Here is a 115,343-nt window from a genome sequence, read left to right as displayed (position 1 = left end):
CTGCGCGAGCCCGGTGGCGGCATCCGGCTGGAGGGGACGCGGGTCTCCCGGGATCGGCGGGTCCATCTGGTCGGCTACGGTCCCTCCGCCAGTACGATCGGCGCCAACCGGGCCGGCCGGTCGGCCGTGCGGGACATCCGGGCCCTGCTGGCGGAGCTCGATCGGAAGGTTCCGGCGGTCAGCCCCGCCGCGCTGTGAGAGGCCCTGCGAAGCCGTTCGCCGCAGTGCCCCGGGCCCCGCCCCGGCGGTGGACCCCGCCGCCCGAGGTGGTCCGCGGGAGGGGGAGGGGGCCGGTACGCAGCGGACCGGGAGTCAGCCGCGCGGGAGGGTGGAGGCCCGTACGACCAGTTCCGGCTGGAGCACGATGCGCTGGTGTGTATGGCCGGCGGCGGCCTCGCCGGTCTCCTCGATGAGCAGGTCGGCGGCTGCCCTGCCCATGCGGTAGGCGGGTTGCCGCACGGAGGTGAGGGGGACGGCCGCCGCGGCGGCGAACTCGATGTCGTCGTACCCCACCAGCGCGATCTCCTCGGGCACGGAGACGCCGGCGGCGTACAGGGCCTGCAGCACGCCGAGTGCCATCAGGTCGTTGGCGCAGAAGACGGCAGTGGGGCGCGGCGACATGCCCAGCAGCCGGGCTCCGGCGTCCCGGCCGGTCGCCACGTCCATCCGGGAGCCCTCGATGTGCCGCAGCCGCGCGCCGGAGCCGCGCAGGGCCCGGGTGGCGCCGGTGCGGCGATCGCGGCACTGGCTCAGCTGCATCGGTCCGCTGACGTGGGCGAGGTCGCGGTGACCGCTCTCCAGCAGATGGCGCACGGCCAGTCCGGCGCCCCGGACATCGTCGACGGAGACCGAGCAGCCCTCGGCGCTGGGCGCCACGCGGTCGACGGAGACGTACGGGATGCCGTGCCGCTGGAAGGCGGTCAGGTTCTCTCCGGTAGTACCGGTCGGGGTGATCAGGACGCCGCGGACCCGCTGCTCGGCGAAGAGGGCCAGGTACTCGGCCTCCTCGGCGGGGCTCTGGGCGCTGTTGCAGAGCATGACGCCGAGCCCGGCGGCGCGGGCGGCGCGCTCCGCGCCCGCGGCGACGTCGACGAAGAACGGGTTGGCCATGTCGAGGACCAGCAGGGCGATGATGCGGCTGCGTCCCGCGCGCAGATGGCGGGCCGCCTCGCTGCGTACGTAGCCGAGGCGTTCGATGGCGGTCTGCACGCGCAGACGGGTCTCCTCGGCCACCATCGCGGGCCGGTTGATGACGTTGGAGACCGTGCCGACGGAGACCCCGGCCGCGCGGGCGACCTCCTTGATCCCGACTGTCCGGCTCACGCGGGCACCCTGGTGGTCCCCGGCCGCGCGCCCCGCTCCCGCCGCACCGGCCTCAGCCCCTCCCCGCCGGTCCGGCCGGCTGCTCGCAGGTCGGACGCTCCGCTGTCCCGCGTCCCCTCGGCCCGATCCTCTCAGAAGTCGAAGTCGTCGATGTTCCCGCTGTCGAAGACCGTCGGGGGCCCGAGGACGACCTCGCCGTCCTTGCCGATGGTGTACTCCCCCAGCTTCCCCGCGGTGAACTTCTCGCCCTCCTTCCCGGTGATCTGTCCGGAGGAGAGGGCAGCGGCGGCGTAGGCGCCCAGGTAGCCGAGTTTGGAGGCGTCCCACAGGGAGAACTGCTCGAGGGTGCCGTTCTTGATGTACTTGCGCATCTGGTTGGGCGTGCCCAGGCCCCCGAGGGTGACCTTGCCCTTGTACTTGGATCCGCTGACGTAGCGGGCCGCGGCCGCCAGGCCGACCGTGGTGGGGGAGATGATGCCCTTCAGGTCCGGGTAGGCCTTGAGGAGGCCCTGGGTCTCCTGGAAGGACTTCTGGTCGACGTCGTCGCCGTAGGCGGTCTTGACGAGCTTCATGTTCTTGTACTTGGGCTTGCTCAGCTCGTCTTTCATGATCTTGATCCAGGTGTTCTGGTTGGTGGCGTTCTGGGTCGCCGAGAGGATCGCGATGTCGCCCTTGTAGTTGAGCTGTTCGGCCATGTCCTTGACCAGGCCCCGGCCGATGTCCTCGGAGCCGGCCTGGTTGACGAACAGGTGACGGCAGTCCTCACCCGCGTCCGAGTCGTATGTGACGATCTTGACGTCCTGTTTCATGGCGGCCTTCAGCGGCCCGCACACCGCGTTGGGGTCGTTGGCGGCGAGCAGGATGGCGTCCTGGCGCTGCCGGGTGAGCGTGTTGATGTAGCTCACCTGCGAGGACGCCTTCGCGTCGGAGGGGCCCACCTCCTTGCCCTTGCCACCGAACTCCTCGGCCGCCTCGATACCGCCCTTGTCGACCACCGTCATGTAGGGGTTGTTGATCTGCTTGGGCAGGAAGGCGAGCTTGAGACCTTTCTTCAGCGGCGCGTCCGGACTCGCCTCGGCGTTCTGCGCCGTGTCCTTCGCGTCGTCCTCCGCGTCGCTCTTGGTCGTACCGGAGCAGCCCGCGACGGTGACGGTCAGGGCGCAGACCGTCGCGGTGAGGGCGAGGGCGCGGGAGCGGGGGTGCGAGCGCATGGGCGTGGCCTTTCGGGAGACTGCGGGAGCTGCGGTACGGCTGCGGGGGCTAGCGAAGCTCAGGTGGTGGCGCTGATGTGTCCGGCGCCGCGTCGGCCACCGTTTCGGGAGGTCCGGCGGCGGCCGTACGGCGTTGCCTGCGGGTGGTGAGCACCGAGACCGCGCGGGGGGTGAGCACGGAGATGATCAACAGCGCGCCAGTGACGATAACTTGGATCTCGTGCGAGACGTCGTTCAGGGTCAGCAGGTTGCGCAGGACGCCGATGAGCAGCACGCCCGCCACCGCTCCGCCGAGCGTGCCCTTGCCGCCGTCGAAGTCCACCCCTCCCAGCAGAACGGCTGCCACGACCGTCAGTTCCAGTCCCAGCCCGTTGTCGGCACGCGCGCTGCCGTAGCGGAGGGTGTAGACGATTCCGGCGAAGGACGCCACCAGGCCGCTGACCGCGAAGAGGATCAGCTTGAGGCGCTCGACCCGCACTCCGGCGTAGTGGGCGGCGTCCTCCTGGGCTCCGACGGCGAACAGCGCTCGGCCGAAGCCCGTGCAGTGCAGTACGACGGCCGCCAGGACGGCCAGCAGCGCGAAGAGTGCCAGCGGATACGGCACGAAGGTCCCGGGCACGGTCTCGCTGCTGCGCGCCCAGCGGGCATAGCTCTCGGGGAAGTCGGCGACGGCCTTGTCGCCCAGCACCACGGAGGCCAGGCCACGGTAGAGGGTGAGGGTACCGATGGTGACGGCCAGGGAGGGCAGCCCGACGCGGGTGACGAGCCAGCCGTTGAGCAGTCCGCCGGCCAGCCCGGCGAGCAGGCACAGCGGCACGAGCGTTTCGAAGGCCCAGCCTGCGTCCCACAGCGCACCCGCCAGCGCACTGGAGAGCCCGAGCATCGAGGCGACGGACAGGTCGACCTGCCCGGCGACCACCAGGAGGGTCATCGGCAGTGCCAGCAGGGCGATCTCGGCGGTGTCGTCGAGGGCCGCGGACAGGTTGGCCGCTTCGGAGAAGCCCGGGGTGGTGCCGGTGCCCACCAGGAACGCGGCGACCAGCAGCGCGCCGACGGCCGCGTCCCAGCGCAGCAGACCGCCCGGTCCGCGGCCGGCTCCGGTACGGCCTCCGGAGGGGGCGGGCCGCCGCTGCGCTGTCGGGGCCGGTGGTGCGTTCACTGCCGCCTCCTCTTCCTGAGCGCACGGGTGCTGCGGCTGCGCACCACCCGGTCGGTGCTGATGGCGGCGAGCAGCAGCGCGCCGGTGATGGCCTGCTCCCAGAAGGAATCGACTTTCAGCACGACCAGGGCGCTGCCGATGGTGGTCAGCAGCAGCGCGCCCAGCGCCGCGCCCCAGACGGTGCCCACTCCCCCGGTGATGGCGATGCCGCCGACGACGACGGCGCTGACGACGGTGAGTTCCCAGCCGTTGGCCGCGTCGGCGACGACGGTGCCGAAGCGCGCCAGCCACAGTGCGCCCGCGAATCCGGCGACGGCGCCGGAGAAGACGTAGGCGGCCAGCACCCGGCGGCGGACCGGGATGCCCGCCAGGCGCGCCGCCTCGGGATTGGATCCGATGGCGTACAGCTCCCGGCCGCTGCGGTAGGTCCGCAGGAAGTAGCCGGTCGCGGCCAGCACCAGCGCGGACAGCAGCGGCAGCCAGGGGATGCCGAGCACGCTGCCGCTGCCCAGGGTGAGTACGGAGTCGGGGACGGTGGCGGCGTTGATCTGCTCCCCGTGCGCCCAGGCGTGGTCGACACCCTGGATGACGTAGAGCATGCCCAGGGTGACGACCAGCGCGGGCACTCTGCCGAAGCTGACCAGGGCACCGCTCAGGAGCCCGCAGGCGGCACCGAGGGCGATGCCGAGCAGGACGAGGGAGAGGGGGCCGTGGTCGGTCCCGGAGACGAACGACCCGCAGGCGAAGGCGGTCAGGCCGACGACGGACCCGACGGACAGGTCGATGTTGCGGGTGAGGACGACGACGGACTGCCCGGTGGCCAGCAGCACCAGGATGGCGGAGTTGAGCAGCAGGTCCTTGACACCCTGCCGGTCGAGGAAGGCCGGGTTGACCAGCCAGGTGACGAGGATCAGCAGGAGGAGGACCCCGCCGATGCTGTACTCGCGGACGCGCAGGAGCGTTTCGGCGCTGGAGCCTCCGGCGGGCTCGGGTGCGGCACGTGAGGGGGCGGCGGGCGGCAGCGTGGTGCTCACGGGGTGCCTCCTTGCCGCCGTCGCGGCCCCGCGTCGGTGCGTGGGTCCTTGGGGGCCCGCGGTCCTCCCGGTCCCGGCGCCCTCGGCGCGCCGTCCGGCCCCCGCGCCGTACTGTCCGGCGCCGGCACCGCGCTCTCCGGCTCCGGCGCCGCACGGTCCGTCCTGACCCGTCCGGCGGCAGCGGCCAGCACCGTCTCCTCGTCCGCACGGTCCCGGGGGATGTCGGTGACGAGGCGGCCCTCCCGCATGACGAGAACGCGGTCGGCCATGCCGAGGACCTCGGGCAGGTCCGAGGAGACCATCAGGATGGCGAGTCCGTCGGCGGCCAGCGCGGCGAGCAGCCGGTGCACCTCGGCCTTGGTGCCGACGTCGATGCCGCGGGTGGGCTCGTCGACGACGAGGACCCTTGGGCGGGTGGCCAGCCATTTGGCGAGGACGACCTTCTGCTGGTTGCCGCCGGAGAGTACGTTCGCGGAGTCGGAGAGGCGGTCGTACTTCAGCCGCAGTCGCTCTCCCCAGTCCTCGGCGCGGGCGCGCTCGGCGGAGCGGCGGACGAGTCCGGCCGGGCCGAGGCTGCCGAGACCGGTGAGTCCGATGTTGCGTTCGATGGAGGCTTCCCTCACCAGTCCGCGCTGTCTGCGGTCCTCGGGTACCAGAGCCATTCCGGCCCGCATGGCGGCGGTGGGCGATCCGGCGCGCAGCGGCGTTCCGGCCACCCGGACCTCGCCCGCGTCGGGGCGGTCGACGCCGAAGACCGCTTGCGCGACCTCGCTGCGGCCCGCGCCGACGAGTCCCGCCAAGGCGACGATCTCGCCTTCGCGCACCTCGAAGGAGACGTTCCGGAAGACGCCCTCGCGGGTCAGCCCGCGCACCGCGAGCGCGACCTCACCGCTGCGGGCCCGGCGTTCGGGGTAGAGATGCTCCAGTTCCCGGCCGACCATGCGGCGGACGAGCGCGTCCTCGGTGAGGTCGGCCAGCGGTTCGGTGGCGACCGGTTCGCCGTCCCGGAGCGTGGTGACGTGCGAGCACAGTTCGAAGATCTCACCGAGCCGGTGGGAGATGAACAGCACCGCGGCTCCCGCGGCGCGCAGGGCCTCGACCACGGAGAAGAGCCGCGCCGTCTCCCGGCGGGTGAGCGCCGCTGTGGGTTCGTCCATGACCAGTACCCGGGCGTCGAAGGAGAGCGCCTTGGCGATCTCGACGAGTTGCTGGTCGGCGATGGACAGGCCGCGGGCGGCGCGGTCGGGGTGGAGGTCCACACCCAGCCGGTCCATCAGCACGGTGGTCGCCTCGCGGGTGGCGGCGCGGTCGATGCGCCCCAGGGAGCGGCGGGGCTGGCGGCCCATGAAGATGTTCTCGGCGATGGACAGGTCGCCGAAGAGCGTCGGTTCCTGATGGATGACGGCGATGCCCGCGTCCCGCGCTCCGGCCGGCCCGTGGAAGGCGGTGGGCGATCCGTCGAACAACACCTCGCCACTGTCGGGTGCGTGCACACCGGCGAGGATCTTGATCAGTGTGGACTTGCCCGCGCCGTTCTCCCCCGCGAGGGCGTGGCTACGCCCCGCGTGCAGGTCGAGGTGCACACCACGCAGTGCGCGCACGCTGCCGAAGGACTTGCTCACCCCTCTCAGCGCGAGGACCGGCACACGGTCGGCGCCGGGCGGCGCGGTCCTGCCCATGTCACCCCTCCGATACTCGGCCGCTCAGCAGCCACAGCAGGGAACTTGACGGTCCGGCGGAGATGAATTGATTCACAAGATGCCGGACGACGGACGGGAAGCTAGCCCTCGCCGACAGAGCGGTCAAGAGGGCGGCAACCCCGCGAATCTCGGTGATGGAAGGGGTATTGACCCCACTTGACGAAGGCCTCTACGTTCCCGGGAACAGAGGCTTGAATCGTTTTTAGCCAGCACCCGCTCCTGCCGTCGCCCGAGGACCCCGGACGCTCCGGGTCCCGGCAGCCGTCCAGCGCCGCGTCCATTCGAGGAGCCGTATGTCTGAGCCGAACCCCGCGCGCCTGACGTCCGCGCTGCGCGCACAGCGGATCGAGACACCGTCATGGGCGTACGGGAACTCCGGGACCCGCTTCAAGGTCTTCGCGCAGCCCGGCGTCCCCCGCACGGTCCACGAGAAGCTGGACGACGCGGCCCAGGTACACCGGCACACCGGTGTGGCCCCCCTGGTGGCCCTGCACATCCCCTGGGACCTCACCGGCGACTTCGGCGCCCTCGCAGGCCACGCCCGGGAGCGCGGACTGCGGCTGGGAACCGTCAACGCGAACGTCTTCCAGGAGGAGGAGTACAAGCTCGGTTCCGTCACCAATCCGGAGCCCGCGGTACGGCGCAAGGCACTGGAGCATCTGATGGAGTGCGTCGACATCATGGACGCGACCGGCTCCCGCGACCTGAAGCTGTGGTTCTCCGACGGTCTCAACTACCCGGGCCAGGATGACCTGCGGGCCCGCCAGGAACGGCTGGCGGAAGCCCTGTGGGCCGTCTACGAACGGCTGGGCCCGGACCAGCGGCTGGTGCTGGAGTACAAGCTGTTCGAGCCCGCCTTCTACGCCACGGACGTACCCGACTGGGGCACCTCCTACGCGCACTGCCTCAAACTCGGCCCCAAGGCCCGGGTGTGCGTGGACACCGGACACCACGCACCGGGCACCAACATCGAGTTCATCGTCGCCTTCCTGCTGGGCGAGGGGAAGCTCGGCGCGTTCGACCTCAACTCCCGCTTCTACGCGGACGACGACCTGATGGCCGGGGCCGCCGATCCCTTCCAGCTCTTCCGCATCATGTACGAGGTACGCGCCGGCGGCGGCCTGCCGGGCACGCCGGAGAGCGCGGAGGGCGACCCCGCGATCGCCTTCATGCTCGACCAGTGCCACAACATCGAACCCAAGATTCCCGCCGTCATCCGCTCGGTGATGAACGTGCAGGAGGCGACGGCCAAGGCGCTGCTGGTGGACCGGGAGGCGCTGCGGGAGGCGCAGGAGTCGGGAGACGTGCTGGGCGCCCACGCGGTGCTGATGGACGCCTACGACACCGATGTGCGGCCGCTGCTGGCCGACATGCGCGAGGAACTGGGTGCCGACCGCGACCCCGTGGCGGCCTACGCGGCGTCCGGATGGGCGGAGCGGATCGTCCACGACCGTGCGGGAGGCCGGCCGGCAGGGTGGGGCGCGTGAGGCCCCGGCGCCCGCGCCGGGGCTGCCGGACTCCGCGGACGTCCGGCGGAGCGCACCGCACGCAGGGGCACCCGCACCGCCCTTCCGGAGGGCCGGAGCAGCGCGGCACACCGTACGAGCCACGCGGCTCCCATGCCGCCCGCTGACCCGGGTCCGCGCCGGGCGACGACGGCCTGCGGGGACGTCTTCGCCGCCGTCGACCTGGGCGCCTCCAGCGGCCGCGTCATGCTCGGCCGGGTACGGGAGGGCCGACTCGACCTGGAGGAAGTGCACCGGTTCGCCAACCGGCCGGTGCGGGTGCTCGGCACCCTCCACTGGGACATGCTGAGGATCCACCGGGGCGTGCTGGAGGGGCTGCGCGCCGTGGCGGCGGCCACCGGTGCGGCCGGTCCGGCATCCGTGGGCATCGACTCCTGGGGCGTCGACTACGGCCTGCTGGACGCGGACGGGGCGCTGCTCGGCAATCCGGTGCACTACCGCGACACACGCACCCGGAACGCGCCGGACGAGGTCGAGGCGGTGCTGCCGGCCGCCGAGCTGTACGCGCACACCGGTGTCCAGCGGATGCCCATCAACACGCTGTACCAGTGGACCGCGTCCCGCGGCAGCCCTCAGGCGCGCGCGGCCCGCCGGATGCTGCTCGTCCCCGATCTCGTCTCCTACTGGCTCACCGGCACGTGCGGTACCGAGCTCACCGCCGCCTCCACCACCCAGTTCCTCGACCCCCGCACCGGGAACTGGTCCCCGGCAGTCGCCGAGGCGGTCGGGCTGGACCTCGGCCTCTTCGCCCCGCTGCGCTCCCCGGGGGACCCGGCCGGAGAACTGCTGGACGATGTGCTCGCCGAGACCGGGCTGCGCGGTCCGGTGCCCGTGACGGCTGTGGGCGCGCACGACACGGCGTCCGCCGTCGCCGCCGTGCCCGCCCTCGGTGAGCGCTTCGCCTATCTGGCCACCGGTACCTGGTCCCTGGCCGGGGTCGAGCTGACCGAGCCGGTGCTGACCGAGGAGAGCCGGGCGGCGAACTTCACCAACGAACTGGGGGTGGACGGCAGGGTGCGCTATCTGCGCAACGTCATGGGGCTCTGGCTGCTCCAGGAGTGCCTGCACAGCTGGGCGGCGGAGGGCACACCGCAGGAGCTGGATCCGCTGCTGCGGTCGGCCGCCCGGGTGCCCGGCCTGCGGTCGGTCGTGGACGTGGGCGGGTCCGAGTTCCTGCGGCCGGGGCGGATGCCCGGGCGGCTGGCCGCTGCGTGCGCACGCAGCGGCCAGCCGGTCCCGCGCGATCCGGCCGAGACGGCACGCTGCGTGCTGGACTCGCTCGCCCTCGCGCACCGCGACGCGGTCTTCGACGCGCGGCGGCTGGCCGGCGTCGAGGTGGAGGCGGTGCACCTGGTGGGCGGCGGAGCGCGCAACGCGCTGCTGTGCCAACTGACGGCGGACGCCTGCGGACTGCCCGTGGTCGCCGGTCCCGTGGAGGCGGCGGCGTACGGGAACCTGCTGGTCCAGGCCCGTACCGCCGGAGCGGTGACGGGGCCGCTGCCCGCACTGCGCGCCCTGGTGCGCGACAGCGTGCGGCTGCGACAGTATGACCCCGGAGGTGATCGCTCGTCGTGGGAGCGGGCTGCCGCGCGCCGCGCCGCTGGCGCGCATCCCACCGGCCGGCACCGCCAGGACGGAAGGGAGTCGCCGTGCGCGTAGCGCTCTTCGTCACCTGCGTCAACGACGCGCTCTACCCGCGCACGGGACGGGCCGTGGTGACGCTGCTGGAGCGGCTCGGCGTCCGGGTGGACTTCCCCGAGGCGCAGTCGTGCTGCGGCCAGCCGCAGTTCAACACCGGATACCGGCACGCGACCGAGCCCCTGGTGCACCGGTACGCCTCCGCCTTCGCCGGCTACGACCACATCGTGGTCCCCTCGGGGTCCTGCGCGGCCATGGTGCGGGAGAACTACCCGCGCATCGGAGCCGGAGCGGCGGCCGAAGGGCGGGGCGGCAGGCTTGCCGCGGCAGCAGACCGGGTCGTGCCGCGCACCTACGAGCTGACGGAGTTCCTCGTGGACGTCCTGGGGGTCACCGATGTCGGTGCGTACTACCCCCACACCGTCACCTACCATCCGACCTGCCACGGGTTGCGGGTGCTCGGCCTGGGCGGCCGGCCGCGCGCCCTGCTGGACCGGGTGAAGGGGCTGGAGCTGCGCGAGTTGGCGAGCGCCGAGGAGTGCTGCGGCTTCGGCGGCACGTTCGCGGTCAAGAACCCGGCCGTCTCCTCGGCGATGGGCGCTGACAAGGCGCACCACATCCGGGCGAGCGGCGCGGCGTCGGTGTGCACGGTGGACAACTCCTGTCTGATGCACATCGGCGGCCTGCTCTCCCGGGAACGCTCGCAGGTTCGGCCCGTCCATCTCGCGGAGATCCTGGCGAGTACCGAGGAGTCACCCTGGTGAGCGGCGGACGCGCGGCCGCACGGCCGGGCCCGGCCGCCGCAGCGGGCCGCACGGGCAGGACGAGGGACGGAGGGGTCCGGTGAGCGTCACCTATCTGGGCATGCCGCCGTTCCCGGAGGCTGCGGCAGTGGCCGCCGTGGACGAACGGCTGCGCGGCAACCTCCGGCATGCCACCCGAACGATCCGCGACAAGCGCGCGGGCGCCGTGGCGGAACTGGCCGACTGGTCCGCACTGCGGACAGCGGGGGCACAGATCAAGGACCGCACGCTCCGCCATCTGGACCACTATCTCGAACAGCTGGAGACCGCGGTCACCGCCGCGGGCGGCACGGTGCACTGGGCCGCCGACGCACAGGAGGCCAACGAGATCGTCACGCGCCTCGTACGGGAGACCGGGGAGCGCGAAGTCGTCAAGGTCAAGTCCATGGCCACGCAGGAGATCGGCCTCAACGAAGCGCTGGAGCAGGCGGGCATCTCGGCCTACGAGACGGATCTGGCGGAGCTGATCGTCCAGTTGGGCGACGACCGCCCCTCGCACATCCTGGTGCCCGCCATCCACCGGAACCGCTCCGAGATCCGCGAGATCTTCCGGGAGCGGATGGAGCGTTGGGGCCGGCCTGCGCCGGACGCGCTCAGCGACCGTCCCGGCGATCTGGCGGAGGCTGCCCGGCTGCACCTGCGGGAGAAGTTCCTGAGAGCCAAGGTGGGCGTTTCCGGAGCGAATTTCCTGGTCGCCGAGACCGGAACGCTGGTCGTCGTCGAGTCCGAGGGCAACGGCCGGATGTGTCTGACGTTGCCCGAGACACTGATCTCGGTGGCCGGCATCGAGAAGGTCATCCCCACCTGGCAGGACCTGGAGGTCTTCCTGCAACTCCTGCCGCGCTCCAGCACGGCGGAGCGGATGAACCCCTACACCTCCACCTGGACGGGTATCACACCCGGCGACGGCCCCGCCGCATTCCATCTGGTGCTGCTGGACAACGGGCGCACCGACACACTGGCGGACCGGGTGGGCCGGCAGGCGCTGCGCTGCATCCGCTGCTCGGCCTGCCTCAACGTGTGCCCGGTGTACGAGCGCGCGGGCGGACACGCGTACGGCTCCCCCTACCCGGGGCCCATCGGCGCGATCCTGACGCCGCAGCTCGACAGCATGGAGACCGGGCTGGACGCCTCCTTGCCGTACGCGTCGTCGCTGTGCGGTGCGTGCTACGAGGTGTGCCCGGTGGCCATCGACATCCCCGAGGTGCTGGTGCACCTGCGGGAGCGCGTCGTCCAGGGTGGCACCGCCACCGTGCGCGGGGAGCGCACGACGGTGCGGCCGGCCAGGGGACACGCGGCGGAGCGTGCCGCCATGCGGGCGGCTTCCTGGACGTTCGACCATCCGCGTGCGCTGCGTGCCGGTGAGCGGATGGCCGCGCGGGCGCGGCGTCTGGTGCCACGCCGGCTGCCGGGGCCCGGCCGCGCCTGGAGCGACACCCGGGAGGTGCCGACTGTGCCGGCGGAGCCGTTCCGCGACTGGTGGCGGCGCACCCGCGGCACGGCGGGCGGCGCATCCGGGAGCACCGCCGGGCACACCACGGACGGGGGCACCGGAGCAGCCGGCTCGGCGGGCCGCACCGGGCCCCGGGAGGGCCCGTGGTGAGCAGCCGGGAGACGGTACTCGGACGGGTGCGCCGGGCGCTGGCCGACGTACCGCGCGGAGAGCTGCCGCAGCAGGCGCCGGTCGCCCGCGACTATCTGCACGTCCACGGCCGGCGTTCCCCGGCCGAGGCCGCACGGCTGCTCGCCGTCCATCTGGCGGACTACCGGGCGCAGGTGCACCACAGCACTCCCGACGGGCTGCCGGAGGCCGTCGCAGGGCTCCTCCTGCGCCGGGGGTCGCGCCGCGCGGTGACTCCTCCGGGGGTCCCCGAGGAGTGGCTGCCGGACGGGATCGAGCATCTGCGGGACACGGCGGCACTCACCCCATTCGCGCTGGACGCGGTGGACAGTGTGGTGACCGGGTGCGCGGTCGCGGTGGCCGAGACCGGCACCCTGGTCCTGGACGGCTCCCGGGACCAGGGGCGGCGGCGCATCACACTGGTCCCCGACCATCACGTGTGTGTGGTGCGGGTGCCGGAGCAGGTCGTGGACTCCGTACCGCAGGCTCTGGAGCGGCTGGATCCGGCACGGCCGCAGACGTGGATCTCGGGACCGTCCGCCACCAGTGACATCGAACTCGACCGGGTGGAGGGCGTGCACGGACCGCGCACGCTGGACGTGGTGCTGGTGTCCGCGGACGGGCGGCAGGCGGCGGACGGCGGAGCCGCACGGAGCTGACCGGCCGCGCACCGGTCGCCCGCTGTTCTCACGGACGTAACTCCCCTGTATTACCGCGGAGTTCGACCGCACTGTTATCCGATTTCCTTACCGGAAGCGCTGGTTCGAGCAGGTGTTGCCGTGCAAGGGTCGAACCGTTCGTTCCATATCCCGTATTTCCGCAAGGAGTTCGCGCACGTGAGCCACCCCCAGACCGCCCCCCGCACCGGTACGCCGTCCGGCTTCCCGGACTCCGAGCACCCGGCCGGGCAACCGGTGCGGAAGCCGGGCCTCGTGGTCGCCCTGCTGGCCGCCACCGCACTGTCCGCCTTCTCCGGCGCCGTCGGTGCGCTGCTGGTGTACGTCGGCGGCAAGGACCTCGCGGACCGGAACGTCCGCAACGCCGTGGACAGCGACCCGACGGCGGTCGGCCTGCCCGCGGGCACGGATGCGGCCGATGTCGCGGAGATGTCCCGCACCGCATGGGACGACGTCGTCAACGAGTGGCAGAGCACCATGTCGGCGCGGGCCGCGATCGCCCTGGCCATGGCTCTCGCCCTGCTGCTGGCCGGGCTGTTCGTCGGCAGCAGATGCACCCTGTGGACCCGGGTCCTGCTCACCGTGCTGGCGGTGGGCGGAGCAGCCTTCCCGCACCTGCTGATCCTTCGGGACGCGGCGCCTGCGGGGCCGTACACGACCAGCCTGATCGCCGCAGCACTGGCGCTTCTCGCGGCGGTACTGTGCTGGCTGCCGCCGGTGGGGCGTTACCGGCAGGCGATCCGCGGCAGCTGACCGCACCGGCAGCGATCCCGTCCGACAACGTTGCCGGACGGGGTCGCCGGGCGGGGAGGGGCACCGGACGAGGTTCACCGGGCGGGGTTTCGCCGGACGCGCAACCGCTCAGCCCGGGGCGTAACGCCGCGCAGGCGGCGCCCCGGGCCGCCTACGGTGCCACCGTGGAATCCCGAACAGTGCGTCCCTCGCTGCACGTCGTCCCGTTCCCCGTCGGCCAGGCCTATCTATGGCAGGACGGTGCCGAGATCACGCTCATCGACACCGGTCCACCCGGCAGCGCCGACGCGCTCGCGGAGGCCGTACGCGGCTGCGGGGCCGGCTCCGGGCGGCTGCGCCGGATCGTCCTCACCCACTTCCACCCCGACCACACCGGTTCGGCCGCCGAGCTGGCGAGACGGTACGGGGCCGAGGTGGTGGCACACCGCGCGGACGCTCCCGTGATCCGCGGCCGGGTGCCCGCCCCGCCACCGGACATGGCGGGGGCGCCGGAGTGGGAGCGTGCTCTCTTCGACCAGGTGCACGCCCCCTTCGGCAGCACCTCCGACGCGCCCGCGGTACCACCCGCGCCGCCCTGCCGGGTCGACCGGGAGGTGGCGGAGGGCGACCTGCTGGACTTCGGCGGCGGCGCCCCGCGCCGCCCTGCCGGGTCGACCGGGAGGTGGCGGAGGGCGACCTGCTGGACTTCGGCGGCGGCGGCGCCACCGTGCTGTCGGTGCCCGGACACACCGAGGGCAGCATCGCGGTGCTGCTGCCCGAGCACCGCACACTGTTCACCGGCGACACGGTCGCCCGGCTCGCAGAAGGGCCCGTACCGGGCGTGTTCAACCTGGACCGGGCCCGTACGGCGGCCGCGTTCCTGCGGCTGTCCGCGCTGGCGGCTGACGAGGGGGTCGAGACCGTCTGCTTCGGGCACGGGGAACCGCTGACCAGCGGCGGCGGTGAGACACTCGCGCAATCCGCTGCACGGTACAGCTAGTCTGGTCGGCCGCACGGCACACAGGAGCGCGCCGCGCCGTGCGCACCCACCGCTCAGCAGGACCGGGAGGCCCCGTGAACCAGCCCGCACCCAGCCAGGTCGCCTCGGTCCAGGGGGTCGGTGTCCGCCGCTCGGCCTCGGACCAGCTCATCCTCGACGGCATCGACTGGTCGGTCCGGGCCGGGGAGCACTGGGCGCTGCTGGGAGCCAACGGCGCCGGGAAGACCACCTTGCTGAAGCTCCTCGGCGCCGTGCTGCACCCCACCACCGGCAGCGTGGAAGTGCTGGGCAACAGGCTGGGCAGGGTGGATGTGCGCGAACTGCGCGCACACATCGGCCATGTGTCCACCGCGCAGCGTGTGCCGCAGGACGCCACGGCGCACACGGTCGTACTGACGGGGGCGACGGGCACGGTGCAGCCGCTGTGGCGCAAGTACGACGACGCGACCCGGCGGCTGGCGAGCGACCTGCTCTCGGAGCTGGACTGCAAGGAACTGGTCGAGCGGCCCTTCGGGGTGTGCTCGGGGGGCCAGCGCGCCCGGGTGCTCATCGCCCGCGCCCTGATGCCCGCGCCCTCGCTGCTGCTGCTGGACGAGCCCTTCAACGCGCTCGACCTGCCCTCGCGCGAGGACCTGATCGACGCGCTGCGCCGACTGGCCGCCGACCGCCCGTCCCTGGCGACCGTGACGGTCACCCACCATCTGGAGGAGCTTCCCCCGAGCACCAGCCACGCGCTGCTGCTCCGGGAGGGCAGAACCGCTGCGTGCGGCCCCGCACCCGAGGTGCTGAGCGGTGAGGTCCTGACGCAGTGCTTCGGCCGCCCCGTCGAGGTCTCCCGCAGGGACGGCCGGTGGCTGGCCCGCTCGGGCCGTCGGTCCTGAGGCCTCCTGGCTGCCGAGCCCGTCGTGCCCGGGATGCCGGGGCTCCTGGGCCCGTCGTGCCCGGGGGGCCGGGGGCTCCTGGGCCCGTCGTGCCCGGGGGCATCGGGGCCGTCCCGCCGTCGGACCGCGACCCGCTTCTCCCGGGACCGCGAGCCTAGGCCCTTCGCCGCGGCCGGGTTCCACCCCGCGTCCGATACCGGCCGCCGGGCCCGCTCGTAACGTCCTTGGGCATGGAATCGACGAGAGAGAACACGAGCGGCGGCGACCCGACCGGCACCCTGGACGAGGCCTTCGCACGCCTGCACGCCAGCGGGCCCGAACGGGAGGGCTGGCTCAGCAACCACGCCCCCATGGCGGTGGAAGCGCTGGTGCGGCACGGTCGGGCTCCGTCGGTGCACCGCTGGATCGACGACTACCGGGACAAGCTGGAGGACCTGCCCGGACAGCGCACACGGGTCACCGCTGAGAACTGGACCGAGGCGCTGGGGGATTCGCGGCGGCTGGGGGACTGGATCGGCTACTTCGCCCGCCAAGTGGAGGAACGCCCCTGGCGTGACGTGCTCGCCCTGTGGTGGCCGCGGCTGCTGCCGGGCATCTCCGCGGGCGCCACCCACCCGGTGATCCGCACCGGACACGCCGTACGGGTGCTGCTCGCGGACGGCCCGCCGAGTGCCCCGCGGCTGGCGGAGCTGGCGCACGCGCTCGGCTACTGGGCGGCCCGGCACAGCACACTGCCGGAGATCGACCTGCTGCCGCGGCACCCCACCGCGGCGGCGGGGCTCGAAGCCGTCCCGCTGATCGCCGACCGGAGCGGCGGTATCCGCGAACGACTGGCGCGCATCACCGCGCTGCCCCATCGGCCGCAGGCGGGGCGCCCCGGACCGGACGCGGTCGCCGCGGACGGCGCCACCGATGCCGACACGGCCCGGGCCGACCTGCGGGAGATCGTCCGCGCCGCCACCCACCGGTACGCCACCCACGCGCACGGCTCGCCCGTCATGCTGGTGCACGCGGCCACCGCGCCCAACGCGGTGCTGCGCACCCTGCCCGCGCTCCCGCCCCACCTGTGGGCCCCCAGTGCCGACGCCGCCTGGGCCGCGAGCGCGGCCGTCACAGCCGTGTACGCGCCCGTGCAGGCGGCGCCGGTCCCGGACAGCACCCCGCCCGCCCCGCAGGAGGTCTTCGCCCGTGCGGCGGCCCACGGCGACGAACACGCGATCAAGTTCGCGGACACCGCGCTGGAGGTGGCGGCCGGCGTGGAAGGCGGCGATCCGCTGTCCATGGCGGCAGCGCTGCGCGCGACGGAACTGATCCCGCAGGGCAGCTGACCGGGGCTCAGAAGGCCGCGCGGAAGGCGTCGTACGAGGGCTGCCCGAACAGCACGAGGCGCACCTCGGCGAAGCCCTCGCCCTCGGCCCGCAGGGTGCGCAGCGCGATACGTGCCGCGTCGTCCAGCGGCCAGCGGTAGACACCCGTGGAGATGGCGGGGAACGCGATCGTCCGGGCACCGAGTTCACGAGCGGCCCGCAGCGACTCGCGGTGGCAGGAGGCCAGCAGCTCCGAGCGGTCCTCCTGCCCGCTCCAGACCGGGCCCACCGTGTGGATGACCCAGCGTGCCGTCAGCCGTCCCGCCGTGGTGGCGACCGCCGCGCCGGTGGGGAGGCCGCTGCCGTACCGTTCGGCGCGCAGCCTGCGGCACTCGGCGACGATCTCCGGGCCGCCCTTGCGGTGGATGGCTCCGTCCACGCCTCCGCCGCCCATCAGGGAGGAGTTGGCCGCGTTGACCACGGCGTCGACGTCCTGTTCGGTGATGTCCCCCTGCACGAGGGTGATGTGGGTGGGCATGGCCCCATCCTGGCGCGGCGCCAGGCGGGGCGCATGCCGGTGATCCGGTCCGGGCCCCGAACGGCGCCGCGGCACGGCTGTCCGCTGCGCGCCCTCTGGTCGGTGCTCCCGAGTTCGTATTAGCTTGCCCCACCGCCCGCTGCACTCCTGAACGCCGGAAGGACGGTCCCCGATGACCGCTGCACCCTCGCGCCGTTCGCTGCTGGCCGGTGGCGCCACCGCCACCCTCGGCACACCGCTGCTCGCCCCGTCCGCCGCCGCGGAATCCTCCCGTCCCGGCGGCGGCCACCGCACGCCGCATGTGATCCCGGGCGCCGACGCGGCGGCCGCCGAGGGCTGGCGCACGCTGCGGGGCCGGAAGCTCGGCGTCCTCAGCAATCCGACCGGGGTGCTGCGGGACGCCCGGCACGTGGTCGACTCGATGGCGGCGCACAAGGAGCTGCGCATCGCGGGTGTCTTCGGCCCGGAGCACGGATTCCGGGGCAGCGCGCAGGCGGGCGGGTCGGAGCCCGAGTTCGAGGACCCGCGCACGGGGCTGACGGTCTACGACGCCTACGGGGCCGACGGTGCGAAACTGGCCGCCCTGTTCCGCAAGGCTGAGGTGGACACGGTCGTTTTCGACATCCAGGACGTCGGGGTGCGCTTCTACACCTACATCTGGACGATGTACCACGCGATGGTCGCCGCGCGGGAGATCGGGGCGTCGTTCGTGGTGTTGGACCGGCCGAACCCGATCGGCCGCAGGGTGGACGGTCCGCTGCTGACGCCCGAGTTCGCCTCCGGCGTCGGGCTCAAGCCGATCATCCAGCAGCACGGTATGACGGTCGGTGAGCTGGCCCGCTACTTCAACGGCGAGCTGCTGCCCCGGGAGGGCGACGGCGGCCGGGTGGAGCTGGAGGTCGTCCGGGTACGGGGCTGGTCGCCGCGCACCCCGGCGCAGGAGACGGGGCTGGCCTGGGTGCCGCCGTCCCCCAACGTCCCGACTCCCGACACGGCGACCGCCTACGCGGGCACCGGGTACTTCGAGGGCACCAACCTGTCGGAGGGACGCGGGACCACGCTGCCCTTCCAGTTCATCGGTGCCCCGTTCCTGGACCACCACTACAGCGACCGGCTCAACGGGCTCGGACTGGAGGGGGTGCGCTTCCGGGAGGGCTATTTCGTCCCCACGTTCAGCAAGCACCAGGGCAGGACCTGCGCGGGTGTGCAGCTCCTGGTGACCGACCCCGCCCGCTACCAGGCCGTGCCGACGGCAGTGGCCATGCTGCGGGAGGCGATGCGGTACGACGAATTCGCCTGGCGTGAGGACGCCGATCCGAAGCGGCCCTTCTGGATCGACAAGCTGTCGGGCTCCTCCCGGCTGCGGGAGATGCTGGACGCGGGCCGGAGCCTGGAGACGATCACGGGGGCCTGGCGGGCGGAGGTGCGCGACTTCGAGCGGGCCAGGCGCCCCTATCTGCTCTACCGGTGAGGGGGTCCGCGGCGGGCGCCCCCGCCGGGCTCCCGCTCGCCGGTGTCCCGGCGGGGATCGTCCACCGCCGTCTCCGGGCCGGCCGCCCGCTGTTGCCCGCCGGTCAACTGCTCACTGCCGCGTCCGCGGTCCGGCTGTCGCGCCGGACCAGCGCGGCGTACCGGCCCTCCGCCGCGAGGAGCTCGGTATGGGTGCCGCGCTCGGCGATCCGCCCGCCGTCCAGGACGACGATCTGGTCGGCGTCGCGGATGGTGGAGAGGCGGTGCGCGATGGTGAGCGTGGTGCGCCCTTCCGAGAGTGCGTCGACGGCTTCCTGGACCGCGCGCTCGGTGCGGGTGTCGAGTGCGCTGGTGGCCTCGTCCAGGATGAGTACCGGCGGGTCGCGCAGGATGGTGCGCGCGAGGGCGAGCCGCTGCTTCTCGCCGCCGGAGAAGCGGTAGCCGCGCTCGCCCACGAGGGTGTCGTAGCCGTCCGGCAGCGCGGCGATCTGCTCGTGGATCTGCGCGGCGGTCGCCGCCTCGCGCAGATCCTCGTCGGTGGCGTCCGGCCGGGCGAAGCGGAGGTTGTCGGCGACCGTCGCGTGGAAGAGGTAGGTCTCCTGGGAGACCACGCCGACGGCTCCGGAGAGGGTCGCGAAGTCGAGGTCCCGTACGTCGACCCCGTCGAGGGCGACCCGGCCTCCGGTCACGTCGTAGAGCCGGGGCACCAGGTAGCTGAGGGTGGACTTGCCCGAACCGGTTGCCCCCACGACCGCGAGGCTGCTGCCGGCGGGGACGGTCAGGTCGATACCGCGCAGGGTGTGGCCGCCGTCGCGTGCGGGGCTGCCCGGCGGGCGGGTGTCGTAGGTGAAGTCCACGTTCTCGAAGCGGATTTCCCCGCGGACCTGCGGAAGCGGGACGGGGCGGCGCGGCTCGGTGATGGAGACGGGCAGGTCGAGGTATTCGAAGATGCGCTGGAAGAGCGCGAGCGAGGTCTGCATCTCCACGCCCGTGGTGAGCAGCGAGACGGTGGGGCGCAGCAGCCCCTGCTGGAGGGTGACGAAGGCGACGAGGGTGCCGATGGAGAAGGCGGGCCCGCCGAAGTGGGTGAGCATGCCCGCCGTCCAGTAGAGCAGTGCGGGGATCGCGGACATCACGATCCCGATGGTGGACATCCGCCAGCGCCCGGCCATGTGGGAACGGATCTCCAGGTCGGCCAGGGTCTCGGATTCACCGGCGAAGTTCCTGGTGAGCGAGTCGGCCCGGCCCATGGTGCGGCCGAGCAGGATGCCGCTGACCGACAGGGACTCGGTGACGAGCGCGGACATGACGGCCATCTGCTTCTGCCGCTGGGTGGTGATGCGCTTGCGCTCCCGCCCCACCCGGCGGCTCACCCAGACGAAGAAGGGCAGCAGTACCAGGGAGGCGAGCGTGAGCCGCCAGTCCAGCGCGAGCATGGCGACGATGGTGGCCACCACGCTGGTGAGGTTGGAGACCAGCGAGGTCGCCGTCGAGGTGACGGTCGCCTGCATCCCGCCGATGTCGTTGGCGATGCGGGACTGGACCTCGCCCGTCCGGGTCCGGGTGAAGAAGGCGAGCGGCATCTGCTGGAGCTTGGCGTACACCCCGGTGCGCAGGTCGTGCATGACGCGCTGGCCGACCGTGGTGCTGATGAGCGTCTGGAGCACACCGAAGACGCTGGTGACGACCGCGGTGACGATCAGGCCGAGAGCGAGCAGCGAGAGCAGCCCGGTGCGCTGCTGGGGGATGGCGACGTCCAGGATCTCGCGCAGCAGGAACGGCGAGGCGACGGAGACCAGGGAGGAGGCGGCCACCAGGAGGCCGACCAGGGTCAGGCGGGCACGGTAGGGGCGGAAGAGCCGCAGGATGCGGCGCACCTGCGCGGGCTGCTCCCGCGGCGTCGGGCTTTCCTGCGGTGACGGCGTCCAGCCGGGTACTTCACGGTGCAAGGGGCTCCTCGGTACTCGGGGGTGTTGCCCGGGGGCGGAGCCGTTCCGCCGGCTCGGGCGCGCTCGGCGGACTGCGCCGAGGCTCATGGAGCATAGTTCATCGTTACCTATGTTCACAATGACCTACATCCTGATAACCTGCCGGACATGGTCCACCACCCCTCCGCCGAACGCGCCTCAGACCTGGCTGACCAGCTCCTGCACCTGACGAAGCGGATCAACCACGCGCATCGGCAGAACTTCGCACCGCTGGGGGTCACCCCCGCGCAGGGCCGCATGCTGCGCACGGTCGCGCACTGTCCGCAGCCGCCCCGGATGGCGGACCTCGCCACCCGGCTGGGCGTGGTGCCCCGGCAGGTCACCAGCCTGGTCGACGCGCTGGAGGAGCGCGGCCTGGTGCGCCGCGCCCCCGACGCCACCAATCGCAGGGTGATCCGCATCGAACTGACGGAAGGCGGCTCGACGGCCCTCACCGCACTGCGCCGGGCCCGCAGGAGCGCCGCGGAAGAGCTGCTCGCGCCACTGACCGCCGCACAGCGCGACGAACTCAGCCGACTGCTGGCCCTGCTCGACGCGGACCAGGGCGGCCACTGACACCGGCCGCGGAAGCCCGGCCCGACCGCGGTGGCGCAGGCCCTCCGGCTCCGGCTGCGCACCCGCGGCGCTGCGCAGCGGACCGGCCGATGACCGTTACGCGGCGGGAACGACCCTCACGGCCCCGGCCGACCGGCGGAACTAGCATGTGCCACACACAAGTCCGCACTCCCGCCCGAACCCTGTGCGCCCAGGAGATGCCATGCCGCTGCTCGAACCCGAGGCCGGAGCGCTGCGCCCGCGGACCGGCACCGGCCACTCCCCCGCCGCCGACCGGGTCCCCGAGACGCTGGCACACGGCACGCCCCAGCCGCTGCGCGGCGACCTGGAGCGGCTGCTGGGGCCGGAGAAGGTGCTCAGCAAGGTGTCCGATCTGGTGCGCTACGCCTCCGACGCGAGCCCCTACCGGTTCGTGCCGCAGGTGGTCGTCCTGGCCGAGGACGTGGACGATGTCTCCGCCGTGCTCGCGTACGCGCGGGACAACGGCCGGGACGCCGTCTTCCGCGCCGCGGGGACCTCGCTGAACGGGCAGGCCCAGGGCGAGGACATCCTGATCGACGTCCGCCGACACTGGGCGGGTGTCGAGGTGCTGGCGGAGGGCGAGCAGGCCCGGATCCGGCCGGGTACCACCGTCTTCCGCACCAACGCCGCGCTGGCACGGCACGGGCGGCTGATCGGCCCCGACCCGGCCAGCGCCATCGCCTGCACCGTGGGCGGAGTGGTGGCCAACAACGCCTCCGGGATGACCGCCGGAACCACGCGCAACTCCTACCGCACGGTCGCCTCGCTCACCTGCGTCCTGCCCAGCGGCACGGTCGTGGACACGGCGGACCCGGCGGCGGAGGAGAAGCTGGCACAGGCGGAGCCGGAGCTGTGCGCGGGACTGCTGACGCTCAAGGCGGAGATCGAGGCGGACGCCGCGCTGGTGGCCCGGATCCGGGCGAAGTACGAGCTGAAGAACACCAACGGATACCGGCTCGACGCCTTCCTCGACGGCAGCACCCCGGTGGAGATCCTGCGGGGGCTGATGGTGGGTTCCCAGGGCACGCTCGGCTTCCTCGCCGAGTTCGTCTTCGACACCCTGCCCCTGCACAGGCGCACCTCGACCGGACTGTTCTTCTTCCCGTCGCTGTCCGCGGCGGCCGCGGCCGTGCCGCGCTTCAACGAGGCCGGTGCCCTGTCCGTGGAGCTGATGGACGGGAACACGCTGCGCGCCTCCGTCAGCGTCTCCGGCGTGCCGCAGGACTGGGCCCAGCTGCCCAAGGAGACCACGGCCCTGCTGGTGGAGTTCCGCTCCCCCGACGACGCCGTGCGCGAGCAGCGCGAGGAGGCGGCGCGTGCGGTGCTGGCCGGACTGGAACTGGTCGCACCGGTCGCCTCCGTGACCAACGAACTGACCCGCGACCCGGCCACGATCGCCTCCTACTGGAAGGCGCGCAAGGCGTTCGTCACCGCGGTCGGCGGCTCGCGTCCCGCGGGCACCACGCTGATCACCGAGGACTTCGCCGTACCGCCCTCCCGGCTGGCCGAAGCCTGCGAGGCGCTGCTGGAGCTGCAGGAGCAGCACGGATTCGACGCGGCCGTCGCCGGTCACGCGGCACACGGCAACCTGCACTTCCTGCTGGCCTTCGACGCGGCGGCGCCGGACGACGTGGAGCGCTACGCGGCCTTCATGGACGCGTTCTGCCGGATGACCGTGGAGCGCTTCGACGGCTCCCTGAAGGCCGAGCACGCCACCGGCCGCAACATCGCCCCCTTCCTGGAGCTGGAGTGGGGCAGTACGGCGACGGAGCTGATGTGGCGGGTGAAGCGGCTGCTGGACCCGACCGGGGTACTGGCGCCCGGTGTGCTGCTGGACCGCGACCCGCAGGCTCATCTGCGGGGCCTCAAGTCCATCCCCGGGGTGGAGGCGGCCGCCGACCCCTGCATCGAGTGCGGCTTCTGCGAACCGACCTGCCCGAGCGAGGATCTGACCACCACGCCGCGGCAGCGGATCGTACTGCGCCGCGAGATGACGCGGCAGGCCCCCGGCTCGCTCGTCGGCGAGAACCTGCTGGCCAGCTACGGCTACGACGCCGTTGACACCTGTGCGGGCGACTCCACGTGCAAGCTGGACTGCCCGGTCGGCATCGACACCGGGGCGCTGATGAAGACCCTCCGGCACGCCCGCCACTCGCCGCGCGAGGAGCGTGCCGCGGAGCGCACCGCGCGGCACTTCGCACAGGTGGAGCGCGCGGCCCGGCTCGCGGTGGCCGCCGGGGACCGGATCCGCCGCCGGGTGCGCGGGCGGGGAGGAGATCTGGGCGACCGGTTGCTCGGTGCCGCGACCGGTGCCGCCCGCCGGGCGGTCCGCCCCGACCTGGTGCCGCAGTGGCTGCCGGAGATCCCGGCGGCGGCCGCCAAGCGGCTCCCGGCGACGGGCAGGCAGGACGCCGCCGCGGTCTACTATCCGGCGTGTGTGAACCGCATCTTCGGCGACCCGGACGGCCACCGCGGGCTGTCGCTGCCGGAAGCCCTCGTCACCGTCTCGGCCCGCGCCGGTCGCCCGGTGTGGATACCGGAGGACGTCACCGGGACCTGCTGCGCGACGATCTGGCACTCCAAGGGCTACGAGGCGGGCAACGCCCTGATGGCCAATCGCATGGTGGAGGCCGCCTGGCGATGGACCGACGGGGGTGAACTCCCGCTCGTCGTCGACGCGTCCTCCTGCACTCTGGGACTGGCGGAAGAGGTCGTCCCGTACCTGACACCGGCCAACCGCAAGCTGCACGCGAGGCTGACAGTGCTCGACTCCCTCGTATGGGCCGCCCGCGAACTGCTGCCGCGGCTCACGGTGGAGCGGAAGGTCACCTCGGCTGTGCTCCATCCCACCTGCTCCATGCGGCACCTGGGTGACGAGGCGGAGCTGCGCGAGGTGGCCGAGGCGTGCGCCGAGAAGGTCGTGGTGCCGCTCGACGCGGGATGCTGTGCCTTCGCGGGTGATCGCGGCCTGCTGCACGAGGAGCTGACCGCCTCCGCGACGGCCCGGGAGGCCGCGGAGGTGAACCGCCGCTCCTACGACACGTATCTGTCGGCCAACCGCACCTGCGAGATCGGCCTCGACCACGCGACCGGCAACCGGGGGTACCACTCGGTCCTCCAGGAACTGGAGCTGGCGACCCGGCCGCGATGAGGCGGTCCGGGCGGGCCGTGATGAGGCCCGCCCGGATCGGCCCGTTCACCCCGTTCGTCCCGTTCCTCAGCCGGTTGCCTCCACGTGGAAGGCCACGGCCTGATGAGGCGGGACCGTCAGCCGCGCGGTGCCGTCGGCGGCGACCGTGACCTTCTGCGCGCAGCCGCCCTGCGCGGCGGCGACATCGCAGTACGTTCCGGCGGGCAGGGAGGTCTGGAACGTCCTGCTCAGCTCGGCGCCGCCGTTGTTGAGGGCGACGAATCCCCGGTCGCCGCGCCCGAAGGCGAGTGCCTGGCCCTCGGACCACCAGTTCGTCAACTCCGCGGTGCCGACCGCGTTGCGGAAGCCGACCATGCCGGTGATCTCGGGTTCGGCGTGGAGGTCCGTCCACCCGGTCTCCCCCGTGGGCGGTCCGGCGTCGCGGTCGGTGAACGTGTAGCCCGAGAAGATGTTCGGGGAACCGTAGGGGTGGGCCAGCTCGAAGATACTGGCGAGGGTGTGGGCGGCGCCGTCCCGGTAGGTGAGCGTCGAGCCGTTGCGTTCGGTGTCCCAGTTGTCGACGAACGTGCGTGCCGTCTCGCTCTCCAGCATGCCGTCACCGATGCTCCGCAGGGATCCGAGGTCGCCGCCCTGGAAGGCGCTCTTGAGGCGGCGGCCGTAGCGGAACTCGTCCACGTCGCCGACACCGGTGTACTCCTCGGGCTGCACCGCCTCACCGGCACCGTGGATGACCTCGCTGACCCAGTAGCCGGGCGGCTGGGTCAGCTTCGCCTTGACGGCCGCCAGATCGGAGGCGGCCATGTGCTTGGCGGCGTCGATGCGGAACCCGGCCACGCCGAGGGAGCGCAGATCCTCGAGGTAGCCGGCGAGGGCGGTCCGCACCTTCTCGCTGCCGGTGTCCAGGTCGGCCAGACCGACGAGTTCGCAGTTCTGCACCTCGTCGCGGTCGGTGTAGTCCGAGATGTCGTGGCGGCAGGTGTGGAAGTCGGTGTCCTGGTAGGTCCCGGTGTAGTCGTACTTGCTGTACGCGGTGCCGCCGGTGCCGGTACCCGACCCGGAGCTCATGTGGTTGACGACCGCGTCGGCGATGACCTGCACGCCGGCCGCCGCGCAGATCTCGACCATGTGCGCGAAGTCCTCCCGGTCGCCGAGCCGTCCGGCGATCCGGTAGCTGACCGGCTGGTACGACGTCCACCACTGGTCGCCCCTGATGTGCTCGGTGGCGGGTGAGACCTCGACATAGCCGTACCCCGCCGGGCCGAGGGTGTCGGTGCACTCCCGGGCGACGGAGGTGAATGGGCGCTCGAACAGCGTCGCGGTGACTGTTCGTTCGCCCGGCGCCGCGGATCCGTCCGCAGCGGGCCGTGCCGATACCGCGGATGCCGGTGCCGAGCGGGCTGCCCGGGCCTGCCAAGGCGTCGCCGCCAGCAGGGCACCGGCCACCAGTACTCCCGCCGTACCGGCGCTGAGCAGTTGTCTTCTCATCGTGCGGCTCCTTCGGTCTGCGGGCCAGGCAGGGCCCGGGAAGGCAGCAGCCAGATATCTCGGCCGCCGTGGGGGGGCGACGGGCAGTCGCGGACGGCCCGTTCGCGGGCGGTACGGCCGGGAGCCTGCCGGTGTCCGGTGGCGCCGTCAAGGGAACCTGCAAGAGTTTCCGCTCTATTGCGGCAAGATTTTGCGGGCACGGAAGTCCCTCCACGGGTGACGAGAGTCCACGTGCGTCGACTTCGACGTCTACGACGCCGCGACCTGGACGTCGCCCGTCCCGCTCAGCCACGCCTCCATCAAGGCCAAGGGCACGCCGCAGGAGATCCCCGACTTCACCCGCGGGCACTGGAAGAGGAAGCGACCCGGGGTCGACTCCGAGAAGCCGAAGACCTGAGCGGGGGGCCGGAGAACGCACCGGCGTCCGCGCGGGCCGAACCGGATGAGCCAGGACAGGGCCGGGCACCGGGCCCGGTCTCAGTTCACCTCCTGAGCGAGGCCCGGTCCCCCATCACCACCACGGGATGCTTGTCCGGGTCCAGCGTGCGCAGCAGGGTCCGCATGCCGGACTTGGACAGGCTCACACACCCCGACGTCCCGCTGCCGTGATCCATGTGCAGCCAGATGCTGCCCCCCTTGGCCTTGCCCTGCGGGCGGGTCGGGTCGAGGGGGGAGGTACCGGTCACGCGGTTGTAGTCGATCGCGATCACATGGTCGAAATCGTGCCGGGTCTTCTTCGGCCAGTACGAGGGCGGGGTGAACGCCGACGTGTGCGTGTAGGGCAGCTTGGCCTCGCCGTCCGGCAGCACGCCTCCTGCGTCCGAGAGCGTGAAGACGCCGACCGGGCTGCGTTTGTCCCCCTCGTGGTGGTCCGTCGTCCAGCCCTTCTTGCCGTTGTGCCCGGCCCAACTGTGCTCCTCGCGCCACTTCTTGCCCTGCCGCGTGTAGAGCCGCACCGTGGCCTGTGCCGCATCCTCGCCCTTGCCCTCGACCGCCACGACCTGGCTCGCGTCATCGGGGATCTTCGACTGGAGCCGGTCACCCACCCGGGGGATACGGGTGGGGTTCTCGGCCAGTTCGGCCTGCGCCGAGTGCTCGGGCACCTTCGTCCGTTTGGGCCCGCCGGAACCACGGTCGCCCCCGCTGTCCCCGCCGCATCCGGAGAGCAGCACCGCCAGCGCGGTGCCCGCCGCGGCGGCCGCCACGGCCCTACCGGCCGCTTCCCGCCCCCGGGCCCCGCCGACCGGCGCGCCCCGGGAGAGGTCCTGAGCGGCCTCCGGCCGGAGGGTTCCGCCACCTGTACGTCGTGCCCCACGCATGCCCATGCTCTCCATCCTCGCATTGGCCGGAAGTGCGCCGCCGCGGGGAAATCCCGTTGCGGATGCGGCGGCGACCCGGTGGGATCGGCGCACGCCCCGCGGGATCCGTACCGCCTGCCCGCAGCTGCCCTCACGCCGCCCCCGCATCCGTCCCGCCCGCGCGGTCTCGAACCCCTTGGAACGCGTCATGCAGATCCGCGACCTCCCCTACGACGACCCCGGCGAACCCGATGTCCGTTCGGGCCTCCGGCTGCTCCTGTGGCTGGGGCGGATGCAGTTGGGCGGCCAGTGCAGAGCGCTGGGCTGGGGAGTTGTGCACCTCGCCTCGATCGCCGCCTTCCCCGCCGTCGCCGGGCTGGCGGTGACCGCGGTCGTGGACCGCTCGGGCGGCGACCTGACGCTGGCCGCGCTGGCGATGGCCGTCGTCACACTCACGGTGACGACCGGCGACACCCTGCTGCACAGGGCCGCCGTCACCAACTGGATCACCGCTGCCGCACGCATCCAGCAGCTCCTGGCGCGCCGCACCGCGGCTCTGGGCGCGACCCTCACCCGCAGGGTCGCCGCCGGCGAGGTCGTCGCCGTCTCCACCGGTGACATCGAACGCATCGGATGGTGCGTCGAGGCAGCCTCGCGCTTCAGCGCCGCCCTGCTCACGACACTGGGCGTCTGTGTCGCGCTGACGGTCTACCAGCCGCAGCTGGGTCTGCTGGCGTGCGCCGGGATGCTCACGCTGGCGCTGACCGTGCTGCCACTGCTGCCGAGAGCCACCAGGCGCGCCGACACGCAGCGCGAACGCGCCGGGCACGCCACCGAACTGGCCGCCGACACCGTGGCCGGGCTGCGGGTACTGCGCGGCATCGGTGGTGAGGAGCTCTTCCTCGCACGCTACCGGCGGGCCTCGCAGCAGGTGCGGCACGCCGCCGTGCGCACGGCCCGCATGTGGTCGTTCATCGAGGCGGTCCAGGTCGCACTGCCCGGGCTGCTGCTGGTGGCCGTGGTCTGGTACGGCACCCGGCTGGCGCTGGACGGGCACATCGCGGTGGGCGAGCTGGTGATGGTCTACGGCGCGATCAGCTTCCTGCTGGTACCGCTCCAGCTCTTCGGCGAGTTCGCCATGTCCTACTCCTTCTCGCGCCCCTCCGCGGCACGCGCGGCACGGGTGCTGGCACTGCGGCGGCCCGGCGAGGAACAGCACACGGCGACAGCACCCCTCACCCGGCCGAACGCGCGGGAGCGGCCCGCCCGCACCGGCTCCGCCGAGGTGCGGGAGGGACTGTACGACCCGGCCACCGGGCTGCGCGCCCCGGCGGGTCTGCTGACCGCCGTGGTCTGCGGTGACCCGGACGCGGCAGGGCACCTCGCCGAACGGCTGGGCGGCCACCCCGCCTCCGCCGCCGGTCCCGGCACCGCCACAGGAACGGGAGATACGCCGCAGTCCGCGGCCGGGGAGCGAGCCGGCCGGGCTCAGCGTCGAAGACGGGAGGGCGAAGACGTCTCGGTGCTGCTGGACGGCTCACCGCTGGACGCCATGCCGCTGGCCCGGGCCCGCGCCGCAGTGCTGGTGCAGGACAAGGATCCGGTGCTGCTCTCCGGCACGCTGGCCGATCTGCTGGACGTGCCCTCCTCCGGCGCGGTGGACGCCGGCCGGGCGCTGCAGGCCGCCCAGTGCGACGACGTCCTCGCCGCGCTGGTGCAGGGCACCCCGGACGCGGACGGTGATCCCCTGCGGGCCAGGATCACCGAGCGGGGACGCTCGCTCTCGGGAGGACAGCGGCAGCGGCTCGCGCTCGCGCGCTCGCTGCTGACCGATCCGCCGGTACTGGTGCTGGACGAGCCGACCTCGGCCGTCGACTCGCACACCGAGGCGCGCATCGCCCGGGAGCTGGCCGCACTCAGGTCGGGCCGGACGACGGTGGTCCTCACCTCCAGTCCCCTGCTGCTCGAGACCGCCGACCGGGTGGTCTTCGTGCAAGGTGCCAGGGCCGCGGCCGCCGGCACGCACCGGGAGCTCCTCGGCTCCCAGGACGGGTACCGGGCCGTCGTCACCCGGGCACCGCAGCCCGACACCGTGCGGCCGGACGAGCCGCGGGCCGAGCACGCGCAGACCGAGGGAGCCGAAGCCACATGAGCGGGCAGAGCCACCCGACGACGGACGAACGAACGGCGGGTGAGGGACACCGCGGCCCCCGGTTCGGCGTGCCCGAGCCCGGCTACGACCCGTCGGCTCCGGAAGACGTCACGATCCTTCCCGTCGGCTCCTCCTCGACGGTCCGCGCCTATGTGCGGGAGCTGCTGCGCCGCCACCGGCGCGCCTTCGTGCTGCTCGTCGGAGTGAACAGCGGCGCCGTCCTCGCCTCGATGGCGGGACCCTGGCTGCTGGGCGGAATCGTGGACGGGCTCGCAGCCGGCCGGGAGGACCTGCAACTGGGGCGGGCCACCGCCCTGTTCGCCCTCGCCCTGCTGGTGCAGACGGTCTTCACCCAGCAGGTGCGGGTGCGCGGAGCGATGCTCGGCGAGGAGATGCTGGCCGACCTGCGCGAGGACTTCCTCGTGCGTGCGGTGGGACTGCCGCCCGGCGTGCTGGAGCGGGCCGGAACGGGCGACCTCCTCTCCCGGATCACCACCGACATCGACCGGCTGGCCGACGCCATGCGCAAGGCGGTGCCGCAACTGGCGATCGGCCTGGTGTGGGCCGCGCTGCTGGTGGGTGCGCTGTGCGTCACGGCACCGCCGCTGGCCCTGACCGTGCTGCTCGCCCTGCCGGTGCTGCTGGCCGGCTGCCGCTGGTACTTCCGCCGGGCTCCGCACGCCTATCGGGCGGAGGCTGCGGGCTACGCGGCGGTCGCCGCGGCACTGGCCGAGACGGTGGACGCGGGCAGGACGGTGGAAACGCACCGGCTGGGCTCTCGCCGGGTGGCGCTTTCCGAGCGCCGAGTCGCCGAGTGGACTGCCTGGGAGCGCAGGACCCTGTGGCTGCGCACCGTGCTCTTCCCCGCCGTCAACCTCAGCAACATGCTGATCATGAGTGGTGTGCTGCTGCTGGGCGGCGTCTTCGTGCTCCAGGGCTGGATCGGCGTCGGCCGGCTGACCACCGGTGCCCTGCTCGCGCAGATGCTGATCGAGCCCGTGGGCCTGATCCTGCGCTGGTACGACGAGCTCCAGGTCGCCCAGGTCTCCCTCGCCCGGCTGGTGGGGGTCCGGGAGATCGAGGCAGAGGCCGGCGAGGGCCCGGCACCCAGCGGCAAGGATGTCCGCGCCGACGGAGTGCGGTTCGGCTACCTGGCCGATGTCGACGTTCTGCACGGGGTGACGCTGGATGTCGCGGCCGGCAGCCGGGTCGCGCTGGTGGGGCCCTCCGGAGCAGGAAAGTCGACGCTCGGTCGGCTGCTGGCCGGAATCTACGGACCGCGCCGCGGCGAGGTCACCCTGGGCGGGGCCGCGTTGAGCGAGCTGCCGGCGGAGGAGGTGCGCCGCCATGTGGTGCTGGTCAACCAGGAACACCACGTCTTCGTGGGTACGCTGCGCGACAACCTGCTGCTGGCCCGGCAGGACGCACACGACCCGGCGCTGTGGGCGGCGCTCGACGCGGTGGACGCCCGCGGCTGGGCCGAAGCGCTGCCGGACGGGCTGGACAGCGTGATCGGCTCCGGTGGGCCGGCCGTCACCCCGGCGCAGGCCCAGCAGATCGCACTGGCCCGCCTGGTACTGGCGGATCCGCACACACTCGTCCTCGACGAGGCGACGTCCCTGCTGGATCCGCGCGCTGCCCGGCATCTGGAGCGTTCGCTCGCCCAAGTCCTCGAGGGGCGCACCGTGGTGGCGATCGCGCACCGGCTGCACACCGCGCACGATGCGGACGTCATCGCGGTCGTGGAGGAGGGCCGCATCAGTGAACTGGGCAGCCACGACACGCTGGTGGCTGCTGACGGCCCCTACGCCGCGCTGTGGCGCTCCTGGCACGGCTGATCCACGGCGGGGGCCGCGGCGTATCGCGGGGCCGCGGCGGGGCTCAGCCTATGAACCCCAGGGCCACCACGCTGCCGGCCCCGCTCAGCACCATGAAGGCGGGCATCAGCACCGCGTTCTCGACCCGGGCTCCGGCCCGGAAGCGCATGAACCGGGGAGTGCCCAGCGGATACCACCGCTTGCCCGCTATCGGGATGGGCCACAGTATCGGGCAGCCGGAGATCGTCAGAGCGTCGCCGATGTTGTGCACCATCGCACCCAGCACGATCGGCAGCCCCATCCACAGATACTCCTGGCCGTCCCCGGTGAACAGCCAGTCCGCACCGTTGCCGGACTTCTCCAGCAGGCCGGCCAGGATCCAGGCGCACGCGGCTCCCAGCAGCCACACCAGCACATCGCTGGAGACCCGGGCCATCCGCCACAGCAGACCCTCGACCGCGAGGACCACGTGGATGAAGAGGATGACCAGCACCGCCCAGCGGCCCCACACGGCGGCGGCCGCGGAGAAGCCCGCGCCGATGAGGAGGGCCCAGGGCCAGGTGTGGGTGAGGGTGCGGTGCCCTCCGGAGCGGCGCCGCTCGCCACCGGAGCGGGTGCTGTTGTAGACGGCGGTGGAGAGTTTGTCCACCACTCCGCACAGCAGACGGGAGAGGGGGCCGAAGGCCCGGGAGATGGTGGCGGACTTCTGGTCGAGGTCGGGCGCCAGCGCCGCCCCGGCGCACAGGAGCGCACCGACCACCACCACCGGCCAGGGCATCGGATGGTCCAGCAGCGCCGCGGCCGCCCCCACCCCGAGCCAGGCAGCGGCTCCCGACAGCGAGTGTGCCGGTCCCATCATGCGTATCCCCGCCCTGTTCCTCGTATCGCGTCGGCCGCGGTCCACGCGGGCCGCCCCCGCGCCCGCGCTGCTGCCGTCGGCAGCTGATGCCCGTTCGGCGACACAGCGTAGCGTCAGGTGATCTTCATGAGCCCACCGGTTCCCTGATCGTCCCGGGCAGCAGGCAGTATGGGGGGCGTGACAGCCACCCTTATCGACCAGATGCCGAGCGACGCCGATCCCGATGCCCTCTTCGAGTCCTTCTCCGGGTGGGCGGAAGAGCGGGGCATCTCGCTCTATCCCGCCCAGGAGGAGGCGCTGATCGAGGTGGTCTCGGGGTCGAACGTGATCCTGTCGACCCCGACGGGTTCCGGCAAGAGTCTGGTCGCGGCCGGAGCGCACTTCGCCGCGCTCGCCCACGACAAGGTGACGTTCTACACCGCGCCGATCAAGGCGCTGGTCTCGGAGAAGTTCTTCGACCTGTGCAAGCTCTTCGGCACCGAGAACGTCGGGATGCTCACGGGGGACGCGTCCGTCAACGCCGACGCACCCATCATCTGCTGCACCGCCGAGGTGCTGGCGTCCATCGCGCTGCGCGACGGGGCGGACGCCGATGTCGGCCAGGTGGTGATGGACGAGTTCCACTTCTACGCGGAGCCGGACCGGGGCTGGGCCTGGCAGATCCCGCTGCTGGAGTTGCCGCAGGCGCAGTTCGTGCTGATGTCGGCCACCCTGGGGGATGTCTCGCGTTTCGAGGAGGACCTGACGCGGCGCACCGGCCGCTCCACGGCCGTGGTGCGCTCCGCGACTCGCCCGGTGCCGCTGTCGTACGAATATCGCACCACGGGTCTCACAGAGACGCTGACCGAGCTGCTGGAGACGCATCAGGCGCCCGTCTACATCGTGCACTTCACGCAGGCGCAAGCCGTGGAGCGGGCCCAGGCGCTGATGAGCATCAACATGTCGACCCGCGCGGAGAAGGACGAGATCGCGAAGGTCATCGGCAATTTCCGCTTCACGACGGCGTTCGGACGCAACCTGTCCCGCTATGTGCGGCACGGGATCGGAGTGCACCACGCCGGAATGCTGCCGAAGTACCGGCGGCTGGTGGAGCGGCTGGCCCAGGCGGGGCTGCTGAAGGTCATCTGCGGCACGGACACCCTCGGTGTCGGTGTCAACGTGCCCATCCGGACTGTCCTGTTCACCGCGCTCACCAAGTACGACGGCAGCCGGGTGCGCACCCTGCGCGCCCGCGAGTTCCATCAGATCGCGGGCCGGGCCGGCCGAGCGGGCTTCGACACCTCGGGCTTCGTCGTCGCGCAGGCGCCCGAGCACGTGATCGAGAACGAGAAGGCGCTGGCCAAGGCGGGAGACGACCCGAAGAAGCGCCGGAAGGTGGTCCGCAAGAAGGCCCCTGAGGGCTTCGTGAGCTGGGGCCAGCAGACCTTCGAGAAGCTGATCGCCTCCGACCCGGAGCAGCTGACGTCCCGCTTCCGGGTGACGCACGCCATGCTGCTGTCGGTGATCGCACGTCCTGGTGACGCCTTCGCGCAGATGCGGCGGCTGCTGGAGGACAACCACGAGGGCCGCCGGGCCCAGTTGCGGCACATCAGGCGGGCCATCGCCATCTACCGCTCGCTGCTGGACGGCGGCATCGTCGAGCAGCTGGAGGAGCCGGACGCCGAGGGAAGGCGGATCCGGCTGACCGTGGACCTCCAGCAGGACTTCGCGCTCAACCAGCCCCTCTCCACCTTCGCGCTCGCCGCCTTCGAGTTGCTGGACCCCGAGTCGCCCTCCTACGCGCTGGACATGGTGTCGGTCGTCGAGTCGACGCTGGACGACCCGCGCCAGATCCTCGCCGCCCAGACGAACAAGGCCAAGGGCGAGGCCGTTGCCGAGATGAAGGCCGACGGGGTCGAGTACGAGGACCGGATGGAGCGGCTGATGGACATCAGCTATCCCCAGCCCCTCGAGGAGCTGCTCTTCCACGCCTACGGTCTCTACCGCAAGTCCCATCCCTGGGTCGGGGACCACCCCCTCTCCCCCAAGTCGGTCATCCGGGACATGTACGAGCGTGCGATGACCTTCAGCGAGTTCGTCTCCTTCTACGAGCTGGCTCGTACCGAGGGCATCGTGCTGCGCTATCTGGCGAGCTCCTACAAGGCTCTGGAACACACCGTCCCCGACGATCTGAAGTCGGAGGACTTCCAGGACATCATCGAATGGCTCGGGGAGATGGTCCGCCAGGTCGACTCCAGCCTGCTGGACGAGTGGGAGCAGCTCGCCCATCCCGAGGACGAGACAGCGGAGGAGGCCCAGGAACGGGCCGACCAGGTCAAACCGGTCACCGCCAACCCACGGGCCTTCCGTGTCCTGGTGCGCAACGCAATGTTCCGACGGGTCGAGCTGGCCGCTTTGGACAAGTTCTCCGAGCTGGGCGCCCTGGACGGGGACGCGGGTTGGGACGAGGACGCGTGGGCCGAGGCCATGAACGGGTACTGGGAGGAGTACGACGAACTCGGCACCGGACCGGATGCCCGCGGCCCGCGGCTGCTGCGGATCGAGGAGGCGCCGGAGGACCGGTTGTGGCGCGTCCGGCAGGTGTTCGCCGACCCGCGCGGCGATCATGACTGGGGTATCTCGGCCGAGGTGGACCTCGTCGCCTCGGACGAGGAGGGCCGCGCGGTCGTCGAAGTGACCGACGTGGGCCCCATGTGAGCGCGGCACCGCGCGTGCCGAGCGCTTCGGACGCGAGAGAGGAACGCACGAGATGACCGGGCCCAGCCCTGCCGAACACCTTGTCGACCTGCTGAACCTGGAAGAGATCGACCTCAACATCTTCCGGGGCAGGAGCCCCAGGGAGTCCCTCCAGCGAGTCTTCGGCGGCCAGGTCGCCGGGCAGGCACTGGTGGCGGCGGGCCGCACCGTGGACGAGGATCGCCCCGTGCACTCGCTGCACGCGTACTTCCTGCGGCCCGGGATTCCCGGTGTGCCGATCGTGTACCAGGTGGAGCGGGTCCGGGACGGGCGCTCGTTCACCACGCGCCGCGTGATCGCCGTCCAGCGGGGCCGCACGATCTTCAACCTCACCGCCTCCTTCCATGTAAGGGAACCCGGCTTCGAGCACCAGATGCCGATGCCCGGGGTGCCGGAGCCCGAGAGCCTGCCGCGGCTCGCCGACGAGGTACGCCGGCGGCTGGGCACCTTGCCCGAGCCACTGGAGCGGATGGCGCGCCGGCAGGCTTTCGACCTGCGCTACGTGGACCGGCTCCGGTGGAGCACCGAGGAACTGGCAGGGGTCGAGCCGCGCAGCGCGGTGTGGATGCGGGCGATGGGCTCGCTCGGCGACGATCCGCTGGTCCACACCTGCGCACTCACCTACGCCAGCGACATGACCCTCCTGGACGCGGTACGGCTGCCCATCGAACCCCTGTGGGGTCCGCGCAACTTCGATACCGCCTCGCTGGACCACGCCATGTGGTTCCACCGCCCGTTCCGCGCCGACGAATGGTTCCTCTACCAGCAGGAATCCCCCATCGCCACCGGTGCGCGCGGCCTGGCCCGAGGCCAGATCTTCGACCGGGAGGGCAACCTGATCGTTTCCGTGATGCAGGAGGGGCTGTTCCGCCCGCACAGCCCGGAACCGGGGACCTCGTCCAGCGGGAAGGCCCGAGGAGAGGCGCCCTCGCCCTGAGCGCGCGCACTCCTGCGCCTCGGTACGCGGTCGGCCCGGCCGCCGCGCGGCAGGTTCATCCGGCGGTTCGGACCCTGGGCCTCGGCCTGCGGCGGCGCAGCAGGGACCACCGGCGCCGCGCGCCGGAAGAGGCGAGCGGTCCCGCGACGGGCCGCACGGTTCCGGGGTGCGGCCGCCCGTCTCCGACGGCGCCCGAGGGATCGCTGCGGCCCTCCTCGGGTCCGGAACCCGACTGGCGGGCGGCGCAGGCCGCGCTGGGAGCCTCTGCGGCCCTGGCGGTCTCCAGGTCGGCGTCCAGCAGGAAGCGGTACCAGCGGACCTCCTCGGCGCCCTCGGCCAGACCCACGTCCTCCAGGACGTCCCGAGTGGCCTCCGCAACGCTGCGGACCTCCAGGAAGCTGGGCCGCAGCGCCCTGAGCCTGGCACGTTCACCCGAGTCCGGCACGGCTTCGGCGAGCACCGCATCGTCCAGCACGCTCGCCCGTACCGCGGCCCGCTCCCAGTGGTCGGCGGCATGCCGGGTGAGCTGCCCCACCCGGCGTCCCCGCCAGCGCCGGGCGCGGTGGTCGGTACCGGCCTCCAGCCCGGCCCGCAGTCCGGCGGGGAGGCGACCGCTGAGCAGGTGAGGATTGTTCTCCGCGAAATCCCGGAGCTCTTCGGCAAGATAGAGCCAGACGACCGTCCGGTACCGGTTCACATAGAAACTGACCGGCCCGAAGCAGCCCGCCCTCGCGAGCCGCGCGCACCGGGACGGGCTGATGTCCAGCAGAGCCGATGCCTCCCGCACGCCCATCACCCGCAGCCGCTCGCGCAGCACCCCGAGGAATCCCGGAGCGGCCTTGATCCGCTCCACTTCCGCCCGGGGCACCCGGCGCGCCCGGCCCGCCGGTCCCGGCACGGTACGTACCTCTTCGATCTGCACCGCCAACTCGAACTCCCTGGGGCGCAGCCCCAGCTCCCGCGCGGCCGCACGCAGGCCCACGTCGGTTGTTCCCCGGAGCGGAGCCGAGGTGCGGTGCTCCATGGTCTGGTGTCGCATACGGTCATCCCCGTCGCTCGTCCCTCACCTTGCGTGACACGACGGTAGCCCTGGGCGGGAAATCCCGCCGAGCCTGTGGAAAACCCTAGGCTCCCGCAGGTCGCTCCCCGTTCCGGGCAGCCAGCCCGAGGTGCTCGCCGACCCGGTTGACCAGCAGCGTCATCTCGTAGGCGACCTGCCCGATGTCCGCTTCGGCCTCCGCCAGGACGCACAGGCAGCTGCCGTCCCCCGCCGCCATCACGAAGAACACGCCCTCGTCGAACTCGATCATGGTCTGGCGCACTCGTCCGGCCTTGAAGTGCTGCCCGGATCCCTTGGCCAGGCTGTGGAGTCCGGACGAGACCGCGGCCAGGTGTTCCGCGTCCTCGCGCTCGAGGTCGTGGCTGTTCCCCGTCACGAGCCCGTCGTTGGAGAGGACCAACGCGTGCCGGATCGGCGAGATCCGCTTCGTGAGGTCGTCCAGCAACCAGTCGAGTCCCGTGTTCAGTGCCACGACGCGCCCCCTATTCCTCGGCATCTGCCGTGCCACCCTTACCCACGAGAGCACAGTCAGCAACCATGAGGTGGTCATCTGTTGCGCACAGTTACTCCCCTGTCGCAACTGTCACAGAGGTAACGAGGGACCGAACCCGAACCGGCTTTGCCGAAGTCCCCGCCGGGCGGGGAGGATAGGAGGATGGCACACGACCTGGCAGACGATCGGGAGGCCGTACGGGCGTTCTTCGGGGAGCGGGCCGCCCGTTGGGACGCACGCTTCCCCGACGACGGACCCGCCTACACGGCGGCCGTGGCCGAAATCGGGCTGCGTCCCGGCGACGCCGTTCTCGACGCGGGGTGCGGAACCGGACGGGCGCTGCCCGCGCTGCGCAACGCGGTGGGTCCGGAGGGAACGGTACTGGGCGCCGACCTCACCCCGGAGATGCTGGAAGAGGTGGCAAGGGCGGGCCGGGAGGGCACGGCCCTGCTGTTCCTCGCCGACGTCGCCCGGCTCCCCTTGCGGACGGCTTGCCTGGACGCGGTGTTCGGGGCCGGACTCATCTCCCATCTCCCCGGCCCGCAGAGCGGTCTGCGCGAGCTGGCGCGCGTCGTTCGCCCGCACGGGCGGCTCGCGCTCTTCCACCCGGTGGGCCGCGCCGCGCTGGCCGCCCGCCGGGGTCGGCAGCTCACGCCGGACGACATCCGGGCCGAACCACAGCTGCGAACGCTGCTCGAGGCCACGGGCTGGCGACTGGTGTCCTTTGCCGACGAAGACGACGGATACCTGGCACTGGCGGAGCGACAGACCCGGTGACGCCCCGGCACCGGAACCGGTCAACCGGACCGGCATCCCGGCGCCCCGGCGCCGACCGAACGCGCCGGGGCGCCGCGCTCAGGCATGCCGGTCACGGGGCTCCTCCGCCGCCCGCGGCACAGGACAGCCCGAGCCGACCCGGTCGCCTCGGGCGGGAAAGACCCCCAGGTCAGCGATACGGAAGCCGTTCGGGTAGCCGGGGTAGCCCCTGATCTCCGGGTTCTGCCTGGCGTAGTGCGGCCGCCGGCGCGGCGGCATCAGCCGCACCCCCCGGCCGCGGAGTCGCAGTACTCCCCGGGTCAGCCGCCGGGCGAGAACGCCCGGCTCCGGGTAGCGGAACGCCCGCAGCAGCGCGTCGTCGAGCAGCGCCAGACTCGCACCGCGCACCAGGGGAGCGAGCGGGCGCGGATACCAGGACGCCATCAGCTCCAAGGTGGCGTCGGAGACCTTCCGCGCTCCCTCGTCCCAGCCGAAGTGCTCCGCCTCGTAGCGGTCGAGGAAGCGCTCGAACTCCGCGTAGCTGCCGGGAATCCCCTTGATGCCCATCCGCCGCCCGAGGGTGCGGTAGTAGGTGCTGACGGCGCGCAGCTCGTGCTCGGTGAGACGACGCCAGCCGAACGCGTCGAGCCAGCGCTTGGGCATGACGACGAAGGTGCACAGCACATAGCGCATGTCCTCGTCGCTGATGTCGTGGGCGTGGTGCATCTGGTTGATCCGGCGCACCGCGGTGCGCCCCTGAACGCTGTCGAAGCCGTGCTCGACGACGGCGTCCAGCAGGAGCGCCGTGTCGTCGTAGCGCTTCTGCGAGCGGTCGGTCAGCTCCGCGGTGGCAGCCAGGAGCCTGCCGATGCTCGGCACTGCGTACGTGCGGTACAGGGCGAGTTCGAGAGCCCGGGTGAAGTCCCACGGGAACTCGTATGCCGCGATCAGGCGGTAGATCTCATGCGCGTCCTGCTCCGGGTCGAGCCGGAGGATATGGCTGAGCCGTTCGTAGCGGCGCACGCGGAGTGCTCCTCTCCCTCGGATCCTGGCGTCGGTCACGGAGGTGTTTCGGCTGCCCCTCGTGGACACGTTCCGTCTGTCGCCTCCGGACTCCGGGGGCTATCGTCACCGAGATCCACCAGGAACGGGAGGTCATCGGTGGCTACGGAAGAGGAAGATTCGCTCTATGTGCTGACTGCCGTGCTGCTGACGCCCGCACAGTTCCCCAGTGTGCTTGCGGACGACTATCCCGCCGCCTGTGCCGCGCTGGGCCTGGAGCCCTATGCCGAGGGGTACGGACTCGTGCTGGGACAGGACGGGGCCGGTGCGCGCTGGACCGTGGTGACGGAGGAGGTGCCGCAGGTGGCATGTGCCATCGCGGCCTGGGACTGCGGCATGGAAGCGGATCTGTCCCCGGATGAGAGGGACATCGTCGCGGTGCTGCCCGGGTGGCCGCTGGCACTCGCGGTCTCCGCACCCGGTCTGCCCGAGCCGCACGATCCGGCCCTGGAGGGGGAGCTGGCCGACGCCGGACCCCTGCTCACACCGCCCGACACCTCTGGCTGGGGACCGGCGCAGCGGCGGCTGGGTGCGGACGAGATAGCGCTCCAGTGGACGCAGTGGCGAGCGCAGGTCGACGACGAAGTGGAGTTCGTGGAATCGGGCGGCGAGCCCGCCGCCCCGGTACGGCGGGTCCTGGAGGAGGTGCGGGCCTATCTGGCGGCGCCCCCGCCGCCCGGGCGGATACGGTCCGCGTTCGCCTCGGGCGAGTCCCGCACCCTGCGTGCGGACGGCCCCGGCTGGAGCGTGGTGGCACGCACCGACGACATCGCGTTCGTGCTGCTGGACGAGGCGCCCGGAGAAGTCCTCCCGGTCGGCCGCGGCCGCGAACTGCCCGGACTCCTCACGGCCCTGGACGGCATCGCGCTGCGCCCGGCGGCGTGACGGCTCGGTGCCGCCCGGCCACCGCACCCGGCCGGGTCCACCGGCACAGGTGCGCCGAGTCGCCCGGCGCCGAGGCCATACCCCGGTCCGGCGAAGGCTGCGCGGGGTGCGCCGCGGGCCGAGCGGCAGTCAGCGGTCCAGTTCCTTGCGGCTGACTCTGCGCAGCCTCCTGCGCTGCGACGGATCCAGCGCCAGGTACGCGACCGCGGGGACGCCCACGATCACCAGCAGCGCGATCCAGAACGACGTCAGCCACCACAGCAGCAGCCCGACCGCCACCCCACCGACGGCGATCTTCGCTCGGTTGGTCATCTCCGTACCTCCTCCGCACCGGCGGGGTGCCCTCTGTCGTCCAGTCCGGCCCCTCCGCCTCTCCTTCCATTGAACGCCATCGGGGCACGGCGGGTTCCCTCCCGCACGAGCGGGACCACCGCGTGCCGCGGGTATTCACCGGTACGCAGCGCCCGGCCCCGGCGTGCTGTACCCTCGGCCGCTCCCGCCCACTAATCAAATTTGAGGAATGCATCAGCACTGTGGCAGCGACCCTGGCAAACACCCCCCGGATGTCCCAGCTCACCGACTGCGTGGCCGTCTTCCTGCCCGCAGACCCGCCACGTCGATCCCGCGTCGCCTTCCGGCTCCCCGAAGGGGCCGTGCAGCAACCCGCCGCGCCCGGTGCGGCACCGTCCCACACCCACGGTGCCGACTGCGGGCCCCATGCCGATCCCTTCGAACTGACAGTTGCCGTCCCGGTCGGCGGCGGTGCGGAGACCCGCACCGTGCCGACTCTCGCCCTTCCTGTGGCAGCGGCCCTGCCCGTACTCACCAGGGCCCATGCCGCGCGCCAGGAGGGTGGAGCGGGGCCGACCACGGCTTTCTGGGGCGCCGTCGCGCTGTTCGCTCTCCGACTGTCCGCCGAGGGACGGCTGCGGCCGGGAGTGACCCCGGCCGGCTACGACGCCTGGCGCCTGGGCCCGCTCACCGGCGAGGACCGCACCACGCTGGCGGAGCTGGCAGCCGCGATGCCTCCGGACGCCCACGCCGTGCCGCTGCCCGGAGGCGGCCCGCTGCGCATGCCGGAGCCCGGCCCGCTGCTGCTGGCGTTCCTGGACGCGGTCGCGGACGGCCTGCCACGCACTCCTGCCGCAGCGGTCGCGGCAGGAGCGGCCGCGTTCGCCGGTGACGAGCCCGTCGCGGTGCCTCAGCTGCGGCAGTGGGCCACGGAGCTGGCCGCCGGGGTCGACGGAGGGCTCGGCCTGTCGCTGCGGATCGAGATCGAGAGTCCGCATACCCCAGGCGAGGAGACGGAACGCAGCGGAGTGCTCGCCGAGGAGCAGGGCGGCCCCGTCTTCCGAGGAGTGCTGCAACTGCACGCACCGGGCGACCATGCGCTGGTCGCCGACGCCGCGGCGGTATGGGCGGGCACCACGCCCCTGACGGAACGATTCGGCCCACAGGCGCGCACGGACGCGCTCCTCGCACTGCGGCGCGCGGTTGCTGCCTGGGAACCCCTCACTCCGCTGCTGTCGGCGGCGGTTCCCGACTCGCTCGCGCTCGACGACGAAGAGGTGGCCGAGCTGCTGGGCACCTCGGTTCCGCGTGCCCTGGCCGCCGTCGGTGTCCAGGTGCACTGGCCCCGGGAGTTCGCCCGGTCGCTCACCTCCCACGCCCTGATCGGCCCGGACGGCGGAGCCGATCCCTCCGAGGCAGGCAGGCAGGACCAGCGCCGCCGGGGGCTGCCCTCCCGACTGGATCCCGACACGCTGCTGCGCTTCGACTGGCGCTTCGCCATCGGGGACCAGGAGGTGACCCGCGCCGAACTCGACCGCCTGGCCGAGGCCGGACGTCCGTTGGTGCGGCTGCGCGACCAGTGGGTGCTCGTGTCTCCGCAGGAGATCGCAGCCGCACAGCAGTGCGAGGACCGCAAGGTGGGCACGCTGGAGGCACTCGACGCCGTCCTCACCGGAGCAGCCTGCACCGGGGCAGCCGGCCAGGAGGCCGCACGCGTCGAGGTCGAGGCCACTGGGTGGCTGGAGACGCTGCGGGAGCGGCTGTCGGATCCGGAGCGACGCGAGGAGCCTCGGCTGCCTCCGCCCGCCGAGCTGAGGGCGACGCTGCGCGACTACCAGTTGCGCGGTCTGGACTGGTTGCACCGGATGACCTCGCTCGGCCTCGGCGGCTGCCTCGCCGACGACATGGGTCTGGGCAAGACACTCACCCTGATCGCACTCCATCTGCGCAGACAGCACGTCGAGGGCTGCGGCGGACCGACCCTGGTGGTGTGTCCCGCGTCCCTGGTGGGCAACTGGCAGCGGGAGATCGAGCGATTCGCGCCGGACACCCCGGTACGCCGCTACCACGGGCCGCACCGCTCGCTGGAGGGGCTGCGCGAGGGCGAGTTCGTGCTGACGACCTATGGCACGATGCGACTGGACGCCGATCGCCTGGTTCCCGGCGACGGCGGGTCCTGGAGCATGGCCGTCGCGGACGAGGCCCAGCACGTGAAGAACCCGTTCGCTGCCACCGCCAAGGCCCTGCGCACGATCCCGGCACGGGCACGGGTGGCGCTGACGGGAACGCCGGTGGAGAACAACCTCTCCGAGCTGTGGGCGGTGCTCGACTGGACCACTCCGGGTCTCCTCGGCCGCCTCGGTACGTTCCGCAGACGCTACGCGGACGCCGTCGAGGGCGGCGACGCGGTGGCCGCGGAGCGGCTGGCACGGCTCGTGCGGCCGTTCCTGCTGCGGCGGCGCAAGACAGATCCGGGGGTCGCGCCCGAGCTCCCGCCTAAGACCGAGACCGACCGGGCGGTCGCCCTGACCCCGGAACAGGCAGGGCTGTACGAGGCCGTGGTGCGCGAGAGTCTGGAAGCGCTGGAGCGGACCGACGGGTTCGAACGGCGCGGCCTGGTGGTCGATCTGCTCACCTCGCTCAAGCAGATCTGCAACCACCCCGCGCAGTACCTCAAGGAGCACGGCGGCCGGCTGCCCGGGCGCTCAGGAAAGTTGGAGCTGCTGGACGAACTACTCGACGTCCTGCTGGCCGAGGGGGCCTCCGTTCTCGTCTTCACGCAGTACGTACAGATGGCCCGGCTGCTCGAACGTCATCTCGCCTCCCGGCGCGTACCCACCCAGTGCCTGCACGGGGGCACCCCGCTGCCCCGGCGGGACGAGATGGTGCGCCGCTTCCAGGAAGGGTCGGCACCTGTGTTCCTGCTCTCCCTCAAGGCCGCCGGGACCGGCCTGAACCTCACGCGTGCGAGCCATGTCATCCACTACGACCGCTGGTGGAACCCGGCGGTCGAAGCCCAGGCCACCGACCGCGCCCACCGCATCGGCCAGACCAGGCCCGTTCAGGTGCACCGGCTGGTGACGGAGGGAACCGTCGAGGACCGGATCGCCGACATGCTGCGGCGCAAGCAGGCACTGGCGGACTCCGTGCTCGGCACCGGTGGGGAGTCGGCCATGACCGAACTGACGGACTCCGAACTGGCCGAGCTCGTCGAACTGCGGAAGGTGGAGCGTTGAGCGGCGGAGACGAGCAGGAGCACGCCGTGGCGGAGGCCGGGAGCGGGACGGACATGAACACACCGGTGGATGCGGAGGACGCCGGGGGGCGCGAACGTGTCTTCGCGCCGCTGCCCCCCGCCAGCGGCCGGGCCTTCGCCCGCACCTGGTGGGGCCGGACCTGGCTCAAGGCGCTCGAGGACACCGCGCTGGACGGTGCACAGCTCAAGTTGGGCCGCGCGTTCGCCCGGCGGGGCGCGGTAGGGGCCGTCGCAGTCCGCCCCGGCCGCATCACCGCGGTGGTCCTCGGCACCGACCGGACACCGTGCCGCGCCGATGTACTGCTGCGCGAACTCACCGCGGACGAGTGGGACCGGCTGCTGGACGTGGTCGTCGCGCAGTCCGGCCACATCGCCGCGCTGCTGGACCGGGACATGCCGCCCCGGCTGGTGGAGGACGCGGCTGATGCCGGACTGGATCTCCTGCCCGGCGTCGGCGACCTGGACCCTGAGTGCGCGTGCGGCGGATGGGACCACTGCGCGCACACGGCCGCGCTCAGCTATCAGACCGCCCGACTGCTGGACGAGGACCCGCTCGCCCTGCTGCTGATGCGGGGAAGGGGAGAGAGGGAGCTGCTGGAGACACTGCAGGAGCGCAGTGCGGCACAGGCCGCGGAGAAGGGCGGCAGGCCGCCCGTGGCAGCCGCTCACGAGGAGGACATGCCGCAGGGAGTGGACGTCGCGGAGGCGTTCGCCCTCGGCGTGCTGCTGCCCCCGCTGCCCGAACCGCCCGCGCCGGTGAGCGGGGTCGCGGGGACGGCGGTGTTGGACGGTGTCGCCGATGCACCGGGACTGGACGTCGGTGCACTTTCCTTCCTGGCTGCGGACGCGGCAGGGACAGCGCGCCGGATGCTGGCCGCGGCCGTCTCCCCGCAGACGTCCGGTCGGCCGGCGCAGAGGCCGTTGACGGCTCGGGAGGACGCCGTGCGGCTCGCCGCCGCCAGCCCCGGACCGGCCGTCACGGCCCGGCTGGCCGCGTTCTGCGGCTGCTCGGAGGCCGAACTCGAGATCGCCGTGCGTGCCTGGGGGTTCGGCGGCGCGGAGGCGCTGGTAGTCCTGGCGGACCGGTCGGCGCCACCCGCGGCGCTGCGGCAGGCGCGTGCCGAACTCGACCTCGCCTGGGGCGAGGAGGAAGTCCGTCCGGTACTGCAGGGCGAGGGCCCGCGCTGGACGGTGGTGGAAGGCGAGGCCCAGCTCCGGTACGGGCCGGACGGCCGCTGGTGGCCCTTCCGCAAGCGGGGGCAGGCATGGTGGCCGGTGGGCGGGCCGGAGCGGGACCCGGCAGCCGCGCTCGCGGCCGCGCTGGCCGACGACGGGGAGTCGCCGGTCGGGGTCTGAAGACGGACGTGCCGCCGCCCCGGGACACGGGCGGCGGCACGGACCGAAGGTGTGCTGTCAGGCGAGGCCCTCCAGCACGGGGAGATAGCCACCGGACTGCCCGGCGGCGGTGGGGTGGTAGGACTCGTCGATCGGGAAGGTGACGCTGTGCAGCCACTTGTCGTCCGAGCAGATCTCGTGGCCCGAGAAGGTGGGGCGGACGTCGCCGAAGCTGAACCCGTGGTCGGCGGCGCGCTTCGCGGTGACCTCGTCCAGGGCGTCGGAAGCGGCGTTGATGGCTTCCCGGGACTTCTCGCTGATGCCCACGATGCAGCCGCCGTCGAGCTCGTAGATGTGGGGATAGCCCAGTACGACGACCTTCGCGGAGGGGGCGCGCTGGGCGATGGCGTCGTAGACGCCGTCGAGCTTGCCCGGCAGGGTGTTCTCGACGTAGTCGCGGGCTTCCTGGACGCGCGCCAGACAGGCGCTCTCGCCCTGGATGACGCAGGTCGTCATGGTGTCGGCGAACCCGGCGTCGTTCCCGCCGATGCTGATGCTCACCAGACCCGTGGAGGAGTTGAGCGGGCCGAGCTGGCCGGCTAGCACGTCGTCGGTACGGGCGCCGGAGCAGGCGGTGAAGTCGAAGGTAGAGGGGGAGTTGGCGGCGTTCCACAGGTTCGGGTAGGCGTGTGCGCTTCGCTTGCAGTCGCCTCCTGCGTAGTCCCCGGCGCCCACTCCGGAGGAGTAGGAGTCGCCGAGGGCCACATAGCCGGTCGCGGCCGCCTCTTCGGCGGAGGCGGCCGCGGCACCGGTGAGGGAGGTGAGTCCGAGGAGGACGGCGACGGCGGCAGCCGTGGACGTCCGTCTGCGCAGCTTCATGGGGCCTCTCAGGGATAGGCACGGTAGGAACTGCTGTCGCTTCGGTCGCGGCTGGACTTACCCCGCGATCGATGCGTCCATGCCAACTTTGGGGCCTCAACTACGCGCGCAGACTGTCGTGTTGACACGACGGGGGAGCGTGCTCCCGGCCGGTCACACCGGCCGGGTCGCACCGGCTCGGGTCACACCAGGGGCTTGGACAGCTGCTTGCCCTTGCCGGCCGTCAGGCTGCAGGTGACATAGCTCAGGGCCGTACCCGCGTTCTCCGCCTTGGGGTACGTGATGAGTGTCCCGCCCACCGTGCCGCGCGGCTGCTTCGCCGCCTTGTTCCGCAGCAAAGTGCGGCACATCGAGTCCGCCTTGTCGCGGACCGCGTCGTTGGTGCTGTAGTCCCCGGTGAGCTTCTTGCGGCTCACCACCTCTGCATCGTGGGACTCGTCGCACTCGCGGTCGATGACTGCGCCCTCGCTCTCCTCTGACTGGTCGAAGCAGTCACCGACGCGGAGAAGGAACGAGGGGAGCGGCACGTCGCTGGGGCTCTCGTCGGGATCGTCGGAGGGCACGTCCGGAGTCGGATAGTCGGTCGCCTCCTCGTCGGAGGGCTCGTCGGTCGGCGTCGGGCTCGTCTCCGGGGACGAAGAGGACGACTGCGAAGGGGAGGGTTCGCCTCCGGCGGAGTCGTCGGATCCGGAGTCACCGCGCGTCAGGTACACGACCGACGCGGTGATCAGGGCGAGCGCGACGACAGCCGCCGCGACCACCGCCGCCACGACCTTTCCGGTGTTGCGACCGGGCGGCGGCGGAGGCGGCGGCCAGCCGCCGCCCGGAGCCGCGCCGAAACCACCGGAGTCGGGAGGCCCGAAACCTCCTCCCGGCGGCTGCGCCGGAGGTGGCGGACTGCCTGGAGGCGGATGGTTCGGCGGCGGTGGCATCGTCATGGACACCACTGTGTCATGTCGTACTCACTGTCGGCATCGAGGTTCCCGTGGAGGCACCCGTTCCGTCACGAGACGCGCTCCCTCGGCCGGTGGCCCGGTTCCCGGGGCCCGCGACAGCGACCGTCGCGGCCCCGGGCACCGGGCTGTTGGTCACTTGACCCCGACGCCGCCGTACCCCATATGACGCCGGAGGTCGGCACCGCTCGGCACGGGCCCGTCCGGCCGCCACAGCGGGAGCTGGACCAGACCGGGCTCCAGAAGCTCGAATCCCTCGAAGAAGGCGGAGATCTCCTGCCCGGTCCGCCACTGGGCGCTGGAGGTGGACTCCTCGTTGTAGACCTTCGCGACCTTCCCGAAGCCGTCGCTCGGGTTGAAGTCCGCCGTCGCGTGGCTGAGGATCAGGCGGCTTCCGGCGGGCAGCCGCTCGGTCAGGGACCGTACGATGCCCACCGCGTCCTCGGCGTCGGTGACGAAGTGCAGCACGGCGAGCAGCGCCAGCGCGACCGGCTCGTCGAAGTCGATGAGGTCCCCGGTGACCGGGTGGTCGAGGATCGCGGCCGGATCGCGGATGTCGGCCAGGACGAACCCGGCGTTGCCGGAGTTGGTCAGCTTCGCTCCGGCGTAGGCGGCGACGATCGGGTCGTTGTCCACGTAGGCGACCCGCACTCCGGGGTCCACCTGGCGGGCGACGTCATGGGTGTTGGGCGAGGTGGGGATGCCGGTGCCGATGTCGATGATCTGGCGGACACCGCTGTCGACCACTGTCCGCACGGCCCGGTGCATGAAGTCCCGGTTGCTGCGAGCCGTGACGCCCACGTCCGGCAGAGCCGTGAGGATGCGGTCCGCCGCGTCCCGGTCGGCCTCGTAGTTGTCCTTCCCCCCGAGGTAGTAGTCGTACATCCGGGCCGGGTGCGGCCTGGTGGTGTCTATCTGATCCGGGCTGAATCCAGCCTCCGACACGTGCTTCTCCCACTCGTCCGTCGATCCGGACCCGGCTTTCGCGGTCCGGTGGTGTGCTCAGCCGACCAGGAAGTCGGCTTCCCCCGCCTTGGCCGCCTCGATGAATCCCGAGATGTCACTCCGGCTGCAGATGAGCGCCGGGCCGTCGGGATCGGTGGACTGACGCAGCGCGACCCGGCCGTCGGCCAGCTTGAGCGCCTCCACGCAACTGCCGCCGTTGCCCCCGCTCCAGGGCTTGCGCCAGCCCTCGTCACCCAGATGTGCGGCGGGCATCCCGTTGTAGATTCGACCCATGCTTCAGATCTCCTTGCGCAGTGCACTCAGGACCGCCCGGGTCCGCACCAGCGGCACGGCCTGGGCGCTCATCCGGTCCAGCGCCTCGAGGAACACACTGACGTCGTCGCGCTGGTCGAAGTAGACCGCACCCACGAGGCTCTCGGCGCAGACCATGTCGGGCAGCTCGTCGAGAGGGAACCGGAAGAGGTGGAAGGGGCCGTACATGGCCGGATGCGGGCCCGCGCTGAACGGCATGATCTGTAGCGCCACGTTCGGCCGCTCGATGGCCTGGATGAGATGGTCGATCTGCTCGCGCATCACATCGGGCGAGCCGAGCGGGCGCCGCAGGACCGTCTCGTCGATGACGGCCCACAGCAGCGGCGGGTTCGCCTCCTGGGTGAGCACGGTCTGCCGTTCCATGCGCAGCGCGACACCCCGTTTGATCTCGGCCTCCGGCGCGTGCGGCATACCCGCACGCAGTACGGCCCTGGCGTAGCTCTCCGTCTGCAGCAGTCCGGGGACGTAGTGCGGCTCGTAGGCGCGGATGACCTCGGACTCGCTCTCCAGACTCACGAACACGCTGAACCACTCGGGCAGCACGTCGCGGTACCGGTGCCACCAGCCGGGCTGATTGGCCTCCCGGGCGAGCGAGACGAAGCCGTCGATCTCCTCCGGGTCGCTCACACCGTAGGTGCGCAGCAGCTTCTCCACATAAGGGACCTTGAGGCCGACCTCCGCCTTCTCCATCCGGCGGATGGTGGCGTGCGTGACGTCGAGGGATCTGGCCGCCTGTTCGAAGGTCACTCCCGCACGCTCACGCAGGTGCTGCAGTCTCTTACCGAGCACCACACGCAGCACGGTGGGCGCCGCACCGCCCGTCCGTGAGTCCGCCACAGCCGCTCCCCTCCAACTGACATCGGTAGAGGGAAGTTTGGCATGTGCCAGCTCGCCAGCACACCCTGTCAAACACAATTCTGCAATTCACAGATTGATCCTTGCCTAACGCGAGTGACGAACCGCATAGTGGACCTGTGGCTGCCCCCCATGACGCCCTGCCCTTAGAACACCGGCCAGACGGCGCGCCGACGACCCGTCCGCTGCGCGACGCCTTCCACCTGCCGGCCCGCGACACCTCCGTGGCCCTGGCACGCGCACGCGTGCTGGAGAGACTCCGCGAGTGGTACGTCGACGACGAGTCCAACGCCGACGCGCAACTGCTCATGTCCGAGCTGTTCACCAACGCCGTCCGCCACACGGACAGCGAGAAGGTGAGCTGCGAGCTGTGGGTCATCGGAGTGCGGCTCCGCATCGAGGTGGCGGACGAGGGCGGCGGCCAGTCGGTCATGCGCGTGGAGGACGCGGACCGCGGCCGGACCGGCGACGACGAGCGCGAGAACGGAAGGGGCCTGCTGCTGGTGAGCGTGCTCGCCGACGACTGGGGCATACGCAGGGCCCGCACAAGCGGCTCCGAGACGACGACGGGGCACGCGGTGTGGGCCGAACTGGAATGCAACCGGACACACGGCTGACGCTCCGCCCGCGACCGACGGCGGACGCAGAGCTGACAGCGCCCCGCACCGGTGGCAGGATGCACGGCACTTACCGGCCATGATCGGGCTCCTTTGCCGACCTGTCCCCCTTGTGGAGGCGCTGTGTCCGCACGATCCGCGCGTAAGCGACAGTACGGGATATCCCTGACCGCAGTCATGACGGCCGCGCTGCTGACGGCTGTCACCGCCTGTTCCAGCACCAAGACCTCCGGCAAGAGCGGTGACGAGGTCCAACTGGTGGCCTCGGGCAAGCTCACCGTCTGTACCCATCTGCCCTACGAGCCGTTCCAGTTCAAACAGGGCAAGAAGATCGTCGGTTTCGATGTCGACCTGGTCGACCTGGTCGCGGAAGACCTCGGCGTCGAGCAGAAGATCGTGGACACCCCCTTCGAGGGGATCCAGTCCGGCGAGGACCTCAACGCGAGCAAGTGCGACCTCGCAGCCGCTGGCATGACCATCACCCCGGTCCGCGAGAAGAACCTCGACTTCTCCGCTCCCTACTTCGAGGCGACCCAGGCGCTGCTGACCGGGAAGGGCGGGAAGTACGACTCCCTGGACGACCTCAAGGGCAGGAAGCTGGGGGTCCAGCAGTCCACCACGGGCGAGGAGTACGCCAAGAAGCACGCCGACGGCGTGACCGTCCGCCACTACGAGGATCTCGCGCTGCTGCTCAGCGCCGTCAAGACCGGTCAGGTCGACGCGGGGATCAACGACAACGGCGTGCTCTACGACTACGCGAAGAAGAATCCGGACACCGAGGTCACCACCGAGTTCGACACCGGTGAGCAGTACGGCATCGGTGTGCGCACCGGAAACGACGCACTGCGCAAGCAGATCGACAAGACGCTCAAGAAGGCCAAGGCCGACAAGCGGTACGACAAGCTCTACAAGAAGTGGTTCGGCACGGAGCCGAAGAAGTGAGCCGCCGCAACCGCACCCGCGCCATCCGAACCGCCCAGTACGGCATTCTGCTGGCTGTCGTGCTGGCCCTCGCCCTCGCCGCCGACTGGGGCGAGCTGCGCCGCGCGTTCTTCGATGTCGAGGTCGCGAGGAAGCAGTTCCCGGACGTGGTGACCACCGCCTTGGTCAACACGGTGATCTATACGGTGCTCGGCTTCACCTTCGGGCTGGCGCTGGGGCTGCTGCTGGCCCTGATGCGGCTGTCACAGGTACCGCCGTACCGCTGGCTGGCCGTCGCCTACATCGAGTTCTTCCGCGGCGTACCGGCGCTGCTCGTGTTCATCGCTCTCGGTTTCGGCGTGCCGCTGGCGTTCCAGGTCTCCATCAACCAGTACGTGACGGTGATGCTGGCGCTGGGACTGGTCGGCGCCGCCTACATGGCCGAGACGATCCGCGCCGGCATCCAGGCGGTCCCCCGGGGCCAGATGGAGGCGGCCCGTTCCCTGGGGATGTCGCCGACGTGGGCGATGGTCTCGATCGTCATCCCGCAGGCGTTCCGGATCGTGCTGCCGCCGCTCGCCAACGAGCTGATCCTGCTCACCAAGGACTCCTCACTGGTGTATCTGCTCGGGCTGTCGATGGACCAGTACGAGTTGGCGAAGTTCGGCAGGGACGCGCTCAACCAGCACCGCAGCCTCACCCCGATTCTGATCGCAGGGCTGTTCTACCTGGCCATCACGCTGCCCCTGGGCCACCTGGTGCGGCGCCTGGAGGCCCGTACGGCGAAAGCGAGGTGACCGGGGTGAGTGAGAGCACGGGAGCGGCGGCGGACACGGCCGCGATCGAGGTGCGGGGACTGCGCAAGTCCTTCGGCGAGCTGGAGGTGCTGCGCGGGATCGATGTCACGGTGCGGCGCGGCGAGGTGGTCTGCGTCATCGGCCCGTCCGGATCAGGCAAATCGACGCTGCTGCGCTGTGTGAACCTCCTGGAGGAACCCACTTCCGGCACGGTGCGTGTGGCCGGTACCGAGGTCACCGACCCGGAGGTGGACATCGACCGGGTCCGGCGCCGTATCGGTATGGTCTTCCAGTCGTTCAACCTGTTTCCCCACCTGACGGCTCTGGGCAACCTGACGATCGCGCAACGCCGCGTGCTGGGGCGCGGCAGGGCGGAGGCGGAGGAGGTGGCACGGCGCAATCTGCGCCGGGTGGGACTCACGGACAAGGAGTCCGGCTACCCCGCCCAGCTCTCCGGAGGGCAGCAGCAGCGGGTGGCCATCGCCCGCGCACTGTCCATGGGACCCGAACTGATGCTGTTCGACGAACCGACCTCGGCACTCGACCCGGAGCTGGTCGGCGATGTCCTGGCGGTGATGCGCGGACTGGCCGACGAGGGGATGACCATGCTGGTGGTCACCCACGAGATGAGCTTCGCCCGGGAGGTGGCCGACCGGGTGGTCTTCATGGACGACGGACTGATCGTCGAGGAGGGACCGCCCGAGCAGGTCGTGGGCGCGCCGCGGCAGGCACGCACCCGTGCCTTCCTCGCCCGGGTGCTGGACCCCGCGGCCGCCGGGGTGCTGGAGAGCGGCGGGGCACAGCCGGAACCACCGGCTGCGCCGCCCAACCAGGTCCCGGAGGAGGTGCGCAAGCGGCCGCTCCGATAGCGGGGCCACCGCGCGGAAGGAATCCTTCCGCCGTCAGGGTCCGGCCTGTCAGACCTGTGCTCTACATTTCCTCTCATCGAGGACGAGTGTCCGCCGGCGCCGACGGGTGCCCGGAGGAGAACGAAAGGCCAGGACCATGGCAGACAGCCCCCGCTCGGCGGACGCTCCCGTGACCGAACCCCCCGGCAGCCCGGAAGAGCTGCTGGAGCAGGCGAAGCCGTACCGCAACGAGTTGCTGGCGCACTGCTACCGGATGATGGGCTCGGTGCACGACGCCGAGGACCTGGTGCAGGACACCTATCTGCGGGCGTGGAAGGCCGGAGACCGGTTCGAGGGCAGATCCTCGCTGCGCACCTGGCTCTACCGGATCGCCACCAACGCGTGTCTGACCGCGATCGAACAGCGCGGCCGCCGGCCGATGCCCTCCGGCCTCGGCGCGCCCAGCGACGACCCGGAGCGCCCGGTGGTCGAGGCCCCGGAGGTGCCGTGGCTGGAGCCGATCCCGGATGCCATGTTCGCGGGCTCTTCCGGACCCACGGACCCGGCCTCGGTGGTGGTGGGCCGCTCGTCGATGCGGCTGGCGCTGGTGGCGGCGCTGCAGCACCTGCCGACCCGGCAGCGGGTCGTCCTGCTGCTGCGGGATGTGCTCAAGTGGCGCGCGGCCGAGGTCGCCGAACTGCTGGGGACGACGACGGCAAGCGTCAACAGCGCCTTGCAGCGAGCCCGCGCCCAGCTCGAACAGGTCGTCCCTGTGGAGGAGGAGCTGACCGAACCGACCGACCCGGCGGCACGCGAGCTGCTGGACCGGTACGCGGCGGCGTTCGAGCGTTCCGACGTGACGGCCATCGTGGACCTGTTCAAGGAGGACGCCGTCTGGGAGATGCCTCCCTTCCCGGAGTGGTTCCGCGGCCGGGAGAACATCGTGCGCCTCATCGGGGCCCAGTGCCCCATCGGCCGGGACGAGGGCCTCATGCTGCCGACCTGGGCGAACGGCCAGCCCGCCTTCGGGCTCTACAGCCTGCGGGAGGACGGCGTGCACCGGCCGTTCCAGCTCCAGGTGCTCACGCTGCGGGAAGGGCAGATCGCGCACGTGGGTGCGTTCTTCGGCGAGGAGCTGTTCGCCACATTCGGCCTCCCCGCCCAGGTGGACGCGCAGGAGGCCGCGGCCCTGCGGCGCTGAACCACCGGCGGTGCCCGACGCCTCGCCGCGATGGCGCGCTGTACCGCCCGGGGACGGGTCGGCGCGCCGTGCGGCGGGACCGCGCGCAGTTCCCGAGAGGCTTCCGCCGCGCGCCGACGGCGGGAGCCTCTCGGGAGCGTCGGCCCTCCGGCGGCTCAGACACCCAGCAGGTGGTCCATCGCCAGTTGGTCGAGGTGTTCGAAGGCCATACCCCGCTCCGCTGCCGCCGCGGGATCGAAGTCCTCGAAGGCGGCGCGGTCGGCGAGCAGCGCGTCCGGCGTCTCTTGCGGGCCGAGCGTCGGGCGGGAGAGTTCGTCGACCCGCGCGGCCCGCAGCGCCTCCTGGACGGCGGGGTCGGCGCGGAACGCGGCAGCGCGTTCCCGCAGGATGAGGTAGTTGCGCATGCAGCCGGCCGCCGAGGCCCATACTCCGGCGACGTCCTCGGTGCGGGGAGGCTTGAAGTCGAAGTGCCGCGGGCCCGCGTAGCCGCTGTGCTCCAGCAGGTCGACCAGCCAGAACGCGGCACGCAGGTCCCCGGCGCCGAACCTCAGGTCCTGGTCGTACTTGGCACCGGACTGGCCGTTGAGGTCCAGATGGAAGAGCTTGCCGGCCCAGAGGGCCTGCGCGATGGCGTGCGGGTAGTTCAACCCGGCCATCTGCTCGTGTCCGACCTCCGGGTTGACGCCGAAGAGCTCGGGCCGCTCCAGATGCCCGATGAAGGCGAGGGCGTGTCCGACCGTCGGCAGCAGGAGGTCGCCGCGCGGTTCGTTGGGCTTCGGCTCCAGGGCGAAGCCCAGTGCGTAGCCCTGTTCGGTGACGTACTCGGCCAGCAGGTCGAAGGCCTCCTTCAGCCGGTCCAGGGCGGCTCGGACGTCTTTGGCCGCGCCGGATTCGGCGCCTTCCCGGCCGCCCCAGGCGACGTAGGTGTGCGCGCCCAGTTCGGCGGCCAGGTCGATGTTGCGCATCGTCTTGCGCAGGGCGAAGCGCCGTATGTCCCGGTCGTTGGCGGTGAAAGCGCCGTCCTTGAAGACGGGGTGGGTGAACAGGTTCGTCGTGGCCATGGGCACCGCGATGCCGGTCGCCTCCAGTGCCTTCCGGAACCGTGCGACGTGCGCGTCCCGTTCCCGGTCCGGGACGCCGAAGGGGACGAGGTCGTCGTCGTGGAAGGTGACTCCGTAGGCGCCCAGTCCGGCGAGCCGGTGCACCGACTCGACCGGGTCCAGGGGTTTCCTCGTCGCATCGCCGAACGGGTCCCGGCCCTGCCAGCCCACCGTCCACAGGCCGAAGCTGAACTTGTCCGCCGGTACGGGTTCGTAGCTCATGCTGTCGTTCCTCTCCGGCGCACCGTCGCCCTTGGTACGCACGGGCGGACACCTCGATGCGCAGCTATTCGTCATGGGAGCTTACAAATTAGTATGCGCACAGCACCGGCAGCCAGGGAAGGGAGCGGCAGTCCATGAGCGCACCGGAAGGCCCGTTCGTCATCGGGGTCGACAGCTCGACCCAGTCCACCAAGGCCCTCGTGGTGGACGCCGCGACCGGCCAGGTGGTCGCCCGGGGCCAGGCACCGCACACCGTCTCCCCGGGCGACCGCCGCGAGTCGGACCCCGAGGAGTGGTGGCAGGCGCTGCGCACCGCCGTGGGGCAGTGCGGACAGGCAGCCGGCGAGGCAGCCGCCGTGTCCGTCGCAGGCCAGCAGCACGGCCTGGTGACGCTGGACAGCGCGGGAGATCCGGTGCGCCCCGCACTGCTGTGGAACGACGTACGCTCAGCGCCCCAGCGCGACCGCCTGGTCACCGACCTCGGCGGCCCCACGGCTTGGGCCGAGCGCGTCGGCAGCGTCCCGGCACCGGCCTTCACCGTCACCAAGTGGGCCTGGCTGCGGGAGAACGAACCGGAAGCCGCACGGTCGACGGCTGCCGTGCGGCTGCCGCACGACTTCCTGACCGAACGGTTGACCGGCCAGCCGGGCACCGACCGGGGCGATGCCTCGGGCACCGGCTGGTGGTCCTCGGCGACCGGCGCCTACGACACGCAGATCCTGGAGCTCGCCGGACTGGACCCCGCCCTGCTGCCGCCCGTACTCGGTTCCGGGGAAGCAGCGGGCACGGTCAGGGAGACCGGGGACGGGTTCCTGCCGGCCGGCACGCTGGTGGCCACCGGTACCGGGGACAACATGGCGGCAGCACTCGGCCTGGGGCTGCTGCCGGGACAACCGGTGCTCAGCCTCGGCACCTCGGGCACGGTGTACGCCGTCTCCAGTCGCCGCCCCGCCGATCCGAGCGGAACCGTCGCGGGCTTCGCCGACGCGCACACCGACTGGCTGCCGCTGGCCTGCACCCTCAACTGCACCCTGGCGGTGGACCGGATGGCCGCGCTGCTCTCCCGGGACCGCGAGGACGTGGAACCGGGCGGGCGGGTCACCGCGCTCCCCTTCCTCGACGGCGAACGCACTCCCGACCTCCCGTACGCGACCGGCCTGCTGAGCGGACTCCAGCACGCCACGACGGGCGGCCAGGTGCTCCAGGCCGCCTACGACGGCGCCGTCTTCGCGCTGCTGCGTGCGCTCGACCGGGTGCTGGCCGAGGGCGGGGACGCGGCTGCGGCGCAGGACGCGCCGCTGCTGCTGATCGGCGGCGGGGCCAAGGGCACGGCATGGCGCGAGACGGTGCGGCGGCTGTCCGGCCGGGCCGTCCAGGTGCCCAGCGCGCAGGAGCTGGTGGCACTGGGGGCCGCGGCACAGGCCGCGGGGCTGCTGCTGGGCGAGGACCCCGGCGCCGTCGCCCGCCGCTGGCGCACCGCGCAGGGCGCCTCGTACGAGCCCACAGCCCGCGACGACGACGCGCTGGCCCGTCTCTCGGCGACGCTCGAAGGAGCGGGCGCGCTGCTCGGCCGGCGCCCGTGACGGGCGGTCCTCCGGCGCCGCATGCCCGGTCGTGCATGCTTCTCCACCTCTCCGCCGCTGCTCCGGCCGCCCGCCCCGGCCGTACGCCCCGGCCGTACGCAGCGGCGTGCGACGGGCCCCGACGGGCCCTCGGGGCGCCGCCGGAAGGAGCCAGTCGATGACAGCTGAGGCACCCGGACCCCAGCGGGAGATACGCAGACGGAACCTGTCGCGCGTGCTGTACACGGTGGCCCAGCAGGGGCCTTCGTCGCGTGCGGCGGTGGCGGGGCGGCTGGGGCTGACGCGCACGGCCGTCTCGACCCTCGTTGACGAGCTGCTGCGCGGCGGCCTGCTGACCGAGCAGGGGCCGACGCCGACGGCCGGCGGACCCGGGCGGCCCGGTACCGCGCTCGCGCTCACCGACAGCGGGCCGTGCGGACTGGGTGCCGAGATCGGCGTCGACCATCTGTCGGTCTGCGCGATCGACGTACGAGGCAGGGTGCGCGCCCGTGCGGAGACCGACTCGCCGGGCAGGAGCAGCGTGCCGGACGCCGTGCTCACGCCGCTGCGGGAGCTGGTGGACCAGGTGGCGGCCCGGGCGCGCGGGCTCGGACTGGCCCCGGCCGCTCTGGCGGTGGCGGTACCCGGACTGGTCGCCCGCGGCACGGCGTCCGTTGTCCGCGCCCCCAATCTCGGGTGGCACGGTGTCGACCTCGCTCCCCCGCTCGCGGAAGCGGGAGCTGAACGGGGTCCACTGCCGCTCTCGGTGGACAACGAGGCCAACCTCGGAGCGCTCGCCGAACTCTGGCTGGGCGGCGGGAGGGTCCCCCGGGACTTCGTACACGTCTCGGCCGAGGTCGGTATCGGTGCCGCCGTGGTGCTGGACGGTGCACTGCTGCGCGGCCACCGCGGGTTCGCCGGGGAGCTGGGCCACATGCCGGTGCACCCGGACGGAGACCGATGCGCCTGCGGGGGCAGAGGCTGCCTGGAGCAGTACGCAGCGGAGCCGGCTCTGCTGCGCGCCGCCGGGATCGCAGCCGACCGGCCGCGGGCCGACGCACTGGCCGCCCTCCGGGAGAGCGCGGCAGCAGGCGGTGTACGCGCGCTGGGCGCCCTGGAGGCAGCAGGTGGCGCCCTGGGGCTGGCGCTGGCCGGAACGGTGAACCTGCTGGACCCATGCGCTCTGGTGCTCGGTGGCGTACTGGCCCGCTTCGCTCCATGGCTGTTGCCGTCCCTGGAGCGGGAGCTGAGGGAACGCACGGCCGCACCCGGTGCCCTCCCGGAACTGCTCGTCTCGGAACTCGACGCGGGCGGACCGCTGCTGGGTGCTGCGCACACGGCCGTGCGCGTGGTGCTGGACGACCCGCTCTCCTACCGGGCCGGGCCCCGGGGATGACCGGCCGGCCCGGGGACGCGCCCCCGGGCCGGCCGGGGGTCCGCGGGGCCCCGGCCCTCGACGGACGGTCGGCCCGCTGCCCTGGGGCGGGATGCTGCACGACGGCCACAGGTCGGTCCAATGGCACATTCTGGCGACTCTTGGCAGCCCTTCCGGGGGCTGCCATCATCAACGCGCGTCAACTCGCCCTGCACGTGCACCCATTCCCCCCACTGGGAGACACGATGGACTCAGCACGCCAGAACCCCGCATCCTTCCCCTCACGTCCCCACCTCCCGCGGCGCGCGCTGCTGCGCGGAGGGGCAGGCTTCACTCTCGCCGCCGGGCTCGCAGGCGCCTCGCTCGTCTCGGGCGGAGCCGCCGTGGCCCGGTCCAGAAGGCCGCTCGCAGTGGACTATCCAGCGGCGGAGTGGGTCCCCGCCTCCTCCGCCAACTACACGACGGCGAACCGGCCCGCGCAATACCCGGTCGAGTTCGTGATCATCCACGTCACCCAGGAGTACTACGCGGACACGCTGGAGATCTTCCAGAACCCCGACAAGGCGGTCTCCGCGCACTACGTCGTGCGCTCCGACGACGGCCACGTGGCCCAGATGGTGCGCGAGAAGAACGTGGCCTGGCACGCGGGCAACTGGGACTACAACACGCGCAGCGTCGGCATCGAGCACGAGGGCTGGATCGACGAACCGGCCTGGTTCACAGAGGCCATGTACGAGGCGTCGGCAGCGCTGACGGCGGACGTCTGCCGCCGGCACGGGATCCCACTGGACCGCCGGAACATCATCGGACACAACGAGGTGCCGGGCGCCGACCACACCGACCCCGGCGGCGAGTGGGACTGGGCACACTACATGGACCTGGTGAAGGCGCAGTAGCAGAACGGAAGGCGAGCCGGGCGGAGTCGGCAGACCGACGCAGGGCCCTGGCCGGCAACAGGCCGACGGCGATAGGCCGACGGCGATAGGCAGCCGTCGGCGGCCTGGCCGCCCGACCGCCGCACGCGCACGCCGCACGGGCGGACGTACCCGCTTCCGAACGGGTACGCCCGCCTGTTCGCGAACAGGTGCGCGGTGCCGACCCGCCTGTCTGCGGCCCGGCGAACACCCGACCCGCCCCGCCAGGGGCAGAAGTGCGCCCCCGCCGACCGGCCCTGGCCGCAAGCCAGTTCGGGCGCATCATCAGCCCGACACGCAAGCACTTCAACCCATCGTGTGACTACCGGCTGGAAGGCTTCTGCGCGGCACCCCTTCCCCGACATCCTCAGCATGTGCGACAACGGGAAGACAAACAGGCCACGGGCCTCGACGGACGGCAGAAGCTGGCAGCGGCGGCACTCGTGTGCCTGGCGATGGGGGCAACGGCCGGCGGAGCGGCGGCGGCCTCGGCGCGTGCCGAACCCCCCGCCGGCGTCGACGCATCCGTCGTGCGCGCGGCAGCCGCCCGCCCGGAGCGCGGTGCAACGGGCGGCAGCCTGCCGCCGAAGTCCTCCCGTGCGATGAGCAGTTCTTCGGCGACCGAGGCGCCGCCTTCGGCGCCGACCGCCACCACCCCCCGGACAGTGAAGTCGGCACACCTCCTGCCCACCCCTCTTCCGCACGTGCCGGCGGGCGGCCGAGAGCCCCGGCGGGGCGGCGGCGCCCACCTCTCGGTCGGCACGGGGGGAACCCGTGTCGACGCGACGGCAGGGCGGACCGGCCGCTGCCCGGGCGCGACCCTGACGGTACGGGCACCCGGTGTCAGCCTCGGCCTCTCGGCGGGACGGCCGTGCGCCCCGCGTCCACCCCGGCCCACTCCTCCGACGCCGACGCCGACGCCTTCGCCGCGGCCCCCGAAGCAGAGCCCTCCCGCACCCACCCCGTCTCCCGCGCCCTCGGAACCGGTGCGTTCTCCGGTCGCAGAGCCACCTGTCGCCCCGAAGCCGCGGGCCGCTCCCGAGACGTCGGAGGCCCGGGCCGCCGCCCATCCGGTCCGACCGGAGCGGGTGTCCCCCCGGCCCGCGGAGGCCTCCCGGCCGCTCCGTTCGCCGACGCCCTCGCGCACCGCGGTCGCCGCTCCGCGCCGTTCCGCACCCCAGCGCGAGCGACCGGACGGAAGCCTGTCGATGGTCACCCGCACGCTCCTGATCGTCACCCCGGCCGTCCTCGCGGCCGCCGCCCTACGTCCCCGTTCGAGCGGTGGACGGCAGGCGGCGTCCGGAGGCACCGGCACGAGCGGCAACTGACCTCGTTCCGGCCGTGCACGTGGTGCACCGCCGCCCCTCTCTCCCCCTGTCCAACGCTTTGTGGAGGACCCGTGTCCGAAAGGTTCATGCTGGCGCTCAGCCTGGTCGCCGCCTGTCTGGTCGTCGTCGTTGTCGTCGTCCTCAGACGCCGGCGTGCCACGCCGGGCGATCCGGCGGAGACACCGGATGTGATCGAGTACATGACGATGATGATCGGCGTGGTGTACGCGATCGTGCTGGGCCTGGCCATCGCCGGGGTCTGGGAGGAACGCAACGCGGCGGACGAGGCCCTCGCCCAGGAAGCGCAGGCGCTGCACGAGGTGAGCGAGCGGGTGGGCGTCTACCCGGCGGCCGAGCGCGAACGGGTACGCGCGGACATCGACACCTACGTCCGGTACGCGGTCACCACCGAGTGGTCACACATGGTGGAGCAGGGCGAGCTCACCGACCGGGGCACTCGCATGCTCAGGAGACTGCGCGGCGACGCGGCTTCCTTCGAGCCGGCCACCATGCAGCAGGCGCAGTCCTACCAGGCAGTGATCGACCAGATCGCCGCGGCCGACACCGCCCGCACCGCACGTGCGACCGGCGCGGGGCCCACGATGCCGGGCGTGGTGTGGATCGGACTGTACGCAGGCGCGGTGGTCTCGGTGGGCATGCTCTTCGCGCTGCAGATCCAGCGCTCCGGAAGGGAACTGGTCCTGGCGGGCATCTTCAGCGCTCTGATCGCCTTCCTGCTCTTCCTCGTCTGGCACTTCGACGCGCCGTACGCCCGCGGCCTGGAGGACCCGAAGGAAGCGTTCACGACGCTGTTCCCAGGGGCGACGGGCTCCTCGGGCTGAGCGGCACCCGGCAGGCGTCGCCGGGGACGTCCCGGCCGGCCCGCCCGCGGCCGGGAGACCCGTCGGCTCCCCCGGCCGCGGGACGGGTGAGATGCTGGCGGTCCCAGACGCGAGAGATCACAAAGGAGTCCGGGTGTCCCTGCTCTTCCCCGCGCTGCACGCGGCGTCCTCGCACACGGCGCTGCGCTTCGGCGACCGAGTCCTCAGCTACCGTCGGCTGGCTGCCGTGGCCGGCGGCCTGGCCACCAGGTTGCAGACCTCGGCGCCCGTCGCGGTCTGGGCGACGCCCAGCCTGGAGACGGCGATCGGCGTGGTCGCCGGACTGCTTGCCGGGGTGCCCGTGGTCCCGGTCAACCCGAAGAGCGGCGAGAGCGAACTGGCGCACATCGTCAACGACAGCGCCCCCGCGACGGTGCTGGCGGAGCCCGGTGCGGAACTTCCGGCAGCGCTCGGGTCGCTGCCGCGCACGGACATCGCGGTCCCCGACGAAGTGGAGGAGGGGGCCTGGGGCCTGCCCACCGAGCCGAACGCGGAGACCGCGGCGCTCATCGTCTACACCTCGGGCACGACCGGTCCGCCCAAGGGCGTGGTGCTGTCGCGGCGCGCCGTGGCCAGCAATCTGGACGCGCTGATGGAAGCGTGGCAGTGGACGGAGGACGACGTGCTGGTGCACGGACTGCCGCTGTTCCATGTGCACGGGCTGATCCTCGGCCTCCTGGGGCCGCTGCGCCGCGGGAGCGCACTGCGCCATCTGGGGGCTTTCAGCGCTGAGGGAGTGGCCCGGGAGCTGGCAGGCGGCGGCACCATGTTGTTCGGCGTCCCGACCATGTATCACCGCCTCGCCGACGCCTGTGAGAGCGATCCGGACCTGGTGCGCGCGCTGGCCGGGGCGCGGCTGCTGGTGTCGGGCTCGGCCGCGCTGCCGCTGCACGACCACGACCGGCTCACCGCCGCGACGGGCAAGCGGGTGATCGAGCGGTACGGCATGACCGAGACGCTGATGAACACCAGCGTGCGCCTCTCGGGCAGCTCCCGTGCGGGTTCCGTCGGCCTGCCGCTGCGCGATGTGGACATCCGGCTGGTGGACGACGCAGGGCAGCGCCTTCCCGCGGAGGACACCGAGACGGTGGGCGAACTCCAGGTGCGCGGGCCGAACCTGTTCACCGAGTACCTCAACCGCCCCGACGCGACGGCCGAGGCGTTCGACGGCGGCTGGTTCCGCACCGGCGACATGGCGAGCCGGGACGAGGACGGGTCGGTGCGGCTCGTCGGCCGCAAAGCCACCGACATGATCAAGAGCGGCGGCTTCCGGATCGGCGCGGGCGAGATCGAAAACGTGCTCCTCGGCCATCCCGCGGTCGCGGAGGCCGCCGTCACCGGCGAGCCGGACGACGACCTGGGCGAACGCGTCGTCGCCTGGATCGTGCCGGCGTCGCCGCAGCAGCCGCCGCTCGCGGACGAGCTGACCGAACTGGTCGCCGATCAGCTCGCGCCGCACAAGCGCCCCCGCGACGTGCGCTTCCTGGACGCGCTGCCGCGCAACGACATGGGGAAGGTGCTCAAGCGGGAACTGCCCGGTCAGCGCTGATGGCCAGGTGCGTCCCGCGGTCCGCGCAACCACTCCTCCCCCGACCGCCGGGCCCGCGACGCCCATCGTTCGGGCGGGTCCCGGTCGGATACCGGCCGGCTCGCCTCAGCCCCGGGTCGCGGAGGCGGGCAGGCCCCGGCCCAGGCCCGCGGCCTCGGCCAGGTGGCGGTAGGAACGGAGGCGGTCGTCGGGGTCGTGGGTGTTGAGTGTCAGCAGGAGTTCGTCGGCGCCCGTGCGCTCCACGAGTCCGGCCAACGCGTCGGCGACCTCTTCGGGGGTGCCGCGCAGCTGGGTCTGCCGGGCCTCGTCGAAGGCGGCGCGCTCCTTCGGGCTCATCGTGCGGCCGAGCACGTCCAGGGGAGGGACGAGCGGGGTGAAGGTGCCGCGAGTGCGGGAGAGCGCCGTCGACCACGCCTCGGGAACCTGCAGCCTTTCCGCCTTCGCGCGAGTGTCGGCGGCCGCTGCGTTCACCGCGACGACGACGTAGGGCGCGACCCCGGGAACGCCTCCCCTCGCTTCGGTTCCCGGAGTGCCGGGGCCGGTGCGAGGCCGGAAGTCCGCCCGGTAGGTCCGTATCGCCTCCCGTGTCCGCTGCTCGTCGCGGGAGGCCCCGATCACCAGCGGCAGTCCGTGCTCGGCCGCCACCGCGGCACCCGAGCCGACCGCCAGGACGAACGGCGGTACGCGCAGCCCCTCTGCGGGCCGGGCCCGCACCGGAGCGGTGCCCTCGAAGTAGCCGAGCAGTTCTGATATCTGCGCACTGAAGTCTTCGGCGGCGTCCTTGCCGACGCGCAGTGCCTTGCGGACGCCGTCGGTGAAGCCGACGGAGCGCCCCAGTCCCATGTCGATACGGCCGGGGTGGAGCGACTCCAGCACCCCGAACTGCTCAGCCACCACCAGCGGCTGGTGGTTCGGGAGCATCACCCCTCCGGTGCCGACTCGGATCCGGGAGGTGGCGGAGGCCACCGCCGCCGCCAGGACGGTCGGCGCAGAGCCTGCGATGCCGGGGACAGCATGGTGCTCGGAGACCCAGAAGCGCAGGAATCCCAGCGCTTCCGCCTGCCGCGCGAAACGCACCGTCTCCCGCAGCGCACCGCCGGGGTGCTCACCCTCCCGGGTGAGGGAGCGGTCGAGGACGGACAGAGGTACCGGGATCCGGGGCGATGGCGTCACCTCCGGTACAACACCTGGCGGCGGTACGGATTCCCGGCCCTCTCCCAAAGGTGCGCTACTCGTCGGCCGGGGACTCCTCCAGCAGTCCGGCATCGTGGACGAGGAGAGCGAGCTGGACGCGATTGTTGAGGTCGAGCTTGGTCAGGATGCGGGAGACGTGCGTCTTGACCGTCGGCACGCTCATGTAGAGGGACGCCGCGATCCGGGCGTTGGCCAGTCCGCGGCCGACGCCGAGCGCCACCTCGCTCTCCCGATCGCCGAGCCGGGCGAGGGCGTTCTTGGCGCGGGCCCGGCGGCTGTCCCGGCCCGCGGGGGTGACGTGCTGGATGAGCTGGCGGGTGACTGCGGGGGAGAGCACGGGTTCCCCTGAGGCGACCTTGCGCACGGCGGCCAGGATGTCGGCGGGTGGGGTGTCCTTGAGCAGGAAGCCCGCGGCTCCGGCACGCAGGGCACGAAGCACCTGGGCGTCGGCGTGGAAGGTGGTCAGGACGACGACCTCGGGCGGTTCGTCGCGCGCCCGGAGCATCTCGGTGGCGGTGAGCCCGTCCATGGCCGGCATCCGGATGTCCATCAGGACCACATGGGGACGGTGCTCGTCGACCAGCCGGAGCACCTGGCCGCCGTCCGCGGCCTCCCCCACGATCTCGACGCCCTGGGTGCCTCCCAGCATCAGCCGGAGCCCGGCCCGTACGAGAGCGTCGTCGTCGACAAGGAGCACGCGGATGGTCATGCACATACCGTAGCCAGCCGCTATCCGGCTGCTGCCGCTGCCCTACGAAGCCCGCAGTCGTCAACGTGCAGGTTGGGGGCGCTCACGCGCGGGTACCGGCGTCGTCGCCGACCGGTGCGTCCCAGTCGATGCGGTAGTCCAGCAGCCAGTCGCTGCCGGAGCCGTCTCTGTGCCGCGGGCCGGTACGGGCCTCCGCGGGGCGCGGGACGACCCGTTCGTTCAGCCGGGCGCTGCGTTCGACAACCGCCTCGACCCGGTTCCGGCGCAGCGACTCGAATCGGGTGAACGCCTCGGGAACCTCGGGGAGGTCACGGAGACACTTGGCGAGGACGACACTGTCCTCGATCGCCATCGAGGCACCCTGCGCAGCGTTGGGCGCCGCCGCGTGCGCCGCGTCCCCGAGCACCACCATGGAAGCGCGGTGCCAGACAGGGGTGCGTGCCAAGTCGTAGGCGTTGGTGGCCACGATGCCCCGGCTGCCCCGGACGATCTCGGCGGCCGGCGAGGCGTCCCCCGAGAAGAGCGAGACGACGTGGTCCCGCCAGCGAGCCAGCTCCGAGGGCGTCCCGGTGGCCAGTTCCTCCCTGTCGAGCTCGCCGCCGGGGGTGTTGGCGAACCACCAGACCTCGCCGTCGGGCGTCGCGGTGCAGCCGAGGAACGCGCGCCGCCCCTGGATCATCCGGTAGGTGCCGGGAGGCGGCGCTGCCTCCGGGGGAACCTCGGGTGTGAAGCCGCACACGGTGATCTGCCCGGTATGGCGCGGCGCGGGCGCACCGGGGTCGATGAGAGTACGAGTGACGGAGTGGAGACCGTCGGCCCCGATGAGCAGGTCTCCTTCGGCGCACGTGCCGTCGGCGAAGCGGGCGGTGACCCGTCCGTCGGGAGCCGTGTCGGCGGAGACGAGACGCTTGCCGTGCTCGATGGTGACACCCCGGCGGATCGCCTCGTCCTGAAGCGCGCGGTGGAGAGTCGAGCGTCGGAGCGTGCGCGGCCCCAGAGTGCCGGTGTCGCCGGTGCCGGCCCCGCCCCCGGCGACCGGCCGCACCCCCACGCTGTCCCCGGTGTGGGCGAGCATCTCCACACGTTCCGCGGGAAAGGAGACGTCCAGGACAGCTCGGTGGGCGTCGATGGTGCGCAAGGCTTCCAGACCGTTGTGGAAGAGCACGAGGAAGGCACCGGCATCGTCGGCACCGGACCGGTACGCCTCGTGGACGGTCGAGCTGATCCCCGCCTTGTGCAGGGACATCGCCGTCATGGCTCCGGCGATGCCGCCGCCGATGATGAGCGCGTGCCGCTGCCTCATGGCACCTCCTGTCGCTACGCGTTCCGTTCGCTACCGCTCTCCCCTACTGACCGCCGGCGAGGGTCGGCGGTTGCGTGCCGGCTCCCTCGGGCTGCCGGCCGGGCCGCTCACCTTCCCGGCGGCGGTGACCGGCGGCGGACGGAACCGGCGTACGCCGCAGCCGGAGACCGCCCGTCCGGCCCGCCCGGAGTCCACTGCCCGGACCGCCGCCGCGACTCGGTCACCGGCCCAGGGCAGCCGCGAGATAGGGCGCCGTGACGCTGGCGCGGGAGGCGGCCACATCCTCCGGGGTTCCGGCGGCGACGATCCGCCCGCCCCGGTCACCACCGCCCGGCCCCAGGTCGATGACCCAGTCGGCGCCCGAGACCACCACCGGATCGTGTTCGACGACGATGACCGTGTGGCCGGCCCGGACCAGTCCGTGGAGCTGCCCCAGCAGCACCTCCGTGTCGGCCGGGTGCAGTCCGGTGGTGGGCTCGTCCAGGAGGTAGAGCGTGTGGCCGCGGCGGCCGCGCTGGAGTTCGGTGGCGAGCTTGATGCGCTGCGCCTCGCCTCCCGACAGCTCCGTCGCCGGCTGCCCCAATCGCAGGTACCCCAGACCGACACGTTGCAGTGCGTCCAGCCCGCGCCGTGCGGCCGGGACGTCCGCGAGGAACTCGGCAGCGCCGTCGACCGTCATGCCCAGGACATCGGCGACGGTCGCTCCCCGGTAGGTGATCTCCAGCGTCCGAGGGTTGTAGCGCGCCCCGTGACAATCCGTGCACGGTGCGTAGGTGCCGGGCAGGAAGAGCAGTTCCACCGCGATGTAACCCTCGCCCTGGCAGGTCGGGCAGCGGCCCTCGGCGACGTTGAACGAGAACCGTCCGGCCCCGTATCCCCGGGCCCTGGCCTCGTCCGTGGCGGCGAAGACCTTGCGCACCGCGTCGAAGAGGCCCGTGTAGGTCGCCAGATTGGAGCGCGGGGTGCGTCCGATAGGCTTCTGGTCGACGCGCACCATCCGGTCCACTGCCTCCACTCCCTCGACCTCCGCGACGTCGGTGACATCGGCGCCGAGGCCCCCGGACGGGAACTGGTCCGCCCCCGGCTCCGCATCGTCGCCCGGACCGGCGGCCTCGCTCCTCTTCCCCGCGGCGGCCGTCCCGGTGCCGGTGTGCGCGGCAACGACGTCGGCCAGGACCTGGGTGACCAGCGTCGACTTGCCCGAACCGGACACCCCGGTGACAGCTGTGAAGACACCGAGCGGAAACGCCACATCCAACCCCCGCAGGTTGTGCCGCGTCACCCCGGACAACGACAGCGTGCGCTCCGGCCGACGTGGCAGGACCTGCCCCCGCGGCCGAGCGCCGCGGCCGGGACGGGCGGATTCCGGTGCCCCGGAGGGGCCGGACTCCACGCCGTCGCCTTCTACGGCACGGGACGCGCCGGGCCTGGAGACGCCGGGGGGACCGGCTTCCGCGAGGCCGCGGGCTTCCGCGGGGAAGAGATAGGTGCGCGTGACGGAGCGCTCCGACTGCGCCAGCCCGGACACCGGGCCGCTGTAGAGCACCTCCCCACCGTGCTCGCCCGCAGCGGGGCCGACGTCCACGACCCAGCCGGCCCGCCGGACAACGGCCATCTCGTGCTCGACCACGAACAGCGAGTTCCCCGCTTCCCGGAGCCTGTCCAGGACTCCCAGCAGTGCCTCGGTGTCGGCGGGGTGCAACCCGGCCGACGGCTCGTCCAGCACGTAGACCACACCGAAGAGGCCGGACCGCAACTGGGTCGCCAACCTGAGCCGCTGCAGCTCCCCCGCCGAGAGGGTGGGGGTGGGCCGGTCAGTGCTCAGATAGCCCAGGCCCAGTTCCACGAGCACGTCGATGCGGGAGACGAGGTCGCTGCAGAGGGTTTCGGCGACGCTCTGCCGGATGCCTTCTTCGGGGGCCCCTCCCCCCTCCCCTCCCCCCGTGGCGGCTCGCAGCACCCCGGCGAGCCCTTCGAGCGGCAGCGCCGCCAGTTCGGCAATGTCCCGGCCCGCGAACGTCACGGCGAGCGCCTCCGGGCGCAGCCGGCGACCACCGCAGACCGGGCAGTCGGTGCTGACCAGGAACCGCCGTACACGCTGCCGAAGGGTGGCGCTCTTCGTCTCGGCGAAGGTGTGCAGCACATACCGCTTCGCACTCTGGTAGGTGCCCTGGTAGGGCCGCTGGATACGGCCCGCTTCACGTACCGGATGAACGGTGACGACCGGCTGCTCGTCCGTGAACAGCAGCCACTCGCGCTCTTGGGGCGGCAGCTCCCGCCACGGACGGTCGATGTCGTAGCCGAGCGCCGCGGTCACGTCGCGCAGGTTCTTGCCCAGCCACGCTCCCGGCCACGCCGCGACTGCGCCCTCCCGGACGCTGAGCGACGGATCCGGGACCAGCGACTCCTCGGTGACCCGGTGCACGACACCCAGGCCGTGGCACTCCGGGCAGGCGCCGACTGCCGTGTTGGGCGAGAAGGCATCAGAGTCCAGCCGCTCGGCTCCTTCCGGATACAGCCCGGCCCGCGAGAAGAGCATCCGCAGCGAGTTCGACAGCGTGGTCACCGTGCCGACGGACGAGCGGCCGGTTGGCGTCGAGCGTCGCTGCTCCAGCGCCACCGCGGGCGGCAGCCCGGTGACCTCCTGGACCCGCGGTGCCCCGACCTGGTGGATCAGCCGCCGCGCGTAGGGGGCGACCGACTCGAAGTAGCGGCGTTGAGCCTCCGCATAGAGTGTGCCGAATGCCAGCGAGGACTTGCCCGAACCCGAGACCCCGGTGAAGGCGACCAGCGCGTCCCGTGGGATGTCCACGTCCACGCCGCGCAGATTGTGCTCGCGGGCGTCGCGCACCCGTACGTAACCGTCGTCGCTCATCCTTCCATGATCGGACATGTGCCCGAGCCCCCGCGGCAGGGGCCTGCCCCGGGAGTGGCCACGGTGCGTGAAGGGCGCGTGTGGGTGGTACCCATGGCCGCCATGGAGTGGTTCACGCCGTGGTTCCCGGCGCCCGGGTACGGGCTGAGCCGGCTGGTTCTCCAACGTGCGCTGGCAGGGGTCTACCTCGTCGCCTTCCTCTCGGCTGCGTCGCAGTTCCGGGCGCTGCTGGGCGATCGCGGTCTGATGCCCGCCGCGGCGTTCACGCGCCGGGTACCGTTCCGGGCCTCCCCCAGTCTCTTCCACTGGCGGTGCGACGACCGCTTCACGGGAGCGTGCGCCTGGGCGGGTGCCGCGCTGGCCGCCGCGGTGGCGGGGGGCGCCGCGGATGCCGTGCCCCTGTGGGCCTCGATGGTGATGTGGGCACTGCTGTGGTTCCTCTATCTCTCGTTCGTGAACGTCGGTCAGATCTTCTACGGCTTCGGCTGGGAGTCGCTGCTGCTGGAGAGCGGGTTCCTCGCGATCTTCCTGGGCAATGCGCAGACCTCGCCGCCCGTGCTGACCTTGTGGCTGATGCGCTGGCTGCTCTTCCGGGTGGAGTTCGGCGCGGGGCTGATCAAGTGGCGCGGCGATGCCTGCTGGCGCAACCTGACCTGCCTCTACTACCACCACGAGACCCAGCCGATGCCCGGGCCGCTGAGCTGGTTCTTCCACCACCTCCCGCGGCGGATGCATCGGATGGAGGTGGCCGCCAACCATGTGGCCCAGCTCGTCGTGCCCTTCGGCCTGTTCTTTCCGCAACCGGTCGCCACCATCGCCGCCGGGCTGATCATCGTCACACAGCTGTGGCTCGTCCTGTCGGGCAACTTCTCCTGGCTCAATTGGCTGACGATCGTTCTGGCGCTCTCCGCTGTCGACCCCTCTCCCGCGACGGGCACCTCCTCCCACGGACCGACTCCGCTGTGGTTCGCCGTGGCGGTGTGCCTCGCAACAGTGCTGATCGTCGGGCTGAGCTGGTGGCCTGCGCGCAACCTGCTCAGCCCGACACAGCAGATGAACCGCTCTTTCAACTCCCTCCACCTGGTGAACACCTACGGGGCCTTTGGCAGCGTGACCCGTGTTCGGCATGAGATCGTCCTCGAGGGCACGGACGAGGAGCAGATCACGCCGGAAACGGCATGGCGCGAGTACGAGTTCAAGGGCAAGCCGGGGAACGTGCGCAGGCTGCCGCGGCAGTTCGCGCCATACCATCTGCGTCTGGACTGGCAGATGTGGTTCGCCGCGCTGTCACCGGCCTACACCCGCGGCTGGTTCGAGCCGTTCGTCTCCCGACTGCTGGAGAACGACCCTGCCACCCTGCGGCTGCTGCGCACCAACCCGTTCCCCCAGCAGCCGCCCACCCACGTACGCGCGTTGCTGTACCGCTACCGCTTCACGTCACGGGAGGAGCGGCGAGAGACGGGGGCCTGGTGGCACCGCACCTTCGAGCGCGAGTTCCTGCCGCCGGTCGCACTCTCAGGAGACTCGGGTGGGCGCCACCGCTGGTGACCATGGCCGCTGCCCACGGCTGGTGACCACGGCTGGTATTGCTGGTGACCGCGGCCGCGCGGATGGCTGTCCTCGACCGTATCCGCGTTCCGCCTGTGCATGCAGGGGGATCTCTCATCGCCGTCCTCGTTCTCGTTCCGCTCTCCCGGCACGAGGCGCCGTCCCGCCCCGGTGAAAGCAGTCTGCCCCGCCCGCCGCGCTCGTGGGCAGCCCTAGCATTTCCGGTGGACAACTGACCGGTTGTGCATAACCCCGCCACCCGCACGGGCGACGAGAGCAATCGGAGTACGGACGGGGCGAACAGCACTCAGCGGGTCGGGACCCGCGCCACCTCGGGCGAGGCCGACTCGAGCGGCACTGACCAGGACCGCACGAGCCCCAGCTGTGCCGCCTGCCGGGGCAGCACCGCATCCAGCGCCCAGTCCGCCAGGACCCGGATCCGGTTTCCCGGCATGGCCGCGAGGTGGTACCCGCGGGTCACCAGGTTGGCGAGCGGCCCCGAGAGCGGTACCCGGAGCGGGTTCGCAGCAGCCTTGACCCCGCCCAGGTCCACCATGAATCCGAGGTCGTGGTGCTTGTAGGGGCGCGGCTCCCCATGCCCGAGGGAAGTCGCGAGATTACGGCCCGCGATTTTCCCCTGCCGCACCGCGTGCTGCGCCGTCATCGGGGTGATCTCCCCCGGCCGGGTCAGGTCCGGCACGGCGGCCGCGTCACCGCAGGCCATGACCTCTGGCCTGTCCGGCACCCGCAGGTACTCGTCGACCACGATGCGCCCCTGCCGGGTCTCCAGCCCGAGGTCCTTGACGACGGGATCGGGCCGCACCCCCACACACCAGATCAGCGAGTGGGTCGGTACGAACTCGCCGCTGTCCAGCACCACCCCCTCGCTCGTCGCCTCCTGGACGGAGGTTCCGGCACGCACCTCGACCCCCCGCTTGCGCAGCACCTCGTCCGCGGTCTCGGAGAGACGGTGATCCAGTTCAGGCAGCACGCGTGGCGCGACGTCGAGCAGCATCCAGCGGGTCCGCACCTCCCGCGTCCGCCGACTGCGCACCGGTCCGCGCTCGTGCGCCCCCTGCCGGCTGTGCTGCCGGGCCAGCGATTCGGCGAACATCTGGCCGTGCGCCGCGACCTCTGTGCCGGTGTAGCCCGCGCCGACGACCACGAAGGTCTGGCGGGCCGCTGCCTCCTCCGCGTCCTCGGCAGCGGCAGCCAGCGCGATCTGCCTGTTGATGTGATCGCGGAGGTAGAGAGCCTCCGGCATACCGCGAAAGCCGTGCGCATGCTCGGCTGCTCCGGGGATCGGCAGCAGCTTGTTGACGCTGCCGACCGTCAGCAGTAGCCGGTCGTAGCCGAGCTCGCCCGAACGGCCCTCGGGGTCCACGTACCGGAGGCGGCGCCCGTCGAGATCGACGCTGTCGACCTCACCCAGGACGAGCCGCACCCGCGGCAGCGTGCCCGCGAGCGAGATCGAGACCCGCCGCGGCTCCAGGACACCCGATGCGACCTCCGGCAGCAGCGGCAGGTAGAGGAAGTAGTCGTTGGGGTTGACCAGGATGATCTCCGCTTCGTCACGGAGCGTGCGGGACAATGTACGCGCTGCCCTGTAGCCGGCGAATCCAGCTCCGACGATCACAATGCGGGACCGGCTCACAACCGGGACCTCCTCCCAGCACGGAGCCGGGGCCCCACACCCGCACGGACCCCGGCCGTCTGTCGCGGATCTGCCGGGTTTCCCACCGCCTCCCCCGCCAAACGCGCGCCGTGGAGGGTCGGACGCAGCGGGCAGCCTCCCGGTCACGGGCCCGTAGTTCGCCCGCCCTGGAGGGGCGACTGCCCGTGCATGATCCACCGACCGCGTCGGCACCGGGAGGGGTGAGCGAGCACCCCCTGAAGTGCTGTATTGTTCTTTGTGCGCGAGCGGCGAGGGAAAAGCCCCGAGCCGAGCGAGCACCGGGACGTGGCGCAGTTTGGTAGCGCACTTGACTGGGGGTCAAGGGGTCGTGGGTTCAAATCCCGCCGTCCCGACTGCGAAGATCGCAGCTCGGAAGCCGTTCCAGCGTTTGCTGGGACGGCTTCTTTCGTTAGCGTTTGCTCCCATGAGGGGAGCCCTCTGGGAGCACTCGCGCTCCCACGCTCCCAGCCGTCAGCAGTGCCCGTTTTCTCCGTCCCACGATCGGGTCGAGGTTGTGCGCGGTACGTCGCTGCTGCGCGCCTTCGTCAACAGCGTGGCATCGCCACGCCCCGGCGGGTGGACGGGTATTCCCGGACGGAAGGCGCAAGAGCCCCTTGACCGCACGGGAGTGCAGGGCCGACCTCTACGGGCCTTGCGTCTGACACATTTCCCACCCTCCGTCGCACGGGCCAGGGCCTCTGCCCAGGCCACCGCGACAGTGCTGGTCACCCCGTGATGCAGACCCGAACCCGGGGGGCGAATGACACTTGAGCATGGATGGGAGCGTGTCCGCGAGAGCGGGAGCGGCTGTGGGGCGCGGTAGAACGCTGCGGAGGGCCGTTCCAACTGGGCCGATGCACGAAGAGTCAGAGGTGCAGTGGTAGGCCAGGCGCGACGGCAGCTCACCATCGACCTCGACGGTGTCCTGGTGAGCGCTCACTCCGACAAGCAGGACGCGGCCCTGACCTGGAAGCGATCCTATGGTCACCACCCTTTGACGGCCTTCGTGGACCATGGGACGGGCGGAACTGGAGAGCCGGTCGCCGCTTTGCTCAGGCCCGGCAACGCCGACAGCACCACGGCCGCAGACCACATCACCACCGCCCAACTGGCTCTGGCCCAGTTGCCGAAGAAGCACCGGCGAGGGCGGCGGACGCTGATCCGAACCGGCTCGTTGTCGGCCAGGTGTAGCTCTTCAGTTGTACTCCCGGTATGTGGGAGGAAGCGCGCGCCCTGGCCCTCCCCCCCCCCCGGAACAGGTTGCCTCACCGCTCGCCGGTACGCCCACGACCTGCGGCACGCTGCCCTGTCCTCCTGACTGAACGCGGGAGTCGATCCGGCCGAGGTCGCGGAGCGCGCGCAACAGCGTGGACGTGCTGCTGACCCGCTACGCGAAGTGCCTCGACGGTCGGCAGCAGGTAGACAACCAACGGATCGACGCCATCTGGGACGACGGTTCCGACACCGAAGACGCGAGCGAGACCGACTGAGAACTGAGAGCTGGACGGCTACAGTCAGGCCCCTGGGAATCTGGGTTCTTACGGTCCTCGCAACACCCGCGATCTGTGGGAGTTGAACCGTTCCGGGGTCGGTGGAGGCTCTATGGACTGACTCCAGCCGCCGGTTGCGGCTGGTGCCGAGCGTAGTAGGTGGCTTCGCATTCGGCGGGCGGGATGTCGCCGATCGCGGTGTGGATACGGTGGTGGTTGAACCAGTCGACCCATTCTGCGGTGGCGACCTCGACCTCGGCGAGGGTCTTCCAGGGAGTACGGGGTTTGATCAGTTCGGTCTTGAACAGGCCGATCTGAGATTCCATGAGCGCGTTGTCCAGGGCGTCACCGACGCTGCCGATCGAGGCGTCGAGTCCGCGTCCATCAGGTGCGCGGTGAAGGCGAAGGACGTGTACTGGCTGCCGGCGTCGGAGTGATGTATCAGCCCGGGCCCGGCCGGCGTGCCAGCCCGGTCGCGTCGCCACAGCGCCATGTCGAGAGCGTCCAGGACGAGCTTGGCTCGTTTGCTGGTGGCCGCTGACCAGCCGACGATCGTGCGGGAGTACACGTCGACTACGAAGGCGACGTAGACCACGCCGTTCCAGGTGCGCACGTGGGTGAAGTCCGCGACCCACCGCTGGTTGGGGCCACGCGCGGTGAAGTCGCGATTCAGCAGGTCAGTGGCCCGCTCGTGTCCCTCGTCGCGCACCGTGGTGCGGACCTTCCTTCCACGTCTGGCGCCCTCCAGGCCGAGTTCACGCATCAGCCGGGCCACGGTGCAGCGGGCCACCGGTATGCCCTCACGGTCCAGTTGCCGCCACACCTTCCGGATGCCGTAGACGGCGTAGTTGTCGGCGTGGACGCGGCCGATGTGCTCCTTCAGTTCCGTGTCCCGGACGGATCGGGGGCTGGGCGGGCGGTTCTTGGCCGCGTAGTAGGTGCTGGTTGCGATCTGCAGTCCGTGTCCGGTCAGGACACGGCAGATCGGCTCGACCCCGAACACCTGCTTGAACTCGTCGATGAAGGCTACGAGCGCCGGTGTGGCCGGTCGAGCTCGGCCGCGAAGAAAGCCGATGCGGCCCTGAGGATCTCGTTCGCCCTCTTCAGCTCGGCGTTCTCGGCCTTGAGGCGCTTGATCTCGGCGGCTTCTTCAGAAGTGACCCCCGGCCGCTGGCCGGCGTCGACCTGGGCTTTCCGGACCCAGGTCCGCACGGTTTCCGCCGCACCGATTCCGAGCTTTGCGGCGACCGCTTTCATCGCGGCCCACTCGGTCGGGTAGTTCGGGCGGACCTCCGCGACCATGCGGACCGCACGCTCACGAAGCTCGGGAGGGTAGGGGGACGGACGGGTCATGACTCGATCCTCTCAGGGAATCGAGCCTCCATCAGACCCGGAACAGTTCAGACATCCGATATGGACAGGACATTGCCTGCCTGGTCATAGGAGTAGGTGTTGTGCTGGTCGACGCCTGGCACATCCTGGCGGTCCACTCGGGAGGTCGCCAGCCGGCGTGTGCCCCACTCGTAGGCGTTGGTCACCCATGCCTTCTTGGCACCGTCGGCGGTGCGGCCCAGTTCATACTGGAGCGGCTTCCCGGTGAGGGAGTAGGTGATATCGGTGCGTGCGCCGCTGGTGAAGACAGCCGTCGGGCGCAGGGTGCGCTTGTCGTAGGTGTAGTTCCAGCCCTTCCCCGCGATGTCACCCACGGTGGAGAAGCTGCGTGCCTTCACGGATCCGTTGGGACCGTGTGCCGTTGCCTCCTGGTAGGTGCCGGCCAGGGCTCCCTCGGCTTTCGGCAGCACGGTGGCGGCGCGTTCCACGTTGTAGAGCCGGTCGTACTTGGTCACCTTGTAGGTGTAGGGCTCCCCGTCCACGTAGCGGGTGGACGAGCTGAGTTGACCCTTGGCCCCGCTGACACCGTCGTACGTCCACTTGGCACGCAGCGTCCCTGTGCTGGATTCGTTGCGTAGTTCGGTTCGCCTGTCGAGGCCGTCGTAGACGCGGACCAGTTTCTTGCCACGAGCATCGGTCGTACTGATCTTGTTGCCACGATCGTCGTACGTCGAGTTGCTGGTGCCCTTGTCCGGATCGCTCACCTGAACCCTGCGGCCGAGTTGGTCGTAGGTGTAGCTCCACTTGTTGCCTGCGGGGTCGGTCACCTTCGCGAGTTCACCGCGCAAGGTATAGGCGTAGCGCGTGGCGTCGAAAGCCGATTCCGGAGAGCGGGAGTGATGCTGGCGCAGCTCTGTGGTGCGCCCCCGGGCGTCAGTGAGGGTTGTGGTTGTGGTCCCGCCCTCCGGAGGAACCACGGTGGTGCGGTCTCCGCCGTATGTGGTGGTCGTCGTGCTGAGCACTGTGCCACCGTCTCCGTTGCCTGCTATCTGTTTCGCTGCGGTCTCCCGCCCCAGGCCATCGTAGCTGCGTCGGGTTTGTGACTCGACAGAATCCGCGTCCTCGGGCTGGAAGAGGGTGGGCGAGGGCTCGCCCTCGGCGAAGTAGGAGGCGAAGGTTTTGGCGGCCAAGCCTCGCTCGTCGTAAAAGGTGTCGGTCAGCACACGCCCGCCGTCGGGCCCCGGTGTCTGGGTCTGACGCTGTCGCAGTAGCCCGTCGTAGAGCGTGTATGAGGGAGCGGTCGCGCCTCCGGCGGAGTCGAGGGTACGAGTGAGGACAGCGGTGGGCTCGCCCTCCTTGATGAGATACGAGAACTGGTAGCTGGGGTGTTGCCCGACACGGACATTGGGCAGCCACACCTTGGACGTGCGGCCGAGGGCGTCGTATGCGAACGCGGTCCGTTTGCCGTTGGGGTCCACCTTCGCCGAAGGAAGGCCCCGGAACGGATCCAGTTCGGTGACAGTGGTCTGAGCGGTGGCGTCGTTGCCCTCGACGGCCGGCGGCGTTGTCTCGGTGATCTTCTTGGCGAAACCTGCAGCCGGGCTGTAGACCGTGGTCGCCTTCCGTCCATCCGCGCGATCGGTCCGCTTGACGTCACCGCCCTCGGTAGCAGTGAGGTCGGCCGCGAGGTCGGTGGAGGACAGTTGCCGGCCGTACCCGTCGTAGGCGGCCTCGGATTCGAGATACGTGGCTGTCTTGCCATCGTGCTTCTTCAGTACGGCGGTCGACGTCGCATCACCCCGGGTAGGAGCGGTGCCGTAGTCCTTCGAATCGTAGGCGGTGCGAGTGTCGGATATGACATCCTTGGCCCGGTCCGGAGCTGATGAACAGCTGACGGCCACCGTCTCCTCGCGCTTCGTCAGACCGAGGATGTTCTTGTCGCCGTTGGTGGCATAGCTGATCCGTGTACAGCGGTTGTCGGCAGCCGTGGTGTTGTCACCGAAGTCGTCGATCTGAGTGGCACGACCGGCCACCGTGTCGTACTTCGAGGCGGCCGATGTGATCCGCCATTTCTTTCCGGCCCCTTTGTCCAGCGATGTCCATGATTTGTCGTGGGAGACACCGGTGAAATGAGAGTTGAGGGTTCCCCAGTCATGCTTTCTGCTGGCGGTTCGGTGCTGCCAGGGGCGCTTTACCTCTTTGCCCAGAACTTTTCCTGCTGGGCCCGAGTACGTGACGGTCTTGTACGGGAATCCCGCTGCTGCTTCGTCGTCGGTGAGCGGGTCGCCCTCTCCCTCGCCGAGGGGGACGGACACCTTTTTTGTTCCTCCCGTTTTGTCCTTCCGGTCTCCGTCCATGCCTCGCAAGAAGTAAGAGTCCTGCTGGGAGCGCATGGCGCCTGGGCCACCTTGACCGCCGGTCTGTACTCGCACATGACCGTAACCACGCCACTCGGACCATGTTCGTTGGTCACTGTCCACCAGGCCGTTCTCGTCGTAATGCCAGGCCGCCCCACCTTGGTAGGCGTAACGGGTGACCTGGTCGGGCGACCCGCTGGTACGGTCCGTGGTGGTGACGGAGTCGACGACGTACTTGTTGAACCACTCCTTCTCAGGGTCCTGGGAGGTGGAGCCCCCGATGTACTGCGGAAAGCAGCGCGTGGTGTTCGTCTCAGGTGTTGGAAGCTCACCCTTTTTGCATACGGGCGCGGAGTAATTGACGTCGACCTGGCCGCCGTACTCGTCGGCCACCGTGGCGAGCCTCGCTTTGATGAACGGGGCGTACCCGTCACCTGTTTCGTCGAGACGGTTGGCCAGCTGGGTGTAGGCGAAGGTGGTCTTCGGCAGGGTGATAGCAGAGCTGCCGCTGTGGCCGGTGTGCTGCACCGAGTCCAACAGAAGCTGGTAGTCGACGTCGGCAGTGCCCCAGCGGTGGCCGAGTTTCCAGGTATCGATCTTGTGGTACGAGTCGCCGTCGAGTACTGACGTCGTCACCCCGGTGAGGCGCTTACGGGTCCAGAATGTCGGGGAGAATCGTCCCCGATCGCAGTCCTCATCGGACTCGCAATTCAGGTCCCAGGGCGTGTCGTACCAGTACTGCGACTTGTCATTGATCGTGTCCGCCGCGCAGCTGACCCCTTCCTTCGGCAGACAGCGCTCAGCACTGTTGAAGTTGACCTTCGCCAGGGGCCGGCCGCTGTAGACGGCGTCCGAGCTGAGCCCGTACTCGATACGGCTGAGCGAGCCTCCCCGGACATAGCGGGTGTTGTCCTCCTTTTCGAGGTTGCGGCCGTAGGAGTTCTTCTCCTGGTCGTAGTAGTAGGAGACAGCGTTGCCGTGAGTGTCGACGACGTAGTCGAGATTCCAGCGCCATGCCTGCTGACACCACGAGTCCTTGAAGGCCGAGGCATGGCAGGGCTCACCGGAATCATTTCCGAACACCGGGGCGGTCCAGGCGGATCCGGTGGTCTTCTTTCCTGACTCCCATCCGGGAAGCCGGTGGTAGCCGAAGTAGTAACGGGTACCAGCCGGGTCGGTCAGGCGCCAGTACTCACCGTCGTTGTCGCCGTTCTTGCGCTTGTCGGAGGACAGGTGCTTGATGCGCGTTCCGTCGTCGCTCTTGAGCTTCCACTCCCCTCCTCCGGCGGGTACGAGCTCGCCCGCCTTGCCGTTGAAGGAAAGAACTGCGTTGTCATACGCCCAGCACTGATCCCCTGGCTTCCCCGAATCCCCGCCCTTGACTCCGTCCTTCGCGCAGGGCTTGTACTTCCGCTCGATGTACCCGGGCCACAGCTCGAAGCCATCACCGACCCAAGATGCCTGATTGTTCGTGTTGCCCGTGCGCCCGTCGAGCTGCCCGGAGGAATATGCCAGGCCGATATCCGGCTTCAGTCCGCCGGGTACATCAGGCAGCGGCATGTCATAGGACCAGGTGAAGGTGCCGGTGTTGAGGTCCGTCTGCCAGCTTGAGGACGGTGACAGTTTCGTCGCGGTGAAGTCGCTCTTGCTGCCGCCTTCTCCCCCGCCGTCGGCTGCAACGGCGGCAAGAACAGTGCGGGTACCGGAGCGAAGAGAGACTGGGCTCGCAGTGAGCCGCTGCTTCTCCGCATCGTTCTCGCTCGGTACCTGCTCGGCCGCGCGACACTTCTCCTTCTGAGGCGTGCTGATCGCACAACCCGGAAGCCGGACGAGACGCAGACGGGAGCCGTACCCGCCACCGTGGGCTTCGGCGAAGTGACGGTAATCGACCGCGACGCTCGCTTCGCCTGAGGATCTCTTGTCCTTGGGGGTGAGAGTGAACAGCAGTCCGTCGACACCGACACGCTCTGCCTGCTTTCTGCTGAGGACGCGTGCCGTGACCGTGCCAGCCGAGGTCGGGCGGGCATCGGTCCGGGTGCTTCGCGGCGGACCAAGGGACAGCGGAGTACCCTTGACCTCCTCCGTGGGTGTCGTTCGATCGCGAGTTGCGGACGCGGTGCGGCTTCGCGCGACCGAGCGGTTGAGGGCCTTCGCCTTGTGCGGCACGGTCACCTCGCTCGTTCGAGGTTTCGGCCATGCCGCCTTGGGAGCGCGCCGAGGAGTGCGGGGTCCTTGGGACCGCTTTCTCACTTCGACCTTCGTCCGGTTCGACCCCGGAACGGGTTTGTCCGTCTTCTGGATGCCTGGGCGCCCTGTATCCCCGCCCGCTGCGGCAGCTTGCATCCCCGCTGCGTTCAATACGGTGGCCACCATCAGCGCCGACAGACCGAGCGCCACCTTGCGCCGTAGGCCGCGGTGCATACGGGCCATGGTTGTGCTGTTCACTGTCCCGCCCCTGTTCCCTCACTCATCGCCCAGCACATGCACGCCTCGATGCAACTGGTGACCTCAAACACTTCGAAAAGATGTGTGCTGCGGTGTGACGTCGGCACGACGGCATGACGTCAGTCGATGTCCGGTTCCTCGGTCGGCACGTCGAACCACTGCTGAGCCAGGTAGGCGACCTGCTCGTCGCTCAAGGCACCGCGGAAGGCCCACACGTCATCGATGGCCCCCGGCCAGTACTGCCGCCACTCGCCGCTGCCCTTGCCCCGGCCGATCTCCAGGGGCCCGTCAGCGTGGAAGGACAATGCGTCGTCTGCCCAAGGGATCGCGTCCTGACAGGTGGAGTCGTCTGCTTCCCCGTCTCCGTCACCATCGGTGCAAGCAATGTCCTGCAGGGTGCCGTTGACGTAGAGCTTGGCCCGCTTGGCGAAACCGTCGTACACGACAGCCAGGTGGTTCCACTCTCGTGCGTCGTAGAAGCCGAGGGCGTTGTCGGCCCGCGCAAGCGAAGGCGTGGAGGAATCCGCGTCCGGAACCACGAGCTGCCACCTGCCAGGGCCCCCTGGATCCTTGCGGTCGGGCACGAACCCCACTGCAAAAGCCGATTGGTTCCGGCCCGGCGCACTCAGCGCCACACTCGTCCTGTCGGCCGGTGCCGCTGCTTGCACCCACGCCGCCACCGTGAAGCTTTCATTCGTATTGACCGGCATACCGCTCGTGGTGGCGTGGTCGTCCTGGCCGTCCAACAGCAGCCCCTGCTCTCCCATGAAGGCGGCCGCCGGATCGAGCTGCGCCCCGGAATGCAGGAGCGCGTCCATACCGGACGGTCCCGAATCGGGTGTCCTGCCGGTGACCGTGTCCGCCGCTTGCTGCGCTGCGCCGGACTCGTCCAGCTGCCAGCGTCCTGCCAGGACGGGGCGCTGCTGGAAGAGCTGCTGTGCCTCACTCGCTGAGACCGGCCGGTCGAAGAGCCGGACGTCATCGATCCGGCCCGGGAAGTGGTTGGTGACCGAGCCACCCGCGTACGACCCGGCCCCGATGAGCATGGACTGGTCGGCGTAGAACGCTCCGCCCAGTCGAGTCTCACCCACCTTCTCGCCGTTCACATAGAGCGTCAGCAGATCCGCGACCGTGTCATGGACACCGATCAAATGCACCCACTCCCCTGCCCTGGCCGTGCTCCCGTCGGTCTGTCTCATGAGATCTGTGATGGTCTCGGCCCGTTGTGGAGGAATGAGATCGAGGCAGGGTGTGGATACGTGGCGGTGGCCGAGGAGCAGCGGTTGCTGCGGTGAGGGGCCGGGAGGGCTCAGAGGGCCACCGCGTACAGAGTGGGGTTCGCCTGGCTCGTATCGTCGCCGGCAGTGAAGTAGACCGTGCCATCGACGATGACAGGAGACGCCTCGATCTCGGTCTTGTCGTCCTGAGCCTTGCCGCGGACGTCGAAGGCCCAGCGCTGACGGCCCGTGGCGGTGTCGACCGCGTACACCTTGCCCTCTCTGCCACCGAAGCAGACCGTGCCGTCACCGATGGACGGGTTTCCCCCCACCTGGTCGTTGAGGGGGAAGCTCCAGCGTCGCTTTCCGTTTGCGCCGTCGACGGCGTACAGGTTGCCGACGTACTCGTGCAGGTAGACGGTGTCGTCTGCGGCGACGGGCTTCGAGGAGATGTCCTTGGTGGGAAAGGTCCAGCGGCGCTTTCCGCTGGTGGCGTCGAGGGCGTGCAGTGCAGCGTCACTGCCGGGAAAATAGACGGTGCCGTCCGCGACCGCCACGGGCTGGAGCCCCGGTTTGTCGTCCTTCAACGGGTAGGTCCAGCGTTTCTTCCCGGTGGTGGCGTCGACGGCGTGCAGTTCGCCGTTGCCGCCACTGATGTAGACGGAGCCGTCGGCGACGACCGGGGCGGGCACGACGGAGGTGCCTACGGTGGTCTCGGGGTAGTGGTAGAGCCAGCGTTGCCGTCCGGTCTCGGCGTCGATGGCGTGGAGCCCGCCGTCGCTGCCACCGATGTAGACGATGCCGCCGGCGACCGCCGGGGACGTGTACCGCCGTTTGCCGGCGAGGGGGAAGGTCCAGCCTTGCTTCCCGTTGGTGGCGTCGACGGCGTGCAGCGCGGTTCCACCGATCAGGTAGACGGTGCTGTCGGCGACTGCCAAGGACGTGCCCCGCGCGAGGGAGAGGGGTGCGGTCCAGCGCTTCTGGCCGGTGGACGCGTCGAGGGCGCGGAGGGAAGGTTTCTCCGTGCGGCTGCCCGTATGGGCCATGTAGAGGGTGCCGTCGGCGACCGACGCCGTGGACGACGCGCTGAAGTCGGGAACGGACCAGCGCAGGGTGCCGCTCTTGACCTTGCTGCCGGATGAGTCGTTGCCACCGGAGCCCTTGCTGGACGAGTCGCCCGACGACTCGTTGCCGGTGCCGCCGCCGGAAGCGCCGATCAGCTTCCAGCCGGTGAAGCCGATGCCCGCAGTGCCCAGCGCGGCTGCGGCGGCCAGCAGTTGGCGGCGGGTGCGGCCGGGGGCGCCGCCGGTCCGAGGCGCCGTAGGGGGCATCGCCGGAGGCGGAGGTGTGGAGGCTGCTTCCCGAGCCGAGGCCGGTGCCGCGAGGGCTGTCGGCGGGTGGGCCGGACCCGTGTCGGGTGTCCTGCCGGTCCGAGTCGGGGCATGGTGGGTCACTTGGTCGGCGCCGGGACCGGCTTCCTCGCGCAACTGCTCCGGAGGCTGCGCGACTCCGCCATGGTTGTGTTCCTGGAGCGCCTGCGCCACCGGCAACGGCAGCCAGCCGTGCTCGGAGTGCGGCCGGGGCGCCTCCTGCCCTCCGTCCCGCAGGGCCTGGGCCAGCTCCTCCAACAGGGCGGGCACGGCGGGTCGCTCCGCCGGTTCCTTGGCCAGACACCGCGCCACCACCGCGCCGAGCACCGGGGGCAGGGCATTCAGACAGGGCTGTTCATGGACGATGCGGTAGTACAGGGCGTGCGGCGCCCCCGTTCCGAACGGGCTCGAGCCGGTGGCGGCGAAGCTCAGCACCGCCCCCAGCGAGAACACATCGCTCGCCGGGCTCACCTGACCATCCGTCGCCAACTGCTCCGGGGCCATGAAACCGGGGGTGCCGATGACCATGCCGGTCTGGGTGAGCCCGCTCACCTCGTCCGTCATCGAGATCCCGAAGTCGATCACTCGCGGTCCGTCCGACGCCAGCAGTACGTTCGACGGCTTCAGATCCCGGTGGACGACTCCGGCCTCGTGGATGGCCTCCAGCGCCTCGGCCAGCCCCGCGCCCAGCGCCAGCACGGCCGGCTCGGGCCACGCGCCGTGCCCGGCAATCGCCTCCCCGAGGGACATCCCCGGTACGTACTCGCTGGCCAGCCACGCAGGAGACCCCTCCAGGTCGGCGTCGACCACCGAGGCGGTGAAAACACCGGTGACGCGGCGGGCGGTGGCCACCTCGCGGGCGAACCGCTGGCGGAACCCCGCGTCTTCGGCGAGCTCGGCGCGTACCACCTTCACCGCGAGGACCCGGCCGCCGGGCGAGCGCCCCAAAAAGACCCGGCCCATGCCGCCCGCGCCGAGCCGGGCCACGATCCGGTACCGGCCCACCTGCCGCGGGTCCCCCGCCTCGAGCTCTGCGAACACCGTCCTGCCTTCCGCTCGGTATCCCGCCAAGATCGGAACAGCCGCGGGTCCAAGCACGATACCGGCCGACACCAGGTGATCACATGCATCGAACGCCACGGGCATTCATGCAGGGCCGGCAGCCGTGCCGCAACGCCTCGCCCACGATGTCTCCGCCGCCGTCACGCCCCGTCGGCCCCGACGCCCCCGCACATGGAGCCCTTCCGCGAGGAGGCGGAAAGGCTCCATGCTCGCATGTCCGTCAGTAACGTCCCAGCACCGCGGCGGCGTCGCGCAGCCGGTGCGCGATGTCGGGCTCGGCCGCCGCCCGCGTGACGGGCAGTGAAATGTTGATGCCGAACTGGCTGCCGTCCAGCGCAGGCGGCAAGGCTGCCGCGAAGGAGACCAGTCCGACCTCGTACTCCTCGATCGAACGCGAAAGGCCACTCGCGCGCACGTCGTCCAGAGCCTTGCGCAGCTGCGGCCAGTTGGTGCGTGTCTCGTCGGTGCGGCGCTCGTAAGGGCCCTTGCCGACCAGCTTCAGCACCTCCTCGTCGGGCAATTGGGCCAGCAGGCACTTGCCCAGCGCGGTGCAGTGTGCGGGGACCCGCAGTCCGGCCTCGGCCCGGGGGCTGAGCATATGGCGACCCGGGGCGGAGTCCAGGTAGACCACCTCGCTCTGGACAAGCGTGGCCAGGTTGGCCGTCTCCCCGGTCTCCTCGGCCAGCCTGCGCAGCATCGCGCGTGCTGCCTCCGTCATGCCCATGCCCTGGACCACCGGCCCCACCATCCGCATGATCTGCGGTCCGAGGCGGAGTGTACGGGTACCGGCAGGACGGACCAGGAACCCCTCGCTCACCAGCGTCGCGCACAGGCGGTGGATGGTGGGCAGCGGCACGCCGAGAGCTTCGGCTATCTCGCTCTGGGTGAGTTCCGGCTGCTCGTCGTTGAAGAGCCGAAGGATCGCGAGCCCCCGGGCGAGGGTCCGCGAGCCCGCGTCACGTGACTCGCTGATCTCAGACCTCCCGCAATTGGTCCAGAACGTAGCGCTGGAACGCCGCGATCGTGTTCTCCGAGCCGAGGAGCAGCCTGCCTCGCTCCACCGCGCCGGACCCGGCCCCCCGCTGTACGGACTCCACCAGGTCTGTGTCCTCCGCGCCGACTTGGTTGTCGAAGTCGAGCATAGCCTTGATCCAGTCCGCGTCCACCTCGTCGCCGAAGAAGTAGTCCAGGTAACCGGTGGTGCGCCCGGGGCCGGCCGGATAGACCGGTCCGAAGGAGAGATTGGGTTGCCCGGGGTTTACGTTGACCTTCAGGCTCGGCCACACGAGGTGATACTGACCCCCGACCACGGGCCCGTCGGCGGGGTAGCCCGATTCCCGCGCGATCTCCCGGACCATGCCGTGGTGGGTGGCGAAGGTGGGCCGGACCTCCAACTGGTAGGCGTCGGGGCTGACATCGAGGACATCGGCGAGCCCCGGGTGGGCCACCGGGCAGTGGTAGCACTCCAGGTAGTTCTCGACGGCGATCTTCCAGTTGGCCTCGATGGTGTAGTAGACGCGGGAGTGGAAGCGCATCCGCTCCAGGTCGATGCCGCCCTCGGCGAGCAGCCCGGGCAGCTCGCCCAGCATCTCGGTGAGCGGCGAGGGGTCCGGGTCGAGGTGGACGAAGACGAACGGTCCCCAGGTGTCCACCGATGCCCGGCGCAGCCCGAGTTCCGAGGTGTCGAAGTCGCTTTCGCGGTCCCCGCGCGGCACCCCGCGCAGCGTTCCGTCCAGGCCGTAGGTCCAGGCATGGTAGAAGCACTGCAGCGATTTGCGGCTGCCGCACTCCTCCCGTACCACTTGGGCACCGCGGTGTCGGCAGACGTTCACCAGCGCGTTGAGCGAGCCGCCGCGGTCGCGGGTCACGACGATGGGAACTCCGCCCACCTCACAGGTGAAGAACCGGCCCGGTTCGGCGACCTGGTCGGTGCGGCCGACGTACTGCCAGCTGTGGCGGAAGATCCGCTCCTGTTCGAAGGAGGTGATCTCGGGGTCGGCGTACCAGGACCACGGCAGGGTCTCGCCCCGGTCCAGTGCTGCGGCGCTGGCTGCGGCGTCGATAGTCATCTCTGTACCTCCTCAGCTGGGGTCGGCGTCAAGCGGGCCGATGCGGGAGGCACCGCCCGGGGAGCCCAGGGGTGCCTGGCGGCCGGGCAGCACCTGGGTGAAGAAGGCGGCGTTGGCCGGTCCGTGGACGGCGGCCGCCGCAGGGTCGAGAAGGCGCAGTGCGACGGCCGCGCTGTTGGGGCAGACCTCGGCACAGAGGCCGCAGTCGATGCACTCGTCCGGTTGGATGTACATCCTGCTGCCGCCTTCGTAGATGCAGTCGACAGGACACTCCTCCATGCAACTGGCGTCCTTCTCGTCAACGCAGGCGTCGGTGATCACGTGGGCCATATGGCCCCCTCTTGTTCGTTGGTGTCCTGTCGGTCGGTGGAATGGCCGGGGAAGAGGTCGGTGGCCGGATCGAGAATCGTCGCCGCGTTGTTGACGGCGGTGGCCGCTTCCCCGAAGCCGACGGCGATCAGCCGTACCTTGCCGGGGTAGGCGGTGATGTCGCCGGCGGCGAAGACCCGGGGCAGATTGGTGGCCATACGGCTGTCGACGGCGATGTGGCGGCCGTCGAGCTCCATCCCCCAGGCTTCCAGCGGCCCGAGGTTGGCGGTGAAGCCGAGGGCGGCGATCACCCGCTGTGCCTTGATCTGACGACTGCCCTCGGGGCCGCGGAGCTCCGCGGTCTCGACCTGTCCGTCCGGCCCGGGGTGGAGCGACGCGACCTGGGTGCGAGTGCACACCTGCACATCGGAGGCGAGGACCTTGTCGACCGTCGCGCGATGGGCGCGAAAGGTGTCACGGCGGTGGACAAGTGTCACCGACCGGGCCCGGCCGGTGGCGGCGAGGGCCCAGTCGAAGGCGCTGTCCCCACCGCCCACCACCAGCACATCCCGGTCGGCGAGGTCGTCGAGGTCGGTCACGAAGTAGGCGAGGCCGCGCCCCGCGTGCTCCGTGCACCCGGGCAGCGGTCGCGGGCTGAACGCACCGATACCGCCGGTGATCACGACAGCCGAGGCACGCACCGAGACGCCCTTGTCACTGTGGACGACCGGCTGCCCGTCCTCGTAGGCCAGGGCCTGTGCGGTGTGCTCCAGCAGCAGGTGCGGGCGAGCGGTCATGGCCTGCTCGGTGAGGCCGGACACCAGGTCCCGGCCGGCCACGGCCGGCAGGCCCGCGATGTCGAAGATGGCCTTCTCCGGGTACATGGCGCTGACTTGGCCGCCGAGTTCGGGAAGCGCGTCCATGACGGCCACGGACAGACCACGGAACCCGGCACAGAAGGTGGCGAAGAGACCGGCTGGGCCGGCGCCGACCACCAGCAGGTCTACGGTCAGGGAATCGGTCACCGCACTCCTTGCAGGGTCTTGGTCTCGCAGAATTCCTCCAGCCCCCAGCGGCCCAGCTCGCGGCCGAGGCCGGACAGCTTGTATCCGCCGGACGGGGCATTGAGGTTGAACGCGCCTCCGTTGATCTCGACGCGCCCGGTGCGCATACGGCGGGCGAAGGCCACCGCGCGGTCGGTGTCGGCCGACCAGACGGCGCCGGAGAGGCCGTAGTCGCAGTCGTTGGCCAGGAGCACCGCCTCGGCCTCGTCCACGTAGGGAAGGAGACAGAGCACCGGGCCGAAGATCTCCTCGCGCACGACGCGCATGGAGGGCTTCGCGTCCGCGAGCACAGTGGGCCGTACCCAGTGGCCGCCGGCCAGTCCGGCGGGGATGCCGTCGGGGGCCTCCAGGCCGCCGAGCACGACACGGGCGCCTTCTTCGACTCCCAGCCGGATGTATTCGAGGACGGTGTCGCGTTGCTCCGGCGATGCGCTGGGGCCCAGGTGCCCACCGGGCTCGGTGGGATCGCCCAAGGTGTACCGGCTGCCCGCCGACACGGCGGCGTCCACGGCGTCGGCGTAGCGCTCGGCGGGAACCAGGAGCCGGGCGAGCGCCGTGCAGGTCTGCCCGGTGTTCGCGAAGGCGCTGGCCACCGTGGCCCCGACCGCGGCCGCCAGATCGGCGTCGGGCAGTGCGACCGCCGCCGACTTGCCCCCGAGTTCCAGGGCCACTCGCTTGACGGTACCCGCCGCGGTGCGCATGACGTGCTGTCCGGCGCCGGTGGATCCGGTGAAGGACACCACGTCCACACCGGGGTGGGCGGCCAGCGCCTCTCCGACGGTGCGCCCGCTGCCCGACACTACGTTGAACAGCCCGGCCGGGAGCCCTGCCTGCTGTGCGCAGTCGGCGAGGAGGTACGCGTTGAGCGGTGCGACGCCGCTGGGCTTGAGCACGACCGCGCAGCCGACGGCGAGAGCGGCGCCCAGCTTCGCGGTGATCTGGTACAGCGGGTAGTTCCACGGGGTGATGGCCGCCACCACCCCGGCGGGTTCCCGCAGGACACGGGCCGGCGGCCCGTCCGGAAGGCTCTCGCTGAAGGGGAAGGTGCGAGCCAGCGCAGCCTGTGCGCGCAGCACGTCGACCGCCAGCCGGACCTGGACCTGGAGCGAGAAGTCGTGCGGCGCTCCCATCTCCGCGGTGATGGTCCTGGCGAACTCCGCCTCCCGTGCGGCCACGGTGTCGGCCAGCCGCTCCAGTGCCTCGGCACGTTCACCGGGACCGGTGCACGACCAGTGTCCGAAGGCGGTCCGGGCGGCCGCCACCGCGAGGTCCACGTGTTCCTTCCCCCCGGCGGGGACGGAGCCGACGGTCTCGGCGGTGGCGGGATTGCCGACCGGGATCCGGGAGTCGAGACCGATCCAGCGGCCGCCGACGAAGAGCCCAGGGTGGAGTGCATCGAACATCTCTACCTCCCCGTTCCCGCGGTGGTCACCGGCTGCCGGACGGCGGACTGGGCATGCATGGACTGGCCCAGGGAGCGGCCTCCGTCCACGGTCAGCACGCTGCCGGTGGTGTACAGCGCGCCGAGCAGGTGGGCCGCCGCCTCGGCGATCTCGTCGGCCTCCGCGAAGCGGCCGAGCGGGATCATCTCCTGCATCCGCTGCTGGGCCTCCTCGTCGGAGAGGATGTTGGCCGTGGCCGACTCCGTCGGCACGAAGCCGGGGGCGAGAGCGTTGACCCGGATTCCGTGCGGCCCCCATTCGCGCGCCACCGACTTGGTGAAGGCGAGCATGCCGCCCTTGGCTGCTGCGGAGTGGGCGACGCCGGGTGCCCCGGTCCAGGCGTAGGTGGCGACGATGTTGACCACAGCGCCCGGCCTGCCTTCCCTGATCAGGCGGCGGGCCAGGGCCTGGGAGGCATGGAAGCACCCGTACAGGGAGATCTCCACGACGGCACGGAAGCCGCCGGGCGACAGGTCGACGATGGGGCAGGTGAAGTTGCCGGCCGCGTTGTTGACCACGCCGTCGACGGTGGGCAGCTCCTCGAAGAGCGCCGTGACGGCGTCGGGGTCGCGGACGTCGAGTGCCGCGGTGCGGACGGTGATGCTCTCGGCGCGCAGCGTGCCGGCCGCCTCGGCGAGGCGGTCCGCGTCGCGGGCGGCCAGGACCACCTCGTGCCCGTCCCGACCGAGGCGCCGGGCGATGGCCAGGCCGATCCCGGCGCTGCCGCCGGTGACCACGTAGGTGCTCATGTCAGTGCTCCCTCGAGCCATGCCTCGTTCCAGGCCGCCAGAACCCGGGCGCGACGGGAGTAGCGGTGCAGGGGGAATTCCAGGGTGAACCCGATGGCGCCGACCACTTGGTGGCACTGGGACACCACCGTCTCGGCCGCCCGGCCCGCATAGGCGAGAGCGGCATGCCCGCAGTCGTCCTGTGCGACCAGACCGCGCAGGCCCTCGGCAGCTGCGGCGGCGTCGGCCAGCCGGAGCTGGACGCCCTCCAGACCGGACAAGGTGGTGCCGAAGGCGGGGCGTTGGGTGACGTGCTCGACCGCCAGGTCGAGGGCGCCCGCGGCCAGTCCGGCCAGGTATCCGGTCTGAGCCCGCAGCCAGGCGCTCTCCGCGGTCGGTTCCACGCTGGCGCCGGTGGGCTCGGTCTCGACGGTGTGCACGGCGAGGCAGTCGCCGTAGGCGACGGGTGTGGCGGTGAGCACACGGTGCTCGCGCAGGCCCTCCCGGGTCCGCTCCACCACCCGTTCGGCCGGGTAGCGGGCGAGGCCCTGATGGAGGGGCGACCCGCCGAGGATGAGGTCGACCTCGTTCAACGGGGCCAGTCCGCGGCCCAGTTCGACGGCGGCTGGGCCGAGGAAGGGGAGCGCTTCCGGGTCCGCGACGAGTTCGGCCCAGCCAATGGCGGCGAGGGCGCCGTTCAGGGCGGGGGTACGGTCGTCGGCCGGGGTCCCGGGGCGCCAGACGTCGGGGACGGCGTGATCTGCCAGGACTTGGCCGAGGGTTGCGGCGAAGGCGTCGGCCTCCGCTGTGAGCGCGGTCGTCATACCCCGCTCCTTTCTCCGAGTGCCGCGAGTTCCGCGAGGATTTCGGCCGAGTGCTCGCCCAGACGGGGCGCCGGCCTGACGGTGGGGGCCGCATGTCCGTCGATCTTGAAGACGTTGCCGAGGAGCCGGACCGGACCGACTCCGGGTTGCTGCACCGTCTGGACCAGTCCGTTGACGGTCACCTGAGGGTCGTCGAAGAGCCGCTCGAGCAGGCGGACGTCCCCGGCCGGAATGTCGTGCTCGGCCAGCACCTTGAGCCAGTGGCTCAGCGGCTGGGCGGCGAAGGTCCGGGCGAAGCGGTCGACCAGCGCCGCACGGGCAGCGCGCTCTGCCTCGTCGGCGGGCGGTGCCTGAGGATCGGTCACCCACGGGTCCTCCAGGTCCAGGACTCCGAGCAGCCGACGGCGCTGGGCGACGTTGAGGCAGGCCAGGGCGAGGAAGGAGTCCTCGGTGCGATAGCAGCGGTAGTAGGGCTCCAGATGGTCGGCGGTCGCGGTGGACTTGGCGGTGCGATCCAGGTCGGCTCCGGTCAGCGGAGCGCCGCCGGAGGAGTCCGGATCATCCCCGAGCCGGACGAAACGCTGGACCTGGACGGCGAGGGCGGCACCGAGCAGAGAGACTTCCACACCGGGCGTCTGGTGCCCGCGTTCCCGTCCGGCCAGCCCGGCGAGCGCGCTGATACAGGTGAGAAGTCCGGCAGTCAGGTCGGCCATGGCGATGCCGCCGGAACGCCTGGGGACGGTGTCCTCGGGGCGGGTGTCGGCCAGCAGCAGTCCGGACAGCGCCTGGGCGATGATGTCGTAGCCCAGCCGCCCGGCGTCCGGGCCTTCCGTGCCGAAGGCGGTGACACATGTCGACGTCGCGTGCGGGTTGGCGGCGCGGACGCTCGCGCGGTCGAGGCCGAAGCGGGCGGCGCGCTCGGGGGGCATGTTGTGCACCACGATGTCCGCGGTGGCGATGAGCCGCGCCGACTCCGCGCGGCCCTGCTCCGTCTTCAGGTCCAGGGTGATGGAGCGCTTGCCCCGGTTGAGGGCGTAGAACCACGTGCTCTCACCGGGGGCGTGCGGGTTGTAGTGGCGCCAGGAGTCACCGGACGGGGGCTCCACCTTGACGATGTCGGCGCCGAGGTCACCGAGCAGCATGGTGGCGAAGGGCCCGGCGACGTACTGGGCGTAGTCGAGTACGCGGACACCTTCGAGCGGACGGTCGGCTAGGCGCATGCCAGCCCCCTTCGGGCGATGACGCGGCGTTGGATGTCGGAGGCACCGCCGGCGATGGTGGTGGCCACGGTGGCCCGGTGGAAGGCGGCGATACGGCCGGATGCGACGGCGTTGGGACCGTCCTCGGCGAAGATGTGCGGGCCGAGGATCCCGGCGGCGCTGTGGGCGATGCTCTGCAGCAGGTAGGCGATGGACAGTTTGGCCATGGAGGACGCGGCGCTGGCGTCCTGGCCTCGGGTGAGCAGACCCGTGGCCCGGGCGCCGAGAGCGGCGGCGGCCTGGGTCTCGCCACGCAGCCGCAGCAGGTCCAGGCGCTGCGCCCGGGTCTCGGCGTATGGCTGGAGGTCGTCCAGCACACGGCGGGCGATGCCCACCTTCTCGCTGGTGACTCGCTCGTAGTCGAGGGTGCCCATGAGTACCCGCCAGCCGCCGTTGATTTCGCCGATCAGCTGGTTCTCGGGGATCTCGACCTCGTCGAGGGCGAGTTCGCCGAGGGTTCCGCCACCGAGGGTGTCGTGTGTGAGGACCTCGATGCCGGGGGTGTCCATGGGGCAGACCAGGACGGATATGCCCTTGTGGCGCGGGAGATCGGGATCCGTGCGCACGGCGAGGTAGCACCAGTCCGCGTGCTCGGCGCTCGAGGTCCAGATCTTACGGCCGGAGACGATGAACTTGCCGTCCCGCCGCACTGCCCGCGTACGCAGGGAAGCCAGGTCCGAGCCGGCCTCCGGCTCGGAGAATCCCTGACAGAAGATCAGCTCACCGGCGGCCACCTGCGGCAGCAGTGTCTGGGCCACGGTCGGTGGGGCGAACCGGCGCAGGGCGTTGCCGATGGTCTTGACCGACAGCAGATAGCTGGACAGCGGCAGCCAGTGGTAGCCGAAGATCTCCTCCACCGTGTCGGTGTCGGCGGGGTCGAGCCCCTGCCCTCCGAGCTCCTGGGGCCAGTGCAGACCGATGAAGCCGGCTCGGCCGTACTCCTGGTAGGCGCGCCGGGAGTCGGCGTCGGAGGGCATGCCCTGGAAACGGTTGGCGGCCTCGCCTCGGAGCTCTTCGGCGAGACGGGAGGCGAAGACGCGTGCCTGGGCAGCGATCCCTTCCATCGGACTCCTCCTCAGGGACTTTCATTATTTGAAAGTAATTCCATTTAGTGGAACTAGGCTAATGAGTTCCACTCTCGGTGGTCAAGCACGTGTCCTGGGAATCCCCCACCGATTGCCGCAGGGGATCACCGACGCCCGCACGCCGGGCTCAGCCGAACGGCACGGGCAGGGAGTTCGCACCATGGCGGGCGGGCCCACGGCCCGGCATCGCGTCGAGCAGCGCCCGGGTGTACGCGTCCTGCGGGTCACCGATCACCTGCTGGGTCGGTCCCCGCTCCCTGACCCGCCCCCCGCAGACGACGAGCGTCTCGTCGGCGATCCGCCGCACCACGTTGAGATCGTGGGTGATGAACAGATAGCTGACCCCGAGGGACTCCTGGAGTTCCAGCAGCAGGTTGAGAATCTGCGCCTGCACCGACACATCCAGTGCCGAGGTGGGTTCGTCGCAGATCACCAGGCTGGGCCGAGCTGCCAGGGCGCGGGCCACGCACAGCCGTTGCCGTTGGCCACCGGAGAATTCCCCGGGGTAGGCGTCGGGCGAGGCGTTGCCCATGCCCACGGCGTCCAGCAGGTCACGGACCCGCTCCCGGCCGCCGTCACGCCACAGTCCGTGCGCGTGCAGCGGCTCGGCGACGATCTGCTCAATGGTGAAGCGCGGGTCCAGCGAGGCATACGGGTCCTGGAAGACGAACCCCGTCGCGCGGCGTGCCTCACGCAGTCGACGGCCACGACGGGGCAGTGGCTGGCTCCCGATCAGCACCCGACCGCTGTCGGGCCGCTCCAGCCCGGCGACGACGCGCGCGAGCGTGCTCTTGCCGCTCCCCGACTCGCCCACGACCCCGAGGGTGGTGCCCGGGGCGACGGACAGGCTCACTTCGTGCAGGGCCAGATGGCCGCCGAAGCGCTTGGTGACGGCCTCCACCTCCAGGATCGGGGTGGTGTCCCGGGTAGTCATCAGTTGACCTCCCAACAAGCCAGAAGGTGCTCGGGCGCGCCGTCGGGCACCGGCCCGGCGGCGATGCTCCGCACCGGTGGTGTCTGCGTCCGGCACCGGTCGGCTGCCTGGGTGCAGCGCGGCTCGAACGGACAGCCGCAGCCCGCCTCGCGGTCGGTGCGAGCACCGGGGATGGAGGTGTACCGCGTCTTGGGTGCCCCCGCGTACGCGTCGCGGTAGGCGCCGACCAGACCGAGGCTGTACGGATGGCGCGGACCGCCGAAGAGCTCCTCGGCAGAGGCGAGTTCCGCCAGCCGCCCGCCGTACAGCACCGCCACCCTGTCCGCGAGCTCCGCGGTGACGGACAGGTCGTGGGTGATCCAGATGACCGTGATCCCGAACTCCCGCTGCAGCTCGGCGACGAGGGCGAGCACCTCGGCCTGCACCGTCACATCGAGGGCGGTTGTGGGTTCGTCCGCGATGAGCAGTTGAGGGTGGTGTGCGAGCGCGATGGCGATCATCACACGTTGGCGCATGCCGCCGGACAGCTCGTGCGGGTAGCGGCCCGCGGTCCGTTCGGGGTCGCGGATGCCCACCTTTCCCAGCAGTTCGATCGCCCGGGTCCGGGCCTCGGCACGGCTGACGCCATCGGTGATCTGGAAGACCTCGGCGATCTGCCGGCCCGCCCGCATCACCGGGTTCAGCGCGGCGAGCGCGTCCTGTGGCAGATAGGCGACCCGGCTGCCACGAGCCCGGCGCAGGTCGGCGCCGCTCAGCGCGGCCATGTCGACGTCTCCGACGTGCACCGAGCCGCCGACGATGGTCGCGCCCGGAGGCAGCAGCCGCGACGCGGCGTGGGCGAGCGTGGACTTCCCCGAGCCGGACTCGCCCACCAGGGCGAGGACGCTGCCCGCCGGTACATCGAGCGAGACGCCGTGGAGCGCGGTCCGCCCGCCGTAGGCAACAGTGAGGTCGTCCACCCTCACCTGTACACCGAGCCGGGCGGTGTCGGTCTTCGCTGGCTGGGTCATGTCTGCAGCTCCTGACGGGATCGGGGATCGACGAGTCCGCGCACCGTGTCGGCGAGCAGGTTGCCCAGGACGACGAGGACCGCCGCGACAATCACAGTCCCCATCAGCAGTGGCCGGTCCTGGTCGGAGAAGGCGGTCACCTGCAGCCGGCCGATGCCCGGCCAGCCGAAGATCGTCTCCACGAAGACGACGTTGGACACGAAGATCGCGACGTCCATGCCGGCCATCGTGATCACGGGTGACAGCGCGCAGCGCAGCACGTGGCGCCGGAGCACGGCGGGCCGGGACAGCCCCTTGGCCACCGCGGTGCGCACATGCGGGGAGGCCAGCGTCGAGGTCATCCCGTCGCGCACCACGCTCGAGTAGTAGGGCACACCGGTCAGGCCCAGCGTGATCGCGGGCAGCACCAGATGGGCCGCATCCGCTCCGTCACTCACCGGGAAGATGCCGAGCCCGTAGCCGAACGCCAGCAGGATCAGATAGCCCAGGGCGAACGCGGGGATCGACAGCAGTGCGATGTTGCTCATCAGCACGGGCAGCAGGCGCCGTCCGCGCAGCGCCTCCCAGGCACCGAGCGCGGCGCCGAGCACGACCTCGACGACCAGCGCGGCGAGGCACAGCACCAGCGTCATCGGGAGCCGGTCGCCGATCAGCGTGCTCACCTGCGTGCCGTGCTGATAGGACTCGCCGAGGTTCCCGGTGACCACGCCCTTGGCGTAGTACCAGTACTGCTCCCACAGGGGAGCGCCGATGTGCAGCCGCTCCCGGATCCGCTCCACCAGCTCGGGGGTGGCACGGGGACCGGCAAGTCCGCGGGCCGGGTCGCCGGGGACGACGTAGAGCAGGGCGAAGGTGACCGTGATGACGACGGCGATGGTGGCGGCACCGAGCAGCAACCGCAGACCGATGCGGCGGCTCGCCTTGGCCCAGGCCGGCCTCAGGGGTCCGGCCTTGGGGCGGTCGGCCTTCAGATCTTCAGCCATGAGCGTCTCTCCGATTCCGGGGCCATGCGGCTCACGCCCTCGCCGATGAGCACGAAGGCGAGCACCAGGGCCACGACCAGGACGAGCGGGACGAGGAGGAGCCGCGGAGCGAACTCCAGGGCGTGGGCGCCTTCGTTGAGCAGGCTCCCGAGTTCGGGGTCGGGCGGCACGACTCCGGCGCCCAGGTAGGACAGACCGGAACCGATGACGACGACGGCCGCACCGTTGAGGGCCGCGATGTTCAGCAGCAGCGTGCGGATGTTGGGCAGGATGTGGCGAGCCATGATCGTCCGGGGCCGTACGCCGTGGACCAGGGCCGCCTCGACGAAGGGCTGGCCGCGCAGCCGTACCGTCTCGCCGTGAACGAGACGGGCGGTCCAGGCCCAGTACAGCGCGGTGACGACGATGACGATGCCGCCGACGCTGCGGCCGATCACACTGGCCAGGGCGAGCCCGGAGATGACGGTGGGAACCGACAGGAAGATGTCGACGGTCCTCATCAGGACCTGGTCGACCACACCGCGGTAGAAGCCGGCGACCAGGCCGACGAGTGTGCCGAACCCCACGGAGCTGAGGTTGGCCAGGACGGTGAACTCCAGGGTGGTCCGCAGTCCGTAGGCGACGCGGGCCAGCAGGTCGCGGCCCAGGATGTCGCTGCCCAGGAGGTAGCCGTGCTCGCCCACACCGCGGGGCAGGCCGAGCTCGCTGATGCCGTCCCGGTCGATGTGCAGGGGATCACCGAACAGCGGCGCCGCCAGGGCGAGGGCGACGAGAATGGCGAGGACGGCGAGTCCCCCGGTTACCAGGGCCTTGGCACGATTCCGCCGGGGCGCTGGCGGGGCCTGGGCGGAGCGGTCCGAGGACCGCTGCGGCCGGAGGGAGACGGTCATGAACTCACCCACAGACGGTCGTAGTAGGACCCCGTTTCGCCCCGCATGTGGTAGTTGCGGACGCGCGGATTGCGGGCGGCCAGGAAGTTGAGGGACGAGACGAAGACTCCTGGGGGGTCCTCGGCCAGCAACTGCTCCGCCTCGGCGAGCAGGGTGTTGCACGCGGAGAGGTTCCGGCTGCGTCGCGCCCTGGCCAGCAGTGCGTCCACGGCTTTGTTGCCGTAGCCGCCGTAGTTGCTGGACCCGTCGGAGGCGAAGCAGTTGCCGGCGATGTCCAGGGCGTTGGGGGTGATCATGTACCAGTGCTGCGGGAAGAGCTCGCACTGCTTGTTCGCGATGACCTGGTCCAGGGCGGCCTTGGACATCGGCGTGATGGTGACCTCCACTCCGATCTCCCGCCACTGCTGCTGGATTACCTGGCTGAGCTGGTTCCAGGGCGCGGAGCCGTCGTGGGCGAACCGCAGACGCAGACCGGTGACGCCCGCATCGGCGAGCAGTCTCCGAGCCCGGGGGAGGTCCCTGCGGTAAGGCTGCGCGGTCCGCTGGTAATGCGGCAGATGCTTGGGGAACGGGAGCGCCGAGGCCTCCTGGCTGCCGTAGGTCAGTCGGCCCAGCACCTCGGTGTCGGTGGCGTGGTTCAGCGCCTGCCGCACGCGCCGGTCACCCAGGTGCCGGTGGCCGACGTTCAGACCGATCCAGGATGTGCCCTGGAGCGGGATCGGCACCACGTACCGCTCGCGCAGTTGCGGCTTCGAGTTGATCTGAGGGCCGAGCGAGACGGGGGCGCCCTCGCCCAGCACATCGAGGTCGCCGCTCATCAGCTGCCGCAGCTGCATCTCCTGGGCGATGCCCCACCGGTACTCCAGCCGCCGGATGAAGGGTGTGCCCTTCCACGGGAAGTATGGATTGCTCCGGAACACCGCCCGCTGGCCGCGGCGGTCGTACGAGGTGAGCCGGAAGGGGCCGGTGCCGACCGGCCGACGGCCGAAATCCTTGCCCCGACTGCGGATCTCCTCTTTCGGCAGCGCCGCCATGAAGGGCTGGCACAGCACGCCGAGGAACACGATGTCCCGCGCCACCAGCCGGACTTCCAGCGTGTGGTCGTCGATGCGCCGCAGGCCGGAGACGGTCTTCCGCTTGCCCTGGTTGAATTCGTTCGCGCCTTCGATGGCGAACAGGTAGCTGGCCGCCCACGAGGCCACCTCGGGATCGAGTACCCGGGTCCAGGTGTAGATGTAGTCGTCGGCGGTCACCCTGCGGCCGTTGTGGAACCTGACTCCCGGCCGGAGCCGGATGGTGTGGACGCGGCCGTCCTTCGAGACCTCGGGCAGCTGTGCGGCCGCACTGGGCGCCGGGCCGCCCCGCTGTCCGTCGAACTGGAACAGCGGGGTGTAGAGCACACTGGTGGATGCCTCCCACGCGTGCAGGTCGTAGCCGATGGCCGGGTCGTATGACTGGGCCTCGTCGGTCCAGCCGGTGACGACGCTGCCGCCGTAGCCCACCGTGTCCAGGGTCCCGGGGCCGGGGCCGATCCGGTCCGGGGCCGGCTTGCGGACGATGCTGGCAGCGGACTGCGACTTCGTGGGCTCGGTACACCCGGCGAGCAACAGTCCCGCCGCGCCGAACCCGAAGCCGTGGAGCAGGGTGCGGCGTCTGGGAGCTTCGTTCATGGCACCTCCTCGCGCCCGAGGGCTAATGACTTTCATCATGCGAAAACCACAATCACAATGTGAACGCACAGTAGGCAGGGCGACGGGTGTGCACAAGACCTGCGACACATCTGAGGCCACCTTTCTTCGCAGGTCGGCGACAGTGCCGTGAGCGGCCCCCGGGCATGCCGACGGTCCGGTGCGCACCGCCGGTGGCATCTGCGGCCATCGGCGGTGCGCACCGGACGGAGACGTATGTCCTACGGCCGGCTATCGGCCCGTTCCGTGGAACGACCGACCGCTCACAGCCGGGGGTAGAAGTGGGTGAGGGACTCCGCGACGCACGCCGGTTTCGGGGAGCCGTCGAGTTCGAAGGTGAGGGCCCGCGTCATCTGCACCCCACCCCGGCTCACCGGCTCCACTCCGGTCACCGAGGCGTGCAGCCGGACCCGGGCGCCCACAGGAACCGGCGCCGGGAAACGGACCTTGTTGACGCCATAGTTGAGCGCCATGCCCACGCCGGTGACCTGGAGCAGTTCGGCAAACAGGGGGATGCCCCAGCTGAGGACCATGTAGCCGTGGGCGATGGTCCGGCCGAACGGGCCGCGTGCGGCCCGTTCGGTGTCGGTGTGGATCCACTGTTGATCTCCCGAGACCGCCGCGAAGGTGTCGATGAGTTCCTGTGTCACCTTCCGCCAGCGGGAGTGCCCGAGGTCGCGGCCGACGAGCTGTTCGATCTCCGGTATGCCATGGACGGTCAGTGTCATATGCGATGGCTGCCTTCTCGTGTAGGGCCGCCCGTTCCCGAGGAAGGGCTGGTGTCGGCGGGAACCGGTGAGCGTCAGCCGGTGACGAGCTCGAACACCGCGGCCAGCCCCTGGCCGCCGCCGATGCACATCGTCTCCAGCCCGTAGTGGGCCTGCCTCCGGTGCATCTCCCGCGCCAGGTGGGCCAGGATCCGCGTCCCGGTGGCCCCGACCGGATGGCCGAGGGAGACCCCGGAACCGTTGACGTTGATGCGCTCGTGATCGGCGTCGGTGAGATCCATCGAACGCGTACAGGCGAGGACCTGGGCCGCGAACGCCTCATTGAGCTCGATGAGGTCCATGTCGGCCAGGGACAGGCCGGCCTTGTCGAGCGCCCTGCGAGTGGCGGCCACCGGGCCGATGCCCATCGTCGCGGCGGCGACCCCGACCCGCGCGAAGGACACCAGCCGCACCAGCGGGGTCAGGCCGAGCCGCTGGGCGGAGGCCAGGCTGGTCACCAGGCACGCGGCCGCCGCGTCGTTCTGGCCGCTGGCGTTTCCGGCGGTGACCGTCGCCTCGGGGTCGGTGCCCCGCATGACGGGACGCAGCGCGGCGAGCTGCTCCGCCGTGGTGTCGGGACGGGGATGCTCGTCGGCCGAGACGACGGTCTCGCCCTTGCGGGTGCGCACCGTCACGGGAACGATCTCGTCGTCGAACAGCCCGGCCGCCATGGCGCGCGCGGCACGCTGCTGTGACCGCAGCGCGAGTGCGTCCTGGTCCTCGCGGCTGATGGAGAACGCGCGTCGCAAATTCTCGGCGGTCTCGATCATCCCGCCCGGCACCGGGTGGTTGACACCGCCCGCGGTGACCCTGCCCCGTGTGAGCGCGTCGTGCAGTCTCAGGCCAGGCGCACCGATGCCCCACCGGCCTTCATGAGTGTAGAACGGGGCCGCGCTCATGACCTCGGCCCCACCGGCGACGACGACATCGCTGAAGCCACTGCGGATCTGCATGGCGGCATCGAGGACGGCCTGGAGACCCGACCCGCAGCGTCGGTCGACCTGAACACCCGACACGGTCTCCGGAAGCCCCGCATCGAGGGCCGCGACCCGTCCGATCGCAGGTGCGTCGGAGGTCGGATAGGCGTGCCCGAGGATCACCTCGTCGATCCGCTCAGGGGCGATTCCGGTCCGGTTCACGACCTCGGAGATGACGTGCGCGGCCAGCGCGGCGGGCCGCTGCGACGCCAGGGCGCCGCCGAAGCGGCCGACGGGTGTGCGCAGCGGTTCGCAGATGACGATGTGGGCGGGATCAGCGGACATGCGGGGGCCTCTCGCCTGGGCAAAGTTGTCCCGTCGACCTTCGCAACGGCCCACTGAGTAGGTCCAATACCTAATGCGCGCTCGACTGAGACGAGATCCTTATCAGCGCACGCTGGGCCAGCACGTGATCCTGGAGCGGCCGCGGCGCCGGCAGCGCCTCCAGGGCCACCGCGAGGACTGTGCGGAGCGCGGCAGAGGGGTTGTCCTTCCGCCAGGTCAGGGCGGCCTGCAGCCTGACGGGAGCCCCGGCCAGGGGGCGGTAGACCAGGCCCGTCTGCTGGATGTGCTGACAGGAGGTGAGGGTGAGCGTCACCCCCACCCCGGAGGCAACCAGCGCCAGGATGGTGTGCGAGTCGGGGGCCTCCTGCACCACCCGCGGGGTGAATCCGGCCTTCTCACAGGTCATCGCCATAATGTCCCGCAGGGAGGACCCCGCGTTGGCGGGAAAGCTGACGAACGGCTCCTCGGCCAAGGCCTCCACCGGGATGTGCCCCCGCCGCGCGAGCCGGTGGTCCGAGGGCAGCGCGCAGACCAGCCACTCGTCGGCGATCACCCGCGTGGCCACACCCGGGCGCGTCACCGGTAGCCGCACGAAGCCGAGGTCCAGCGCCCCCTCGGCGACCCGGTCCAGCGCCGCATTGGCGTACGTCTGACCCTGGAGAACCAGTTCGATGCCCGGATGGGCGGCCCGGACCGCCCTGGTCAGCAGGGGGAGCGTCTCGTGGCTGGAGGCCCCGGCGAAGCCGACGGTGACCCTGCCGTACTCGCCACGCCCGGCCGCCCGGGCCGCCCGGGTGGCGATGCCGACGTCCTCCAGCACGGTACGCACCGGCTCCAGGAAGGATTCGCCCGCGCTGGTGAGCCGCACGGAGCGGGTGTTGCGTTCGAAGAGCTGTACCCCCAACTCCTTCTCCAGTTGGCGGATCTGCTGGCTCAGCGGCGGCTGCGCCATCTGCAGCCGTCTGGCGGCACGTCCGAAGTGCAGTTCCTCGGCGACGGCGAGGAAGGCGGTGAGATGGCGCAGTTCCATGATGTTCCCGATCCTGGGGCTTCGAGCCGGAGTCCGGAGACTATTCCGACCAGCGTCTCAATACGAGCCTAATTTGGTGTTGGACAGTGAACAATCCCTCCTGACACGGTGTGCGCATCCGTTATCCGTGCCGAGGAGCACCTCCGTGGACAAGACCTGTCTCGCCCAACGGACAGGCGCGACTCCACCCGACGTGACGGTCGACCGGGTCCGCCGGGCCACGAGCTGGGACCTGAAAGCCGCCCACACGGTCACCACCGTCTCGGTGGCCGCCTCGATCGCCGAGCGGCCCATCGCCGCCCCCGCGGCTGTCGACCCGGCCGTCACCGCCGGGCTCGGCCATCCCGCCGGCCCCTGGCCTGGGCCGAGCGGATCGGTGTGCGACGGATCCTCGACCTGCAGGAAGGGCTGCACCGCGGCACGGGCGACCCCCGGTATCGGCCCACCCGCTGGGTCACCGGACGCGCACACCTGGGCCTCGCCCTGACCGAGCCGGGCACCGGCCCCGAACAGGTGGGCTCCTGACCAATGGACATCACCGACCGCACGACGCAGAGAAAAGGGAAAGGGTCATGAGTCTGAGGATCGTTGTCTGTGTGAAGTACGTACCCGACGCCACCGGCGACCGGCGCTTCGCCGAGGACCTGACCACCGATCGGGACTCGGTGGACGGGCTGCTGTCGGAGCTGGACGAATACGCGGTCGAGCAGGCGCTGGAGATCGCCGGGACGGTGGACGGCGCGGAGGTCACCGTGGTGACGATAGGTCCCGAGGACGCCAAGGACGCGCTGCGCAAGGCGCTTTCGATGGGAGCCGACCGAGCCGTGCACGTGGAGGACGATGATCTGCACGGCACGGATGTGCTGGGCACCTCGCTGGTGCTGGCGAAGGCCGTCGAGCACATCGGGTACGACCTGGTGACGTGCGGTATGGCCTCCACCGACGGGGCGATGGGAGTGCTGCCGGCGATGCTGGCGGAACGCCTCGGCGTGCCGCAGGTGACCCTGCTGTCGGAGGTCGGCGTCGAGGACGGGGTCGTGACGGGCCGGCGTGACGGTGATACCGCGACCGAACGGCTGCGCGCGGCCCTCCCGGCCGTGGTGTCGGTGACGGACCAGTCGGGTGAGCCCCGCTATCCGTCCTTCAAGGGGATCATGGCGGCGAAGAAGAAGCCCGTGGAGTCCCTGGACCTGTCCGATCTGGGCATCGAGGTGGACGACGTGGGCCTGGCGGGTGCCTGGACCGCGGTGGAGTCCGCCGCGGAGCGTCCGGCCCGCACCGCAGGCACCGTGGTCACTGACGAGGGCGAGGGCGGCACCCGGCTCGCCGAGTTCCTGGCGGGACGGAAGTTCATCTGAGCCCCGCCCCCACGCACCCCACCACCCCAGCCGCCGCCCGCTGTCGTCCCTTTCGCAGGAGAGTCGTCCCATGCCTGAAGTTCTTGTCTACGCCGATCACGTGGACGGTGCCGTCCGCAAACCGACCCTGGAGTTGCTGACGCTGGCCCGCCGTATCGGTGAGCCGGTCGTGGTCTTCCTCGGCGCCGGTGCCGGGACCGCCGCCCCGGTCCTCGCCGAGCACGGCGCGGTCAGGGTCCTCGCCGCCGACGCACCCGAGTTCGCCGACTACCTGGTGGCGCCCAAGGTCGACGCGCTGCAGGCCGCCTGCGAGGCGGTGTCGTCCCCGACCGCCGTCCTGGTGCCGTCCTCGGCGGAGGGCAAGGAGATCGCCGCCCGGTTGGCGGTGCGGCGTGGCTGGGGCCTCGTCACCGACGCCGTCGACCTGGCGGCGGGCGACCAGGGGCCGGTGGCCACCCAATCCGTCTTCGCGGCGGCATTCACCACAAGATCCCGCGTGACCAGGGGCGTCCCCGTGATCACCGTCAAGCCGAACGCGGCCGCCCCCGAGGCCGCTCCGGCGGCGGGCACCGTCGAACCGCTGGCCGTGACGGTCTCCGAGGCATCGAAGGGAACGGAGGTCGTGGCGCGGACGCCGCGGGAGTCCACGGGGCGACCGGAGTTGACCGAGGCCGCGATCGTGGTCTCCGGGGGCCGCGGTGTGGGCGGTGCGGAGAACTTCCACCTCATCGAGGCCTTGGCGGATTCGCTGGGAGCGGCGGTGGGCGCTTCCCGGGCCGCAGTGGACGCGGGCTGGTATCCGCACGCCAACCAGGTCGGTCAGACCGGCAAGAGTGTCTCCCCCCAGTTGTATGTCGCCGCCGGGATCTCGGGGGCGATCCAGCACCGTGCGGGTATGCAGACCTCGAAGACGATCGTGGCGATCAACAAGGACGACGAGGCTCCGATCTTCGACCTCGCCGACTACGGCGTGGTCGGCGACCTGTTCCGGATCGTCCCCGGGCTGACGGAGGAGATCAGTGCCCGGAAGGGCTGAGGGGAACCCGCGGTGGGTATGCGAGCCGCGGCCCGCATACCCATCGCGGTACGGCCGGACCTGCCCGGTCCGGGACTCGGGACCGGTCTCCGGCGCGCCCGGCGGGCCCGACGCCGCTTCCGGCTGCACCGAGACGGCACCACCGGGCGGCTGTACGACGGGCGCGCATGGCTCGCTGCCCCGGTGCCTCACTGAGGGCTGAAAGGGGTCCGTCCAGGTGGACGCGTTACGCAGCCCTGGATCCGCCGCGGAAACCGCCCTTCCCCCATCGGCCGAACGCGGGCGGGGCAGCCGGATGGATCCGCGGGAAACCGGTCACGGGGTGATCCGCGGGAAACCGGTCACGGGGTGAACGGTACGCCGGCGCGGCAGAGCACGTTGGCGTAGAAGGTGTCCTCTCCGGTGCGCACCGCGAACTTGACGTCACCGACCCTGGCCTTGAACTCGTCGTGGTCGAGGGGTTCGGGCTCGAGCCCGAACGAGCGCAGCCCGGTGTGGACGGTGGGGTTGATCTCGCGGACTCGATCGGTCACCCAGCTGTGCTCGACCACGACCTGTGCGAGCACCGCCTCAGCGACCTCCAGGAACGGGGGCCGACCGTACCGGTAGCCGAGATCCACGGTAGGGATGCCCGGCGGCAGGGGAAGCCCGGCGTCGCTTATGACGAAGGTGTCGGTGTGCCGTAGACCGGCGATCAGGCCGGCCAGTTCGTGGTGGATGATGCCACTGCGTTGCACAGGTTCAGTCCTTTCCCATGGTGGCGGCGATGGCTCGCAGAGTGTCCAGGTCGGCGTGTTGCTGTTGGGCGCCGGGCACGCGCACCGCCAGGGAGCCGGCAGCGATGCCCAGCCGAGCGGCCTCCAAGAGCGCGTCACCGGCGGCCAGTCGGGCGGCGAACACCCCGGCGAACGCGTCGCCGGCGCCGGTGGTGTCCACAACGGTGGCGGGGATGGCCGGTAGCGCGGTGGTGGTGCCGTCCGTATCGGTGATGATCGCGCCCGCCCCTCCGAGTGTGGTGACCACCGCCTTGGCACCCCGGCCGCGCAGTGCGGCGTGCGCCCTCCGCACGGCGGCCGGTTCCTTCGCATGCTCCGGATCGGACTGCCCGGAGACCGCTGCCTGCTCGTGCTCGTTCACGATGAGCACGTCGCAGCGGGAGAGCAACTCCTGCGGCAACTCGGCGGCCGGGGCAGCGTTGAGCAGGAACCGCCCCCGGCAGGCGACCGCCGCGCGCTGCACCACACCCAACGGGATCTCCAACTGGGCCAGCACGACCGACGCCTCCGCGCCGGCGCCATCGGTGCAGTCGCCCTCGGACGGCCACTGGAAGTTGGCCCCGGGGACCACGATGATGGCGTTGTCACGGGCCGCCACGGTGATCCACGCGGTGCCGGTCTCCGCGCCGGGCACCGTGGCCACCCCCTGCACGTCCACCCCTCTGGCGGCCAGCCCGGCACGGGCCTTGTCCGCCTCGGCGTCGTCGCCGACCCGGGCGATCATCGCGGTCCGCACTCCTGCCGACGCGGCCGCCACTGCCTGGTTGGCTCCCTTGCCACCGAGCGTGACCTGCGCGGTCCGACCGAGGATGGTCTGTCCGGGAGACGGGAAGGCGTCGGCCACCACGACGTGGTCGATGTTCACCGAGCCGATCACCGCGACGAGCGGCGAGCGGGGCTCATCCATGCGCGGCTCCTTCGACGGCCCCGGTGATCAGCCCGACCAACTCGTCGCCGGTGGTGTCGGCGACGGTCCGCCGGGCGGCGGTCTGCCCTCGGCGAAGCACGTACGCGGTGTCCGCCACCCGCAGTACCTGGGCCATGTCGTGGCTGATCAACAGCACGGTCACCGCCGCGTCCCGGAGCCGGCGGATCAGCTCCTCCACGGCCGCCGTCTCCCGCACACCCAACGCGGCAGTCGGCTCGTCCATGATGACCAGAGTCTTGCCCCAGTTCGCCGCCCGGGCGATGGCGATGCTCTGCCGCTGACCGCCGGACATCCGCCGCACCGTGGCCCGTACGTTCGGCACATTCACGTCCAGCCGGGACAGGATGTCCCCGCTATGGGCGATCATGGACTTCTTGTCCAGCACCCGGAACGGGCCGAATCCGGTGGTCAACTCGCGGTTCAGGTACAGGTTCTGCCATACCGACAGGTCCTCGATCAGCCCGAGGGTCTGGTATACGGTCTCGATGCCCAGATGCCGGGCGTCGTCCGGTGAGCTGAGCTGGATCGGCTCACCGCGGAACAGGATCTGACCGGTGTCCGGCGGGTGTACGCCTGTCAGGCAGCGCACCAGGGTGGACTTGCCCGCACCGTTGTCGCCCAGCAGCGCGGTGACCTCGCCGTCGGCCAGTGTCAGATCCACTCCCCGCAGCGCGTGCACCGCGCCGAAGGACTTGCGCAACCCGCTGATCTCGACGAGCGGTGGGCCGGTCGGGGCGGCCGAGCCCGAGGTGGAGGGTTCGCCCGCGACGCGGGCCGGAGTGTCCGTCATGTTCGCCTCTACTTCTGGAACCGGGAGATGAAGGCCGCACCGAGCACGACGACACCCACCGCGACGGGTTGGTAGTACTGAGAGATGCCCAGCAGGGTGAAACCGTTGATCAGGCTCTGCAGCAGCAACGCACCCGCCAGCGAGCCGAGCACGGATGCCTTCCCCCCGAACAGGCTGGACCCGCCGAGCACCACCGCGGCGATGGAGCTGAGCAGCAGGTCGGTCTGCAGGCTGGGGTCGGAGCCGCCGGTGCGGGCCACGAACAGCACGGCAGCGATCCCGCAGGCCAGACCGGAGCTGGCATAGGCGATCAACCGCATGCGGTCGACATGGATACCCGCCCCCCGCGCGGCGTCGATGTTGCCGCCGGTGGACAGCAGGTAGGTGCCGGTGCGGGTGCGGAACAGCAGGAAGCCCACCAGCGCGGCCACCAGGAAGGCCAGCACCCAGAACCAGCGCACCGGACCGATCCCGTCGATCGCCAGACCGCGCAGGAAATCCGAGTTCACCGGAATGGTGTTGCCGCTGGTCAGCAGCAGGGTAAGTCCGCTGACCACGGACAGCGAGCCGAGCGTGACGATGAAGTCGGTCATGTTCAGCCGAGCCACCAGCAGGCCGTTCATCACGCCCACCGCCAGCCCTGCCAGAAGCGCCAGCGACACCGCCACGGGCAGCCCCCAGCCGTGGGTGTAGGCGTACCCGAGAACCGCCGCCGACCAGGGCAGATTGGACCCCACCGACAGGTCGATGCCCGCCGTGGTGACCACGAGCTGCTGTCCCATGGCAAGCACCAACAGGATCGAGGCAGACACCAGCAGGTCGCTGATGTTGGACGTCGTGAGGAAGTCCGGGGTGGCGATGAAGAACGCGAGGAACACCAAGCCCAGTCCGATCGGGGCAGCGAACCGCGCCGCTGCCGCGACCGAGAGGTTTACGCCGAGCCGTCCCGGCGCCTGGGTGTCTGCCATGATCAACTCACTTCCCGGCCGAGGCCAGCGGGTTGGCGAACGGCTCGAACGGCTGCGGGAAGGAGCGGAGCGCCTTGTCCGCGTTGCTCGAGTCGACCAGCGCGATCGGGGCGACGATCCGCTTGGGCACGGTCTTGTGGCGGATCTTGTTGATGCATGCCTGCACGGCCAGTTGGCCCTCGGCGTAGGGGTACTGCGAGATGGTGCCGCTGAGCTTGCCGGCCTTCACTGCCTTCAGCGCGGCGGTGATGCCGTCCACCGAGATGATGGACACCTTGTCGGTCAACCCGGCGTTGCGCACTGCCTGCGCGGCGCCCAGCCCCATGGTGTCGTTGGCGGCGAAGATCCCGGTGATCTTCGGGTGCGCCTTGAGAATGCTCTCGGTGACCGTCTGCGCCTTGGCCTGGTCGTAGTCGGCGGGCTGAGCGGCCACGATCTTCAGCTTGCCGTCCACCTCCTGCGAGAAGCCCTTGTGGCGATTGATGCCGTTCTGCTCACCGGCGATGCCCTGCAGGATGGCCACCTCGCCCTTGCCGCCCATCCGCTTCAGCAGCGCCTTCCCGGCCTTCTTCCCCGCGGACAGGTTGTCCGAGCCGATGAACGATGCGTAGGACACGCCCGCCTTCTTCGAGGCCTTCGGGTCGATTCGGGTGTCCAGGTTCAGTATCGGGATCTTCTTCCGTGCCACCGGCACCAGCGGGGTGATCACGTTGGTGGCGTTCACCGGCACCACGCCGAAGCAGTTGTAGTTCTGCTTGGCCAGCGTGGACAACTTGGCGTTCTCCCCGGTGCTGTCGGTCTCCGACGCGCCCGCCTGGACCTCCACCTTGACGCCCTGCTTCTTGCCCTCGGCCAACGCGCCGTCGCGCAGCGCCGCCCAGTAGGGGTTGGTGAAGTTGCGGGTGACGATGGCGATGCGTACGTCGCCCTTGTCCTTGTCACCGGAACTCTGCTCGCCCCGGCCGCAGCCGGCCACCACAGCCATCAGGGAGACGGCGGCGACGGCGGCGATGGCGGAGCGGGGCCGGCGCGCAGTGTAGTTGTACATGGGTGTGCCTTTCTTCGCGTCATTGCGTCAGACAGGTTTGTGTCGGCTCGGTGAGTGGGGCCGACAGGTAGGGCCGGTGCTGCTCGGGCTCACGAGCGGGAAGCTCGCGGGACGGGTTGCCGCGCCGCGAACCGTGAGCCACCGCGTCGCTGAAGACCGTCGCACCGAGGAAGTTGTCTGGTCAGCCCACATGCGGAGGGGGGAGCCGCGCAGAGGCGCCCGGACCTGAATCCGAGTCGGGGGTGCCTGCCGCCCGGTTCAGCCGGTATAAGCGCTGGCCGATCGTCGAGTCGCCGCCGGCCGGGTCGGGACAGCCACAGGAGCCGCGGGCGACGAGCGTGGTGGTGTGGGTGATCCGCTGCGTCGGCAGCTCGGGATCGGCGATCTTGGCCAGCAACCACTCGACGGCCGAGCGGCCCAGCTCATCGAAGGGCTGACGCATCGTGGTCAGCGCGGGCACCGTGTAGGCGCTGCCGTCGATGCCGTCGAAAGCGCAGACCGCCACATCGTCGGGAACCCGCACGCCCAGTTCGGCGGCGGCCCGCAGCACACCGATGGCCTGCTCGTCGCTGGCGACGAAAAGAGCGTCGGGACGCTGCGTGCCCGCGAGCATACGTCGGCCGGCCCGGTACCCGTCGGCCCGTCCGAATGGCACGTGTACCAACGGGCAACCCGCCGGATCCACTCCGGCATCGGTGAGAGCGCGGTGCCAGCCGGCTGCGCGGTCGACCGTCGGATGAATGCCTTCGACCCCGGCGATGCAGCCGATCCGCTGCCTGCCATGGCCGAGCAGGTGGGTGGTGGCCTGGTATCCGCCGTCCTCGTTGTCGGTGAGGACGTACGTCGCGCCCGGCAGTTCCAGCTCGCGGTCGAGCACGAGCCGAGGCACGGCCTGCTCGGACAAGTCGGTGGTCCAACTGCGCGGGCCGTGTGCCGGTACCACGATGAGTCCGTCGACCTGCCGGTCGAGCAGGGTCCGGATGTACGCCGCCTCGCGGGCGTCGTCGCCCATCGCGTTGCCCAGCAGCATCGTGTAGCCGGAGGCGAAGCCGACGTCTTCGATCACGCGTGCCAGCTCGGCGAAGAACGGGTTGGAGTTGTCGGGTACGACGAGCCCGATGGTCATCGTCCGGGAGGTCTTCAGCGACCGAGCCACCGCGTTGGGGCGGTAGCCGAGCCGGTCAATGGCCGCGAGGATCCGCTCACGCGTAGGAGGTGCGACCCTGCGCGGGCCGCCGTTGAGCACGTAGCTGACCAATGCCTCCGAGGTGCCTGCCAGGCGCGCTACGTCGCGGCGAGTGACCATCTCAGTCCAGCTTTCAACACGAGTTGATAGGCCGCAACGACAATCAACACGAGTTGACCGGGTTGCGTTGCATGAATATGGGCCATCGCTCTGCCCATGCGCAAGAGGCCGCTCGAAATGCTTTCGGTAACGAGTTCTGCACCCAGCTCCGGCCTCCGCCGTTCGCCCGCCGTCGCGCCACCTGACGACGACGGTGGACTCACCGCCGTCAAGCGACCCGATACCCGGCTGACCTGGCGTTATTCGGCCGATCGCGCAGCTCGTCGGCCGGATGTGGGAGGGCGAGCGGGGGTGTTCCGAGGCGACGGTGATCGTGGCGTGGTGCCCGTCGGTGGTCCCCGCGCCGGCGGCGGGCCCCTGCGACCGGTGCGCTCCGGACAGTCGTGCGTATCGTCCGCCCCGTCCGGACGGTGCAGTCACCGCTCCTCCGGGGCCGCCTCAACCTCCCCCGGACAGTGCGTCACTGGCCGCCCGTCGACCGGCGAGTGCGCGACGTCTCCGTCCCCGAACCGACCAGTGGCCACGGCAGCCGCAGGAGTGCTCGCTCTCCCCTGAGTCACCCACCGACTCGACCACACACCGCCCGCAGTACCGGTCATGGGCAGCAGCCCGTCCCCCGCCTCCAGCCCCGGGGACGGGCCCGGTACTCACCCACCCTCCCGTCGAGTGGCAACACCACCGTGCCGGCCGGGCCACCAGCATCGGCGGCCGCTCCCCGCCCGAGGACTCTCTCGGCCGCCGCAGTCCCGGGTCGGCCCACTTGCCACAAGTTGCAGCCAATTCCCGGAGGGCCGGACGACGCAGAGCCCGCAGCCGGACCTCGCAGAGCCTCCCGTTTCCCGGCGCTGATGCCCGCCGCCCGGCGGAGACGGGCTTCAGCTCCCGGGTTCCGCCGGGAAGGGGACACCGGGTTCGCGGCCGCCGGTCGAAAGGCCGGCCAGGAGGGTCCGGAGCAGTACGCGCGCGTGCGATGACAGGATGGCGTCATGGTGACGAATCAGCCGTGGACGGGGCTTCACGGTGACCTGCTGGCAGCGAAGGCGCTGGTGTACGACCCGAGCGGTTTCGCCTGCTCGCTGCCGGTGACCGAACCCGAGAGCGCCGAGTACGCGGCTTGCGCGTTCACGCTCGACGACCGCTCGGTCCGGTTCCGCGCGGCCAGGACCACCCCGACGAAGGTGGGCCAGTTCGTCACCGTGTGGCAGCGGTCCGATGAGGGGCCGATCCGCCCCTTCGACACCGACGACGGGGTTGACCTTTTCGTCATCAGCAGCCGCGACGAAGGCTTCGGGCAGTTCGTGTTCCCGCGCGAGGTGCTCTCCGAGCGCAACATCATCTCCCGCGACGGCGTCGGCGGGAAGCGCGGCTTCCGCGTCTATCCGCCGTGGGTGACCACGACGAACCGGCAGGCCCGCAGCGCCCAGGCATGGCAGACGAACTACTTCCTCAGCCTCGACCGGGCCGGGGGTGCCGACCTGGCGCGCGCCCGCGCCCTTTACCAACCATAGGCGCCCGCGGCGCCACGGCGTCCGATACGTGACAAACAGGGCGAAACGGAGTCGCCTGGGCATCGCCTGGCGCGAGTCCACCGTCCAGCACGTGACCAGTACAGGTCATCGCCCGCGGCACCGGCGGACACAGGGCTCCCCGCAGGCCATGCAACGCCTGCGCCGCTGCCGAGCAGTGGATCCCCGCCGTTCCCCCGGCGGCCTAACCGCCCCGCCCGACTGCCGCGGCGGCGGGGCGGGGATCGGGGCGGCGCCCCTCCCGGGGGGCGCTGCTACGGCGATGTCCTCGCGATGCCCCGCGAGTAGTGCTCCTTGAACACCTCCAGATGCGCCCAGGTGGTCAGGCCGCGCACCTCGTCGAGGGCCTTGAGCTGCTCGGTGATGTGGTGCAGGCGGGTCGTCGAGTCGGCGCCGAGCGTGATCACCAGGTCGAAGCGGCCCACGGTGCGGGCGACGAACTCCACTCCGGGCAGCGCGGCGAGGAAGGCGGTCACATGCTCGTCGTTGCCTCCGAGGTTCAATCCCGCGCCGAGGGCCGGTCTGCCACTGCCCGCACCCCGGCGCACCACGGCGGCCACGTGCAGGGCGCGGCTGGTGACGAGCCGGCTGACCCGGGCGCGCGCGGCACTGGGCGACATGCCGACGCGGTGGGCCAGTTCGACGAACGGCATGCGGCCGTCGCGCTCCAGCAGTTCGATGAGCCGCAGATCGGTTTCGTCGACGTGTACGTCGCTGCGGAGCGGCCCCTGCGGCATGAAGACCGACGTGACGACGTCGGTGTAGAGGAGCGTGTTGACCGCTCGTACCCGGGGCTGTGCGCGGAGGTGGGCGAGCGCGTCGTACAGTTCGCGGTCGCTGGAGACGCGCAGCTCCGCGACGAGGTCGTAGGCGCCGCTGACGGCGGAGACGAAGACGGACGCGTCCGTGGCGCACAGTGCGCCGACCACCTCGTCGGCCGGACCCGACACGGCGACGGAGACGTGCGCGAGCGTGGTGAGCCCGAGCAGCTGGGGATGTGCCACGGCGACGATCTCCACGGCCCCGGATCCGAGCAGGGCCTGCACCCGCGCCGAGACCGCCGTCCGCGGCGCTCCCACCCGGGCGGCAAGCTCGCTGTAGCTCGCCCTGCCGTCCTGCTGGAGCGCGGCGATGAGCTGTGCGTCCAGATCGTCGCTCATGAGCGTCCGAGACCCAATCTTTACAGAGTGATTCCGTACTTTCGCAGGGACAAGTTTACGGCTAGCGCGACTCTTGGAAACTGATCAGCCGAAAATCAGGGCCTATGGGCGACAGAAACGCTGCTGAACCTGCGCACGGCAGCGCACCTGGTATTGCTGCCGAGAGTGGGCGGATCTACGGTGCCGGTCACCGAAACGCCACCCCGACCCCGGCACGAGGAATCACATGCGCGCACTGCGCCACCAGGAGACATCGGTCCTGGACGCGACTGTCACCCTTTTCACCAGCGCCACCCTGCGCACCGTCGACCCCGGTACCGAAGGGGCCGAGGCGTTTCTCGTGCACGGGAACCGGTTCGGCGCCGTCGGCACCGTCGAGGAGTGCCGGGCCGAGGCCGCGCGGATCGGCCGGCCGGCCGTGGAGGTGGATCTCGGCGGCGCCGTCGTGGTCCCCGGCTTCGTCGATCCGCACGCCCATCCCCTGATGTACGGCCAGATGATGAGCTGGGTCGACTGCGGGCCGGACAAGGCGTCCGACATCCCGGGCCTCATCGCCCTGCTGCGCACGGCGGCCGACTCCCTGCCGCCCGGTCGGCCGGTGCGCGGCTACGGCTACGAGCACCGCAACCTCGCCGAGCGCCGCCACCCCACCAAGGAGGAGCTGGACCGGGTCAGCACCGACCGCGAGGTGTATCTGATGAACGCCAGCGGCCACGGTGGCGTCGTCAACAGCCGCACCCTGGCCCGGCACGGCGTCACCCGGGGCACGCCTGATCCGGAGGGCGGCACCTTCTTCCGGGACGCCGGCGGGGAGCTGACCGGGGAGATCTCCGATGCCGCCTGCAACATCCTCACCGGTGTCGGCGGCGTCAAGGTGGGCCGCCACGGGCCGAACTTCCACCTGGGGGACGAGCCCGAGGAGCATCTGCGGCAGCTGCGCGCCGCACAGGAGCGGTTCCTGGCAGGCGGTGTGACGACGGTCGGGGACTGCCAGGTGACCCGGCGCGAATTCGACACCTATCTGCGGCTGGCCGACGGCGGCGAGCTGCGCACCCGCGTCGGCATGTACCTGCTGAGCCATCTGCTGGACCACGTGATCGAAACCGGGATGCACGGCGCTTTCGGCAACGCCCGGCTCTCCTTCGCGGGGATCAAGTTCTACGCCGACGGCACCCTCGGCGGCTGGACGGCCTACTTCCCCGACGGCTACGTCGGGGACCCGTGCCGCACCGGGCAGCTCTACCACGAACCGGGGGCGTACCGGGAACTCATCGACAGGGCGCACTCCGTGGGACTCCAGACAGCGACCCATGCGCAGTCGCCCGACGCGATAGAGATGGTGCTCGACGCCGTCGAGGCCGCACAGGAGCGCCACCCCCGGTCCGATGCGCGGCACCGGATCGAGCACTGCGGGCTGCCCACCGTGGAACAGATCAAGCGCATGCACCGGTTGGGCATCCACCCGGTCAACCAGACCCAGCACTACTACAACTGGGGCGAAGGCGTCACCGATGCGATCGGCACCCCCGGCGAGCGGTTCAACCCGCTCGGCGAGTTCCTGGCGGCCGAAGTACCCGTGGCACTCAGCTCGGACGCGCCCGTGGCGGAGCCGAAGCCGCTGGAGGCGCTCCAGGCAGCCGTCACCCGTGTCACCCGGCGTGGGCACCGGCTGGGCGACGCCTCCCTGCGGATCCCGGCAGCCGACGCGCTCGCCGCGCACACGCTCGGCGGCGCCCGCGCCCTGGGCCGCGAGCACGAACTCGGCAGCATCACCCCGGGCAAACTGGCCGACTTCACCGTCCTGGACGCCGATCCACTCGCCGTCGCCCCGGAGTCCATCGCCGCGATCGACGTCCTCCAGACGTGGGTCGACGGCGCGCTCCAGCACTCCACCACAGCCACACCGACCGAGGGGCAGCCGTGACGGAACACGCTCAAACCCGCAGAGCGCGCAAGGCGGGTATCGCCGCGTTCGTCGGCACCACCATCGAGTGGTACGACTTCTATGTCTACGCCACCGCCGCGTCCCTCGTCTTCGGCCGGATCTTCTTCCCCGAGGGGACGGACCGGCTCACCGGAATCGCCGCGGCGTTCGCCACGTACGCGGTCGGATTCTTCGCGCGGCCGCTCGGCGGTGTCGTCTTCGGCCACATCGGCGACCGGTTCGGCAGACGCAGCGCGCTGGTGATCACCCTGACCATGATGGGCGCCGCGACGTTCCTCGTCGGCCTGCTGCCCACCTACGCCGGCATCGGGGTGTTCGCCCCCCTCCTGCTCGTCCTTCTCCGCTTCGTGCAGGGCATCGCGGTCGGGGGCGAATGGGGCGGCGCCGTCCTGATGGCCGTCGAACACGCACCGGAGGAGAAGAAGACCTTCTACGGAGGCTTCGCACAGCTCGGCAACCCGGCCGGAGCCCTGCTGTCCACCGGCCTGTTCAGCCTGCTGTCCACCTTCGGCGACGACGCTCTCGAGGAGTGGGCGTGGCGGGTGCCGTTCCTGCTGTCGGCGGTGCTCATCGTCATCGGCGTCCTCATCCGCCTGAAGATCGAGGAGTCGCCGGTCTTCGAGGCCGAGCCGGAGCCCGACGGGGGCCTGCCGCTGACGTACGCGCTCAAGACGAACTGGAAGCCCATCCTGCTGGGCATCGGCACGCTTCCCATCGCGGTGGGCGGCTACTACCTGGTGACCACCTTCATCACCGCGTACGCCACCGATCCGGCAGTGGGGCTCTCGAAGACGGTGGTGCTCAACGCACTGAGCGTCGCGGCGGTCGTCGAGCTGATCGCGACGCTGGGAGTCGCATGGCTGGGCGACAAGGTCGGGCGCGTCCGTGTGGTCATCTGGGGTCTGGCCGCGGTGGCCGTGCTGGCCGCACCGCAGTTCCTGGTGGTCTCCTCGGACTCGACGGTGCTGATCTTCCTGGTCTTCGCCGCTATGCGGCTGGTCATGGCGGCGACGTACGGTCCGGTGGCCGCGGTCCTGGCTCAGATGTTCGGCCCTCAGGCGCGCTACACCAGCATCTCGGTGACCTACCAGGTGGCCGGCGCGCTGTTCGGCGGCCTCTCACCGGTGGTCTCGACGCTGATGTTCCAGGCGACCGACAGCATCGTCCCGGTCATCGTGCTGCTCGTCGCCATGTGCGCGCTGAGTATCGCGTGCCTGTTGAGGGCACCGCAGCACACCGACGAGGCCGCAACCGCGGAGAGCCCCGGGCCGACTGCGTCGGCCGGCACGGCGTCCGGACCCGTGTGACGGGGGAGTTCGGCAGCTGATCCCGGGGGGCCGTGCAGGAGGGCCGGGGTCGCGGACGGGAGCGCCTGCTCACGGGTGAGCCCGCCGCGCCCCCGGCCCTCCGGCATGCGGCGCACTCACGGTTTGCGGGCGACTCCGCCGTATGCGGCGATCCGCGGCCGCTCCCCGATCTCGGTGGACTGCGGCCGCCACTCGGTGATGGGGACGAAGCCCGGGGCGACGAACTCGAATCCGTCGAAGGCGGCGCGGATCTGATCCTGGGTGCGCGGGTTGTAGGGAGCCCCGCCGGTCTTCGCGTATTCCTCGCAGAGGGTGACATACGCCTGGCTGTCGACGGAGCCGTCCCACAGGACCAGGTGACTGCCCGAGGGCACCGCGTCCATGACGGTGCGCACGACGCGCAGCATGTCCTCGTGGGTGTCGGCATGGCCGAGCACCCCCATGAACATGACGGTGATCGGCTGGGTGAAGTTCAGAACGTTCCGGGCGTCGGCGACGATCTGCTCCGGGTCGTGGAAGTCGGAGTTGATGTAGCTCGTGACTCCCTCGTCGGAGGTGTTGGTCAGCAACGCCCGGGCATGGGCGAGTACCAGTGGATCGTTGTCGACGTAGACGACCCTGGACTCCGGTGCCGCGCCCTGTGCGACCTCATGTGTGTTCTGCATGGTGGGCAGACCGGTACCGATGTCGAGGAACTGGCGGCTGCCGGCCTCGTCGGCCAGGTGGCGCACGGCGCGGATGAGGAACTGGCGTGACTGGACGGCCATGGTGGAGATGTCCGGGTCGATCTCCAGGCACGCTTCTCCGACGGTGCGGTCGACCTGGTAATTGTCCTTGCCGCCCATCCAGTAGTTCCAGATCCGGGCCGAATGCGGGATGTCGCTGCGGATCGCCGGTTCCTGCGGTTTCGGCATGGGCGTTCAGCTCCTCTTGGCCTTGATGAGCGACAGACGATCGCCGCGGCCGGGCCTGCCGCGGGCCTCCTCCAGCCCGCAGGCACCACCTGGGCACGGCTACCGCACGTTACCCCTCGGACACACCCGCTGTGCCGACATTGAAAATTCTTAATGCTTGTCATTCATTCAGTTCGGATGCGGTTCCCTCCCGTCACCGGGAAGCCCGGGAGCGGGGGGGGGGGGGGGGGGGGGGGGGGGGGGGGGGGGGGGGGGGGGGGGGGGCGGGCCGGGCCGCCCCCCCCCCCCCGCGCCCGCGCGCGCGGGGGCCCGCGCGCCGCGCC

Annotated in this window: 91 protein-coding genes, 1 tRNA gene and 5 pseudogenes (1 of these 97 cut by a window edge); 43 read left to right on the top strand and 54 right to left on the bottom strand. The window is 71.1% G+C overall.

The genetic code is table 11. The annotated features are described in order from the left end of the window. A protein-coding gene (locus ACFYNS_RS12665; protein ID WP_388602503.1) for an NAD(P)-binding domain-containing protein crosses the window boundary here: on the top strand, window positions 1–198 show its final stretch. It extends 903 nt beyond the left edge of the window; the window shows 198 of its 1,101 coding nt (coding positions 904–1,101); the start codon falls outside the window, past its left edge; the stop codon is at window positions 196–198. 114 nt (window positions 199–312) lie between these two features. Here ACFYNS_RS12665 and ACFYNS_RS12660 read toward each other — a convergent pair whose 3' ends face one another. The 5 genes from ACFYNS_RS12660 to ACFYNS_RS12640 all read right to left on the bottom strand — a co-directional run bounded on the left by ACFYNS_RS12660 (window position 313) and on the right by ACFYNS_RS12640 (window position 6,406). Next, complete coding sequence (locus ACFYNS_RS12660) at window positions 313–1,323, bottom strand: LacI family DNA-binding transcriptional regulator (RefSeq protein ID WP_360289403.1); 1,011 nt, start codon at window positions 1,321–1,323, stop codon at window positions 313–315. Window positions 1,324–1,454: 131 nt separating this feature from the next. Next, a complete protein-coding gene (gene rhaS, locus ACFYNS_RS12655; RefSeq protein ID WP_360289405.1) occupies window positions 1,455–2,534 on the bottom strand; it encodes a rhamnose ABC transporter substrate-binding protein in 1,080 nt (359 codons plus the stop codon). Between the two features lie 49 nt (window positions 2,535–2,583). Then, a complete protein-coding gene (locus tag ACFYNS_RS12650; protein WP_388602501.1) occupies window positions 2,584–3,693 on the bottom strand; it encodes an ABC transporter permease in 1,110 nt (369 codons plus the stop codon). Next, a complete protein-coding gene (locus tag ACFYNS_RS12645) occupies window positions 3,690–4,727 on the bottom strand; it encodes an ABC transporter permease (RefSeq protein ID WP_388602498.1) in 1,038 nt (345 codons plus the stop codon). The genes ACFYNS_RS12650 and ACFYNS_RS12645 overlap by 4 nt, the downstream gene beginning before the upstream one ends. Beyond that, entirely contained in the window at window positions 4,724–6,406 is a 1,683-nt protein-coding gene (locus tag ACFYNS_RS12640) for a sugar ABC transporter ATP-binding protein (protein ID WP_360289407.1), read from the bottom strand. The genes ACFYNS_RS12645 and ACFYNS_RS12640 overlap by 4 nt, the downstream gene beginning before the upstream one ends. Window positions 6,407–6,720: 314 nt before the next feature. On the opposite strand from ACFYNS_RS12640, the gene rhaI reads away from it, so the two are divergent. From rhaI to ACFYNS_RS12590, 10 genes and pseudogenes are all read left to right on the top strand, one after another. Next, window positions 6,721–7,914: an L-rhamnose isomerase gene (rhaI, locus tag ACFYNS_RS12635; protein WP_360289409.1), complete on the top strand. Its 1,194-nt coding sequence runs from the start codon at window positions 6,721–6,723 to the stop codon at window positions 7,912–7,914. 132 nt (window positions 7,915–8,046) lie between these two features. Then, window positions 8,047–9,612 (top strand): rhamnulokinase family protein, encoded by a 1,566-nt coding sequence (locus ACFYNS_RS12630; protein ID WP_388602494.1) that lies wholly within the window; start codon window positions 8,047–8,049, stop codon window positions 9,610–9,612. After that, complete coding sequence (locus ACFYNS_RS12625) at window positions 9,603–10,355, top strand: (Fe-S)-binding protein (RefSeq protein WP_388602492.1); 753 nt, start codon at window positions 9,603–9,605, stop codon at window positions 10,353–10,355. Before ACFYNS_RS12630 ends, ACFYNS_RS12625 begins: the two co-directional genes overlap by 10 nt. 79 nt (window positions 10,356–10,434) lie before the next feature. Further along, a complete protein-coding gene (locus tag ACFYNS_RS12620) occupies window positions 10,435–11,997 on the top strand; it encodes a lactate utilization protein B (RefSeq protein WP_360289482.1) in 1,563 nt (520 codons plus the stop codon). Continuing rightward, on the top strand, window positions 11,994–12,674 hold the full coding sequence (locus tag ACFYNS_RS12615; RefSeq protein ID WP_360289415.1) for an LUD domain-containing protein: 681 nt from the start codon (window positions 11,994–11,996) through the stop codon (window positions 12,672–12,674). Before ACFYNS_RS12620 ends, ACFYNS_RS12615 begins: the two co-directional genes overlap by 4 nt. 177 nt (window positions 12,675–12,851) lie before the next feature. Further along, complete coding sequence (locus ACFYNS_RS12610; protein WP_360289417.1) at window positions 12,852–13,445, top strand: hypothetical protein; 594 nt, start codon at window positions 12,852–12,854, stop codon at window positions 13,443–13,445. Then, window positions 13,394–14,005, top strand: a pseudogene (locus tag ACFYNS_RS12605) (MBL fold metallo-hydrolase); the annotation flags it as partial. The gene ACFYNS_RS12610 and the pseudogene ACFYNS_RS12605, both read left to right, overlap by 52 nt. Window positions 14,006–14,106: 101 nt before the next feature. Further along, window positions 14,107–14,424, top strand: a complete 318-nt coding sequence (locus tag ACFYNS_RS12600) for an MBL fold metallo-hydrolase (protein WP_388602489.1) — start codon at window positions 14,107–14,109, stop codon at window positions 14,422–14,424. Window positions 14,425–14,498: 74 nt separating this feature from the next. After that, entirely contained in the window at window positions 14,499–15,305 is an 807-nt protein-coding gene (locus ACFYNS_RS12595; RefSeq protein ID WP_360289421.1) for an ATP-binding cassette domain-containing protein, read from the top strand. 230 nt (window positions 15,306–15,535) lie between these two features. Beyond that, window positions 15,536–16,633, top strand: a complete 1,098-nt coding sequence (locus ACFYNS_RS12590) for a questin oxidase family protein (protein ID WP_360289423.1) — start codon at window positions 15,536–15,538, stop codon at window positions 16,631–16,633. Between the two features lie 7 nt (window positions 16,634–16,640). On the opposite strand, the gene ACFYNS_RS12585 is transcribed toward ACFYNS_RS12590, so the two are convergent. After that, on the bottom strand, window positions 16,641–17,150 hold the full coding sequence (locus ACFYNS_RS12585; RefSeq protein WP_360289425.1) for an O-acetyl-ADP-ribose deacetylase: 510 nt from the start codon (window positions 17,148–17,150) through the stop codon (window positions 16,641–16,643). A gap of 172 nt (window positions 17,151–17,322) precedes the next feature. On the opposite strand from ACFYNS_RS12585, the gene ACFYNS_RS12580 reads away from it, so the two are divergent. Further along, window positions 17,323–18,621: a DUF1343 domain-containing protein gene (locus tag ACFYNS_RS12580; RefSeq protein WP_360289426.1), complete on the top strand. Its 1,299-nt coding sequence runs from the start codon at window positions 17,323–17,325 to the stop codon at window positions 18,619–18,621. A 103-nt stretch (window positions 18,622–18,724) separates the two neighbouring features. Here the strand turns inward: ACFYNS_RS12580 and ACFYNS_RS12575 are convergent, their stop codons facing one another. After that, the gene (locus tag ACFYNS_RS12575; protein ID WP_388602485.1) at window positions 18,725–20,569 is read right to left on the bottom strand and encodes an ABC transporter ATP-binding protein; all 1,845 of its coding nucleotides are present in this window, start codon (window positions 20,567–20,569) and stop codon (window positions 18,725–18,727) included. 147 nt (window positions 20,570–20,716) lie between these two features. On the opposite strand from ACFYNS_RS12575, the gene ACFYNS_RS12570 reads away from it, so the two are divergent. Then, window positions 20,717–21,163 carry a MarR family transcriptional regulator gene (locus tag ACFYNS_RS12570; RefSeq protein WP_360289430.1) on the top strand — a complete coding sequence of 149 codons (447 nt, stop codon included), beginning with the start codon at window positions 20,717–20,719 and terminating at the stop codon, window positions 21,161–21,163. A gap of 202 nt (window positions 21,164–21,365) precedes the next feature. Then, the gene (locus ACFYNS_RS12565) at window positions 21,366–24,335 is read left to right on the top strand and encodes an FAD-binding and (Fe-S)-binding domain-containing protein (RefSeq protein WP_388602482.1); all 2,970 of its coding nucleotides are present in this window, start codon (window positions 21,366–21,368) and stop codon (window positions 24,333–24,335) included. Between the two features lie 66 nt (window positions 24,336–24,401). Here ACFYNS_RS12565 and ACFYNS_RS12560 read toward each other — a convergent pair whose 3' ends face one another. Continuing rightward, window positions 24,402–25,820 carry an alpha-amylase family protein gene (locus ACFYNS_RS12560; protein WP_388602480.1) on the bottom strand — a complete coding sequence of 473 codons (1,419 nt, stop codon included), beginning with the start codon at window positions 25,818–25,820 and terminating at the stop codon, window positions 24,402–24,404. A 238-nt stretch (window positions 25,821–26,058) separates the two neighbouring features. Here ACFYNS_RS12560 and ACFYNS_RS12555 point away from each other — a divergent pair. Beyond that, a pseudogene (locus ACFYNS_RS12555) lies at window positions 26,059–26,217 on the top strand (gfo/Idh/MocA family oxidoreductase); the annotation flags it as partial. An 85-nt stretch (window positions 26,218–26,302) separates the two neighbouring features. Here the strand turns inward: ACFYNS_RS12555 and ACFYNS_RS12550 are convergent. Then, complete coding sequence (locus ACFYNS_RS12550) at window positions 26,303–27,145, bottom strand: L,D-transpeptidase family protein (protein WP_360289436.1); 843 nt, start codon at window positions 27,143–27,145, stop codon at window positions 26,303–26,305. A gap of 181 nt (window positions 27,146–27,326) precedes the next feature. Between ACFYNS_RS12550 and ACFYNS_RS12545 the strand changes: the two genes are divergently transcribed. Next, a complete protein-coding gene (locus ACFYNS_RS12545) occupies window positions 27,327–29,270 on the top strand; it encodes an ABC transporter transmembrane domain-containing protein (protein ID WP_388602477.1) in 1,944 nt (647 codons plus the stop codon). Next, window positions 29,267–31,108 carry an ABC transporter ATP-binding protein gene (locus ACFYNS_RS12540; RefSeq protein WP_388602474.1) on the top strand — a complete coding sequence of 614 codons (1,842 nt, stop codon included), beginning with the start codon at window positions 29,267–29,269 and terminating at the stop codon, window positions 31,106–31,108. The genes ACFYNS_RS12545 and ACFYNS_RS12540 overlap by 4 nt, the downstream gene beginning before the upstream one ends. 43 nt (window positions 31,109–31,151) lie before the next feature. Here the strand turns inward: ACFYNS_RS12540 and ACFYNS_RS12535 are convergent, their stop codons facing one another. Further along, window positions 31,152–31,946, bottom strand: a complete 795-nt coding sequence (locus ACFYNS_RS12535) for a metal-dependent hydrolase (protein WP_360289442.1) — start codon at window positions 31,944–31,946, stop codon at window positions 31,152–31,154. Window positions 31,947–32,114: 168 nt separating this feature from the next. Here ACFYNS_RS12535 and ACFYNS_RS12530 point away from each other — a divergent pair, with 168 nt between their 5' ends. Then, the gene (locus ACFYNS_RS12530; RefSeq protein WP_360289444.1) at window positions 32,115–34,643 is read left to right on the top strand and encodes a DUF3516 domain-containing protein; all 2,529 of its coding nucleotides are present in this window, start codon (window positions 32,115–32,117) and stop codon (window positions 34,641–34,643) included. A 52-nt stretch (window positions 34,644–34,695) separates the two neighbouring features. Further along, window positions 34,696–35,619, top strand: a complete 924-nt coding sequence (gene tesB / locus ACFYNS_RS12525) for an acyl-CoA thioesterase II (RefSeq protein ID WP_360289445.1) — start codon at window positions 34,696–34,698, stop codon at window positions 35,617–35,619. Between the two features lie 55 nt (window positions 35,620–35,674). Here tesB and ACFYNS_RS12520 read toward each other — a convergent pair whose 3' ends face one another. Both ACFYNS_RS12520 and ACFYNS_RS12515 read right to left on the bottom strand, forming a co-directional pair. Next, window positions 35,675–36,658, bottom strand: a complete 984-nt coding sequence (locus ACFYNS_RS12520) for a DUF6397 family protein (RefSeq protein ID WP_388602471.1) — start codon at window positions 36,656–36,658, stop codon at window positions 35,675–35,677. An 85-nt stretch (window positions 36,659–36,743) separates the two neighbouring features. Then, window positions 36,744–37,151 (bottom strand): roadblock/LC7 domain-containing protein, encoded by a 408-nt coding sequence (locus tag ACFYNS_RS12515; RefSeq protein WP_360289449.1) that lies wholly within the window; start codon window positions 37,149–37,151, stop codon window positions 36,744–36,746. Window positions 37,152–37,334: 183 nt separating this feature from the next. Here ACFYNS_RS12515 and ACFYNS_RS12510 point away from each other — a divergent pair, with 183 nt between their 5' ends. Then, window positions 37,335–37,949, top strand: a complete 615-nt coding sequence (locus tag ACFYNS_RS12510; protein WP_360289451.1) for a methyltransferase domain-containing protein — start codon at window positions 37,335–37,337, stop codon at window positions 37,947–37,949. A gap of 78 nt (window positions 37,950–38,027) precedes the next feature. On the opposite strand, the gene ACFYNS_RS12505 is transcribed toward ACFYNS_RS12510, so the two are convergent. Next, window positions 38,028–38,951 carry an oxygenase MpaB family protein gene (locus ACFYNS_RS12505; protein WP_388602467.1) on the bottom strand — a complete coding sequence of 308 codons (924 nt, stop codon included), beginning with the start codon at window positions 38,949–38,951 and terminating at the stop codon, window positions 38,028–38,030. Window positions 38,952–39,089: 138 nt separating this feature from the next. Here ACFYNS_RS12505 and ACFYNS_RS12500 point away from each other — a divergent pair, with 138 nt between their 5' ends. Then, a complete protein-coding gene (locus ACFYNS_RS12500; RefSeq protein ID WP_360289455.1) occupies window positions 39,090–39,875 on the top strand; it encodes a hypothetical protein in 786 nt (261 codons plus the stop codon). Between the two features lie 129 nt (window positions 39,876–40,004). On the opposite strand, the gene ACFYNS_RS12495 is transcribed toward ACFYNS_RS12500, so the two are convergent. Continuing rightward, the gene (locus tag ACFYNS_RS12495; RefSeq protein ID WP_019359107.1) at window positions 40,005–40,187 is read right to left on the bottom strand and encodes a hypothetical protein; all 183 of its coding nucleotides are present in this window, start codon (window positions 40,185–40,187) and stop codon (window positions 40,005–40,007) included. Window positions 40,188–40,438: 251 nt separating this feature from the next. Here ACFYNS_RS12495 and ACFYNS_RS12490 point away from each other — a divergent pair, with 251 nt between their 5' ends. Both ACFYNS_RS12490 and ACFYNS_RS12485 read left to right on the top strand, forming a co-directional pair. After that, on the top strand, window positions 40,439–43,402 hold the full coding sequence (locus ACFYNS_RS12490) for a DEAD/DEAH box helicase (RefSeq protein ID WP_388602465.1): 2,964 nt from the start codon (window positions 40,439–40,441) through the stop codon (window positions 43,400–43,402). Beyond that, window positions 43,399–44,778 (top strand): SWF or SNF family helicase, encoded by a 1,380-nt coding sequence (locus tag ACFYNS_RS12485; protein ID WP_388602463.1) that lies wholly within the window; start codon window positions 43,399–43,401, stop codon window positions 44,776–44,778. The genes ACFYNS_RS12490 and ACFYNS_RS12485 overlap by 4 nt, the downstream gene beginning before the upstream one ends. Before the next feature lie 57 nt (window positions 44,779–44,835). Here the strand turns inward: ACFYNS_RS12485 and ACFYNS_RS12480 are convergent, their stop codons facing one another. The 5 genes from ACFYNS_RS12480 to ACFYNS_RS12460 all read right to left on the bottom strand — a co-directional run bounded on the left by ACFYNS_RS12480 (window position 44,836) and on the right by ACFYNS_RS12460 (window position 48,704). Further along, on the bottom strand, window positions 44,836–45,636 hold the full coding sequence (locus ACFYNS_RS12480) for an SGNH/GDSL hydrolase family protein (protein ID WP_360289459.1): 801 nt from the start codon (window positions 45,634–45,636) through the stop codon (window positions 44,836–44,838). 182 nt (window positions 45,637–45,818) lie between these two features. Then, entirely contained in the window at window positions 45,819–46,406 is a 588-nt protein-coding gene (locus ACFYNS_RS12475) for a hypothetical protein (RefSeq protein ID WP_360289461.1), read from the bottom strand. Between the two features lie 318 nt (window positions 46,407–46,724). Beyond that, window positions 46,725–47,534: an SAM-dependent methyltransferase gene (locus tag ACFYNS_RS12470; protein WP_388602460.1), complete on the bottom strand. Its 810-nt coding sequence runs from the start codon at window positions 47,532–47,534 to the stop codon at window positions 46,725–46,727. Between the two features lie 57 nt (window positions 47,535–47,591). Further along, window positions 47,592–47,828: a DUF397 domain-containing protein gene (locus ACFYNS_RS12465; RefSeq protein WP_026005066.1), complete on the bottom strand. Its 237-nt coding sequence runs from the start codon at window positions 47,826–47,828 to the stop codon at window positions 47,592–47,594. A 3-nt stretch (window positions 47,829–47,831) separates the two neighbouring features. Continuing rightward, the gene (locus ACFYNS_RS12460; RefSeq protein ID WP_276476676.1) at window positions 47,832–48,704 is read right to left on the bottom strand and encodes a helix-turn-helix transcriptional regulator; all 873 of its coding nucleotides are present in this window, start codon (window positions 48,702–48,704) and stop codon (window positions 47,832–47,834) included. Between the two features lie 137 nt (window positions 48,705–48,841). Here ACFYNS_RS12460 and ACFYNS_RS12455 point away from each other — a divergent pair, with 137 nt between their 5' ends. The 5 genes from ACFYNS_RS12455 to ACFYNS_RS12435 all read left to right on the top strand — a co-directional run bounded on the left by ACFYNS_RS12455 (window position 48,842) and on the right by ACFYNS_RS12435 (window position 53,106). Then, on the top strand, window positions 48,842–49,339 hold the full coding sequence (locus ACFYNS_RS12455; protein ID WP_388602457.1) for an ATP-binding protein: 498 nt from the start codon (window positions 48,842–48,844) through the stop codon (window positions 49,337–49,339). Window positions 49,340–49,516: 177 nt separating this feature from the next. Next, a complete protein-coding gene (locus tag ACFYNS_RS12450; protein WP_388602649.1) occupies window positions 49,517–50,281 on the top strand; it encodes a basic amino acid ABC transporter substrate-binding protein in 765 nt (254 codons plus the stop codon). Further along, window positions 50,278–51,057 carry an amino acid ABC transporter permease gene (locus ACFYNS_RS12445; RefSeq protein WP_360289468.1) on the top strand — a complete coding sequence of 260 codons (780 nt, stop codon included), beginning with the start codon at window positions 50,278–50,280 and terminating at the stop codon, window positions 51,055–51,057. Before ACFYNS_RS12450 ends, ACFYNS_RS12445 begins: the two co-directional genes overlap by 4 nt. A gap of 5 nt (window positions 51,058–51,062) precedes the next feature. Then, the gene (locus ACFYNS_RS12440) at window positions 51,063–51,926 is read left to right on the top strand and encodes an amino acid ABC transporter ATP-binding protein (protein ID WP_360289470.1); all 864 of its coding nucleotides are present in this window, start codon (window positions 51,063–51,065) and stop codon (window positions 51,924–51,926) included. Window positions 51,927–52,062: 136 nt separating this feature from the next. Next, window positions 52,063–53,106 carry a sigma-70 family RNA polymerase sigma factor gene (locus ACFYNS_RS12435; protein ID WP_360289472.1) on the top strand — a complete coding sequence of 348 codons (1,044 nt, stop codon included), beginning with the start codon at window positions 52,063–52,065 and terminating at the stop codon, window positions 53,104–53,106. A gap of 155 nt (window positions 53,107–53,261) precedes the next feature. On the opposite strand, the gene xylA is transcribed toward ACFYNS_RS12435, so the two are convergent. Then, a complete protein-coding gene (xylA, locus tag ACFYNS_RS12430; protein ID WP_360289474.1) occupies window positions 53,262–54,428 on the bottom strand; it encodes a xylose isomerase in 1,167 nt (388 codons plus the stop codon). 134 nt (window positions 54,429–54,562) lie between these two features. On the opposite strand from xylA, the gene xylB reads away from it, so the two are divergent. The 5 genes from xylB (at window position 54,563) to ACFYNS_RS12405 (ending at window position 62,037) form a co-directional block, all read left to right on the top strand. Beyond that, window positions 54,563–56,011: a xylulokinase gene (gene xylB / locus ACFYNS_RS12425; RefSeq protein WP_388602452.1), complete on the top strand. Its 1,449-nt coding sequence runs from the start codon at window positions 54,563–54,565 to the stop codon at window positions 56,009–56,011. 157 nt (window positions 56,012–56,168) lie between these two features. Further along, window positions 56,169–57,386, top strand: coding sequence for an ROK family protein (locus ACFYNS_RS12420; RefSeq protein ID WP_388602451.1), 1,218 nt, complete (start codon window positions 56,169–56,171; stop codon window positions 57,384–57,386). A gap of 224 nt (window positions 57,387–57,610) precedes the next feature. Next, window positions 57,611–58,261 (top strand): N-acetylmuramoyl-L-alanine amidase, encoded by a 651-nt coding sequence (locus tag ACFYNS_RS12415; protein ID WP_360299516.1) that lies wholly within the window; start codon window positions 57,611–57,613, stop codon window positions 58,259–58,261. Between the two features lie 1,417 nt (window positions 58,262–59,678). Continuing rightward, the gene (locus ACFYNS_RS12410; protein WP_360299519.1) at window positions 59,679–60,449 is read left to right on the top strand and encodes a hypothetical protein; all 771 of its coding nucleotides are present in this window, start codon (window positions 59,679–59,681) and stop codon (window positions 60,447–60,449) included. A 133-nt stretch (window positions 60,450–60,582) separates the two neighbouring features. Next, complete coding sequence (locus ACFYNS_RS12405; RefSeq protein WP_360299521.1) at window positions 60,583–62,037, top strand: acyl-CoA synthetase; 1,455 nt, start codon at window positions 60,583–60,585, stop codon at window positions 62,035–62,037. A gap of 105 nt (window positions 62,038–62,142) precedes the next feature. Here the strand turns inward: ACFYNS_RS12405 and ACFYNS_RS12400 are convergent, their stop codons facing one another. From ACFYNS_RS12400 to ACFYNS_RS12385, 4 genes are all read right to left on the bottom strand, one after another. Continuing rightward, entirely contained in the window at window positions 62,143–63,210 is a 1,068-nt protein-coding gene (locus ACFYNS_RS12400; RefSeq protein WP_360299524.1) for an MsnO8 family LLM class oxidoreductase, read from the bottom strand. A gap of 55 nt (window positions 63,211–63,265) precedes the next feature. Then, on the bottom strand, window positions 63,266–63,940 hold the full coding sequence (locus tag ACFYNS_RS12395; RefSeq protein ID WP_360299527.1) for a response regulator transcription factor: 675 nt from the start codon (window positions 63,938–63,940) through the stop codon (window positions 63,266–63,268). 82 nt (window positions 63,941–64,022) lie between these two features. Then, window positions 64,023–65,243 carry an FAD-dependent monooxygenase gene (locus ACFYNS_RS12390; protein ID WP_388602448.1) on the bottom strand — a complete coding sequence of 407 codons (1,221 nt, stop codon included), beginning with the start codon at window positions 65,241–65,243 and terminating at the stop codon, window positions 64,023–64,025. A 220-nt stretch (window positions 65,244–65,463) separates the two neighbouring features. Continuing rightward, window positions 65,464–68,118, bottom strand: coding sequence for an ABC transporter (locus tag ACFYNS_RS12385; RefSeq protein ID WP_388602445.1), 2,655 nt, complete (start codon window positions 68,116–68,118; stop codon window positions 65,464–65,466). Window positions 68,119–68,211: 93 nt separating this feature from the next. Here ACFYNS_RS12385 and ACFYNS_RS12380 point away from each other — a divergent pair, with 93 nt between their 5' ends. Then, window positions 68,212–69,666 (top strand): lipase maturation factor family protein, encoded by a 1,455-nt coding sequence (locus ACFYNS_RS12380; protein WP_388602443.1) that lies wholly within the window; start codon window positions 68,212–68,214, stop codon window positions 69,664–69,666. Window positions 69,667–69,973: 307 nt separating this feature from the next. Here the strand turns inward: ACFYNS_RS12380 and ACFYNS_RS12375 are convergent, their stop codons facing one another. Further along, a complete protein-coding gene (locus ACFYNS_RS12375) occupies window positions 69,974–71,320 on the bottom strand; it encodes an NAD(P)/FAD-dependent oxidoreductase (RefSeq protein ID WP_388602441.1) in 1,347 nt (448 codons plus the stop codon). A gap of 300 nt (window positions 71,321–71,620) precedes the next feature. Between ACFYNS_RS12375 and ACFYNS_RS12370 the strand changes: the two genes are divergently transcribed. The 3 genes and pseudogenes from ACFYNS_RS12370 (at window position 71,621) to ACFYNS_RS12360 (ending at window position 72,831) form a co-directional block, all read left to right on the top strand. After that, window positions 71,621–71,694: transfer RNA gene (locus ACFYNS_RS12370), tRNA-Pro, on the top strand. A 545-nt stretch (window positions 71,695–72,239) separates the two neighbouring features. After that, window positions 72,240–72,515: pseudogene (locus ACFYNS_RS12365) on the top strand (transposase); the annotation flags it as partial. 193 nt (window positions 72,516–72,708) lie between these two features. Further along, a complete protein-coding gene (locus tag ACFYNS_RS12360) occupies window positions 72,709–72,831 on the top strand; it encodes a hypothetical protein (RefSeq protein WP_388602439.1) in 123 nt (40 codons plus the stop codon). 110 nt (window positions 72,832–72,941) lie between these two features. Here ACFYNS_RS12360 and ACFYNS_RS12355 read toward each other — a convergent pair. The 21 genes and pseudogenes from ACFYNS_RS12355 to ACFYNS_RS12255 form a co-directional block, all read right to left on the bottom strand. Next, a pseudogene (locus tag ACFYNS_RS12355) lies at window positions 72,942–74,184 on the bottom strand (IS3 family transposase). Window positions 74,185–74,231: 47 nt separating this feature from the next. After that, the gene (locus tag ACFYNS_RS12350; protein ID WP_388602438.1) at window positions 74,232–78,965 is read right to left on the bottom strand and encodes a sugar-binding protein; all 4,734 of its coding nucleotides are present in this window, start codon (window positions 78,963–78,965) and stop codon (window positions 74,232–74,234) included. Between the two features lie 119 nt (window positions 78,966–79,084). After that, window positions 79,085–80,164 carry a LamG domain-containing protein gene (locus ACFYNS_RS12345; protein ID WP_388602436.1) on the bottom strand — a complete coding sequence of 360 codons (1,080 nt, stop codon included), beginning with the start codon at window positions 80,162–80,164 and terminating at the stop codon, window positions 79,085–79,087. A 110-nt stretch (window positions 80,165–80,274) separates the two neighbouring features. Further along, window positions 80,275–82,593 carry a PQQ-binding-like beta-propeller repeat protein gene (locus tag ACFYNS_RS12340; protein WP_388602434.1) on the bottom strand — a complete coding sequence of 773 codons (2,319 nt, stop codon included), beginning with the start codon at window positions 82,591–82,593 and terminating at the stop codon, window positions 80,275–80,277. Window positions 82,594–82,834: 241 nt separating this feature from the next. Next, window positions 82,835–83,587: an IclR family transcriptional regulator gene (locus ACFYNS_RS12335; protein WP_360295349.1), complete on the bottom strand. Its 753-nt coding sequence runs from the start codon at window positions 83,585–83,587 to the stop codon at window positions 82,835–82,837. A 1-nt stretch (window position 83,588) separates the two neighbouring features. Then, on the bottom strand, window positions 83,589–84,683 hold the full coding sequence (locus tag ACFYNS_RS12330) for an aromatic ring-hydroxylating dioxygenase subunit alpha (RefSeq protein ID WP_360295299.1): 1,095 nt from the start codon (window positions 84,681–84,683) through the stop codon (window positions 83,589–83,591). 12 nt (window positions 84,684–84,695) lie between these two features. After that, entirely contained in the window at window positions 84,696–85,013 is a 318-nt protein-coding gene (locus ACFYNS_RS12325; protein WP_360295302.1) for a 4Fe-4S binding protein, read from the bottom strand. After that, the gene (locus ACFYNS_RS12320; protein ID WP_360295304.1) at window positions 85,001–86,017 is read right to left on the bottom strand and encodes an NAD(P)/FAD-dependent oxidoreductase; all 1,017 of its coding nucleotides are present in this window, start codon (window positions 86,015–86,017) and stop codon (window positions 85,001–85,003) included. Before ACFYNS_RS12320 ends, ACFYNS_RS12325 begins: the two co-directional genes overlap by 13 nt. Next, entirely contained in the window at window positions 86,014–87,459 is a 1,446-nt protein-coding gene (locus tag ACFYNS_RS12315; protein WP_388602431.1) for an aldehyde dehydrogenase family protein, read from the bottom strand. The genes ACFYNS_RS12320 and ACFYNS_RS12315 overlap by 4 nt, the downstream gene beginning before the upstream one ends. Before the next feature lie 2 nt (window positions 87,460–87,461). Next, window positions 87,462–88,247 carry an SDR family oxidoreductase gene (locus ACFYNS_RS12310; RefSeq protein WP_360295310.1) on the bottom strand — a complete coding sequence of 262 codons (786 nt, stop codon included), beginning with the start codon at window positions 88,245–88,247 and terminating at the stop codon, window positions 87,462–87,464. Continuing rightward, a complete protein-coding gene (locus tag ACFYNS_RS12305) occupies window positions 88,244–89,050 on the bottom strand; it encodes an acyl-CoA dehydrogenase family protein (protein WP_388602428.1) in 807 nt (268 codons plus the stop codon). The genes ACFYNS_RS12310 and ACFYNS_RS12305 overlap by 4 nt, the downstream gene beginning before the upstream one ends. Beyond that, on the bottom strand, window positions 89,047–90,270 hold the full coding sequence (locus ACFYNS_RS12300; RefSeq protein ID WP_360295316.1) for a CoA transferase: 1,224 nt from the start codon (window positions 90,268–90,270) through the stop codon (window positions 89,047–89,049). Before ACFYNS_RS12300 ends, ACFYNS_RS12305 begins: the two co-directional genes overlap by 4 nt. After that, the gene (locus tag ACFYNS_RS12295) at window positions 90,261–91,373 is read right to left on the bottom strand and encodes an acyl-CoA dehydrogenase family protein (RefSeq protein WP_360295318.1); all 1,113 of its coding nucleotides are present in this window, start codon (window positions 91,371–91,373) and stop codon (window positions 90,261–90,263) included. Before ACFYNS_RS12295 ends, ACFYNS_RS12300 begins: the two co-directional genes overlap by 10 nt. Window positions 91,374–91,521: 148 nt before the next feature. Then, window positions 91,522–92,328, bottom strand: coding sequence for an ATP-binding cassette domain-containing protein (locus ACFYNS_RS12290; RefSeq protein WP_360295321.1), 807 nt, complete (start codon window positions 92,326–92,328; stop codon window positions 91,522–91,524). Further along, window positions 92,328–93,338, bottom strand: coding sequence for an ABC transporter ATP-binding protein (locus ACFYNS_RS12285; protein ID WP_388602423.1), 1,011 nt, complete (start codon window positions 93,336–93,338; stop codon window positions 92,328–92,330). Before ACFYNS_RS12285 ends, ACFYNS_RS12290 begins: the two co-directional genes overlap by 1 nt. Next, complete coding sequence (locus ACFYNS_RS12280; RefSeq protein ID WP_360295327.1) at window positions 93,335–94,321, bottom strand: ABC transporter permease; 987 nt, start codon at window positions 94,319–94,321, stop codon at window positions 93,335–93,337. The genes ACFYNS_RS12285 and ACFYNS_RS12280 overlap by 4 nt, the downstream gene beginning before the upstream one ends. Then, window positions 94,306–95,211: an ABC transporter permease gene (locus ACFYNS_RS12275; protein ID WP_360295330.1), complete on the bottom strand. Its 906-nt coding sequence runs from the start codon at window positions 95,209–95,211 to the stop codon at window positions 94,306–94,308. The genes ACFYNS_RS12280 and ACFYNS_RS12275 overlap by 16 nt, the downstream gene beginning before the upstream one ends. Continuing rightward, on the bottom strand, window positions 95,208–96,881 hold the full coding sequence (locus ACFYNS_RS12270) for an ABC transporter substrate-binding protein (protein ID WP_360295333.1): 1,674 nt from the start codon (window positions 96,879–96,881) through the stop codon (window positions 95,208–95,210). Before ACFYNS_RS12270 ends, ACFYNS_RS12275 begins: the two co-directional genes overlap by 4 nt. Window positions 96,882–97,162: 281 nt before the next feature. Further along, the gene (locus tag ACFYNS_RS12265) at window positions 97,163–97,627 is read right to left on the bottom strand and encodes a MaoC family dehydratase (RefSeq protein WP_360295336.1); all 465 of its coding nucleotides are present in this window, start codon (window positions 97,625–97,627) and stop codon (window positions 97,163–97,165) included. A 74-nt stretch (window positions 97,628–97,701) separates the two neighbouring features. Continuing rightward, window positions 97,702–98,928: an acetyl-CoA C-acetyltransferase gene (locus ACFYNS_RS12260; RefSeq protein WP_360295339.1), complete on the bottom strand. Its 1,227-nt coding sequence runs from the start codon at window positions 98,926–98,928 to the stop codon at window positions 97,702–97,704. A 70-nt stretch (window positions 98,929–98,998) separates the two neighbouring features. Further along, the gene (locus tag ACFYNS_RS12255) at window positions 98,999–99,958 is read right to left on the bottom strand and encodes a LysR family transcriptional regulator (protein WP_360295342.1); all 960 of its coding nucleotides are present in this window, start codon (window positions 99,956–99,958) and stop codon (window positions 98,999–99,001) included. Window positions 99,959–100,217: 259 nt separating this feature from the next. Here ACFYNS_RS12255 and ACFYNS_RS12250 point away from each other — a divergent pair. The 3 genes and pseudogenes from ACFYNS_RS12250 to ACFYNS_RS12240 all read left to right on the top strand — a co-directional run. Further along, window positions 100,218–100,483, top strand: a pseudogene (locus tag ACFYNS_RS12250) (3-hydroxyacyl-CoA dehydrogenase family protein); the annotation flags it as partial. Window positions 100,484–100,530: 47 nt separating this feature from the next. Next, on the top strand, window positions 100,531–101,316 hold the full coding sequence (locus ACFYNS_RS12245) for an electron transfer flavoprotein subunit beta/FixA family protein (protein ID WP_360295344.1): 786 nt from the start codon (window positions 100,531–100,533) through the stop codon (window positions 101,314–101,316). Between the two features lie 70 nt (window positions 101,317–101,386). Continuing rightward, window positions 101,387–102,352 carry an electron transfer flavoprotein subunit alpha/FixB family protein gene (locus ACFYNS_RS12240; protein WP_360295347.1) on the top strand — a complete coding sequence of 322 codons (966 nt, stop codon included), beginning with the start codon at window positions 101,387–101,389 and terminating at the stop codon, window positions 102,350–102,352. 341 nt (window positions 102,353–102,693) lie between these two features. Here the strand turns inward: ACFYNS_RS12240 and rbsD are convergent, their stop codons facing one another. The 6 genes from rbsD to ACFYNS_RS12210 all read right to left on the bottom strand — a co-directional run bounded on the left by rbsD (window position 102,694) and on the right by ACFYNS_RS12210 (window position 108,168). Then, window positions 102,694–103,089 carry a D-ribose pyranase gene (rbsD, locus tag ACFYNS_RS12235; RefSeq protein ID WP_360295608.1) on the bottom strand — a complete coding sequence of 132 codons (396 nt, stop codon included), beginning with the start codon at window positions 103,087–103,089 and terminating at the stop codon, window positions 102,694–102,696. A 4-nt stretch (window positions 103,090–103,093) separates the two neighbouring features. Next, a complete protein-coding gene (locus ACFYNS_RS12230; protein WP_388602420.1) occupies window positions 103,094–104,035 on the bottom strand; it encodes a ribokinase in 942 nt (313 codons plus the stop codon). Further along, window positions 104,028–104,846, bottom strand: a complete 819-nt coding sequence (locus ACFYNS_RS12225; protein WP_360295614.1) for an ATP-binding cassette domain-containing protein — start codon at window positions 104,844–104,846, stop codon at window positions 104,028–104,030. The genes ACFYNS_RS12230 and ACFYNS_RS12225 overlap by 8 nt, the downstream gene beginning before the upstream one ends. Window positions 104,847–104,854: 8 nt before the next feature. After that, complete coding sequence (locus ACFYNS_RS12220) at window positions 104,855–105,814, bottom strand: ABC transporter permease (protein ID WP_360295617.1); 960 nt, start codon at window positions 105,812–105,814, stop codon at window positions 104,855–104,857. A 7-nt stretch (window positions 105,815–105,821) separates the two neighbouring features. Next, window positions 105,822–106,862 (bottom strand): substrate-binding domain-containing protein, encoded by a 1,041-nt coding sequence (locus ACFYNS_RS12215; RefSeq protein WP_360295620.1) that lies wholly within the window; start codon window positions 106,860–106,862, stop codon window positions 105,822–105,824. A 181-nt stretch (window positions 106,863–107,043) separates the two neighbouring features. Next, window positions 107,044–108,168 carry a LacI family DNA-binding transcriptional regulator gene (locus ACFYNS_RS12210; protein WP_360295622.1) on the bottom strand — a complete coding sequence of 375 codons (1,125 nt, stop codon included), beginning with the start codon at window positions 108,166–108,168 and terminating at the stop codon, window positions 107,044–107,046. 986 nt (window positions 108,169–109,154) lie between these two features. Here ACFYNS_RS12210 and ACFYNS_RS12205 point away from each other — a divergent pair. Next, window positions 109,155–109,676, top strand: a complete 522-nt coding sequence (locus tag ACFYNS_RS12205; RefSeq protein ID WP_360295625.1) for a MepB family protein — start codon at window positions 109,155–109,157, stop codon at window positions 109,674–109,676. A 272-nt stretch (window positions 109,677–109,948) separates the two neighbouring features. On the opposite strand, the gene ACFYNS_RS12200 is transcribed toward ACFYNS_RS12205, so the two are convergent. After that, window positions 109,949–110,854 carry an Lrp/AsnC family transcriptional regulator gene (locus ACFYNS_RS12200; protein WP_360295627.1) on the bottom strand — a complete coding sequence of 302 codons (906 nt, stop codon included), beginning with the start codon at window positions 110,852–110,854 and terminating at the stop codon, window positions 109,949–109,951. Between the two features lie 226 nt (window positions 110,855–111,080). Between ACFYNS_RS12200 and ACFYNS_RS12195 the strand changes: the two genes are divergently transcribed. Together ACFYNS_RS12195 and ACFYNS_RS12190 are read left to right on the top strand one after the other, a co-directional pair. Beyond that, entirely contained in the window at window positions 111,081–112,778 is a 1,698-nt protein-coding gene (locus tag ACFYNS_RS12195) for an amidohydrolase (RefSeq protein WP_360295630.1), read from the top strand. Then, entirely contained in the window at window positions 112,775–114,106 is a 1,332-nt protein-coding gene (locus ACFYNS_RS12190; RefSeq protein ID WP_360295632.1) for an MFS transporter, read from the top strand. The genes ACFYNS_RS12195 and ACFYNS_RS12190 overlap by 4 nt, the downstream gene beginning before the upstream one ends. 116 nt (window positions 114,107–114,222) lie before the next feature. Here ACFYNS_RS12190 and ACFYNS_RS12185 read toward each other — a convergent pair whose 3' ends face one another. Further along, window positions 114,223–115,020: an SAM-dependent methyltransferase gene (locus ACFYNS_RS12185; protein WP_360295635.1), complete on the bottom strand. Its 798-nt coding sequence runs from the start codon at window positions 115,018–115,020 to the stop codon at window positions 114,223–114,225. Between the last annotated feature and the right edge of the window lie 323 nt (window positions 115,021–115,343).

This window comes from Streptomyces sp. NPDC006925 (assembly GCF_042869575.1).
GTDB lineage: Bacteria > Actinomycetota > Actinomycetes > Streptomycetales > Streptomycetaceae > Streptomyces.
Note: the sequence above shows the minus strand (reverse complement) of the source record. Positions and strands in the feature narration are given on the sequence as shown.

What these genes read in the sequence shown, in the direction of transcription:
- rhaS (WP_360289405.1), bottom strand. Translation starts at nt 2,534, where the DNA reads ATGCGCTCGCACCCCCGCTCCCGCGCCCTCGCCCTCACCGCGACGGTC.
- ACFYNS_RS12640 (WP_360289407.1), bottom strand. Translation starts at nt 6,406, where the DNA reads ATGGGCAGGACCGCGCCGCCCGGCGCCGACCGTGTGCCGGTCCTCGCG.
- rhaI (WP_360289409.1), top strand. Translation starts at nt 6,721, where the DNA reads ATGTCTGAGCCGAACCCCGCGCGCCTGACGTCCGCGCTGCGCGCACAG.
- ACFYNS_RS12630 (WP_388602494.1), top strand. Translation starts at nt 8,047, where the DNA reads ATGCCGCCCGCTGACCCGGGTCCGCGCCGGGCGACGACGGCCTGCGGG.
- ACFYNS_RS12590 (WP_360289423.1), top strand. Translation starts at nt 15,536, where the DNA reads ATGGAATCGACGAGAGAGAACACGAGCGGCGGCGACCCGACCGGCACC.
- ACFYNS_RS12585 (WP_360289425.1), bottom strand. Translation starts at nt 17,150, where the DNA reads ATGCCCACCCACATCACCCTCGTGCAGGGGGACATCACCGAACAGGAC.
- ACFYNS_RS12580 (WP_360289426.1), top strand. Translation starts at nt 17,323, where the DNA reads ATGACCGCTGCACCCTCGCGCCGTTCGCTGCTGGCCGGTGGCGCCACC.
- ACFYNS_RS12570 (WP_360289430.1), top strand. Translation starts at nt 20,717, where the DNA reads ATGGTCCACCACCCCTCCGCCGAACGCGCCTCAGACCTGGCTGACCAG.
- ACFYNS_RS12565 (WP_388602482.1), top strand. Translation starts at nt 21,366, where the DNA reads ATGCCGCTGCTCGAACCCGAGGCCGGAGCGCTGCGCCCGCGGACCGGC.
- ACFYNS_RS12560 (WP_388602480.1), bottom strand. Translation starts at nt 25,820, where the DNA reads ATGAGAAGACAACTGCTCAGCGCCGGTACGGCGGGAGTACTGGTGGCC.
- ACFYNS_RS12550 (WP_360289436.1), bottom strand. Translation starts at nt 27,145, where the DNA reads ATGGGCATGCGTGGGGCACGACGTACAGGTGGCGGAACCCTCCGGCCG.
- ACFYNS_RS12545 (WP_388602477.1), top strand. Translation starts at nt 27,327, where the DNA reads ATGCAGATCCGCGACCTCCCCTACGACGACCCCGGCGAACCCGATGTC.
- ACFYNS_RS12540 (WP_388602474.1), top strand. Translation starts at nt 29,267, where the DNA reads ATGAGCGGGCAGAGCCACCCGACGACGGACGAACGAACGGCGGGTGAG.
- ACFYNS_RS12535 (WP_360289442.1), bottom strand. Translation starts at nt 31,946, where the DNA reads ATGATGGGACCGGCACACTCGCTGTCGGGAGCCGCTGCCTGGCTCGGG.
- ACFYNS_RS12530 (WP_360289444.1), top strand. Translation starts at nt 32,115, where the DNA reads ATGGGGGGCGTGACAGCCACCCTTATCGACCAGATGCCGAGCGACGCC.
- tesB (WP_360289445.1), top strand. Translation starts at nt 34,696, where the DNA reads ATGACCGGGCCCAGCCCTGCCGAACACCTTGTCGACCTGCTGAACCTG.
- ACFYNS_RS12520 (WP_388602471.1), bottom strand. Translation starts at nt 36,658, where the DNA reads ATGCGACACCAGACCATGGAGCACCGCACCTCGGCTCCGCTCCGGGGA.
- ACFYNS_RS12510 (WP_360289451.1), top strand. Translation starts at nt 37,335, where the DNA reads ATGGCACACGACCTGGCAGACGATCGGGAGGCCGTACGGGCGTTCTTC.
- ACFYNS_RS12495 (WP_019359107.1), bottom strand. Translation starts at nt 40,187, where the DNA reads ATGACCAACCGAGCGAAGATCGCCGTCGGTGGGGTGGCGGTCGGGCTG.
- ACFYNS_RS12490 (WP_388602465.1), top strand. Translation starts at nt 40,439, where the DNA reads ATGTCCCAGCTCACCGACTGCGTGGCCGTCTTCCTGCCCGCAGACCCG.
- ACFYNS_RS12480 (WP_360289459.1), bottom strand. Translation starts at nt 45,636, where the DNA reads ATGAAGCTGCGCAGACGGACGTCCACGGCTGCCGCCGTCGCCGTCCTC.
- ACFYNS_RS12465 (WP_026005066.1), bottom strand. Translation starts at nt 47,828, where the DNA reads ATGGGTCGAATCTACAACGGGATGCCCGCCGCACATCTGGGTGACGAG.
- ACFYNS_RS12450 (WP_388602649.1), top strand. Translation starts at nt 49,517, where the DNA reads ATGACGGCCGCGCTGCTGACGGCTGTCACCGCCTGTTCCAGCACCAAG.
- ACFYNS_RS12435 (WP_360289472.1), top strand. Translation starts at nt 52,063, where the DNA reads ATGGCAGACAGCCCCCGCTCGGCGGACGCTCCCGTGACCGAACCCCCC.
- xylA (WP_360289474.1), bottom strand. Translation starts at nt 54,428, where the DNA reads ATGAGCTACGAACCCGTACCGGCGGACAAGTTCAGCTTCGGCCTGTGG.
- xylB (WP_388602452.1), top strand. Translation starts at nt 54,563, where the DNA reads ATGAGCGCACCGGAAGGCCCGTTCGTCATCGGGGTCGACAGCTCGACC.
- ACFYNS_RS12420 (WP_388602451.1), top strand. Translation starts at nt 56,169, where the DNA reads ATGACAGCTGAGGCACCCGGACCCCAGCGGGAGATACGCAGACGGAAC.
- ACFYNS_RS12415 (WP_360299516.1), top strand. Translation starts at nt 57,611, where the DNA reads ATGGACTCAGCACGCCAGAACCCCGCATCCTTCCCCTCACGTCCCCAC.
- ACFYNS_RS12395 (WP_360299527.1), bottom strand. Translation starts at nt 63,940, where the DNA reads ATGACCATCCGCGTGCTCCTTGTCGACGACGACGCTCTCGTACGGGCC.
- ACFYNS_RS12390 (WP_388602448.1), bottom strand. Translation starts at nt 65,243, where the DNA reads ATGAGGCAGCGGCACGCGCTCATCATCGGCGGCGGCATCGCCGGAGCC.
- ACFYNS_RS12385 (WP_388602445.1), bottom strand. Translation starts at nt 68,118, where the DNA reads ATGAGCGACGACGGTTACGTACGGGTGCGCGACGCCCGCGAGCACAAT.
- ACFYNS_RS12380 (WP_388602443.1), top strand. Translation starts at nt 68,212, where the DNA reads ATGGCCGCCATGGAGTGGTTCACGCCGTGGTTCCCGGCGCCCGGGTAC.
- ACFYNS_RS12345 (WP_388602436.1), bottom strand. Translation starts at nt 80,164, where the DNA reads ATGAGACAGACCGACGGGAGCACGGCCAGGGCAGGGGAGTGGGTGCAT.
- ACFYNS_RS12330 (WP_360295299.1), bottom strand. Translation starts at nt 84,683, where the DNA reads ATGACTATCGACGCCGCAGCCAGCGCCGCAGCACTGGACCGGGGCGAG.
- ACFYNS_RS12325 (WP_360295302.1), bottom strand. Translation starts at nt 85,013, where the DNA reads ATGGCCCACGTGATCACCGACGCCTGCGTTGACGAGAAGGACGCCAGT.
- ACFYNS_RS12315 (WP_388602431.1), bottom strand. Translation starts at nt 87,459, where the DNA reads ATGTTCGATGCACTCCACCCTGGGCTCTTCGTCGGCGGCCGCTGGATC.
- ACFYNS_RS12310 (WP_360295310.1), bottom strand. Translation starts at nt 88,247, where the DNA reads ATGAGCACCTACGTGGTCACCGGCGGCAGCGCCGGGATCGGCCTGGCC.
- ACFYNS_RS12305 (WP_388602428.1), bottom strand. Translation starts at nt 89,050, where the DNA reads ATGACGACCGCGCTCACAGCGGAGGCCGACGCCTTCGCCGCAACCCTC.
- ACFYNS_RS12300 (WP_360295316.1), bottom strand. Translation starts at nt 90,270, where the DNA reads ATGCGCCTAGCCGACCGTCCGCTCGAAGGTGTCCGCGTACTCGACTAC.
- ACFYNS_RS12295 (WP_360295318.1), bottom strand. Translation starts at nt 91,373, where the DNA reads ATGGAAGGGATCGCTGCCCAGGCACGCGTCTTCGCCTCCCGTCTCGCC.
- ACFYNS_RS12290 (WP_360295321.1), bottom strand. Translation starts at nt 92,328, where the DNA reads ATGACTACCCGGGACACCACCCCGATCCTGGAGGTGGAGGCCGTCACC.
- ACFYNS_RS12285 (WP_388602423.1), bottom strand. Translation starts at nt 93,338, where the DNA reads ATGACCCAGCCAGCGAAGACCGACACCGCCCGGCTCGGTGTACAGGTG.
- ACFYNS_RS12280 (WP_360295327.1), bottom strand. Translation starts at nt 94,321, where the DNA reads ATGGCTGAAGATCTGAAGGCCGACCGCCCCAAGGCCGGACCCCTGAGG.
- ACFYNS_RS12275 (WP_360295330.1), bottom strand. Translation starts at nt 95,211, where the DNA reads ATGACCGTCTCCCTCCGGCCGCAGCGGTCCTCGGACCGCTCCGCCCAG.
- ACFYNS_RS12270 (WP_360295333.1), bottom strand. Translation starts at nt 96,881, where the DNA reads ATGAACGAAGCTCCCAGACGCCGCACCCTGCTCCACGGCTTCGGGTTC.
- ACFYNS_RS12265 (WP_360295336.1), bottom strand. Translation starts at nt 97,627, where the DNA reads ATGACACTGACCGTCCATGGCATACCGGAGATCGAACAGCTCGTCGGC.
- ACFYNS_RS12260 (WP_360295339.1), bottom strand. Translation starts at nt 98,928, where the DNA reads ATGTCCGCTGATCCCGCCCACATCGTCATCTGCGAACCGCTGCGCACA.
- ACFYNS_RS12255 (WP_360295342.1), bottom strand. Translation starts at nt 99,958, where the DNA reads ATGGAACTGCGCCATCTCACCGCCTTCCTCGCCGTCGCCGAGGAACTG.
- ACFYNS_RS12245 (WP_360295344.1), top strand. Translation starts at nt 100,531, where the DNA reads ATGAGTCTGAGGATCGTTGTCTGTGTGAAGTACGTACCCGACGCCACC.
- ACFYNS_RS12240 (WP_360295347.1), top strand. Translation starts at nt 101,387, where the DNA reads ATGCCTGAAGTTCTTGTCTACGCCGATCACGTGGACGGTGCCGTCCGC.
- ACFYNS_RS12230 (WP_388602420.1), bottom strand. Translation starts at nt 104,035, where the DNA reads ATGGATGAGCCCCGCTCGCCGCTCGTCGCGGTGATCGGCTCGGTGAAC.
- ACFYNS_RS12225 (WP_360295614.1), bottom strand. Translation starts at nt 104,846, where the DNA reads ATGACGGACACTCCGGCCCGCGTCGCGGGCGAACCCTCCACCTCGGGC.
- ACFYNS_RS12220 (WP_360295617.1), bottom strand. Translation starts at nt 105,814, where the DNA reads ATGGCAGACACCCAGGCGCCGGGACGGCTCGGCGTAAACCTCTCGGTC.
- ACFYNS_RS12215 (WP_360295620.1), bottom strand. Translation starts at nt 106,862, where the DNA reads ATGTACAACTACACTGCGCGCCGGCCCCGCTCCGCCATCGCCGCCGTC.
- ACFYNS_RS12210 (WP_360295622.1), bottom strand. Translation starts at nt 108,168, where the DNA reads ATGGTCACTCGCCGCGACGTAGCGCGCCTGGCAGGCACCTCGGAGGCA.
- ACFYNS_RS12205 (WP_360295625.1), top strand. Translation starts at nt 109,155, where the DNA reads ATGGTGACGAATCAGCCGTGGACGGGGCTTCACGGTGACCTGCTGGCA.
- ACFYNS_RS12200 (WP_360295627.1), bottom strand. Translation starts at nt 110,854, where the DNA reads ATGAGCGACGATCTGGACGCACAGCTCATCGCCGCGCTCCAGCAGGAC.
- ACFYNS_RS12195 (WP_360295630.1), top strand. Translation starts at nt 111,081, where the DNA reads ATGCGCGCACTGCGCCACCAGGAGACATCGGTCCTGGACGCGACTGTC.
- ACFYNS_RS12185 (WP_360295635.1), bottom strand. Translation starts at nt 115,020, where the DNA reads ATGCCGAAACCGCAGGAACCGGCGATCCGCAGCGACATCCCGCATTCG.